Here is a 113,701-nt window from a genome sequence, read left to right as displayed (position 1 = left end):
GGCACGCTGGGGATCACGACCAAGGTCACCGTACGGCTCAGCCGCGCCCCCGAGACCGTGACCACGGTGCTGGCCGCCTTCGACGGCATCGAGCGCGGCGGGGAGGCGGTCTCGGCGATCATCGCGGCGGGCATCGTGCCGGCCGCGATCGAGATGATGGACGCGCTGGCCATCGCCGCCGCCGAGGCCGCCGTGGCCTGCCGCTACCCGGAGGGCGCGGGCGCGGTGCTGATCGTGGAGCTGGACGGGCCGCGGGTGGAGGTCGACAGGCAGTTCGAACAGCTGGAGAAGATCTGTTCGGGCGCCTTCGAGCTGCGGGTGGCCGCGGGGCCCGAGGAGCGGGCGGCCATCTGGAAGGGCCGCCGGTCGGCGTTCGCCGCCGTCGGGCGCATCAGCCCCGCCTACATCGTGCAGGACGGGGTGGTGCCGCGCACGGCGCTGCCCGAGGTGCTGGCCGGCATCGACAGGCTCTCCCGCGAGCACGGCATCAAGGTCGCCAACGTCTTCCACGCCGGAGACGGCAACCTGCACCCGCTGGTGCTGTTCGACGACGCCGAGCCCGGGGCGGGCGAGCGGGCCGAGATCGTCTCGGGCCGGATCCTCGACCTGTGCATCGAGCACGGCGGCTCGATCACCGGCGAGCACGGCGTCGGCGTCGACAAGGCCAGGTACATGCCGCGGATGTTCTCGCCGGAGGATCTCGACACCATGCAGCTGGTCAGGTGCGCCTTCGACCCGCGCGGGCTGTCGAACCCGGGCAAGGTGTTCCCCACGCCGCGCCTGTGCGGGGAGGTGCCGGGCGTGCGCAAGGGCGTGCACCCGCTGGTCGAGTCGGGAAAGGCGGAGCAGTGGTGATGCCGAGCGGGGTCACCGTCAGGCAGGCGGACCCCGGCGACGAGGTGGCGGGCGTACGCCCGCGCTGGGTCGCGCTGCCCGAGACGACCGAGGAGGTCGCCGCCGTCCTGAAGGCGGCCGCCGCGGACGACCTCGCGGTCGTGCCCGTCGGCGGGGGCTCCAAGCTGCACTGGGGGCCGCCGCCCGAGCGGTGCGACGTGCTGCTCGACACCTGCTGCCTCAACCGGGTGGTCGAGCACGCCTCCGGCGACCTGGTGGCGAAGGCGCAGGCGGGCGTCACCATGGACGCGCTCGCCGACGTCCTCGCCGCGCGGGGTCAGGAGCTGGCGCTCGACGTCCCGGTGGCGGGCGCCACCGTGGGCGGCACCCTCGCCACCGCGACGGCCGGGCCCCGCGCCTTCCGGTACGGCACCGCCCGCGACCTGCTCATCGGCATCACCGTCGTGCTGGCCGACGGCACCGTCGCCCACTCGGGCGGCAAGGTGGTAAAGAACGTCGCCGGCTACGACCTCGGCAAGCTCTTCACCGGCTCCTACGGCACGCTCGGCGTGATCGCCGAGGCGACCTTCCGGCTCCACCCGGTCGCCGCCGAGCGGCGCTGGGTCCGCTTCCCCGCCCCGCGGGCCGGACAGGGCGCCGATCTCCTGCGGGCCCTGGCCGCCGCCCAGGCCGAGCCGGCGGCCATCGAGGTCGACCGGGCGGGCGACGAGGCGGCGGCCGAGCTGGCGGTCCTGGTGGAGGGCACCGCGGCCGAGCCCCGCGCGCGGGCCGTCGCGGCCCTGGTCGACGGCGCGACCTCCGGCGGCACGGCCGTGGTCGAGGACCGCGCCCCGTCGTGGTGGGGGGCGCTGCCCGACGACGAGGTGCTGCTGGAAGTGCGTTTCCCGGCCTCGCGCGCCGACGAGGTGCTGAGCGCGACGCTCGGTCTCGGCGCGACGGCCCGCGGCTCGCTGGCCTCGGGAGCCCTGTGGCTCGGTGGCGGCGAGCGGCTGGCCGCGGCCGTGGCGGCGCTGCGGGAGCGGCTGGGGACGTGCGGCGGCAGGGTCACGGTGCTGGCCGCGCCGCCGTACCAGGGCCAGGACCTGGACCGGTGGGGTGAGATCAGCGCGCTGCCGCTGATGCGCCGCGTGAAGGAACGTTTCGATCCCGGGCGCAGGATGTCTCCCGGCAGGTTCGTGGGAGGGATCTGAGCGGATGGACCCCGAGCTGATCAAGGATTGCGTGCACTGCGGGTTCTGCCTGCCGACGTGCCCGACCTACGTGCTGTGGGGCGAGGAGATGGACTCGCCCCGCGGCCGGATCCACCTGATGGGCCAGCACGTCGAGGGCACCGCCCTCACCCCGGCCATGGCGGGACACTTCGACGCCTGCCTGGGCTGCATGGCGTGCGTGACCGCGTGCCCCTCCGGCGTCCAGTACGACAGGCTGATCGAGCAGACGCGCGCCGTGGTGGAGCGCGAGCACGTGCGCGACCCGCAGGAGCGGGCGGTGCGCGGGCTGGTGTTCGGCCTGTTCCCCTACCCCCGCAGGCTGCGCGCGCTGCGGCCGACGCTCGGCCTCGCCAGGCGGCTGCAGCCGCTGCTGGACAGGGCGCATCCGAGCCTGGGCGCGATGGTCGCCCTCACGCCGCCGCCGGTCAGGCGGCAGCGGCTGCCGCGCCGCGTCACGGCCGCCGGGCCGCGCAGGGCGGTGGTCGGGATGCTGACCGGCTGCGTGCAGGGCGAGTTCTTCCCCCAGGTCAACGCGGCCACCGCGCGGGTGCTGGCGCTGGAGGGGTGCGACGTGGTGATCCCGCCGCGCCAGGGGTGCTGCGGCGCGCTGAGCGTGCACTCCGGGCGCCCGGACCAGGCCAGGCGCTTCGCCAGGCGGACGATCAGGATGTTCGAGCGGGCCGGGGTGGACACGGTGGTGGTGAACGCGGCGGGCTGCGGCTCGTCGATGAAGGAGTACGCGGAGCTGCTCGGCGACCGGCCGGAGTGGGCCGCCCGGGCACGCGCGATCAGGACGGTCGACCTGGCCGAATGGCTGGCCGAGCTCGGGCCGGTGGCCGAGCGGCATCCGCTGCCGGTGACCGTGGCCTACCACGACGCCTGCCACCTGGCGCACGCCCAGGGGATCAGGAGGCAGCCGCGGGAACTGCTGCGCGGCATCCCCGAACTGTCGCTGCGGGAGATCCCCGAGTCGGACCTGTGCTGCGGGTCGGCGGGGACCTACAACATCTTCCAACCCGCGGCGGCGCGCGACCTCGGCGACAGGAAGGCGGCCCGGGTGCGCTCGACGGGAGCCGAGCTGCTGGTGTCGGCCAACCCGGGCTGCACGATGCAGATCGCGGCGGCGATGCGGCGGCGCGGCGAGCAGATCAGGGTGGCGCACACGGCCGAGGTGCTGGACGCCTCCCTTCGCGGCGTGTCGCCCTCGGTCCTCGGCGCTCCCGCGGGGAGGCGCGCGTGAGCGTGCAGTCGGTCGACCGGGCGCTGGACGTCCTGGAGGCGCTGGCCGCGCACGGCGGCGAAGCGGGCCTGTCGGAGATCGCCGCCCGCACCGGCCTGCCGTACGGGACGATCCACCGGTTGCTGCAGACGCTGCTGGTCCGCGGGTACGTGCGGCAGGAGTCGGACCGCAGGTACGCGCTGGGCGGCGCGCTGGTACGGCTGGGCGGGGTGGCCGAGCGCATGGTGGGGGTGTGGGCGCAGCCGTACCTGACCAAGATGGTCGAGCTGTCGGGCGAGACCGCCAACCTCGCCGTCCTGGAGGGCGACTTCATCGTCTACGTCGCGCAGGTCCCCTCCCCGCGCCGGCTGCGCATGTTCGCCGAAGTGGGTAGGCGGGTGCTGCCGCACAGCACGGCCGTGGGCAAGGTGCTGCTGGCCGACCGCCCGGACGGCGAGGCCATGGCCGTCTTCGAGCGGACCGGCATGCCCAGGCGCACGGCGAACACCATCACCGACGCCGGGGCGATGCGCGCCGAGCTCGCCACGGTCAGGGACCGGGGCTACGCCATGGACCTCGGGGAGGAGGAGCTCGGCGTGCACTGCCTGGCGGTGCCGGTGAACGACGGGGCCCGCGTGGTGGCCGCCATGTCGGTCTCGGGCCCCGCCGAGCGCATCGAGGCCCTCGACCGCGACGAACTGGCCGAGGGCATGCGGAAGATCGCCCTCGACTTCGGCCGCGAGCTGGGCTCCTCCAACGGCTGGTGAGGTCCCTCCTCAGCGCTTCGGCGTGATGTTGATCGTGCCGTTCTGCGGCACGGGCACCACGTCGACCTTGCCGTCCTGGATGGCCTTCCACAGGATCGCGCCGTTCGGCCCGAGCACCCTGACCAGGTCCTGGATCGACTCCAGCTCGGTCTTCACCTTGGCGTTGATCTGCTGCTGGGCCAGATTCTGCTGCTTGGCGGCCTGCTCGGCGGCCAGGGCGTTGATGAGGGTGTCCGGCGGCTGCGGCTTCTGGATGGTCAGCACCACGTCACCGCAGTCGCCGGCACCCGCGTAGTTGGGCTGGCAGAAGTACTCCGCGCCCGCGGTCTCCTTGATGAACTGCCGGGCCAGCTGGCCGACCCGCTGCTCCCACTGCTGCTTGACCGTGGGGTCGTTGAACAGCTTCTTCCACTCGAACTCCTGCGAGGCGGCGTCCATCGCCCGGTCGAGCGGCTGCTTGAAGTAGAAGTTGAGCATCTTGGTCCAGCCGCGCGACTCCCCGTCGTCGAAGTAGGCGCCGAACTTGCGGCCGATCTTCTCGTGGAACTGCTGGAGGACCTTGCAGTCGGTGTTGAGCGTGAAGGTCGCCGAGCCCGAGACCTTCATCTCGACGTTGTCCTTCGACACGATGCTGATCCCGCCGGACTCCGCCTCGTCCGATCCGGAGAAGTCGAAGGTCCGCTGGCCGAAGGGGTAGTGGTAGTCGGTGTCACCAGGGCCGAGCCAGGTGGCGCCGCTGGAGGGGTTGATGCAGCGCTCGAACTTGATCGCCTCGAAGGTGCCGCCCGCGTAGTGGAGCACGACCTCGTCGGGTTCGGTGCTGACACGGGAGAAGCCGGTGGCGACGACGATCAGGGCGACGAGCGCCGCGCCCACTGCCGCGATTAACAGTCCCTTTCTCACGCGGCGAGATACTAGCGGGCCGTGCTCACGATCCGGCCCCGAGAACGTCGGTCGGGGAAGGTAGCGTGCGAGTCATGTGTAGAAGCATCAAGACGCTGCGCCCGCCGTACACGGAGGACGTCACCGAGGAGGACGTGCGCGCCGCCGCGCTGCAGTACGTCAGGAAGATCTCCGGCTTCCGCGCGCCCGCCGCCCACAACGCCGCTGCCTTCGAGGCCGCCGTCGAGGCCGTCACCAAGGCCTCCGAGGAGCTGCTGGCGAGCCTGCGGGTGCGCGGCGCCCATTGACAGCCGCACCGGGCGGGGGAATGTTCCTCGTATGCCCCCCATCAGCGGCCTGTATCGCGGCCACGACCGCGAGTCCCAGCTCGACCTGAGGGTCGACGTCGACGGAGCGCGACCGACGGGACGGCTCAGCGGTGACCTGTTCACCACGACCGGCGCGACGACCGCCTACCAGGGCTCGTTCGTCGTGCACTCCACCACCCGGCAGGGTGACAGGATCGAGGGGCAGGGCGCCTTCACCTTCACCGCTCCCGACCGGCACGTGACGGTCACCGTCACCGCCGAGGCGGCCACCGCGACGGTCGCGGGCAGGACCTACCCGCTCGAGCGTGTCTCGCCGTACTTCAGGAGCGTGCTGCTGGAGCAGGACTCGGTGGCGGGGGCGGTGCCGTTCGTGTCCTACGACACGGGCTCGCTGCCGACCCCCTCGGGCCGGCGGGTGCTGACCGTGGCGGAGGCGTACGCCGAGGCGGGCGTGGAGCTGCGCGTCGCCGAGCCGGGCGTCATCCCCGTGGACGGCGCCGGCGAGGATCTGGCGTGGGACGACGCCGAGCTGCACAACGCGATGACCCGGCAGTTCGCCTCGTTCGGCGACGAGGCCGCCTGGCGGGTGTGGTTACTGGTGGCGAGCAGGCACGTCGGCGGCTTCCGCGGCATCATGTTCGACTACAACGACGCCTGCCAGCGCCAGGGCGCGGCCGTCTTCTACGACGCGATCAAGGGCGACTCGCCGCAGGCGCAGCGCGCCCAGCTGCGCACCTACGTGCACGAGCTCGGCCATGCCTTCAACCTGCTGCACTCCTGGCAGAAGAACCTGGCCCGCCCGCCCCAGCCGCTCGGCCCGCACGGCGGCTTCGGCGACCTGTCGTGGATGAACTACGTGCAGAACTACGTGCCCGGCGGCGAGCGCGCCTACTGGCAGGCCTTCCCGTTCCAGTTCACCGACGCCGAGCTGATCCACCTGCGCCACGGCTTCTTCCGCGACGTGGCCATGGGCGCCAACGCGTTCGGCACGGGCGCCGCCGAGATCGACCCGTTCGAGCAGCCGGTGGCCGACCGCTCGGGGTTGCGGCTGGAGGTGCGGGCGAAGGAGTCCTTCGGCTTCGGCGAGCCGGTCGTCGTCGAGCTCAAGCTGTCGGCCACGGACGCGCCGCGCACCACGCACGGCCACCTGCATCCCGACACCGAGTTCACCCAGATCTCCATCACGCAGCCGTCGGGCAGGACGGTCCTGTACCACCCGATGATGCGCCACTGCGTGGATGACTCACCTCAGATCCGGCTGGACGCCGGCAACCCGGCGATGTACCGCAGCGCCTACATCGGCCACGGCCGCGACGGGCACTACTTCCAGCAGCCCGGCGACTACCAGGTGCGCGGGCAGTACATCGGCGCCGACGGCTCGCGCATCGTCTCGGCCGCCTGCCTGGTGCGGGTGCGGCATCCGGTCACGACCGACGACCACCAGGTGGGCGAGCTGATGCTGGGCGAGGAGCAGGGCAAGCTGTTCTCGCTGCTCGGCTCCGACTCCCCCGCGCTGCGCTCGGGCAACCAGGCGCTGGAGGAGGTCATCGACAGGTACGGCGACCACCCGCTGGCCGTCTACGCCCGGATGGTCAAGGGCCTGAACGCCGAACGCGAGTTCAAGGACGTCGGCGCGGACAAGAAGCTGCACGTGCGCCCGCCCGACACGGCCGAGAGCATCGCGTTGCTCGGCGCGGTGACCAGGGAGGCGACGATCGACAACATCACCCTCAACATGGTGACGCGCCGCCTGGCCCGCGCCGTGGCACGCAGGGGCGACCTCGATCGGGCGTTCGGGCTGATGGACGACATGGTGTCCAGGTTCGCGGTGAAGGGCGTCAACCCCGTCGTGCTGGGCCAGATCAGGCAGCAGGCGAGGCTGACCAAGCAGGCCCTCAGCGCCGAGACGGCATGACGGTCCGGCCCCGCCCGGCACGTCAGGTCCCAGCCGGCCCGGCACGTCAGGTCCCAGCCGGCCCGGCACGTCAGGTCCCAGCCGGCCCGGCACGTCAGGTTCGGCCCCGCCCGGCGGTCAGCAGGCGGACAGGATGTCCTTCATCGCGGCCTTCTCCGCCGCGGTCGCCCACAGCGCGTACTTCGTCTTGACCTGGATCTGCCGGACGATGTACGCGCACCGGTAGGCCTTGCGCGGCGGCAGCCACGTCGCCGCGTCGGCGTCGCTCTTCTGGCCGTTGAGCGGACCGTCGACGGCCAGCAGGTTCAGCGGGTCGTTGGCGAACTCCTTGCGCTTGTCCTTCGACCACTGCTGCGCGCCCTTCTGCCAGGCGTCCGACAGCGGGATCAGGTGGTCGATCTGCACCTCGGAGCTGGTGTCCTGGCCGCGCCTGAACGTGATCTTCTTGCCCGAGTAGGGGTCGTCGAGGACGCCCGTCAGCACGATGCAGTCGTGCGTGCCCGGCTTGAACGTCTCCTCGCGCAGGTCCCGCTTGAGGATGTCGTTGCGGGTGTCGCACCCGTTGTGGTCGACGTCCGCCCACGCGGGACCGAACTTCTCCCGCTCGAATCCGGTCTTCGGCGCCCGTCCCTTGACCTCGAGCTTGTCGAGGTCCTTGCGCGCCTGGGCGACGTCGCCCGAGGCGGCCTTCTGGGGTTCGGTGTCGACGTCGGCCAACGTGCCGCACCCCGTCACCATCGCCGTCGAGGCCAGCACAACCGCCAACATCCGCTTCATTCGTAAAATTCTAGGATTAAAGCGGTCAAGACCTCGACTATCTGGTCAGCCAGGTATCAAACGCAGGGAGATCCCCGACGCGACTCCTCAGCGGACATGCTGCAGCACCTCCGGCACCGGGCAGCCGAGCAAGGCATCGCCACCACCGCGTTTCACCAGCGCATGGAGGCCCTGAACCTGCCCCGCCGCCGGCCTGACCGTGACCGCGGTCACCGATCCGCACGGCGAGCCGACCCCCGCCGACGCCACCGACCTGCACGTCCGGCTCCAAGCCGCCCCCTGACCACTCCGCCCCGGCGCATGATCAGTTGAGCAGGGCCGAGGGCCGATCGGGCTGGGCGGGCAGTCCCGGCTCGGTCAGGTGATGAGCAGACCCCCGTCGACCGGCAGCACCACGCCGGTGACGTAGGAGGCGGCGTCGCTGGCCAGGAAGACGGCCGCGGCGACCAGCTCGGCGGCCTCGCCCACCCGCTTCATCGGCACGCGCGCCTCCAGCATCGCCTCCACGTAGCCGGGCGGGTACGCCTCGGTCATCTCCGAGTGGAAGAAGCCGGGCTCCAGGCAGTTGACCCTGATGCCCTTGCGGCCCGTCCACTGCTGGGCCAGGTCGCGGGTCAGCCCGACGACCGCCGCCTTCGAGGCGCTGTAGGCGGCCTGCGGCAGGCCCGCGGTCGTCTCGCCGAGGATGCTGCCGACATTGATGATCGACGAGCCGGGACGCATGACCCGGCCACAGGCCTGCGCCATCCAGTAGGTGCCGTGCAGGTTGATGTCGACGACCTGGCGGAACTGCTCGGGCGTCTCCCGCGTGGCGGGCACCGCCGTACCGATGCCGGCGTTGTTGATCAGGACGTCGACGGCGCCGAACGCGGACATGGCGGCCGCGACCAGCGCGTCGCAGTCGGCGACGACGGTCACGTCGGTCGGTACGGCCACGCACCGCCGCCCGGTCTGCTCGACCAGCCGTCGCGTCTCCTCCAGCCGGTCCTTGCGACGGGCGCCGATCACGATGTCGGCGCCCGCCTCGGCCAGCCCTCGCGCGAAGGCCACGCCCAGCCCCGAGGAGGCACCGGTGACGATCGCGACCTTCCCGCGCAGGCTGAACCTGTCGAGCATCTAGAGTCCGTACTCCTTCACGATCCGCTCGTGGCGCTCCACCTCGACGTCGACCTCCCTGGCCAGGTCGAGCCAGGCCAGCGGGTGGACCCACCGCTCGGTGGCGTCGTCGAGCAGGGCGTCGACCTCGACCGCCGACACGTTGGGCGGCACCGCGACCCAGCCGAACACGCCGGGCAGCTGCTCGCCGGTCGTCGGGTGGGTGACCTGGTAGGTCTCGTCGCTGTAGACCCACATCGGCCAGCCGCGCTCGGCCATGACCTCGGTGAACTCGGCCCAGTCCTCCTCGCTCGGCGCGGCGCCGTCGAAGAAGTAGCTGGTGTAGCCGCCGGGACGGAGCATCCGGACCGCCGCGAACGGCGGCACGAAGTTCTGCTGCTCCTGCGGGTCGTCGGGAACCGGCTCGAGCAGCTGCGGGTCGAAGACGACCAGGTCGCCCGCGTTGTACTCCATGCCGCGCGGCTGCGGCAGGGCGAGCCGCGCGGTGGCCGGACCGGTGCGGATGGACAGCACCTGGCGCTGGCCGCCGTCGGGCGCCGGCAGGATGATCCTGACCAGGCCCAGCTCCTCCTCGATCGGGCCCTCGGCCGACTTGACCGGCATGCCGATCTTCTTGGCGCCGACGCGGACGGTCTCCCAGTCTTCGGCCGAGGTCGCCATGACGATCATGCGCCAGACGTCCTCGTCGGTGATGTCGTCGGTGTCGAGAGCCTCGCGCAGCACCTGGGCGCCCTTGGCGTCCTGGTCGAGCTGCTGGCTGGCGCCCGCCAGCGCGCGCCGCGCCTCGATGCCGGCACCCGCGGCCAGCGCCTGCTCGGCCTCGGCGACGGCCGGCTCCCACCGCTCGCGGGCGATGTGGAGCCTGGCGAGCGCGAGGTGCTTGAGCTTGCCCGGCAGCAGCTCGGCCATCTGCTCCAGCCGCTCGTCCTGGCGGGCCTCGACGAGCAGGTTGGTCAGGAAGTCGACGTCCTGCGGGTCGGCGGTGGCCGCCCCGCCGGTGTCGACGAGCATCTTCCAGTAGATGTCGGCGCCGGTGGCGGGGTAGCCCAGGAAGCCGAGCGTGGTGGTGTGCCGGCGAGTGGCCTCGATGTCGGTGCCGGACAGCGGGGCCAGCCAGCCGACCCACTCCTCGGGGTTGGCGTTGATGCCGTCGGCGGCGTCGAAGTAGGCGACGCGCTCCTCCAGCGGGCTCGTGGCCTCGGGCGGCGTGGTGGCCGCGGCGGCGGCGCGCAGGGCGGCGACCCGCTCGGTCACGTCCTCGGCCGCGCGCAGCTCGGCCGAGGCCTGCTCGGCCAGGTCGGCCAGCAGCTCGGCCTGCCAGACGCCCTTCCTGTCGACGGCGAGGTCGCCGGCCACCAGGGCCAGCTCGACGCGGGCGCGGTAGCCGCCCATCATGCCGAAGTAGTCGATCCACTGGCGGAGCACGCGCCCGAGCTGCCAGGTGTTGGTGATCTGCGCCGAGCCGGCCAGCTTAGCGACGGCCTGCGCCCACTCGACGAAGTCGCGCGGGTGGTTGCCGACGACGTCGAGGTCGGGCAGCGCGTCGACGGCCTCGGTGGTGCGCCCCAGCGTGGCGAGGATCAGCGCACGGCGCACGCCCTCGCGGTGGGGCTTGGCGACCGGGTCGTCGGGCTTGAAGTCGGCGGCGGACTGGATGGCGGCCAGCGCGTCGTCGGCGCGGCCCGCGGCCAGCAGCGCGCGCGAGCTCTCGGCCCCGAGCTCCCAGCCGGCCTCCCGGCTGACCGCTCCGAGGCGCTGGATGGCGGCCTCGGCGTAGGCGACGGCCTCGTCGGCCCGGCCGGCGTCGGTCAGCGCCGCGACGTACTGCGTGATCAGGCCCGAGTAGGCGGGGTCGGTCGGCTCGACCGCCTCGATGGCCGGGCCGAGGGCGGCCAGGCGCTCGTCGGCGTAGCCGGGGCCGTCGGCGTTGGCGAGGGTGATCGCGTACGCCTCCACGGCCGCGGGAGCCGACGGGCAGTCACGCACGTCTTCGCGCTGGGCGAACGCCCGCAGCGCCTCGGCGTCGTCGATGGCGACCGCGCCCTGGGCCCTGTCGCCGATGCGGCCGACCAGATGCCAGTAACGGGCGTAGAACTCGAGCCACGGCAGGCCGAGGCTCTCCGCCTGCTGCGCGATGGCCGGGGCCATCACGTCGAGCTGCGGGTATCGACCCTCGTAGGCCTGAGCAGGCAGGTCGCCCAGCGCCATGGCGAACGGGGCGTTACCCGCCTCGGAAAGCTGCTGCTGGGTTTCGCCGACCCAGGCCCAGATGTCCACGTCCATGGGCAGCCAGTCTGCCAGGTCAACGGACGTGCCCCAAACGCATCAAGGTGACGAGCTCGTCGCGTTCCGCGTCGGTCAGGACGGCGAAGGCGGGCGCCATCAGCTCGTCCGTCAGCTCCTCCGCCTCCCGCCGCCGGGCGACGACCGGCTCGGCGACCGCGGGGTACGGCTCGGGCCAGGTGATGAAGCGGGCCATGTCCTGGCCGGACGACAGGCCCAGCGGCGTGCCCTCGTGGTCGGTGGCGAGCGCCGCGGTCAGCGGATCGAGCCCCATGGCCAGGACGGCGACGGCGTGCAGGCCGCCGCGCAGTTCCCTGACCACGTGCATGAGCTGGGTGGCCCTGGCGACCGGATCGTCGGGCAGCGGCACCGCCCGCCAGCCCGCGAACAGCGGGGATCCCAGGACGGAGGCGGCGCCGGCGACCTTCTCCAGGAGGTGGGCGATGCGGTCGCAGCCCTCGACCGCGCCGAGCTTGCGGCGGCCCCAGGCGTGGCAGGCGCCGGTGTAGAGCGCGACGGCCTCGTCGACGGGGAGCTTGCGGCCGCCCTCCCAGCTCTCACGCACGTGCTCCGGCGGGAAGAAGACCACGACGGAGGTGACGACGTCCGCGTCGACCTCGCCGAGGACCCCGCACCTACCCCTGAAGTAGAGCTCGCGTGGGCCGAGGCCGGTCCGCGCGCACAGCTCCTTGGCCTCGCGGGAGATCATGAAACCGCCGCCGAGCCTGCCGATGGTGCCCTTCACCGCCGCCGCGGCGCCCTTGGAGTCGACCATGCGGCAAGCATCACCCAACAGAACATCGTTCTGCAAGGGCCCTCCGGGGTGCGGGTCAGATCGTCAGTTCCCCCGACGCGATGATCACGGCGGGCCCGGCCAGGTAGCTGGTGTCCTCGTCGAGCGTGACCGTCAGGATCCCGCCGGGCACCTCGACCGTCCAGGTGCCGGTGCTCTCCCCGGCCAGATGCGCCGCGGCGACCGCCGTGGCGACCGCGCCGGTGCCGCACGAGCGGGTCTCGCCCGAGCCGCGCTCGTACACCCGCATCAGCGCCCTGCGCGGGCCCACCGCGTTCAGCAGCTCGATGTTGACGCCGTTGGGGAAGACCGCGGGGTCGAAGGCGGGCTGGTAGGTGAGGTCGAGCTGCACGACCGGGTCGCCGATGGCGCATGCCAGGTGCGGGTTGCCCATGTCGACGTGCAGCCCCTGGTACTCCTGACCGTTCACGACGGTGACGCTCGAGCCCAGCACGACCGGCTTGCCCATGTCGACGGTCACATCGCCGTCGGCGGCCAGCCGGACGCGCTTGGTGCCGCCCCTCGTCGCCACGGCGAACTCGCCCGGCTCGGCCAGCCCCGCGTCGACCAGGTAGCGGGCGAAGACGCGCACGCCGTTGCCGCACATCTCGGCGAGGCTGCCGTCGGCGTTGCGGTAGTCCATGAACCATTCGGCGTGGTCGGCCTGGTCGGCGACCTCCGGGCTGAGCTTGGTCCTGACCGCGTGGAGCACGCCGTCCGCGCCGATGCCCGCCCTGCGGTCACACACCGCCGCCACCCTGGCCGGAGGCAGGTCGAGCGCTCCGTCGGGATCGGGGAGGATGACGAAGTCGTTGTCGGTGCCGTGCCCCTTGAGGAATCTCATGCCTCAACCCTATCCAGGGCCTGCTGGAGCAGGTCCGGCGCGTCGAAGGGCAGCCAGACCACCCTCGGGTCGCGGCGGAACCACGACTCCTGGCGCCTGGCGAACCTGCGCGTGGCCCTGACCGTCTCCTCGAAGGCCTGCTCCTCGCTCCACTCGCCGTCCAGGAAGCGCAGCACCTGCGCGTACCCCAGGGCCCTGCCGGCCGTACGGCCCAGCGCCAGGCCGAGCGGGAGCAGCCCGCGCACCTCGTCGACGAGCCCGGCCTCCCACATGCGCCGGACGCGCAGCTCGATGCGCTCGTCGAGCACCGGCCTCGGCACCTCGACGCCGAGCTGGACGCTCGGGTAGACGGCGTCGTAGGACGGCATGGTGGCCGAGAAGGGCCGCCCGGTCAGCTCGATGACCTCCAGGGCGCGCACGATCCGGCGGCCGTTGCTCGGCAGGATGGCCGCGGCCGCGGCGGGGTCCTTCTCCCGCAGCCGCGCGTGCAGCACCCCGGATCCGCGCTCGGCCAGCTCGGCCTCGAGGGCCGCCCTGATGCCGGCGTCCGTGCCGGGGAACTCCAGGTCGTCCAGCGCCGCCCTGACGTACAGGCCCGAGCCGCCCACCAGGATCGGCACGTCGATGCGGTCCATCAGCGGCCGCACCAGCCGCTGGTACTCCGCCACGCTCGCCGTCACCGTGACGTCCCAGATGTCCAGAAGATGATGCGGAACGCCGCGACGCTCGGATTCATCGAGCTTCGCGGTACCGATGTCCATCCCCCGGTACAGCTGCATGGAGTCGGTGTTGATGCACTCCCCGCCCAGCCGGAGCGCCAGATCCACGGCGAGATCGGACTTTCCGGCCGCGGTCGGTCCGACGACGGCGATCACAGGCTGCTTCCCCACACCGACAAGTGTGACAAGCCGCGGGGTGTGGCCGGTCCACCCGCGAGACCGCGCGGACCGCCCGGCTAGAGGTCGAGCAGCGTCGGCTGCAGGTAGCCCTCGTGGGTGAGCAGCCACCGCTTCGTCTCGACGCCCTCCCCGCCGCTGAACCCGCCGAGCCCGTTACCCGCCACCACACGGTGGCACGGCACCACGATCGGGATGGGGTTGGCCCCCATGATCGAACCGATCCCCCGGGCGGGCACCCTCGACTGCGCCCTGCGGGCCAGCTCCCCATAGGTGACGACGGTGCCGTAGGGCACCTGGTGCAGCGCCTGGAGCACCTGGCGCGGCGTCGGGGCGATGAACCGCCAGTCGACCGGCGTCTCGAACACGCGCCGCCGCCCCGCGAAATATTCGGTCAACTCCGACACGATGCCGGCCGTGCGATCCGGGTCGTGAACCTCGACCAGGTCCTTCAGGCGCGGGCGCGAACCCCAGCCGGCCGCGACCAGCCCCACCTCCGTGACGGCCAACGTGAACCTGCCGACGGGCGTCGGGACCTCGGCGTACGCGACCGTGACCGCCTCGGGACTCGGGTGGGAGGTCATCGTGTCCTCTCGCGAACTCGTGGTGCTCAGCTAATAAACACCGTAACCACAACGGATAGAAATTTCTTTCGAGTACCCCCAGACTACGAGCCGGTGATGAAGTGCAGGGCCGGGGAGAACCGGGCAGACTGGAGGAGTGAATCCCCGGTTGCGATACGTCACCCACCGGCCGTACGTCGTGCCTGTCGGTCTCGAGGAACTGGCCGGGCCTACCACCGGCGTGGTCGAGCTGCCCACCCATCTCGACTGGTCGGAGCAGCGCGTCTACAACGTGGATGACGACGCCCAACTGGGCCTGATGTACGAGCGTGTCATCCGGGAGGCGGCTCGGGTCGAGGATCTGCGCGCCTATGTGAACGCTTCGATTCTGATCCACGTCTGGCCGAGGCTCTACCTTCCCGTTCAGGTGAGACAGGCCTGGGAAGCCCGATTCCGTGAACTGGCGCGGGCCGCGTAAGACCATGGACCCCCTCTTGCGGGTGGCTATGCCGTTCAGGCTCACGGATTCCTCACCAGGCGTTCGGAGGACGTGGATCTCTTCACGTCAGCCGGGGGCGACTTCGACACAGCGATCGCGCAGCCGTGGCAGCATACCGAGATGCCGGCATGAAAGCGGAGATCACCCAAGAGAACCCCGGCTTCGCCCGTCTGCACGTCACCGGCCGCCCTTTACGGTAGGGCCGAGGTCCGCGACTTCGTCGATGTGAACGCGGTCCTGTGCAGCGGCCTGTACACCACAAACGACCTCACGCGCCTGGCCTCTGACGCAGATCCGGGCTTTGACAAGGCCATGTTCGCCGCGGCGCTGTCCGCTCTCAGTCGTATACCTGATCTGGCGCTCGCCCATCATGGCCTGACGCCTGACGATATCGCGACACTTCGTGATCGATTCCAGCGCTGGGAGCGGTCTGTCGACTCAGTGGGGCCATGATGCGGCACGAGCTCATTCGTCGGCCCGAAACGCCGACGCCCGCGCCGAACGCCTACTATCGCGCTTGTGTCAGAGCGCGAACTCGTGGTGCTGGGCACCGCCAGCGCGGTGCCTACCAGACACCGTAACCACAACGGCTACCTTCTGCGATGGGACGGCCAGGGCCTGCTGTTCGACCCCGGCGAGGGCACCCAGCGGCAGATGGTGCACGCGGGCCTCAGCGCGCACGACATCCACTGGATCTGCGTCACCCACTTCCACGGCGACCACTGCCTGGGCGTGCCCGGCGTGGTGCAGCGCATCGCCCGCGACAAGGTCAGGCACGAGGTGCGCGCGGTCTTCCCGGCCTCCGGCACCACCTACTGGCGCAGGCTCAGGCACGCCGCCGCCTTCGCCGACACCGACCGGATCACCGAGCATCCCGTCGCGGGCGAGACGGCCGTGGTGGGGCGGCTGACCGCGCGCCGCCTGTCCCACCCCATGGAGTCGTACGGCTACCGCCTGCAGGAGCCGGACGGCCGGCGCATGCTGCCCGAACGGCTCAAGGCGTTCGGCATCAAGGGGCCGGAGATCGGCGAGCTCCAGCGGACCGGCTCGCTACGCGGCGTCAAGCTCGAGGAGTGCAGCGTGCCCCGCCCGGGGCAGTCCGTGGCCTTCGTCATGGACACCCGGCTCTGCGACGCGGTCTTCGAGCTGGCCGAGGGCGTGGACCTGCTGGTGATCGAGTCGACGTTCCTGTCGGCGGAGGCGGCGCTGGCCAAGGAGTACGGTCACCTGACCGCCTTCGACGCCGGGGTGGTCGCCGCCCGCGCGGGCGTCAGGCGGCTGGTGCTGACCCACTTCTCCGAGCGGTACAGCACGGCCGACGAGCCGGCCTTCCTGGAGGAGGTGCGGCGAAGCTACGCCGGCGAGGTGGTGCTGGCCCGCGACTTCACCACCGTCCCCGTGCCCCGGCGACGCTGAGCCCCTCACCACGTCGACGCCTCGGATGCCGCGGCCACCATGAGCGCCAACCGCGCAGGCGGCCCGGTGCTCCGCCGATGATGGACGGCCTACGCCCGGCACCTCCGTCATGCCGACGACGCCGAGCGCAGGCCCCGCCCGGCACCTCCGTCATGCCGACGGCACCGAGCGCAGACCCCAGCCGACACATCCGTCATACCGACGGCACCGAGCGCAGGCCCCGCCCGGCACATCCGTCACGCCGACGGCACCGAGCGCAGGCCCCGCCCGGCACATCCGTCACGCCGACGGCACCGAGCGCAGGCCCCGGCCGGCGCCTTCGTCAGGCCCAGGTGGCCACGAAGTAGCCCACCCCGTAGGGTGCGATGCTCTCCAGCAGCCTCGCCCCCCGGGGTGCGGTGCCCTCCGCCGCGCCCGCCAGCACCTGGAACGCGGCCCTGCCCGCCACCCACAGCCCGGCAGCCTCGTCGCGGTCGAGCGCGGCCAGCGCGCCGGCGTCACCCGCACCCAGCGCCGCCGCGATCGCGTCGTTGTACGGCTGCGCCGCGGGGTCGAGGTAGCCGGGCGCCTTCTCGGTGAGGCAGGCCGAGCCGTCGCCCATGACCAGCAGCGCCGTACGCCCCTCCGCGACGAGCCGCTCCCCCAGGCGCAGGCACTCGCCCGGCTCCGCGTCGAACGCGATCTCGTGGAAAGCCGCCCTCTCCGCCACTTCGTCGCCCAGCAGCCAGCGGCCGATGGTCAGCGACAGCGGCAGGACGGGGTCGCCCTCGCCCACCCTGACGTCGACACCCCAGGGGCGCAGCGTCCCCGCCGGCTGCCCGCCGTACGCCGTGGTGGTCTGGCCGCCGCCCACGACCACCAGCCTGTCGTGCTCGACGGCGAGCGTCGCCTCGACCGCGGCGGCGCAGGCCGCGCGCAGGCCGTCGAGCTCGGGGGCGGCGGCCCCGGCGAGCGCGGGCACGAGCAACGGCGGATGCGGGCACACCGCGGCGGCGACAAGCACCGGACCAGGCTAACCGAGCCGCCGCCACACCCGGATGTCGCGTTGCCATCGACCATGGCAGGCGTCGCACCCGCGCGCAGTCCGCTGGTACAGGCCCCGAGCACGGGCCACCGGCCTGGACCCACGAGCACGGCCCCCCAAACTGGGGCCTGCTGGGATCACCTCACGCGGGCACAACCCCACAGGTGCAGCCGCCTCATAGGCGCGGCCGACGAGCGCGGCCCCACAAGCGCAGCCCTACAAGTACCGCCCGACACATGCGGCCCCACAAGCGCGCAGCCCTACAAGTGCCGCCCCAACATGCGGCCCCACAAGCGCAGCCCTACAAGTGGCGCCCCACACATGCGGCCCCACAAGCGCGCAGCCACAAGTGCCGCCCCACACATGCGGCCCCACAAGCGCGGACCCACAAGTGGCGCCCCACACATGCGGCCCCACAAGCGCGGCCCCACAAGCGCGGCCCTACAGGTGCCGCCCGGCGCATGCGCGGCCCTGCATGCCCCGAACCCACGGGTTCGGCCTGTAGGTACGGCCCGCGGGCACGGATCCGCGGGTGCCTCCCGCGAGTACGGGTCTACTGGTATGGGTCGCGGCCTTCGGCGACGGCCGCGAACAGGCTCGTGGCGTAGGCGTGGGCGGCCCGGTGCAGGCCGTGGCCGTAGCTCACCCTGGCGACGCCGAGCGCGGCCAGTTCGGACAGCGAGGGGACGCCGGGACGGAAGTAGACGTTGATGGGCAGTTCGGCGGCCAGCGTCCTGATCTCCTCGGCGTCCGCGACGCCGATCGGGTAGACGCAGTCCACGCCCGCCTCCAGGTAGCGGCGGCCCCTGCGAAGGGCGTCCGCGGTGCTGCCGTCGCCCGCCACGTAGGTGTCGACGCGCGCGTTGACCACGAGATCGTCGCCGGCCGCCGCCTTCACCGCGGCGAGGAAGTCGGCCTGCTCCTCGGGGTCGATCAGCACGCCGTCGCGGGAGTCCTCCAGGTTGCAGCCGACCGCGCCCGACTCGGCCAGGCGCTCGGCCAGTTCGGCGGGCTTGAGCCCGTAGCCGCGCTCGACGTCGGCCGTCACCGGGACGCCGACCGCCCTGGCGATCCTGGCGATGGCGGCGAACATCTCCCCCGGCGGCGTCCGCTCGCCGTCCTCGTAACCGAGCACCGCCGCCACCGCCGCGCTGCCCGTGGCCACGACGGGGAAGCCGGCCTGCTCCACTGCTCCGGCCGACGCGGCGTCCCACGCGTTGGGCAGGATCAGCGGGCTCCCTTTCACGTGAAGGGAACGCAGGCGGATGGCGGCAGTCACGATCGTCATGCCGCGGACCCTACGCACGCCTCCCGCCCGGCTGAAGGGCCACTCCGCGACGAAACACCTGAGCCACCCTGAGAGTCACGAGCCCGTCCACGCGCCGTGAAGCCCACGGCGCGTGACCGCGGGCTCCACGGTCCTGGTGGCGAAGCCGGGCCCGACTGTGAACACCTGGGCTCCACGGTCCCGATGGCGGAGCCGGGTGCGACCGTGAACACGTGGGCGCCACGACCCTGATGGCGAGCCGGGCCCGACCGTGAACACGTGGGCGCCACGACCCTGATGGCGAGCCGGGCCCGACCGTGAACACGTGGGCGCGACGGCCCTGGGGGTGAAGTCGGGCGCGACCGTGGAACACGCGGGCGTGACCGCAGGTGCGACGGCCCTTGAGGCCGGGCGTGACCGTGGAACCCGCGGCGACTGTGAACCCGCAGACATGACCTCGGAAGCTACGAAGACCGTTGGGGCCGCGGGGCCGTACCCCCCGATCAGCAGCCGTTCTTCGCGCACTGCCCGGGGACGGCGCCCGGAGGGCCGTCGGCCGGGCCGGGCTCGGCGGGCTCGGACGGCCGGTCGGTGCCGCTCGAGGAGCCGGGATCGTCCTGCCGGTCGGTGCCGTTCTGGGAGCCGCCGGGCTCGTCCTTGGAGCCGTCGCCGCGGCTCGCGGGGCCCGCCGACCCGGAGTCGGAGTCGCCGGCGGGCCTGTCGGCGGGAGCGGGGTCGCCCCCGGCCGACTCGCCGCCCTCCTCGGGAAGCGTGGCGTCGCCCTCCGCGCTGTCGCCCGGATCGCCGAGGTCCTCTCCTGGCCCCTCGCTGTCCTCCTCGGCCGCGCCGGCGCCCGCCGGTCCCGATCCCTGCCGGGCCTCGTCGCCGGGCTGCGAGACCGACGTGCCCTTGCCGTCGCCGCCGGCGCCCAGCACCGCGAACCCGACCCCGCCCGCCGCGAGGAGGGCGACGAGGGCGGAGGCGGCGATGACGACGCCCTTCCTGCTCCTGCGCGGTCGTGGATCGTGTCCGGGCCCGGAGAGGATCTCCACTCCGTGGTCAGGCTGGCCCGTCGGGGAGGGGACGTGCCCGTGCATGAGAGAACTCCCTGCGGTCGTATCGGGGGAAACGCGATGGCTTCCGCGGGTGATGGACCACACTAACCGCAGGAGCCGAATGCCCGCACACCAATCACAAAGGAATCACGACTTGTCATCATTTGACGCCATATGCCCAGGTTGGCGGGCGAGAGCGGTTCCCATCGCGGGCGTGGCCGCCGTCCTCGGGACCGCCGGACTGGGGGTTTTCCTGGCGCTTCCTGCGGATATCGATGATCGTTCCGATGAGCGTCGGCCTGGGGCGATAAGGGCACTTACCGCAAATCCTGAAATATCAACTTCCACGGCGAAGACAGACTCCCCGTGGGTACGGCCGGTGCCCGCCCCGCCGTACTCAGCGGCCGGAGGGTGGTTCGGCGGCGGCCGCCCCGGGGAAACGGTGCCGCCCATGGACGGTGCGGCGTTGCTCGACGGAATGCCGCGGTCCGGCGGGCCGACGCTCCTCGACGGAACACTGCGGTCCGGCGGGGCGGCGGTGGTGGACGGGACGCCGCGCTCCGGTGGGCCGTCTCCGGCCGAGGGGGAACGCGTCGCTGGAGCGCCGCGTTCGGGTGGGACCGCGGGCGTCGACGGAGCGCGGGGTGCGGGTGGGACCGCGGGCGTCGACGGAGCGCGGGGTGCGGGTGGACCGGGGGAAGTCGGCGGAGCGCCTGGCTCCGGCCGGCCGACCGGTGACGAGGCCCCGGGCGGTCAAAACGGCGGCGCCCCGCCGCGGGCGAACGTGGCGGAGCGGACGCCGCGAAGCGAGCCCCGCACGCCCGCGGTCCAGCCGTCCGCGCCGGGCCCGGCGCCCGACCCCTGCGCCACGTTCCATGACCTGCGGCGCACTTACTGCTACGACGTGCTGGACCGCCTGTCCCCCTGAACGGCACGGCCGCCGCGAGGAGGCCTCCCCTGCCCGAACGGATACCCATGCCCCGGACACCGCCCCGGGGCGCCGCCACCCAGGAGGTCCCAGTGCCGGCGCTCCGGCCGAGGATGCAGACGGCCACGCCTCCCTATGCTCCGGCCAGGGACGCGACGGCCAAGCCGACCGGGGACGCGACAGCCAAGCCGGCAGGGGACACGACAGCCAAGCTTCCGTCACCCGGGCTGACGCCGCCCAGGCGGCCCTGGCTCGGGATGTCGACACATGAGGACGCCCCGGAATGACGCAGCCGCCGGCCGGGAGGCCGCGGCGCGGGATCACGAGGTTCCGGGGGGCGTCACCTCGAATGGCCCGCGGCCGGCACGGTTGCCTGGGGAAACCCGAAGGGCGGGGCCGCCCCACGTGCAGGAGCGCCCCGCCGTACGGCACGCGTCAGGAGGTGACGGCGCAGCCGGACGGTTCGGCGGGCAGGGGCGCGGGCCTGCCGATGGTCGGCATGCCGAGCGCCACCCCCTTCGGCCTGGCAGCGGCGCCCTGGCGGGCCTCCCACGCGTCGCCCGCGCGGGTGCGGCGCAGCCCGAGCGGACGGTCGGCGACCAGGTGGTGCGGGGCGGCGTAGGTCACCTCGACCGTCACCATGTCGCCGGGCCGCGGCGCCTGCTCGCCCACCGCGAAGTGCACGAGCCGGTTGTCGGGCGCGCGGCCCGACAGGCGCCTGGTGGTCTCGTCCTTGCGGCCCTCACCCTCGGCGACCAGCACCTCGAGCGTGCGGCCGACCTGCTTCTTGTTCTCCTCCCAGGAGATCTCCTCCTGAAGGGCGATCAGGCGCTCGTAACGCTCCTGCACGACCTCCTTCGGCACCTGGTCGGGCATGGTGGCCGCGGGGGTGCCGGGGCGGATGGAGTACTGGAAGGTGAAGGCGTTGGCGAAGCGGCTCTGCCGTACGACGTCGAGGGTGCCCTGGAAGTCCTCCTCGGTCTCGCCGGGGAAGCCCACGATGATGTCGGTGGAGATGGCCGCGTCGGGCATGGCGGCGCGGACCCGGTCGATGATGCCGAGGAAACGCTCGGCCCGGTAGGAGCGGCGCATCGCCTTCAGGACCCGGTCGGAGCCCGACTGCAGCGGCATGTGGAGCTGGTGCATGACGTTCGGCGTCTCGGCCATGGCGGCGATGACGTCGTCGGTGAAGGCGGCCGGATGCGGCGAGGTGAAGCGGACCCGCTCCAGCCCCTCGATGTCGCCGCAGGCGCGCAGCAGCTTGCCGAAGGCGAGCCGGTCGCCGAACTCGACGCCGTAGGTGTTGACGTTCTGGCCGAGCAGCGTGACCTCGAGGACGCCCTGCTCCACCAGCGTCCTGACCTCGGCCAGGACGTCGCCGGGCCGCCTGTCCTTCTCCTTGCCGCGCAGCGAGGGCACGATGCAGAAGGTGCAGGTGTTGTTGCAGCCGACCGAGACCGACACCCATGCCGCGTACGGCGACTCGCGCTTGGTCGGCAGCGTCGAGGGGAAGACCTCGAGCGACTCCTTGAGCTCGACCTGCGCCTCCCCGGCGATGCGGGCGCGTTCGAGCAGCACGGGCAGCGATCCGATGTTGTGGGTGCCGAAGACCACGTCGACCCACGGGGCCTTGCGGACGATCTCGCCCTGGTCTTTCTGCGCCAGACAGCCGCCGACGGCGATCTGCATGTCGGGGTTCTTCAGCTTGGCCGGCCGTAGGTGGCCGAGATTGCCGTAAAGGCGGTTGTCAGCGTTCTCGCGAACGGCGCACGTGTTGAACACGACCACGTCGGCGTCCTGGCCCTCGGGGGCGGGAACGTAACCGGCGTCCTCCAGCAGGCCGGAAAGCCGCTCGGAGTCGTGCACGTTCATTTGGCACCCGTAGGTGCGCACCTGATAAGTCCGGGTCACAGTCATGGCACTTCCAAGCGTAGGCGTTCCGCCGCAACACTCGCGCCGGGGCCGAAAATGAGGATGCCGTGATCGGATCGGTACCACCCGGTTAGTGACCGTTGCGTCCGACCCCTCTACGTTGTCATCCATGACGGAGAACTCGACTCCGCTGGTCAAGCTGGAGAATGTCCAAAAGCACTTCGGGGCGCTGCACGTCCTGAAGGACATCAATCTGACCGTTTCCCGCGGTGAGGTCCTGGTCGTGATCGGCCCTTCGGGCGGTGGCAAGTCCACCCTCTGCAGGACGATCAACCGCCTGGAGACCATCGACGGCGGCCAGATCATCTTCGACGGCACTCCGCTTCCAGCCGAGGGCAAGGCGCTGGCGAGCCTCCGCTCCGAGGTCGGCATGGTCTTCCAGTCGTTCAACCTGTTCGCCCACAAGACGATTCGGGAGAACGTCACGCTCGGGCCGACCAAGGTGCGCGGCGTCGCCAAGGACAAGGCCGACAGGCGGGCGATGGAGCTGCTGGAGCGTGTCGGCATCGCCGCGCAGGCGGACAAGTATCCCGCCCAGCTGTCCGGCGGGCAGCAGCAGCGCGTGGCCATCGCCAGGGCGCTCGCGATGGACCCCAAGATGATCCTCTTCGACGAGCCCACCTCCGCGCTGGACCCCGAGATGGTGCAGGAGGTTCTCGACGTCATGATCGGGCTCGCCCGCGACGGGATGACCATGGTGGTCGTCACGCACGAGATGGGCTTCGCCCGCCGGGCGGCCAACAGGGTGGTGTTCATGGCCGACGGCCAGATCGTCGAGGAGGCCACCCCCGAAGAGTTCTTCACCAACGCCCAGACCGATCGGGCCAAGGACTTCCTGTCCAAGATTCTTACGCACTAGAACTAGAAGAGGTGTCATACATGCGTGTTCAACGTGCGGGTGCCGCGATCGCGGCAGCGGGCGTCCTGGTCGGGAGCCTGGCGGCTTGTGGCGGCGACAAGACCTATTCCAGCGTGCTTGAGAAGGCCCAGGACGGTGCGACGGTCGTCGTCGGCACCAAGTGGGACCAGCCGAGCCTGGGCTTGAAGAAGGGCGCCGAGCCCGAGGGTTTCGACGTTGACGTCGCCAAGGCCGTGCTCAAGGAGATGAACGGCGGCAAGGATGTCAAGATCGAGTGGAAGGAGTCGGCCTCGTCCAACCGCGAGCCGTTCCTGGCCAACGGCACGGTCGACATCATCTTCGCCACCTACTCCATCACCGAGGCCCGCAAGCAGAAGGTCACCTTCGGCGGGCCGTACGTGGTCGCCCACCAGGACGTGATGGTCCGCGGCAACGACACCGCGATCACCAAGCCGCAGGACCTGACCGGCAAGCGCATCTGCAAGGCCTCGGGTTCCAACTCCTACAAGCGGATCACCGACCCGCCGCCGGACGGCCAGCTCGACCTCGACGCCACGACGGTCGACGCCGCCAACTACTCCGAGTGCGTCCAGAAGCTGCAGGGCAGCAACCTCGACGCCGTCACCACCGACGACCTGATCCTGGCCGGCTTCGCCAAGCAGGCGCAGGCCTCCGGTGGCAACTTCAAGGTGCTCGGCCAGCCGTTCACCGACGAGAAGTACGGCGTCGGCCTGAAGAAGGGCGACACCAAGACCTGCGAGGCCGTCAACACGGCCGTGGCCAAGCTGTGGCAGAACGGCACCATGAAGCAGCTGCTCGAGAAGTGGTTCGGCGGCATTCAGGGCCTGCAGCTGTCGTCGGAGGCCCCGAAGGCCGAGGGTTGCGCCTAGCCGGACGGCGAGCGACGGACCGGACGCGGCGGCCGGGTAGCCTCGGCCGCCGCTGTCATATCAACGGTGGAGCACTGTGGACGAACTGATTCAATACGCCCCTGAACTGGCGCGGGGGTTCATGGAGAACATCAAGCTCTCGCTCGTGGGCCTGGTGGTCTCCCTCACCCTCGGCACGGTGCTGGTGGCGATGCGGGTGTCTCCGATCCCCGTCATGCGCGTGGCCGGCACGGTCTACGTCAACATCGTGCGGAACACGCCGTTGACGCTGGTGCTGGCGTTCTCGGCGCTGGGCCTGAGCGACACGCTCGGCCTGGTCTTCTCCGACATACCGCGGACCAACTCCTTCTGGATCGTCGCGATGGGCCTGTCGTGCTACACGGCGGCGTTCGTCTGCGAGGCGCTGCGCGCGGGCATCAACACGGTGCCGCTCGGCCAGGCGGAGGCGGCGCGGGCGATCGGGCTGACGTTCTTCCAGTCGCTCAGGCTGATCATCCTGCCGCAGGCGTTCCGCGCGGTCGTGGCGCCGCTCGGCAGCGTGATCATCGCCATGGTGAAGAACACCACGGTGGCGACGGCGGGCGGCTTCCTCGGGGAGGTGGCGGCGACGATGAAGGAGATCTTCGACACCACCGGCGCCTCGATCCCGATCTTCGTGGGCATCGTGCTCGCGTTCATGGCCGTGACCCTGCCCATCGGCTACTTCACCGGATGGCTCTCCCGACGGTTGGCGGTGGCCCGATGAGCACCTCTGTCCTGTTCGACGCGCCGGGGCCGCGGGCCAAGATCCGCAACGGCATCCTGACGGTCGTCAGCGTGGTCGCGGTCGCGGCCGTGCTCTACGGCATCTACGCGGGCTTCGACGCCAAGAACCAGTGGGACGGCCGCATCTGGCGGCCGTTCCTGCAGGCCGAGACGTGGGAGATCTGGATCATCCCCGGCCTGATCGGCACGTTGCGGGCGGCGGCCGTGGCCGCTGTGCTCGCGCTGCTCTTCGGGGCGGTGTTCGGCCTGGCCAGGCTCTCCGACCACAAGTGGATCAGGGTCCCGGCGGGCGTGGTGGTCGAGGTCTTCCGCGCCATCCCGCTGCTGCTGCTGATCTTCTTCATCTTCTACCTGGCGCCCACGCTGTTCGGCGGCGGCGACTACGCCTTCATCTCGGTCGTCCTCGGCCTGATGCTCTACAACGGCTCGGTGCTGGCCGAAGTGGTCAGAGCCGGTGTGCTGGCCGTGCCCAAGGGCCAGTCGGAGGCGGCGTACGCGATCGGCATGCGCAAGAACCAGGTGATGCGGCTGGTCCTGCTGCCGCAGGCGGTCACCGCCATGATGCCGGCGATCGTCAGCCAGCTCGTGGTCCTGCTCAAGGACACCGCGCTCGGCTACATCATCGCCTACGTCGACCTGCTCAACACCGGCTTCAAGATCCTTCCCTCGGCGCTCTTCGGCTCGCTGATCCCGGCCGCGATCGTGATCGGCGTCATCTACGTCGGCCTGAACATGGCGCTGAGCGCGCTGGCCACCTGGCTGGAGCGGCGCAGCAGGCGCAGCCGCAAGACCGCGGCGCCGCCGGTCGTCCCGCCCGCCGCGGGCATGCTCGGCGGCGGACCCGCTCCGGCGGCCCCCGGCGCGGCGGAAGCCGTGGCCACGATGGAGTAACGGCCACGAGAGGCATGGTTTTCCGGCAGGATGCGGCTATGCCTCTCTGGCTTTCTCCCATCTCCACCACCGACGTCGCGAGCTCGGGCCTGCGGCTGGCGTGGCCCACCGTCTCCGGCGAGGAGATCTGGTGGACCGAGGACCGGCCCGACGAGGGCGGCCGCACCACGATCGTCCACGGGGCGGCCGACGGCACGCGCACCGAGCTGCTGGCCGCCCCGTGGAACGCCCGCAGCAGGGTCCACGAGTACGGCGGGCAGCCGTACCTGGTGACGCCGCGCGGGGTCGTCTTCGTCAACTTCGCCGACCAGCGCCTCTACCTGGTGACCTCCGGCGAGCCGCGACCGCTCACCGCCGACGACGGCTCCCGCTACGCCGACCTGCACCTCGGCGACGGCCGATTGTGGTGCGTGCGCGAACGCCACGACGGCAAGGTCACCCGCGCCATCGTCTCGATCCCCCTCGACGGCGGCGACGCCGGCGAGCTGGTGACCGGCAACGACTTCTACGCCTCCCCCACCCTCTCCCCCGACGGCCGGCACCTGGCCTACATCTGCTGGAACCACCCGCGCATGCCGTGGAACGGCACCGAACTGCGCGTCGTCCGCCTGTCCGACGGCGACTCGTGGACCGTCAAGGGCGGATCCACCGAGTCGGTCCTGGCGCCGCAGTGGAAGGACGACAGCCACCTCTACCTCGTCTCCGACTCGTCGGGCTGGTGGAACCTCTACCTGATCGGCATCCACGGCACCTCCCTCAAGGCGCTCCACCCGGCCGAGGAGGAGTTCGCGGGGCCGCTGTGGTTTCTGGGCGGCCAGCCGTACCAGGTGATGGGCGACGGGCGGCTCGCCGTCCTGCACGGGCGGGGCGACCTGCGCCTCGGTCTCCTCGACCCGCGGACCGGCGTCCTGAACGACCTCGACGTGCCCTACTCGGGGTGGGATCCCGCCCTGTCCGCCGACGGCACGATGCTGGCCGGAGTCGCGTACGGCGGGGCGATCCCCCGCTCGGTGGCCAGGATCGACACGGTGACCGGCAGGGTCGAGGGCCTGCGCCGCGACATCACCGAACTGCCCGACGTGGCCTACCTGCCCACGCCCGAACCCGTCGAGTTCACCGGCCGGCTCGGACGGCAGGTGCACGCCTTCCTCTACCGGCCGATCCACGCAGACGGCGCGGCACCCTACGTGGTGTTCGTCCACGGCGGGCCGACCGCGCACAGCGGCTCGGCACTCGACCTGGAGAAGGCGTTCTTCACCTCGCGCGGCATCGGCGTGATCGACGTCAACTACGGCGGCTCCACCGGGTACGGCAGGGCCTACCGCGACCGGCTGCGCGGCCAGTGGGGCATCGTCGACGTCGAGGACACCGTCGCCGCCGCCGAATGGCTCGTCGCCGAGGGGATCGCCGACCCGGCGCGCATCGCCGTCCGCGGGGGAAGCGCGGGCGGCTGGACGGTGATGGCGGCCTGCTGCCGGTCGGACGTCTTCGCCGGCGGCGTGTCCTACTACGGGGTGAGCGCGCTCGCCCCGCTCAACGCCCACACGCACGACTTCGAGTCGCGCTACACCGAATGGCTGGTCGGACCGGAGGATCCCGCACTCTACGCCGGACGGGAGCCGCTGGCACTGGTCGGCGGGGTGTCGTGCCCGATGCTGCTGCTCCAGGGGCTGGACGATCCGGTGGTACCGCCCGCGCAGTCGTCGGCGTTCGCCGACGCGCTGTCGGAGCGGGGGGTGTCGTGCACGTATCTCGCGTTCGAGGGGGAGTCGCACGGCTTCCGCCGCACGGAGACGAGGACGGCGGCGCTGGCCGCCGAGCTGTCGTTCTACCAGCAGATCTTCACGTTGCCGTAGGGGCCGGGGCGGCGGCCCGCGCACCACGGGCGCGGGACCGGCCTCAGGCTTCGAGCCGGTGGTCGGCCTCAGGCTTCGAGCCGGGAGCGGTCGCGGGACCAGCCTCAGGCCTCGCGCGGGGGGCGGTCGCGGGACCGGCCTCAGGTCTCAAGCCGGGGACGGTCGCGGGACCGGCCTCAGGCTTCGAGCCGGGGACGGGCGCGGGACCGGCCCCGGCCGGCGGACCGAAGGACCCGGCCGGCGTCCCCGACGTGACGGCGGGCACCGAAGTCCTGCTGGAGCACGCGTGGGAGGACGGACGGTCACCGGTGACCCCGGTGGCCTCGACCGTGGCGTGCCGTACGGGAAGGACCGGACGGCGTCAGCGGGCGAACTCGGTGGCCCGGGACTCGCGGACGACGGTGATGCGGATCTGGCCGGGGTAGGTGAGCTCCTCCTCCACCTGCTTGGCCACGTCGCGCGCGATCACCTGGGCCTGGATGTCGTCGACGGCGTCCGGCTTGACCATGACGCGGATCTCACGGCCCGCCTGCATGGCGAACACCTTGTCCACCCCGTCGAAGGAGGTGGCGATCTCCTCCAGGCGCTCCAGCCGCTTCACGTACGCCTCCAGCGACTCGCGCCGCGCCCCCGGCCGCGACCCGCTGATCGCGTCAGCCGCCTGGGTGAGCACCGCCTCCACCGTGCGCACCTCGACCTCGTTGTGGTGCGCCTCGATGGCGTGGACGACGTCCTCGTGCTCGCCGTAGCGGCGAGCGATCTCCGCGCCGATCAGCGCGTGGCTGCCCTCGACCTCGTGCGTGAGCGCCTTGCCGATGTCGTGCAGCAGCGCGCACCGCTTCAGCAGCTGATGGTCCATCTTGAGCTCGGCGGCCATGATCCCGGCGATGTGCGCGGACTCGATCAGGTGCTTGAGCACGTTCTGCCCGTAGCTGGTGCGATAGCGCAGCTGGCCCAGCAGCAGCGTCAGCTCCGGGTGCATGTCGGTGATCCCGAGCTCTACCAGCGCGTCCTCGCCCGCCCGCGCGCACAGGTCCTGCACCTCCTGGCGGCTGCGGTCGTGGGCCTCCTCGATACGCTGCGGGTGGATCCGCCCGTCGAGCACGAGCTTCTCCAACGTCAGCCGCGCCGTCTCCCGCCGCACAGGGTCGAAACAGGACAGCAGCACCGCCTCGGGTGTGTCGTCGATGATGAGGTTGACCCCCGTCGTCGACTCGAACGCCCTGATGTTGCGCCCCTCACGACCGATGATCCGGCCCTTCATGTCGTCACCGGGCAGGTGCAGCACGCTGACCACGGACTCCGCCGTCTGCTCGGCCGCGATCCGCTGCACCGCCAGCGTCACGATCTTGGTGGCGCGCTTCTCGCCTTCCTTGCGGGCGTCGCTCTCGATCTCCCTGACGATCAGCGCGGCCTCGCGCTTGGCCTGGTTCTCGATCTCCTTGACCAGCTCGTTCTTGGCCTGATCGGACGTCAGCCCCGCCACACGCTCGAGAATGGCCCGGCGCTCGGTCTCGACCTGCAGCAGCTCCTCACGGCGGTCGGCCAGCTCCGTCTCGGTCTCGGCAAGCTTCCTGCCCCGCTCGGTCTGCCGTCGAGCCTCCTCGTCGAGCCGCTGCTCCCGCTCGCCCAGGCGGTTCTCCCTCCGCTCCAGGTCGGCCCGCAGCTCCTTCAGCTCGTTCTTGAGGATGCGGCTCTCCTCCTCGACCTGCTGCCGCATCTGCGCCGCCGTCTCTGCCGCCATCTCCGACCTGCGCAGGATCTCGACGGCGTCGGACTGCGCCTTGTCCCTGATCTGTACGGCTTCGCGGCGCGCCTCCTCCAGCTCCGACTGCACCGCGGCCAGCTCGTCCGGTGACGGTTTGACCGCCTGAGGCGGCGTCAGGGCGGCAGTACGGCGCAACAGCACGACAAACGCGACGATCATCACGCACGCCAGCAGGAGCACCGCCACCGCCAGCACCACGACAGGCGTCTCCATGTGCGCCCCGCCCTCCTCGCGTCACAGCTTCCAAACGCCCCAGGAGGGGTCACGTGCACGGCACGGATCGCCCCATCGGTGTCTCCACCAGGACAAATATCAAGCCAAGGCGGACCGGGCGTCGACGTGGACCGCCGACACCTTGTCGTTCATGGTCAATCGAGCTCGCTCGTCCGTAGTTCACCGGTATGGCAATCCGCACTGCGCGGAGTAACTCCTCACTGCCGTCGAGGTTATGCGTCGAAGAGGTAACGGGCAAGCAAAGACTCATTGTCAAGCGTGTCCTACCATCAAATCGAGCACATACCGCACGATCTTTCCCAAAATGGCCGACATGCCGTCATTTACCCAGCTAATCCTGACCTGACGCGCCCCGGAGACGCTGATCTCAGCACCTCTTACCGGTTCATGACCGGACCTCCGCGCCACCCCTGATCATGATCGTCGGAGGGTCGGAGCGACCACGATCAGGCCTGCTCGAACCGGCGTTTCCACCGCGCCTGACGGGCTCCTCGCGGATCATCCCACCGGCCCCGGTGCGGGGCTCCTTAGTTTGGAGAACGGTCTAACGTCTCGGGGCGATCGCACGGTCCCCCGACTCCCCCGCACGACGGGTCGTGCAGCCCCATGACCAGCGCAACCACCCTCGACGGGCCCGCCCAGGCCCCAGCTCCCGGGCAAGGCGAGGTCGGCGAGACCTCACGGCCGGGTCAAGCACCCGCCGTCGCCAGAAAACCCACCCTCCTCGGCTGAGGGAGGCCGCCTACCGCTCATCCGAGGGAGACCGCGTGCCGCTGTCTGGAGGGTGCCACCTACCGCCTCGGATGGTGGAGAAGTCCCTGCCGCGGCGGAGAAGCCCCGCCCGCCTCCGCGTCGCGAGGGAGCCGCAAAGCACTCCCCCCGCGTCGTGGGGAGCCGCAACACGCTCCCTCCGCGTTGCGGAGAAGCCGCGGACCATCCCTTCGCGACGCGAGGAGCCGCAAAACGCTCCCTCCGCGTCTAGGGGAAGTCGTCCTCCACCTCGACACCCTCGCTCTCCAGCGCCTCACGGACCACCCGGTAGGCCACCCCTGCCCCGTACCCCTTCCGCGCCAGCATCCCGGCCAGCCGCCGGGTGCGGGCCTGCGCATCAAGCCCACGGGTGGAGGCGAGCTTGCGTTCGACGAGCCTGCGGGCCGTCTCCACCTCCTGGTCGGAGTCGACACGCTCGACGGCCTCGTTGATCGTGTCGCTGTCCACGCCCCGGTGCCGCAACTCCGCCGCCAACGCCCGGCGCGCGAGCCCCCGACCGTGGTGCCGGGAGTCCACCCACGCGTCGGCGAAAGCCTCGTCGTTGATCAGCCCCAGCTCGGTGAATCGATCCAGCACCGCCTCCGCGGCCTCCCTGGGCACATCGCGCTTCCGCAACGCCTCGGCGAGTTGCGCCCTCGTCTTCGGCGCCATCGTGAGCAGCCTCAGACAGATGGCCCGCGCGACCGACTCCGGGTCCGCCTCGGGGCCCGAAGCCGCCTCGGGCCCTTCCTGCGGCCCCTCCGCCCAGCCTGCGGAGCGAGCTCTGCCGCTTCCCTTCCGCGACCCGCCGCCGCGCCGCCTTCCCTGCCCCTGACGCCGACCCTCACGGCGCCCATCTTCCGCCCCGGACCATCCTTCAACAGAACCGTCCTTCGACCCGAACAGGCCACCCTCGGGCCCGTCCCCGGCCCCCAACAGGCTGCCACCGGGCCCCTCTCCCGACCCGAACAGGCCATCACCGGGCCCTTCTCCGAACCCGAACAGGCCATCACGGGATCCCACCCGGGCGTCACCAGGCCGGTCTTCCGCCCCGGACCGCCCTTCACCAGGCTCCTCTCCGAACCCGAACAGGCCATCACGGGGCTGCTCTTCCGCTCCGGACCATCCTTCGGCAGGACCGACTTTCGCCCCGGACCGCGCTTCACCAGGCCCGTCTTCGGACCCGAACCGTCCTTCACCGGCACCCAGGTCCGGCGCCGACCTGTAAGGACCGACTCCGGCCGCGTCCGTCTGCCGCTCCTGGGGCTCGTCGTCCTGCTCCCGGTGTCCCTGCTCGTCGTGTGGCGGACGCTCGGCCGAGCCTCGCCTCCGGGGGATGGACTGTGGCCACCCCGTAGGGCCCTTGCCGCCGACCTCCCCGACGCCCCCGGAACCGGACGTTCCGGAAACGGCAGGACGGTAATCGCTGGATGGCCCAGCCGACCACGCGGCATCCGACGCTCTGTTCGGCGGGTCCTCTCCCCTGGCCCACTCGGGCGCCTCACCCTTGGAGTCGAAGTCGACGAAGCCGTCACCTGAGCCGAAGCCAGCACGCCCCCGTCCCGAGCCGGCACGATCCCGGCCTCGGCTGCTACCCCAGCCGCCCTCAGCGCGACCATCCGAACGGCGACCGCCCCGACTGCCATCGCTACGCCGGCCCGAGGAGCTTGCATCCCAGCCGCCCCCATCACGGCCGGCACCCCGGTCGCCATCAAGCTGTCGCCCCGAGTCGCTCGCCCCCCAACCGCCATCACCACGGCTGCCTGAAGCACCCCAACCACCGTCACCACGGCCACGTGAGGCGTTCCCGCCCCGGCCGCCGTCGCCATGACCATCCGTGCTGCCGTCATCCCAGCCGCTGTCGGCGTGATCGGTCGAGAGGTCGTCACCCCAGCCGGTAGGGGTCGAGGAACGCCTTCCCGTAGACCCGGCGCCACCACGGGTCGACCGAGGGGCGCTGTCGTCACTGCCGGTCCAGCGGGACTCACCTCGGGCGCGGCGGGAGCCCTTACGCGAGCGTGATGCCCCGCGACTCCCCGACAGACCGTCGTCGCCGGAAGCGAGCCCACGTTCCAAGTGGGTGCCGTCATCTCCTGACTCCAGCCACCCGTACGGCCGGCCGCCGTCATCGCCGGAGTCGAGCCACGCGTTCGACCCGCTGCCGTCGTCGCCCGAGCCGAGCCCTCCCTCGGGGACGGCCCACTGGTCCCTGGACGATCGGGCCCGAGACCGGCGCTTGGATCGTGGTTCCCGCTGCGGGATGTCAGGCCACGCGCCCCAGTCATGCGCCGCCCCGGGACGGTCGTCCTCTTCCTCGCGTCGGGAGGGCGGTTTCTGTGCGGTGGTGTCTGCAACGGGGTCTTCTGTGCGCGCGCTGCTGGGCGATGGTTCCGGCGAGGCCGTGTTCTCGCCGGCCGACGGAGCGACGGCCGGTTCTCTGACGACGGGGTCGCCACGATCGTCCGGAGAAGCGCCCCCTTCGCCCCCGCCGACCGCCTGAGCGGAGGACGAGCGTCCCTCCCCATGGGACGAGCGTCCCTCCGCGTGGGACAAACGCTCCGCCACGAGTGGAGTCGGTCCCTCGGTGTGGGAGCTGCCGCCCTCCACACGGGCAGTCCGTTCCCCGGCCCGGGAAGTGCCGCCCTCCACACGGGAGGCGCGTCCCTTGGCGCGGGGAGTGCCGCCCTCCACACGGGAGGCGCGTCCCTCGGTGCGGGGAGTGCCGCCCTCCACACGGGCAGTCCGTTCCTCGGCCCGGGAAGTGCGGTCTTCCACACGGGAGGCGCGTTCGTCTCGTGTCGAGGGACGCGCCTCTGCCTGGGACGTCCGATCCCCACTATCGGAGGCGCGGTCGTCAGGGTGGTCGGTGGGTTCGGCGCTGCTGGTGGGTGACCAGGCCGGGCCTGTCGCGGCGAACGGCCAGGCGGGGGCGGGCTCGTCGGCCGAACGCGGCCGTGCCCGGCCTCTTCCACGCGACGCGCGGGGTGAGGCCAGGTCGGCGACGCCGTCGGGGATGCTGCCCCAGGCGTCCGCGCCGGTGCTGTTCGTGTCCCACGAACCCGTGCCCCGGGATGCCGTGCCCCAACTGTCGGCGCCCGCGTTGTTCGTCTCCCACGAACCCGAGCCAGGGGATCCCGTGTCCCAGGTGTCCGCGCCCGTGCTGTCCCCGCCCCACGGACCTGAGCCAGTGGGCCCCGGGCTCCAGGCGTCCGCGCCGGTGCTGTCCGTGCCCCACGACCCTGAATCCTGGGTCCCCGTGTCCCAGGATTCAGGGTCGGCGCTGTTCGGATCCCGCGAGCCCGAGCCAGACGGTCCCGGGCTCCAGGCGTCCGCGCCGGCACTTTCCGCGTCCCATGAACCCGAGCCCCGGGATTCCGAAAGTCGGGATGCTGTGCTCCAGATGCCCGAGTTCCATTGGTCAGCGTCATACCGCCGGCCGGGGCCCCAGCCGGTGGGGTTCCGTAGGTCCCAGGAACCAGAGCCGGGTGAGGTCCACGAGTCGGGGTCTGCCGCGTGCCGGCCGTCCGGTCCGTTGTCATCGAGGCCCCAGCGGTCGCGGGGTCGGTCACCGGTGGCGCGGCCGTCGTGGTCGCCACGGCCCAGGGGGTGGTGTGCGCCATCGTGAGGGTCACCGGCGAAGGTGCCGTCGCCGGCCGAGGGCTCACCGTGGGCGGGGGTGACGGCATCGCGGTCGCCGGAAGACGTGGGAGGGGTGGCTGAGCCGCCGCGCAGTTCGGAGGCGGTCGTGGGAGAACCCGCCACCTCCGAGGGAGTGCGCGCGTCAGGACCCTGGCCCGGCCGCTGGAGGGTCGCGGAGGCGGGCGGCTCCGGCGTGGAGCCGGAGGGCCGCTGGTCAGGGTCCGACGACGTGCTCATGGCTCAGCCCGGATCAGACGTCACCAGGCTTGGGCGCGGAAGCCTTGGAGCCGCGGCCCGAGGAGGCGGGAGCCGGAGGGGCGGCGGGAGCGGCGGCCTCGGCGGGCGCGTCGACGCGCGGGCCCACGCCCAGCTTCTCCTTGATCTTCTTCTCGATCTCGTTGGCCACGTCGGGGTGGTTGCGCAGGAAGTTACGCGCGTTCTCCTTGCCCTGGCCGAGCTGGTCGCCCTCGTAGGTGTACCAGGCGCCGGACTTGCGGACGAAGCCGTGCTCCACACCCATGTCGATGAGGCCGCCCTCACGGGAGATGCCCACGCCGTACAGGATGTCGAAGTCGGCGACGCGGAAGGGCGGCGCCATCTTGTTCTTGACGACCTTGACGCGGGTGCGGTTGCCGACCGCCTCCGTGCCGTCCTTGAGCGTCTCGATGCGCCGGATGTCGAGGCGGACCGAGGCGTAGAACTTCAGCGCCTTACCACCGGTCGTGGTCTCGGGCGAGCCGAACATGACACCGATCTTCTCGCGCAGCTGGTTGATGAAGATGGCGGTGGTGCCGGTGCTGTTGAGCGCGCCCGCGACCTTGCGCAGCGCCTGGGACATCAGACGGGCCTGGAGACCGACGTGGCTGTCGCCCATCTCGCCCTCGATCTCGGCCTTGGGCACCAGGGCGGCGACCGAGTCGATGACGATGATGTCGACGGCGCCCGAGCGGATCAGCATGTCGGCGATCTCCAGCGCCTGCTCACCCGTGTCGGGCTGGGAGACGAGCAGCGCGTCGGTGTCGACGCCGAGCTTCTTGGCGTATTCGGGGTCGAGGGCGTGCTCGGCGTCGATGAACGCGGCGATGCCGCCGGCCCGCTGGGCGTTGGCCACCGCGTGCAGCGCCACCGTGGTCTTACCGCTGGACTCGGGACCGTAGACCTCGATGATGCGGCCGCGGGGGAAACCACCGATGCCGAGCGCGACGTCGAGCGCGATCGAACCGGTCGGGACAACCTCGATGGGAGCCCTGGCGTCATCGCCGAGGCGCATGACGGAGCCCTTGCCGAACTGCCGCTCGATCTGTGCGAGGGCAGTCTCAAGGGCCTTCTCGCGGTCGTTGATAGCCATGGGAACTCCCCGGGAGGGTCGTGGTGTGGTCGGTCGAGTGAAAGCTACGCGGTGGGACCGACAATTTTCCGCCGGACGCGCGAGGCACCGTGGCCGGCGCTTCTCATGGTAGCCGAACGGCTGTTCGATCGCGCCTCGAACACGCCGACCACCCGCCGTGCCCGGCCGACATTCCCTGACAATCCGCCGGGCCGGTTGCCATGGCCGCTGACCTGGGGAGATCCTGTTGGAAAGGTCGAGAGGCGGCGACGTGACGAGCACGTACACCGGGCAGCGGCGCACCCACCTGGAGGCGCTCGCGGCGTTGCTCCCCGGCTGCGGGCTCGTGGGGCGCATGATCGGCGGCGACGACCCGGTGCTGTGGGTGTGGCATCCGCGCACGGGCCGCCAGACCATCATCTTCGCGACCCCGTCCGCCGCCGCGTGGGTCTTCCTGTGGTCGCCGGGCGGCCAGGGCCACGCCGACGATCCCGCCGGTACGGCGGAGGCGCTCCACACCTGCCTGACCGACGAGTGACCCGGACCGGTACGGCAAGCGCGAGCCGGAGAAGCGCCCCCGATCGGTACGACACACGCGGACCCCGCCGAGCGACCCGGACCTCTACGGCCCGCGCGACCCAGCCGAACGACCCCCGCCGCTACGGCACGCACGAGCAGCCCGGCGGACACCGCACGCGCCTGTCACCCGACGAACGAGGCCCGCAGGCCCGCCACGGTGTTCGCCAGGCCGTCGGCCGCGGCCCGGTCGAGCGCTCCCGTGAGCGTCTCCTCGTAGGCCGCTCTCGCCCCGTTCCTGCGTTCCCTGCCCGCCTCGGTGATCACCGTGTAGACGCCTCGCCGATCCTTGGCGCACAGGTCGCGGCGGGTCAGCCCGGACGCCTCGAGCCGTCCCACCAGGCGGGTGACCGAGCTCTGGTTGAGCCCGAGCAGGTCGGCCAGCTCCTGCATGCGCAGCTCGCCGTCGGCGGCCGCGGACAGGTGGCACAGCGCCCGATACTCCGACAGGCCGAGGCCGTGCCGCTGCAACGCGGTGGCGAGTGAGTGCTCCACCCTGGCGTGCAGCCGTACCACCCCGGCCCAGACGTCCTGGTCGAGCGTCGCCATCGGTTCCTCCTACGGTGTCGGCGCCCACTTTATGGACAGGCGACGAACTCAGGCGCGTCCGAGGTGCCCGAGCACGAAGGCGGCCCGTTCCGCAACGGGAGCGCGCGGCAGTTCCACCAGTTCGTAGCCGTAGTCGAGGTAGGCCGAGGACACGGAGGCGTAGGTCCGCTCGGCCTCGTCGGGCGTCTGCTTCCGCTCGGCGTCGTTCTCGTAGATCTCCGGCCACGGCGGCGCGACGAAGACCGTGCGGTGGTAGCGGAAGCGCCTGGCCGCGGCGTCGACGTGGGCGGGCACGGGACGCCCTTCGAGGCGCAGGTAGCCCACGACGTCGACCACTCCCCTGTCGAAGGCGACGGTGCCGTCCATGGCCTCGGCGAGACGGTAGGAGCGTAGTTCCCAGCTCAGCATCAGCTCGGCGAACAGGTCGACGTCCTTCCACGGCAGCGCCTGGCCGCCGATGGCCACCTGGTCCTGGATGATCGCCCGCCCCGCCTCCCGCGAGCCGGACAGGCCCAAGCGGTCGATCAGGGTGCTCTTGCCCGATCCGGGGCCTCCGGTGAAGACCACGAGCCGCGGCCCCGCCGTGCAGCACGAGCAGGTGTGCACCGTTCCTCCCCGGCGGTCAGCGCAGCTTGCCGTCGACGTTCTCCACCTGGCACACCGCGCGCCAGACGTCCTTGGCGCTCTCGCCCTGGGCCAGTGCCTGCTCGACCGTGCGCCCGCCCAGCGGGGCGAGCACGTAGTCCCTGGCCCACGACTCGGCGTAGACGTCGCCGAAGTGGGCCCGCATCCTTCTCCAGAACTCGGTCAGACGCATGCTCCCCAGTATGGAACCCGCCCCGCACTGGGTAGGACAGACCGTATGGCGAAATCCTCCAAAGCGGCTCCCAAGCCGTCAATCGATTCCAGGTCACATCGGGAGCGACGCCGCGCCCTGCTCCTGCAGCAGCGGCTCGCCGTACAGAAGGAGAAGGCCGAGCGCGCCGAGCGGCACGCCGGTCTGAGGGCCGAACCCCGTGAGGGTGCGTCGCGCACCCGCAGGGCGTCACGGAGGTAGCGGCTACAGCACGCGCGAGCCGTACATCTCCCCCAGATGGTCGGCGAGCAGCTCCAGTCGGGCGCCGTCGGGGTCCCTGAAATAGATGGAGGCGCCGCTCTCGATCTGGTGCGGCACGCCGGCCATCTCCAGCTTGCCGCGCAACCGTTCCCACGTCGCGGGGTCCACGGAGATCGCGATGTGGTGCAGCCCGCCCAGGACCTCCTGGTACGGCCCCAGGTCGAGCCCGGGGAAGTCGAAGAACGCCAGCAAATTGCCGTTGCCGATGTCGAAGAAGAAGTGGTTGGAACCCTTGTAGTCGCGGTTCTCGAAGATCTCCGTGAGGGGGAACTCCAGGAGCTCCTGGTAGAACCGGACCGTCCGCTCCACGTCGGAGGACAGCAGTGCGAAGTGGTGCAGACCGCGCGCGCTGCTCGATGGACGGTGCGGGAGGAGGTACTGCCGCTTGATACGCTCGCGATCAGCCTCGATGGCTGCGTAATCGATGGTCACGTCGCCTCACCTCTCCCGCTCTATGTCCCCGGGATCGGCGCCTCAATCGCGCATCGTGGCCACAATCTCCTTCACGATCTCCATCGTGGTGCCGGGGTGCAGGAAAGCGAAACGCGCGACGGTCTCGCCCTCCCAGCCGGTGGGGGTGACGAATCCGATCTGCCCGGCCAGCAGCCGCTCTGACCACGTGTAGTAGTCCTGGGCGGTCCATCCCGGACGGCGGAAGAGCACGGCGGACAACTCGGGCTCGCGGATGAGCTCCAGGTGGTCGCTCTCCCTGATCAGCTCGGCGGTCTCCCTCGCCAGGGCGAGCCCGCGCTCGACGGCCTCGGTGTAGGCGTCGGTCCCGTTGACCGCGAGCGAGAACCACAGCGGCAGCCCGCGGGCGCGCCTGGTCAGGTGGTAGGCGTAGTCCGTGGGGTTCCACTCGCCGCCGTCGGTGTGCAGGACGTCCAGGTAGGAGGCGTCCTGCGTGTGTACGGCACGCGCCAGGTTGGGGTTGCGGTAGATGAGCGCGGCGCAGTCGAACGGGGCGAACAGCCACTTGTGCGGGTCGACGACGAACGAGTGGGCGTGCTCGATGCCCTCGTAGCGGTGCCGGACGGAAGGGGCGAACAGCCCGGCGCCGCCGTACGCGCCGTCGACGTGGAACCACAGCCCGCGCTCGCGGGCCACCTCCGCGACGCCCTTGAGGTCGTCGACGATGCCCGCGTTCGTGGTGCCGGCGGTGGCGACCACGCCGATGACGTTCTCCTGGCCTTCGAGCGCCTTCCGCAGGGACGCGCCCGTGAGGCGGTGGTCCTCGGAGGGCACGACGAGCGCCTCGACGCCGATGATGCGCAGCGTGTTGGCGATCGAGGAGTGGGCCTGGTCGCTCACGGCGATCTTCGCGTTCGGCACGCCGGCGGTGTCCCTGGCCACGACGAGGGCCGACAGGTTGGCGGCGCTGCCGCCGGAGACGAAGCAGCCGCCCGCCGTGCCGGGCAGGCCCGCGTAGTCGGCGATCAACCGCAGGACCTGGTTCTCCGCCGCGATGGCGCCGGAGGCCTCCAGCCAGCTGATGCCCTGCAGCGAGGCGCAGGAGACCACCATGTCGAACAGCAGTGCCGCCTTGGTGGGGGCGGCGGGGATGAAGGACAGGAACCGGGTGCTGTCCGCGGAGATGACCGCGCGGGAGAGCTGCTGGTCGTAGACGTCCAGCACCTTGGCGGGGTCGGCGCCCTCCTTGGTGATCAGCCCGGCGAGCGCGGCGTCCAGCTTGTCCTTCTCACCCGGGTGGTCCAGGGGAACCGGGTCGAGGGCGAGGCGCTGCCTCATGTAGTCGAAGACCAGGGTGGTGAGGCGCTCGTCGTAGCTATGCACGCATGCAGTATGGGGATAAAACCGAAAAAAAGGGAAATAGCAGACGAAGATCTACCAAACCGGTTGGCCGGTACGGCCCGGCTCGTTTTGTCGGTGCCGGAAGGCACCATGGTGGAGTGAGCTTCCTCGACCACTTCAGCAGGGTGACCCGCGAATGGTTCACCGGGGCCTTCGCGGCTCCCACGCCTGCCCAGCTGGGGGCGTGGGAGTCCATCGCGCGCGGCGACAACACGCTGGTCGTCGCGCCCACCGGGTCCGGCAAGACGCTGGCGGCCTTCCTCTGGTCGCTCGACAGGCTCGCCGCCCGGCCGCCGGCCCAGGAGGGCAAGCGGACATGCAGGGTGCTCTACGTGTCGCCGCTCAAGGCGCTGGCCGTCGACGTGGAGCGCAACCTGCGGGCGCCGCTCGCCGGGCTGCGGCAGACGGCGCGGCGCCTGGGCCTGGCCGTACCCGAGATCTCGGTGGCGATCCGCTCGGGCGACACCTCGGCGGAGGACCGCAGACGGTTCGCCGCCAAGCCGTCCGACATCCTCATCACCACGCCCGAGTCGCTGTTCCTGCTGCTCACCAGCCAGGCCCGAGAGGCGCTGCGGGGCGTCGAGACGGTGATCGTCGACGAGGTGCACGCGGTCGCGGCCACCAAGCGCGGCGCGCACCTGGCGCTCAGCCTGGAGCGGCTCGACTCCCTCCTCGAACGGCCCGCCCAGCGCGTCGGGCTGTCGGCCACCGTGCGGCCGGTCAGCGAGGTGGCCGCCTTCCTCGGCGGTGCCCGCCCCGCGGCCGTGGTGCAGCCGCCCTCGGACAAGCGCATCGAGGTGGAGGTCGTCGTCCCGATCGAGGACATGACCGAGCTCGACGCGCGGCCGGTGTCCGACCCCGACGCGTTCGTGCAGGAGCCCGCGCGCAGGTCGATCTGGCCGCACGTGGAGGATCGCCTGTTCGACCTGATCGAGGCCCACAGCTCGACGATCGTCTTCGCCAACTCCCGGCGGCTGGCCGAGCGCCTGTGCACGCGGCTCAACGAGCTGGCCTACGAGCGGGAGCGGGGCGGCGACGACATGATCGACCTTTCGATCTGGGAGAGCGGGCCCGAGCCGCCCGCCGCGCCGGCGGCCCTGCCGGCGCCCGCGGAGATGATGGCCCAGGCAGGCGCGAGCAAGGGCGCGGTGCCCGAGATCGTGCGGGCCCACCACGGGTCGGTGTCCAAGGAGGAACGCTCGCAGATCGAGGAGGCGCTCAAGTCGGGCCGGCTGCCCGCGGTGGTCGCCACCTCCAGCCTGGAACTCGGCATCGACATGGGCGCGGTCGACCTGGTGGCCTGCGTCGAGGCACCGCCCAGCGTGGCCAGCGGCCTGCAGCGGATCGGCAGGGCGGGCCACCAGGTGGGCGCGGTCTCCAAGGGCGTGATCTTCCCCAAGTACCGCGGCGACCTGATCCAGACGGCCGTCGTGGCCGAACGGATGCGCAGCGGCCAGATCGAGGAGCTGCGCTACCCGCGCAACCCGCTCGACGTGCTGGCCCAGCAGATCGTGGCGATGACCGCGCTCGACGACTGGACCGTCGACGAGCTCGAGGAGGTGGTCAAGCGGGCCGCGCCGTACTCCACGCTGCCGCGGAGCGCGCTGGAGGCGACGCTCGACATGCTCGCGGGCCGCTACCCGAGCGAGGAGTTCGCCGAGCTGCGTCCACGGCTGGTGTGGGACAGGGTGACCGGCGTGCTGCAGGGCCGCCCCGGCGCGCAGCGGCTCGCGGTGACCAACGGCGGCACCATCCCCGACCGCGGGCTGTTCGGGGTGTTCCTGGTCGGCGAGAAGGGCTCCAGGGTCGGCGAGCTCGACGAGGAGATGGTCTACGAGTCGCGGGCCGGTGACGTGTTCGTGCTGGGCGCGACCTCGTGGCGGATCGAGGACATCACGGCCGACAGGGTGCTGGTCTCACCGGCGCCCGGCCAGCCGGGCAAGCTGCCGTTCTGGCACGGCGACGCCCCCGGGCGTCCGGCCGAGCTGGGCAGGGCCATCGGGGCGTTCCTGCGGGAGCTGAACTCCAGCCTCGGTCCTTCCTCCGGTACGGCAGGCACGAGCGGCGCGGCCGACGTGCTGAACGACGGCCTGGCCGAGCGGATGCGGGCGGCGGGCCTCGACGAGTGGGCGGCGGGCAACCTGCTGGCCTACCTGCGGGAACAGCGCGAGGCGACGGGCTACGTGCCCGACGACCGCACGCTGCTGGTCGAGCGCTTCCACGACGAGCTGGGCGACTGGCGCGTGGTGATCCACTCCCCGTACGGCGCGCGCGTCCACGCCCCCTGGGCGCTGGCCGTCAACCGGCGGCTGCGCGAGCGCTACGGCGTCGACGTGCAGGCCGTCCACTCCGACGACGGCATCGTGCTGCGCATCCCCGACACGCTCGCCGAACCGCCGAGCGACGTGGCCGCCTTCGACGCCGACGAGATCGAGCAGATCGTCACCGAGGAGCTGGGCGGCTCGGCGCTGTTCGCCTCCCGGTTCAGGGAGTGCGCGGGGCGGTCGCTGCTGCTGCCCCGGCGCACGCCGGGAAAGCGCACCCCGCTGTGGCAGCAGCGCCAGCGGGCCGCCCACCTGCTGGGGGTGGCCGCGCAGTACGCGAGCTTCCCCGTGGTGCTGGAGACGATGCGGGAGTGCCTGCAGGACGTCTTCGACGTGCCGGGGCTGGTCCAGCTCATGCGCGACATCGCGGCACGGCGGGTGCGGGTGGTGGAGGTGGAGACCTCGCAGGCCTCGCCGTTCGCGGCCTCGTTGCTGTTCCACTACATCGGCGCGTTCATGTACGAGGGCGACGCGCCGCTGGCCGAGCGGAGGGCGCAGGCCCTCGCGCTCGACACCACGCTGCTGGCCGAACTGCTCGGCCAGGCCGATCTGCGCGAGCTGCTCGACCCCGACGTGATCGCCGACGCCGAGCGGGAGCTGGCCAGGCTCGACAGGCCGCTGCGCGACGCCGAGGACCTCGCCGACCTGCTGCGTTCACACGGTCCGCTGCTGGCGGCCGACGTGAGCGTGCGCGGCGGCGACCCGGCGTGGCTGGCCGAGCTCGAACGCGGACGGCGGGCGATCAGCGTCCGGATCGCCGGCGAGGAGCAGTGGGCGGCGATCGAGGACGCCGCCAGGCTGCGCGATGCGCTGGGCGCGCCCCTGCCGGTGGGCGTGCCGCACGCCTTCCTCGAGCCGGTCGCCGACCCGCTCGGCGACCTCGTGGCCAGGCACGCGCGCACCCGCACGCCGTTCCACGCCGGGGCGGCGGCGGCCAGGTTCGGGCTCGGCGTCGCGGTGATCAGCGACGCGCTGCGCAGGCTGGCGGCCCAGGGGCGGGTGGTGAGCGGCGAGTTCCGGCCGGGCGGACGCGGCGAGGAGTGGTGCGACGCCGGCGTGCTGCGGATGCTCAGGCGCAGGTCCCTGGCGCGGCTGCGCAAGGAGGTCGAACCGGTGCCGCCGGAGACGCTCGCGCTGTTCGCGCCGAGCTGGCACGGCGTCTCCGGCCGTCCCGCGGGGCGGGCCGCGGGCGGCGCCATCGGCGCGGCCAGATCGATGGACTCCCTGGTCAACGCGATCGAGCAGCTCCAGGGCGCGGCGGTGCCCGCCTCCTCGCTGGAGACACTGGTGCTGCCCTCGCGGGTGCCCGGCTACCATCCCGCGTTGCTCGACGAGCTCACCTCCTCGGGCGAGGTGATCTGGACCGGGCAGGGGGCGCTGCCGGGCGGCGACGGCTGGGTGTCGCTCTACTTCGCCGACACCGCCCCGCTGCTGCTGCCCCCGCCTGCCGAGATCACCATGACGCCGTTGCACGAGAAGGTGCTCGAGGTGCTCGACGGCGGCGGGGCGCTGTTCTTCCGCGGGCTGTCCGATCGCGTGGGCTCGCTCGACGACCTCGCGCTCACCACCGCGCTGTGGGACCTGGTCTGGTCCGGCCGGGTGTCCGGTGACACGCTGGCTCCGCTGCGGGCGACGCTCGGCTCGGGACGGCCCGCCCACCGGCCCGCGACCACCCGGCGGCGGCGGGCGGTGCTGCCGTCGAGGAGCGGATCGCCGCTGGTGGGCGGCAGGTGGTGGCTGCTGCCCTCGCCGTCGCCCGACGCCACGCAGCGGGCGCACGCGCAGGCGGAGGCCCTGCTCGAACGCCACGGCGTGGTCACGCGCGGTGCGGTGATGGCCGAACGGCTGCCCGGCGGGTTCGCGGCGGTGTACCAGGTGTTGCGGGCGTTCGAGGAGAGCGGGCGCTGCCGTCGGGGTTACTTCGTCGAAGGGCTCGGCGGGGCGCAGTTCGCCCTGCCGGGGGCGGTCGACCGGATGCGCGCCCTGGCGCCTGACTCATCCGGCCGTGTCGCCGGTGACGCCTCTGGTGGCTTCTCGGGCGGGACCGGGCTCTCGGATGACGCCTCCGGCCGGCGCGGCGTGGAGGCGGGACAGCGCGCGGTGGTGCTGGCGGCGGCTGACCCCGCCAACCCGTACGGCGCGGCGCTCCCCTGGCCCGCGCGTCCTGGTGACGTCGGGCACAAGCCGGGTCGCAAGGCGGGCGCGCTGGTGGTGCTCGTCGACGGGCACCTGGTGCTGTACGTCGAGCGGGGCGGCAAGACGCTGCTGTCGTTCGCCGACGACGGGCGGCTGCAGCCCGCGGTCGACGCGTTGGCGCTGGCCGTACGGGACGGGGCGCTGGGCAAGCTCACGGTGGAGCGGGCCGACGGCGAGTCGATCAACGATTCGCCGCTGGCGGCGGCCCTGGAGGCGGCGGGCTTCCATCCCACCCCCCGCGGCCTCCGCCTCCGCGCCTGACCCCCGGAGGAACCGCCCACCAGCAGCCGGAGGAGCGACCCATCAGTCATCGGAGGAGCCGCCCACCGACCGCTGGGGTTCGGGTGACCGCCCTGCACGTGAACACCTCCGGACCGGCGTTCCGCAGCGGGCCGTCCCGATCAACGGCCACACCGGCTGGCCGCCGGCCCCGTACCTGACCACCGGTCCCCGGAACCACCGGTCACTTCGGCTCCCGTCGATCGGCAGCCACTGTGCACGGGGGCTTGGCGGGCGCCGCACGCGCGTACGGCCCCTTCCCCTTCCTGGGCGACGGCGGTCATGAGGCGAGGAAGTCGAAATGGAAGCCGATGATGAAGAGCACCGCGGCCACCACTCGCGCGGGATGAGCTGGTCGAGCCCGGTCCAGCAGGAAGGCGGTCCCGCGTAGGAGAGGCACGCACAAACCACAGATCAACGCCCACGGGAGCCAGAAGCACAGGGCCGTCAGCACGTACGCGAACGCTTCCGGGACGTGGACGAATCCGGCCGCGAGCGCCTCCGAGCCGGTGGCTCGTCCTGTCACCTGGAACGCCAGGGCGGCGGCTCCCCACAGCGCGAGAAACAGGCCCATGGCGATCAACGGCCAGTGACCGGGCACCCTGGGAAGATCCGGTACCGGCTGGCCCTGTTGTTCCATGAACGCCAACGAGGCAGCCAGAAGGCCCACCACGGGAAGGCTGAGGACGAGGATCGCCACGATGACGGCCAGCACCGACCTGCCTACCTGACGCGCCCGTGACCAGGAGATCCCCGTCAAGCGCCGGCCGAATCCGCGCAGCGCCTCCGGGCCCACAAGATCGAGGACGACCGTCAGCGCGGCGAGGAACTGTGACGCTTTTCCCACTCGTCCCCACAGGAACAGGGGCCAGCCCCACAGCGTCACCCCGGTGAGATGCCGACCGTCGAGCCAGCGCATCCATAAGTCCCAGAGTTCCGCCATGAACGCATCATGCGGCGTCGGCTCGGTCGCGTCACGCGACCGCTTCTCCTCGACGAGTTGGGCGCGGCGCCGATCCCGCCCGACCAGGCGCTCAACCGGGGCAAGAGCCTCGACCGGAGGGCCAGGCCCCGAGGCTCGTCGACGGGTAGGCGGCGGCCTCTGGGGCTCGCCGTTCGCGGAGATCCGGTCCTGCTCGCTCCGGCGGAGCGGCTACGGTGATCTTCATGGTGTGGACAGCGGCGGAGATTCCCGATCTGTCGGGTAAGACGGCGATCGTGACGGGTGCCAGCAGCGGCCTCGGCATGATCACGGCGGGCGAGCTGGCGAGGCGTGGTGCCACCACCGTGCTGGCCTGCAGGGACACGGCGAAGGGCGAGAGCGCGCGCAAACGGATGCTCCGGGCCGCTCCCAGGGGTTCGATCGAGGTCCGGCGGCTGGACCTGGCCGACCTGTCGTCGGTGCGGGAGTTCGCGGCGGGCATCACCAGCGGCGTCGACATCCTGGTGAACAACGCGGGCGTGATGGCGCTGCCGTACCGGAAGACGGCCGACGGTTTCGAGATGCAGTTCGGCACCAACCATCTCGGGCACTTCGCGCTGACCGGGCTGCTGCTGCCGCGGCTGCGCGGCGCCAGGGTGGTGACGGTCAGCAGCCTGGCGCACGTGGCGGCGCGCATGAGGTTCGACGACCTCAACGGCGAGCTGGGCTACCACAAGTGGCTGGCGTACGGGCAGTCGAAGCTGGCCAACCTGCTGTTCGCCCACGAGCTGCAGCGCCGCGCGAACGGCCACCTGACCAGCGTGGCGGCGCATCCGGGTTACGCGTCCACGAACCTCCAGACGGCGGGTCCGCGCATGGCCGGCAACCGCTTCATGGAGCTGGGCCAGACGGTCACCAACGCGGTCTTCGCGCAGAGCGCGGGGCGGGGCGCGCTGCCGCTGCTCTTCGCGGCGACGGTGGCGGACCTGCCCGGTGGGAGCTTCGTGGGGCCTGGCGGTCCGTTCGAGGTGTGGGGCTATCCCACGATCGTGGACTCCTCGCCGGCGTCGAAGGACCGGAAGGCCGCGGCGAGGTTGTGGGAGATCTCGGAAGAGTTGACGGATGTTCACTTCGCGATGAACGGGTAGGGCACACCGCCCGCGTGGGCGATCTTGCGGTGGTGTGCGGCAGGCTCGAGCTCGGGCATGCCGGCCACAACGAGGTCCGGCGGGTCGGCACGATCAGCGGCGCCTACGCGGTGAAGCGGCTGGCGTGCACGCCGTCCACCGGCACGATCGGGATCGAACGGGCGGCGCCGGCCGCGAGGGTTCTGATGCCGGTCCCTGTGCCCGAGCCTGGCGGGTGGGTTCAGGCGTCGTGGGGGGCAGCGCGCGCCGCACGCCCGGCGAGGTCAGGCGCGGGAGCGGGTTCAGGCGTCGCAGGGCAGCGCGCGCCGCACTTCCGGCGGGGTCAGGCGCGGGAGCGGGCTCAGGCGTCGTGGGGCAGCGCGCGCCGCACGCCCGCCGCGAGCCAGATCGTGGCCAGCGCCGCGTACACGGCCAGCAACGCCGTCGTCGCCGAGGCGAACACCACCGCCGCGACGACGGCCAGGACGAGCAGCGCCGTCCAGCCGTACAGCAGCCCCCTGCCGGCGGCGGAGCCGGTGTGCACGGCCTCCTGCACGGGAGTGGCCAGGGCCATGACCGCCACCCCCGCGGTGCCCACCGCGCCGAGGCCGGCCACCACCCCCAGTGCGAGCAGCGCCGCACCAGCCGCGACCAGGCCGCAGCAGGCCACCGCCACCCGTGCCTCGACCCCCTCGAACAGCAGGCTGGTGGCCTTGGCGCGGGCCAGGCGCAGCGTCGTCCACGACTCGGCCACCCACGCCGCCCAGTGCAGCACCGCGATGAGGATGAACACCACGATCAGCGGCGGCACGGCGGGCAGCAGGAACGCCAGCCGCCCGCCCCGGAAGTTACCTCGCAGCCCGGCGAGCAGCCGGTAGAGCGGATTGCGCTCCTTCAACGCCTGCACCAGCAGCTCTCGCGCCTGGCCGAAGCCCGGGTCGAGCCGCAGCACCTCGCGGAAGGCGGTGGCGGCCGTCCCCGGATCCTTGAAGGCCAGCGCCATCCTGCCGTAGGCGAGGTGCGCGGTGGCGCTCTCCGGATCCAGCTGTACGGCACGCGCCGCCGCCGCCCTGGCCGGTTCGGCCTGCCCGAGCATGGTGAGCGCGACGGCCAGCAGGCTGGCCAGGTCGGCGTCGTCGGGGTCGATCGCCATCCCCCGGCTCGCCGCCTCCGCCGTCCCCTGCCACTCGCCCCGCAGCAGATGTGTCCTGGCCAGCAGCTCCCAGGTCGGCGCGTGCTGCGGCTCCAGCGCCAGCGACGCGTTGACCGCCGCGAACGCCTCGTCGGGACGGCCGGCGCGCTGGTGCACCTGGCCGGCCACGTAATGGGGGAACCAGTGGTCCGGCGCCAGCCGTACCGCCTCGTGCGCCTCCGCCACCGCCTCGGCCACGCCGCCCTGCTGGATGAGCGCGAGCGCCAGGAAGGCGTGCGCGGTCGTGTCGTGCGGCTCCCGCGCGAGCACGCCGCGCAGCTCCCGTTCGGCGTCGGCGGGCCGGCGCAGTTCCAGCAGCGTCCGTGCCCGGTCGAGCGAACCGGTGACCGTCACCACTTCCCCTTGACCCACGGCATCAGCTCGTCCCACGCGCCCGAGTCGTTGGCGTGCATCACGTAGTTGCGCGCGGTCGCCATCCACTCGCGGACCGCCGTCGGCCGCACGCTCCCCGCGGCGGCCAGCAGGTCGGGCGTCGACAGCGGCAGCGGGCGGCCCGCGCTGATCGACTGCTGGAGCTTGGCCTCGACCGCCCGGTCGACGACACCCTTCAGGTCCGCGCCGACGCAATGCTCGGTCGCCCGCGCCACCGCGTCGAAGTCCATCTCGGCCAGCGGCTTGTCGCGGCACAGGATGCGCAGGATGGCCGCCCGTGCCGCCGCGTCGGGCGGCGGCACGAACACCGGCTGGTCGAGCCGACCCGGACGGCGGAAGGCCACGTCCACGTACCAGGGGGCGTTCGTCGCCGCCAGTACCAGGACACCCTCGTTGGCGTGCTGGTCCACGCCGTCCAGCTCCGCCAGGAACTGGTTGACCAGCTGCCGCGCGTGCGCCTGCCGCATGTCGGAGCGGCGGGCCGCCAGCGCGTCGACCTCGTCGAAGAACAGCACGCACGGCCGGTTACGGCGGGCCAGGTCGAAGGTGGCGCGCAGGTTGCGCTCGCTCGACCCCACGTACATGTCGAGGATGTCGGCCAGGCCCACGTTGACGAACGAGGCGCCGAGCTCTCCGGCGGCGGCCCTGGCCAGGTGGGTCTTGCCGGCTCCCGGCGGGCCGTACAGCAGGACACCCCCGCCGGCGCGCTTGCCGTACGCGGCGAACAGCTCGGGCTGCTGGATCGGCAGCAGCAGCTTGATCCGCAGCGCCTCCTTGACCGACTCCATGCCGGCCACGTCCGCGAAGGACGTGGCGGAGCGCTCCACCTCGGCACTGGTCTCCGGCGCCTGCTGGTAGCCCTGGCCCAGCGGGTAGCCCTGGCCCTGCGGGTAGGCAGGGGGTTGTTCCTGGTAGGCCGGGCTCTGCTGGTAGGTGGGGGCCTGCTGGTAGGCCGGTTGCTGGTGCTGGTAGCCCTGGCCGGGCGCCGGGTACGACGGGTGCCCCTGGTACGGCTGGTACGGCTGCGGCGCCGGGTACGACGGGGCCGGCGCGGCGGGGACAGCGAGCTTGGCGGCGAGTTCGGGGTCGCCGACGGACGGGTCGCGGGAGACCGCCTCGTGGTAGCGCCTGGCCGCCGCGGGCACATCGCCCTCGCCGAGCAGCGCCCGCGCGGCCAGCACCCCCAGCCTGGGGGGATAGCCGGGTACGGCGAGCAGCTGGTCGAGCGCCGCCAGCGCGGGACCGTGGTTGCTCTGCCTGACGAACGCCTCCGCCAGTCCGGCGATGATGTCCGGGTTGCCGGGCGCGAGCACGAGCGCGGCACGGAATTCGGCTTCGGCCTCGGCGAGGTACCCCTTGTCGAGCAGCTGGGCGGCCAGGTGCTGGCGCAGCGGGAGGTTGTCGGGTGACAGACGCGCCGCCTCACGGAGCGCCTGGAGGCCTGCGTCGCGCACGAGCCATTCCCTTCTGTCGCAGGAGTATCAATCCACCACAAATACGCAACATACCGAAATGGAGCGACATGGCGGCCCGGAAAGCGGCCGGGCGCGGAGCAGAAGGAGGCCCTCGCGGCACCCGTCGACAGCGCGGGCGGCAGTCGCCTTCTACGTGGCGACCGGCTCGGGGGCGCTGTGGCGGCTGCCGTTCGGCTCGGCCACCTGGGAGGACGACGGGTCGTCGGCGGGGGCGGTGTCGCTGGCCGGGATGAACGGCAGGCTGTTCGCCCTGGACGCCTCGGGGTGCTGCGGACGCGGATTCCCGGGGCGGCGTGGGCGGAGCACGCCGTGGCCGTCCCCGGGCGGGTGCTGACCGCGCACGCCGGGCTGCTGGTCACCGCGGGGCCCGGTGACCCGTTGCGCTGGCGTCCCGTCCGCTGACCCCGCTGACCCGCTGACCCGGCCCCGCGTCCGTCCGGGCTCCCGCCGGGGAGCCCGGGGCTCAGGACAGGTTCGTCGGCCCGTACAGCGCGTGCGGGGCGCCCGTCGCCATCGCCCAGTACCGGTCCCCGTACGACCAGTGCCACCACTCGGTCGGATAGTTCACCAGGCCGATCTCCTCCAGCGCCGCCACCAGGATCTCCCTGTTCCCGCGCGCCTCGGCGGAGATGTTCGGCGCCCCCGTGTAGCACGCCCCGTCGCTCTGCTCGGGGTTGTCGTTGACGGCCGTGCCCATGTCGTACTCCTCCCCGTCGGGTGAGCACAACGTCAGGTCCACCGCCGCCCCCGCCGTGTGAGGGGCGACGGACACCGGCGAGACGTACCGGCTCGCCGCCACATGCGCCTCGTCGGGCGACATGTCAGGGAAGTCGGTGAGCAGCTGGTCCCGGTACTCCTCGAAGTACCTCCGCTGTGTCTCGATCGGCCGGTATCCCTCGACGACCAGCAACTCGTACCCCGAAGGCAGCGGCGCCTTCTCCAGCCTGGCCAGCAGGCCCGCGCGCAGGTGCGCGTAGGCGCCCTCCGCGTCCGCCAGGCGTGAGTCGACCCGCAACCTCCCCCGCACGTCCTCGAGCGGCTCGCCGCACTCCTGCACGGGAATGGCCGCCACCCGGGGATCGGAGATCAACACGATGTCGCGCATAGTCGAGAATTCTCACACAGTGTCGGAGAAGACCTGCTCGCGGGCCTGCTCGAGGGCGGCGACCAGCGCGCCGCGCAGCACCGGGTTGCCGGCCACCGCGGTCGCGGCGACGCGCGGCTGGCTCGGGCAGACCTTGGCCACGGCCTGCTCCACCCGCTCGGCCAGCGCCGGTCCGCCCGCCCTGCCGAGGTCGCCGCTCAGCACGATGAGGCCCGGGTCGAGGACGACGGCGACGGCGGCGACGCCGACCGCCAGCCGTCCCGCGACCTCCTGCAGGTAGGCGTCGTGGCCCTGCGCGGTCGCCGCGCGGACCTGGTCGGCGACGCCGGCGCCCGCGATGCCGTACGTCTGGGCGAGGCCCTCCAGCGCCTCCTTGCCGACCAGGCGCTGGAAGGAGCCGGACTGCGGGTGGGAGACGTCGACCGGCAGCGGCTCGCCCGGCACCGGCAGCCAGCCGATCTCGCCCGCGCCCCCGGTGATGCCCCGGTGCAGCCGCCCGCCGAGCATGACGCCGAGCCCCTGCCCGACGCCCGCCCAGATCACGGCGAAGTCGTCGTGCCCGGCCGCGGCGCCGTGGCGGTGCTCGGCGAGGGCGACCAGGTTGACGTCGTTCTCGATGGTGACGGAGGCGCCGAGCCGTTCGCGCAGGCTGGCCAGCACGCCGACGTGCCAGGACGGCAGGTCGTAGGAGAAACGCACGTCGCCGGTGCGCGGGTCGACGACGCCTCTGGTGCCGATGACGAAGGAGCGCAGCTGGGACAGGCTGATCAGGGCGGAGTCGCAGGCCCGCTGGACGGCGCCGTGGACGGCCCTGACCGGGTCGCGGCCGTCGCACGGGTCGACGGTGACCTCGACCACGACTTTACCTGTGATGTCGGCCACACCCACCGCGATGCTGTCGGGCAGCACTTCGAGCCCCGCGACGTAGGCGCTGGAGGGAACCACGGCATAGAGGGCGGCGTGCGGCCCCCTGCCGCCGGCGCGCTGGCCCGCGACCTCGACCAGGCCTCTCTCCTCGAGGCGGGACAACAGCTGACCCGCGGTTACCTTGGAAAGCCCCGTGCGTTCTCCCAGCTCAGCCCGGGTGAGCGGGCCTTCCGACAGAAGGAGTTCCAGCGCCGTGCGGTCGTTCAGCCTGCGCAACAACTGCGGGGTTCCCGGGTTCCGTGCCATGGACGGCCCCTCCTCTCGTCACGATCCGCTAACGCATGTTTTTTTTAAGAAAGTTTCTTGTTAGTTTAGCAGCAGTCAACCGAGGCCGGCGATCAAGGCTTCGGTGATCTCTACGGCATGACATGAGCGCAACCCCCGACGCGTTAGCCGGGAAGGGAGAACCCTAGTGAAGATCGCGAAGATCACGGCCGCCACGGCGACCACCGCCGCGCTTGCGCTGGGCCTGGCAGCCTGTGGCTCCGGCCAGCCCACCCAGTCCGCCGCGCCCGCCGCCTCCGGCTCCGCCTCCGCCGCCGCCTCCGAGGCCGGGCCCAAGTACGCGGGCAAGACGCTCAGCGTCTGGCGCCTGGGCGACAGCAACCCCGCCGCCGCCAAGTACATGGAAGAGCTGAACGCCGAGTTCAAGAAGCAGACCGGCGCCGACGTGAAGCTCGAGTGGATCCCGTGGCCGCAGGTGAACGACAAGTTCGCCGCCGCCGCCACCGGCTCGGGCGGCCCCGACGTCACCGAGATCGGCAACGACCAGGTCCCGCTGTGGCAGAGCCAGGACGCGCTGACCCCGGTCACCGACGTCGCGCAGGTCGGCGACCAGGCGGCCATCCCGAAGAACCTGTTCGGCCTGGAGACCATCGACAACGAGATCTACGGCGTGCCGTGGGGCGCCGGCGCCCGCGCCGTCCTCTACCGCGCCGACTGGTTCAAGGAGCTCAAGATCGAGGTCCCCAAGAGCTGGGACGAGCTCGTCGCCGCGGCCAAGAAGATCCAGAAGGAGAAGGGCGCGGACATCGACGGCTTCGCCTTCAACGGCGGCTCCGACGCCAACCACCTGCTGGGCGCGCTGGCCTGGTCCGAGGGCGCCGAGTACGCGGTCAAGGAGGGCGACAAGTGGGTCGGCAAGCTGACCGACCCGGCCTTCGCCAAGGGCTTCGCGACCTACACGGGCCTGGTGCAGGACGGCCTGTCCGGCAAGTCCCGCCTCACCCAGAACACGGTGGACATCCGCAAGCGCTTCGCCAACGACAAGGTCGGCATGTACCTGACCGCCGGTTGGGACCTGCCCGGCATCCAGGAGGACAGCAAGGGCAAGCTGAAGGGCGACAAGCTCGCCTTCTTCCCGCTGCCCGCCAAGTCCGGCGGTGAGGCCCCCTCCTTCTTCGGCGGCAACGACATCGCGCTGTGGGGCAGCACCCAGCAGGCCGACCTGGGCAAGGAGTACATCAAGCTGGCCACCAGCAAGACCTGGGCCGACCGGTACGCCATGGAGCAGGGCCTGCTGCCGATCTACCCCGACTCGCTGGCCAAGCTGAACGAGGACCCGGCCCAGGGCCCGTTCGCCCGCGCCTTCGCCAAGGCCAAGGCCTTCCCCGCCGACCCCAACTGGACCGAGGCCAACGAGACCAAGGCCGTGCTCCAGAACGCGGCCAGGTCGGTCATCGAGGGCAAGAAGGACGCGGCGGCGGCCCTGGCCGACGCCAACAAGGAACTCGAAGAGATCCTGAACCAGTAGTAATGGCGAACACGTCTACGATCGCCCGGGACGGGGGCCAGTCCCCCGCCCCGGGTCGGCGCCGCAAGAGCCCCGACCGCCCCAACCGGGCCGGCGGGCTCCCCACCTGGGCGGTCCCGTACGTCCTGCTCGTGCCCGGCCTGCTGGTGATCGCTGGACTCCTGCTCTACCCCATGGTCCAGCTGACCGTCATGGCCTTCCAGAAGGTGGGCCTGGCCCAGGTCAGGGGTACCAGGCCGGCCGAATGGGTCGGCTGGGACAACTTCCAGAGAGTCCTGGACAACGAGATCTTCTGGTCCGCGCTGCGCAACACCATCATCTTCGCGGCCGTGACGGTGACCCTCACCCTCGTCGTGGGCACCGCCGTCGGGGTGCTCCTGCACAAGCTCGGCAAGAAGATGTCGCTGTTCGTCGTCATCGGCTGCATGTTCGCGTGGGCCGTGCCGCCCGTCGCGCAGGGCGTCATCTGGCGCTGGCTGTTCGACGCCGACGCGGGCGCCATCAACTGGGTGCTCAACCTGCTGCCCGACGGGCTGTCCTCCCTGCTGTTCGGCAGGGCCGACTGGACCGGCGAGCCCTGGCTGAACGACGCGTTCACCCTCTACGTGGTCCTGATCTTCTGTCTGGTGTGGGCGGGTTTCCCGTTCATCGCGGTCTCGGTGCTCGCCGGCCTCAAGGGCATCCCCGCCGAGCTCTACGAGGCGGCCAAGGTGGACGGCTCGGGCGCGTGGCGGACCTTCGGGAAGATCACCCTGCCGCTGCTCAGGCCGGTCTTCGCCGTCCTGACGATCCTGTCGATCATCTGGGACTTCAAGGTCTTCAGCCAGCTCTACGTGCTGATGAACGGCCCGACCAACCGTGAGGCGTTCAACCTGTCGATGTACGCAGTGGCCGAGGCGTTCAAGCCGCCGCAGAAGCTCGGCAGCGGCGCGGCCATCTCCGTGATCCTGACGATCATCCTGCTGATCATCACGGTGGTGTACGTCCGTCAGATCGTGAAGCAGGAGGAGATGTCATGACTCCGCTGGCCCGCAAGAGGCTCGGCAAGATCCTCCTCAACGGAGCAGGGGTCCTGGTCTTCCTCTACGCGACCTTCCCCGTGTACTGGATGGTCTCCACCGGCTTCAAGGCCAACGACCAGATCTTCACCACCGACTTCATCCTCTTCCCCACGCACTTCACCTTCGACCACTTCGCGCGGGTGCTCACCGAGGGCGTGGCGAACAACTCGATCTGGCTCTACATGCGCAACAGCGCGATCGTCGCGCTCGGCACCGTGCTGATCGGCTCGACGTTCGCGCTGCTGTCGGCCACGGCCATCGCCAGGTTCAGGTTCAAGGGGCGCGCGCCCTTCCTCATCGTGCTGCTGATCGTGCAGATGCTGCCCTCCGAGGGCCTGCTGATCCCGCTGTACATGATGGTCAAGCGCGTCGGCCTGGGCGACCAGCTGCTCGGCCTGATCGTCACGCAGGTGGCGCTCACCCTGCCCTTCGGCATCTGGATGCTGCGGACCTTCGTCGCCGCCGTGCCCAAGACCCTCGAGGAGGCGGCCTGGATCGACGGCGCCAGCCGGTTCACGACCTTCTGGAAGGTCCTGTTCCCGCTGGTGGCGCCCGGCCTGGTGGCGACGAGCATCTTCTCGTTCATCACCGCGTGGAACGACCTGGTCTTCGCGCTCTACCTGATGTCCGGCTCGGAGGGCTACACCATGCCCGTCGCCCTCCAGTTCTTCTTCGGGCAGAAGGGCGTCGACTGGGGCGCGATCATGGCCGGTTCGACGCTGATGACGATCCCTGTCGTCATCTTCTTCCTTCTGGTGCAGCGCCGCATGGTCTCCGGCCTGGTGGCCGGCGCCGTGAAGGGCTGACCGAAACCCAGGTGCTCGTACGGCGCCGCACACCCACGCGGCCGCCGTACCTCACCCTGCCCACCGGCAGGGGGTACGGCTCGCGCCCCCGACAGCGGACGTGCGGGCCGTACCGGCTCCCTGCCCGTCAGAACCACCACGCCCACGCCCCCGCACCGCCCGGCCACCGCACGGGCGCGGAGGGCTCGACCGCCGAAAAGGGGAGTTTGTCAGATGAGCCGGAGAGATCGGGGGCTGCGCCGCCTTGCGGCCGGCACGCTGCTCGTCGCCTTCCAGGGCACCACCGCCCCGGACTGGATCCTGCGCGAGCTCGAGGACGGCCTCGGCGGCGTCACGCTCTTCGGTTTCAACGTCGCCGACCCCGCGCGGCTGAGCGAGCTCACCGCGACGCTGAAGGCCGCCGGCGAGCCGGTCATCTCGCTGGACGAGGAGGGCGGCGACGTCACCCGCCTGGCCTACCACGTCGGCAGCCCCTACCCGGGCAACGCCGCTCTCGGCGCCGTGGACGACGTCGAGCTGACCCACCGCGTCTACCGGGCGATCGGCGCGGAGCTGGCCGCCTGCGGCGTGAACCTCGACATGGCGCCGGACGCCGACGTCAACACCGCCGACGACAACCCGGTGATCGGCACCCGCTCGTTCGGCAACGACACCGCGCTGGTCGCCAGGCACACCGTCGCCGCCGTCCAGGGCCTGCAGTCGGTGAACGTGGCCGCCTGCGTCAAGCACTTCCCCGGCCACGGCGCCACCCGCGTCGACTCCCACCTGGCCGTCCCCGTGGTCGACGTCTCGCTGGACGTGCTGCGCGAGCGGGAGCTCGTGCCGTTCCAGGCCGCGATCAAGGCGGGCGCCAGGTCGGTCATGACCGCGCACGTCGCCGTACCGGTGATCACCGGCGACGAGCCCGCGACGCTGTCGGCCGCCGCGCTGACCGAGCTGCTCAGGGGCGAGCTCGGCTACGAGGGCGTCGTGATCACCGACGCCCTGGACATGCACGCGATCACCGACACCGTGGGCCTGGCCGGAGGCGCGTTGCGCACGCTGGCCGCCGGCTCCGACCTGCTGTGCCTCGGCCCCGTGCCGACCTACGACGACGTCCGGCAGGTCATCGCCGCGATCGTCGACGCGGTGGACGAGGGACGGCTGCCGCTGTCGCGCCTGGAGGAGGCGGCCGGGCGCGTGGCCGAGCTGCGGGCCTGGTTCGGCTCCGCCACCGGCGCCGCCGTCGAGGAGGGCGGCATCGGCCTGGACGCGGCGCGGCGGGCGGTCACCGTCACCGGCGCCACCAACCCGCTGCGCGACCCGCTGGTGATCGAGATCGACACCCCGCCCACCATCGCGGTCGGCGACGTCCCGTGGGGCCTGAAGCTGCCCACCGCGGAGACCGTCAGGGTCAAGCCCGCCGACGCCGACCTCGACACGCTGCTGCGCAGGGCCGCCGGCCGCTCGCTCGTCGTGGTGGTCAAGGACGCGCACCGCTACACCGACAGCAGGGACCTGGTCACCGCCCTGGTGAGCGCCCGTCCCGACGCCACCGTGATCGAGATGGGCCTGCCGATCTGGCGCCCCGACAGCGCCGCCTACATCGCGACGTACGGCGCTGCGCGGGCGAACGCGCAGGCGGCCGTCGAGCTGCTGACCGCCTGATCAGGACGCGAAGAGCTCCTCGCGGGCCTGGTCGAGGGCAGCGAGGACCGCGCCGCGCAGGACGGGGTTGTCGGCCACCGCGGTGGTGACGACCTCCGGCCTGATCGGGCAGATCCTGGCCACGGCCTCCTCCACCCGCGCGGTGAGCGCCGAGCCGCCCGCCTTGCCGACCTCGCCGCCGAGCACGACCAGCCCGGGGTCGAGCACCACGCACACCGACGCGACGCCGAGCGCGATCCGGTGGGCGATCTCGTCGAGCAGCGGCTCGCCGCGCTCTCCCGCCGCGACCGCCTCGGCGATGCCGGCGAAGCCGTAACTCTGCGCCAGCTCCTGCACCGCGACCGCGCTGACCAGCGACTGCAGGCCGCCGGCCAGGGACGGCAGCCGCCCGGGCTCCGCCCTGATGTCCTCGGCGAGCGGCACGCCGGGCACCGGCAGGTAGCCGATCTCGCCCGCGCTGCCCGAGCGCCCCCTGTGGAGCCTGCCGCCGAGCATCACCGCGAGGCCGAGGCCGCGCCCCGCCCACAGCAGCACGAAGTCGTCGACCCCCTTGGCCGCTCCGGCGGCGCGCTCGGCCAGGGCGGCGAGGTTGACGTCGTTCTCGATCGTGACCTCGCGCTTGAGGTCGCCCGCCAGCGCCTCGTGGATGCCCTCGTGCCAGCCCGGCAGGTCGAAGGAGAAGCGCACGTCGCCGCTGCGCGGATCGACCACGCCCGGCGTGCCGATCACCACGCCGCGCAGCTTGGCCAGGCCGACCTTGGCGCTGCGGCAGGCCTTGACGACCGCGCTGTGGACGACGGAGACCGGGTCGTCATGGCCGTTGGGGGCGACGGTGACCTCGGCGATCGTGCGCCCGTGGATGTCGGCGATCGCGGTGGAGACGAACTCGGGACCGACGTCGAGCCCGGCGACGTAGGCGCTGGAGGAGACGACGGAGTAGAGGGCGGCGTTGGGGCCGCGCCCGCCCGCCTGCTCGCCGACCACCTCGACCAGGCCGCGCTCCTCCAGGCGCGCGAGCGTCTGGGAGGCGGTCACCTTCGACAGGCCGGTGTGGTCGCCGATCTGGCCGCGGGTCATGGGCCCGGTGGCGAGCAGCAACTCCAATGCGGCCCGGTCGTTGATCTCCCTCAGCAACCTGGGCACACCAGGACGTCGCTCCACGCCCCAAAGCTTAGCCCCGTTGCCCGGTGGCGCGCATGACGTGAGGAAGGCTCACGCTCTCCCGCAGGGCCGCGTGCGGCGCGCGCCTGCCGGGGTTGGTCGAGCGCATCCGCCGAGGTACCGCGCCTGCCGTACGCGGATCACCGGCCCATGCGGGTCCCCGCGCGTCTAACCAGTGTTGACCAGGAGGGATAATCGACAACATGCGCCTTTCCGCTCGTGTCGACTACGCCCTTCGTGCCGCCGCCGAACTCGCCGCAGCTGGAGCGGGTCCGACCACCGTGGGCGAACTCGCCAAAGAGCAGGACATGCCACCCAAGTACCTGGAGAACATCCTGCTCCAGATGCGCCGCGCGGGGCTCGTCCGCGGCCAGCGAGGCCCCGAGGGCGGCTACGTGCTGGCCAGGCCCGCGGCGGAGATCTCCCTGGCCGACGTGATCCGCGCGGTCGACGGCCCGCTGGCCAACGTGCGGGGCGAGCGCCCCGAGCACGTCGGATACCGCGGCCCCGCCGAGTCGCTGCAGCAGGTGTGGATCGCCCTGCGCGCCACCGAACGGGCCATCCTCGAGGAGGTCACGCTCGATCACGTCGCCACCGGCGCGTTGCCGGAGAGCGTCCGGTCGCTCGCCGCCGACCCCGCCGCCTGGGACTGACCTCCCGCCACCACAGCAGGGCGAGCGCGGCGCGCGCCAGGGCCGTGGACCGTCATGAGGAGGTCGCCGGTGGCGAAGGTGAACGTGGTCAGGACCAGCGCGGGCAGCCTGACCGCCCTGCCGGACGAGTGGGTGGGCGCCCGTGCCCGAGGGTGACGCCGTCTACCGGACCGCCGCGCGCCTGCGCCAGGCGCTCGACGGCCGCGTGCTGACCAGGTCGGACTTCAGGGTGCCGCGCCACGCCACCGCCGACCTGACCGGGCGCGCCGTCACCGCGACCGTGTCGTACGGCAAGCACCTGCTCACCAGGGTCGAGGGCGGCCTGACCGTGCACACGCACCTGCGCATGGAGGGCAGCTGGGTCGTCATGCCGGCGGGACGCGGGCTGCCGCGCGGCGACACGGTACGGCTCGTCCTGGCCAACGCCACGTGGCAGGCGGTCGGCCTCAGACTGGGGGCGGTGGACCTGCTCAGGACCGAGCACGAGCACACCCTGATCGGCCACCTCGGCCCCGACCTGCTCGGCCCGGACTGGGATCAACGGGAAGCGGTCGCCAGGCTGCGCAGAAACCCGGACACGACGATCGGGGAGGCGCTGCTCGACCAGCGCAATCTCGCGGGAATTGGCACGATCTACCGCGCCGAGACACTGTTTCTCAAGGGCGTGTCACCCTGGCGTCCCGTCGGCTCCATCGCCGATCTCGACGGCCTGGTCTCGCTCGCCCAGCGGTTGCTGGCGGCGAACAAGGATCACGCGGCCACCGTCACCACAGGTGATCGCCGTCGCGGCTTCGAGACGTGGGTCTATGGCAGGGCTGGAAGACCCTGCCGCCGATGCGGATCTCGCATCAGGCGCGGGGAGATGGGGGCACAGCCACAGGAACGCCTGATCCTGTGGTGCGACCGCTGCCAACCGGGCTGAGCCCTGCTGTCAGGCGGCCACCATGTCCTTGACTTCGGGGAACACCGAGTCGCCGATCGACCCGGGCACGGTCTCGGACAGCGGCAGACGCTCCCGCTCCGGCACATCGGCGAGCACAGGGGCAGCCTGGAGCTCCGCCAGCGCGAACTGGTCGGAAACCTCACGCAACACCTGCGAGAGCGGCACGCCGAGGGCACCGCAGATCGAGGCCAACAGCTCGGAGGATGCCTCTTTCTGACCACGCTCGACCTCGGACAGGTAGCCCAGAGACACGCGCGCCAGCGTCGACACCTCACGCAGGGTGCGTCCCTGCCGCACCCTCAGCCGCCTCAGAACATCTCCAAGTAGCTGACGCAGCAGAATCATCTGTCGCTCCCTCCCCGGCGCGGTGGTCTTCACCGTGCCATGCGCGATCGGATCGTGCCGCCCGTTCTTTCGCTTCGCTTCGTACATACTCCTCGCCGTCATCATCGGACGCCTGCGCGGATCGTTGGGCCCGCCAGCCTGGCTCGCGGGGCTTGCAGATGGCTCACGGACCTCACTCACAGCTCCACCGTACCCGTATCCACCGACACCGCGTCAGACCGTGGTTCGCATGTTCGCTGGGGACGTAACACGGTAATCACCCGGAATGTTCCCCCACGTTGGCCTTCAGCACACCTGCGAGGAGATCAACGGCCTCGTCGACTGTCCGGTCCCTGATCCGGTCGCGAGAGTGCCCGCCCATGAGATCGCGATGCCAGATCCTGCCCTCAGGGCCGCTCAGCGCCACGTGAACAGTGCCGACGGCCTTGCCGTCCTGCGGGTCGGGGCCCGCCACCCCGGTGACCGCCAGGCCGTACGTGGCGCCGCAGAGCCGGGCCACCCCGCGGGCCATGGCCGCGGCGACCTCCGGATGGACCGCGCCCTCCCGCGCGAGCAGCTCCCCCGGTACGGCCAGCAGCTCCCGCTTCAGATCGGTGGCGTAGGAGATGACGCCGCCCCTGAAGGCCGCGGAGGCGCCGCCGGTCGCGGTGAAGGTCGCCCCCAGCAGCCCCCCGGTGAGCGACTCGGCCACGGCCAGCGTCGCCCCCTGCCGGATCAGCAGCTCGATCACGCCCGCGGCGCCCGGCACGTCCGTCCGCATCAGCTCACTCCGCTCTGGCCCGCTTGGCCACCTGTCTCAGCCTGATGGCGCGGATCACGTAGTCGGCGCCCGTGACGAGAGTCACCACCAGCGCGGCGCCCATGGCCACCCAGCGGATCACGTCGGGCACGTTGGGCAGCAGGTAGAGCACGATCGCCGTGATCTGCAGCACGGTCTTGACCTTGCCGCCGTAGCTGGCCGGGATGACACCGTGCCTGATCACGACGAACCGCAGGATCGTGATGCCGAACTCGCGGCCGAGGATCGCGATCGTGACCCACCAGGGCAGCTCGTCGAGTATCGACAGGCTCACCAGGGCCGCCCCGGTGAGCGCCTTGTCGGCGATCGGGTCGGCGATCTTCCCGAAGTCGGTGACCAGGTGGTAGCGCCTGGCCAGCTCCCCGTCGAGGTGGTCGGTGATCGAGGCCAGCCCGAACACCCCCAGGGCCGCGTATCTCCAGCCGGTGCCCGGCACGAAGAGGAAGACGACGAACAAGGGGACGAGCGCCAACCTGAGCACCGTGAGGACGTTGGCGATGTTCCACGGGCTCACCACCCGGCGCTCGTCTCGGGTCATGGACCGGCCTTGATTCGCGCGATCAGATCGACCCCCTCGGCATCGACCACGACCGCCCTGACGATCTGCCCTGGGACCAGGCCGATGCCCTGCACCGTGACGGAACCGTCGACCTCCGGGCCCTGGTGTGCCGCCCTGCCTTCGTAGCCGCCGTCGCCCAGGTCCTCTTCGATGAGCACGTCGACCTCGGTGCCGATGCGCTCCTCGGCCCGCTGCGAGGTCAGCTCCTCGGCCAGCTCGGTGAGGATCCGCACGCGCTCGTCGACGATCTCCTGCTCGACCTTCGAGTCGAAGGTCGCCGCCTCGGTGCCGTCCTCGTCGGAGTAGCCGAACACGCCGATGACGTCGAGCCTGGCCTCCTCGAGGAAGCCGACCAGCTCGCCGAACTCCTCCTCGGTCTCGCCGGGGAAGCCCACGATGAAGTTGGAGCGGACGCCCGCCTCGGGCGCCTTGGCCCTGATCTGCTCCAGCAGGCCCAGGAAGCGCTCAGGGTCACCGAAACGGCGCATCCTGCGCAGGACGGTGCCGCTGGCGTGCTGGAAGGACAGGTCGAAGTAGGGGGCGATGCCCTCGGTCGCCGCGATCACGTCGAGCAGCCCGGGGCGCAGCTCGGCCGGCTGCAGGTAGCTGACCCGCACCCGCTCGACGCCCTCGACCGCGGCCAGCTGCGGCAGCAGCTTCTCCAGCGCGCGCAGGTCGCCCAGGTCCTTGCCGTAGGAGGTGGAGTTCTCGCTCACCAGGACCAGCTCGCGGACCCCGCGGTGGGCCAGCCAGTCGGCCTCGGCCAGCAGCTCCTCGGGCGCGCGCGAGACGTAGGCGCCGCGGAAGGCGGGGATGGCGCAGAAGGAGCAGCGGCGGTCGCAGCCAGAGGCGAGCTTCAGCGAGGCGACGGGACTCTCGTCCAGACGCTTGCGCAGCACGCGGGGCCCGCTGGCGGGCGCCAGGCCCGCCGGCAGGTCGCCGTGCCCGGGGATGCTCGCCTTGGCGGCCGAGCGCTCCACCGGCGAGATCGGCAGAAGCGTGCGGCGGTCGCGCGGCGTGTGCGGCTTGAGCGGCCTGCCCTCCAGCACGTCGTCGAGGCGGGCACCGATCTCGGCGTAGTCGTCGAAGGAGATCACCGCGCTGGCCTCGGGCAGCGCCTCGGCCAGCTCGTTGCCGTAGCGCTCGGCCATGCAGCCCGCGGCCACGACCTTGGCCCCGGAGTCCGCGGCCGCCAGCAGCGTGTCGATGGAGTCTTTCTTCGCCGAGTCGATGAAGCCGCAGGTGTTGACGACGACGACGTCGGCATCGTCGTCGTCGCCCAGCTGCCAGCCGGCAGCATCAAGTCGCGCGGCGAGCTCCTCGGAGTCGACCTCGTTGCGCGCGCAGCCCAGAGTGATCAGCGATACGGTTCGGCGGGATGACATGGTGGACACTACGGTATCGGCACTTGGCCACTACCCGTCGCACCTCCCCCGCACTCGTCAGCGCGGACGCGGCGCCGAGACGCTGTAGGTGCGCCTGACCAGCTCGCCCCGCGCGCCCGGCGACCCCAGCTCCTTGCCGTTGACCTGCAGCGACACCGCGCCCGCGTCGTGGATGGTCATCCGCACCGTCTTCTTGGCCGTCCACGTGGACGTCTTGCCCGCCGGCAAGGTGCCCGCGAAGAGCTTGCGCCCGTCAGCGTCGCGCACGTTGAGGTACGACGACCGCTTGGCCCGCACCTTGACGGTCACCATGTCGGACTTCTTCTGGGTGGACAGCGCCGCCGCACGGCGGGCCGGACCCGCGTTGGGCACGTTCGGCGGCACGCTCGGCCGCGAGGAGACCGGCTGGATGTCGGCCGTCGGCACGTCGCCCGACCCGCCCATCGCCCTGACGACGCCGAAGATCACGACGATGGTCAGCGCGACGCCCAGGGCCATCGTCCAGTTGGGGCCCCTGCGCTCGCGCAGCTTGAGCCCCTTGAAGTTCTGGAAGACGGCGGCGGCGCGCAGCGGCTGCGACACCCCGGCGTGCTGGGCGTCGTAGCGCTGGACCATCGCCTCGGGGTCGACACCGACCGCCTTGGCGATCGCCCTGACGTGGCCTCTGGCGTAGAAGTCGCCGCCGCACATGGAGAAGTCGTCCCGCTCGATGGCGTACAGGAGCGCCTCACGAATCCGGGTGGTCGCGCTCAGCTGGCCCACCGTCAGCCCCGCCGCCTGCCTCGCCTGGGCCAGTACAGCCCCCATGCTCTGATCGTTCACAACGACGCCTCCCCGCCCCCGACGTTGCGTAGTTACTCCTATTCAATCAGTTATCGTCGGCAACGGTGCGCAGGGGTCACTCTCCCCGCAAGTCGGCCAGCAGACCGGGCAGATCGTCGGGCTTCAGCAGCACCTCGCGCGCCTTGGAACCCTCGCTCGGGCCGACGACGCCACGCGACTCCAGCAGGTCCATGAGACGGCCCGCCTTCGCGAACCCGACCCTGAGCTTGCGCTGGAGCATCGACGTCGAGCCGAACTGGGTGGTGACGATCAGCTCGGCGGCCTGGATCAGCACGTCGAGGTCGTCGCCGATGTCCTCGTCGATCTCCTTCTTGACCGCCACGGCGGCCACGTCGTCGCGGTACTCGGCCTGCATCTGCTGCTTGCAGTGGGAGACGATCCCGGCGATCTCCTTCTCGGAGACGAACGCGTTCTGGATGCGGATCGGCTTGCTCGCGCCCATCGGCAGGAAGAGCGCGTCGCCCTGGCCGACCAGCTTGTCGGCGCCCGGCTGGTCGAGGATGACGCGGGAGTCGGTGAGCGAGGAGACCGCGAAGGCCAGCCGGGACGGCACGTTGGCCTTGATGAGGCCGGTGACGACGTCCACGCTCGGCCGCTGGGTGGCGATGACCAGGTGGATGCCCGCCGCGCGCGCCAGCTGCGTGATGCGGACGATGGAGTCCTCGACGTCGCGCGGGGCGACCATCATGAGGTCGGCCAGCTCGTCGACGATCACCAGCAGGTAGGGGTAGGGCTGGTAGACGCGCTCGCTGCCGGGCGGCGGCACCAGCTTGCCCGCCTTGACGGCCTTGTTGAACTCGTCGACGTGCCGGAAGCCGCTGGCGGCCAGGTCGTCGTAGCGGCGGTCCATCTCGCCCACCACCCATTCGAGGGCCTCGGCGGCCTTCTTCGGATTGGTGATGATCGGCGTGATCAGGTGGGGGATGCCCTCGTAGACCGACAGCTCCACGCGCTTGGGGTCGACGAGCACCATGCGCACCTCGTCAGGGGTGGCGCGCATGAGGATCGAGGTGATGAGGCCGTTGACGCAGACGGACTTGCCCGCGCCGGTGGCGCCCGCGATGAGCAGGTGCGGCATCTTGGCCAGGTTCGCCACGATGGTGCGGCCCTCGACGTCCTTGCCGAGCCCCACGATCATCGGGTGGTGGTCGGCCTGGGCGACCTGCGAGCGCAGCACGTCGCCGAGCGCGACCAGGTCCTTGTCGGCGTTGGGGATCTCCACCCCGATCGCCGACTTGCCGGGGATCGGGGACAGGATCCGCACGTCCGCCGACTTCACCGCGTAGGCGATGTTCTTGGTGAGCGCGGTGACCTTCTCCACCTTCACGGCCGGGCCGAGCTCGATCTCGTAGCGCGTGACCGTCGGTCCGCGGGTGAAGCCGATCACCTGCGCGTCGATGCCGAACTGCTCCAGCACGCTGGTCAGCGCGTTGACGACGGTGGTGTTCGCCTTGGTCTGCGGCTTGGGCAGGGTGCCGGGGCTGAGCGTCTGCAGGTCGGGCAGCACGTACGGGCCCGCCTGCGGCGACAGCACCAGCTGCTCCACCTTGCGCGGCGCCGGCGTCGGCTCGGGCGGCGCGGCGACCGGCCGCGGCGGCTCGGGCGCCTCCTGCGGCTCGTCCTCGACCAGCCCGGGGACGATCTCGGGAGAGTGCCGCTCCTTCTCCGACAGGACCGGGCTGTCGTACGGCTTGGCCCCGTCGGGCGGCTCCGGCTTCTTGGTCCTGACCCGCTTCTTCACCGGCTCGCTCGGCCTGGGCGCGGCGCCGCCCTTGTCGAAGAGCATGTGGCGCAGCTCGGCCAGCCGTTCGGGGATCCGGTGCACCGGCGTGGCGGTGATCACCAGCACGCCGAAGCCCGACAGGAGCAGCAGCAGCGGGATCGTCACCCACGCGGGCAGGATGCTCGCCGGCGGCGCCGAGACGATGAACCCCACCATGCCACCGGCCGCCGAGATCTTGTCCATGCCGTCGGTGGCGTCGCCCGCCGGGTACGGCACGTCGTTGACCACGTGGACGACCCCGAGCACGCCGGTGAGCAGCGCGCTCCAGCCGATCACCATGCGCCCGGTGTCGGCGTTCTGGTCGGGATGGCGCAGGAAGCGCCAGGCCAGCAGACCGAGCAGCAGCGGGATCGCCCACGCCAGCGAGCCGAAGACGCCGTGCATGACGGCGCTGACCACCTCGGAGACCGTGCCGCGCGACTGGCGCCACGTCATGGCGGCCAGCACGATCGCGCCCGCCAGCACCGCCAGGCCGACCCCGTCGCGCCGGTGGGCGGGATCGAGCTCGCGCGCCTGGTTGCCCAGGGCTCTGGCGGCGCTGCCGATGCCGTTGGCCACCAGCATCCACAGGCCGACGATCAACTTGCCGATCATGGTGAAGACCCAGCTGATCGGGTCCTGGTGGGTGGCGGGGGGTCTGCGGGCGGGCGCCGACGTCTTCTTCGAGCGCGTGGCTGACGGGGATGTCGTCCGCTTGGCCGGAGTCGAGCGTGACGAGGTCGGTCGCTTCGCCGGCCCCTTCGATGCGCCTTTCGGCGTACGGGTGGCCATGATGCCAAAGGTACGTCGGAGACAGTGTCGATGGGGTGGAGGCTCGCCGATATCCCCGACGTCAAGATTGCGAGCTCTTTCGGGTTTGGTGCGCGGTGGGCGACGGGCCGCCCCGTCAGGCGGCTCGCGGCGGTCAGGCGGCTCGCCGCGGTCAGGCAGGGAAGCGGTAGATCGTCGTCGAGGTGTGGGTCTCGCCCGGCCGCAGCACCGTCGAGGGGAAGTGCGGCTGGTTGGGCGAGTCGGGGAAGTGCTGCGTCTCCAGGCAGAACCCGGCGTGCCTGCCGTACGGCGTGGCCACCCCGTCGAGCATCCCGCCCGCGTAGAACTGCACGCCCGGCTCGGTGGTGGAGACCTCCATCACCCGCCCGCTGACCGGCTCGACCACCCTGATCCCGCCGTCGAGGACGAAGCAGTGGTCCTCCCAGCCGCCGATGCGCCGGGGCTCGGTGAAGTCGAAGTCCGTGCCCTTCACGGGGGCCGTCTCGCCCGTGGGGATCTTCTGCTCGTCCACCGGGAGGTAGTGCGGGGCCGCCATCCGCAGCACGTGACCCAGCACGTCGCCGCCACCCGCGAGGTTGAAGTAGCTGTGGTTGGTCAGGTTGACCACGGTGGGCGCGTCGGTGCGGGCCCGGTAGTCGAGCCGCAGGGCGCGTCCGTCCAGGGTGTAGGTGATCGAGGCGGTCAGCGTCCCCGGGTAGCCCTGGTCGCCGTCGGGGCTGACCAGTTCGAGGGTGACGGCCGCAGTGGAGGCGGCGGTCACGCGCCAGATCCGCCTGTCGAACCCGTCGACGCCGCCGTGCAGGCTGTTGGGCCCGTTGTTGACCGGTAGCTGGTGGGTGGTGCCGTCGAGCGTGAAGCGGCCGCGGGCGATGCGGTTGCCGTACCGGCCGACGACGGCGCCGAAGTAGCGGCTGCGGGTGCGGTACTCCTCAGGGTCCTCCAGGCCGAGGACCACGTTCACGCCGTCCACCTCCAGCGACTGCAGGGCCGCGCCGTAGGTCAGGACGGCCGCGCGCATCCCCTCGCAGGACAGTTCGTGACGCTCGATGCTCATCCGCGCGCCTCCTCCGCCGACCCGACGCCCACCCGGGCATCTCCCCGACCCGACCCGACGCTCACCTGCGCTGACGACCCGCACCTCGCTGCGCGACCCGGCACGACCCGACGCTCACCAGGACACGACCCGGCACGACTCAACGCTCACCGGGACACGACCCGGCACGACCCAACGCGCTCCAGGACACCCCGGCACGACCCGACGCTCACCTGCGCGCCTCGGCTGTCGACTCGCGGACGACCAGGCTGGTCTCCAGCGTCGTCACCCCCGGGGCGCCCGCGGCGTCGACGGGGTTCAGCAGCATGTCGACGGCCATGCGTCCCGCCGCCGCCGTCGGCATCGCGATCGTGGTCAGCCTGGGGCTGCCGAACCTGCCGGGCAGGATGTCGTCCACCCCGATGACGCTGATGTCGCGCGGCACCTGCGTGTCGCGTTCGGCCAGACCCTCCATCAGCCCGATGGCCACCAGGTCGTTGTAGGCGAGCACGCCCGTGGCGCCGGAGGCGATCACGTCGGTCACGGCCGACCTGCCGCCGAGCTCGGTGGGCGGGTTGGGGCCGAGGAAGACCACGTCCGCCTCACCTGCCGTGGCGGCCGCCTGCATCTCCTTGCTCGTCCACGACCCGCTGGGACCGGTCACCAGCGCGATCCTGCGGTGCCCCAGCGCGACCAGGTGCTCGATCGCCTGCCGGGCGCCCCTGCCGACGTCCATCAGCACCGTCGGCATGTCCTTCACCCTGCGGTTGACGACCACGAGCGGCACCTGCTCGCCCAGCCGCTCGATCGTGCTGTTCGCCAGGCGCGGGCCGCACAGCAGCACGCCGTCGACCTGCTTGGCGAAGGCCTGGATCAGTTCCTCCTCCACCTGCGGGTCCTCGTCGGTGTCGGCCACGAACACGTGGTAGTCGCGCAGCCTGGCCTGCGCCTGGGCCGCCTTGATCAGCGACGAGAAGAACGGGTTGGCGATGTCGGCCACGATCAACCCGAGGTTGTGGGTCCTGCCGGTGGTGAGCGCCCTCGCCGCCCGGTTCGGCCGGTAGCCGAGGTCGTCGGCCACGGCGAGCACCCTGGTGCGCGTCTCGGCGTTCACCAGATGGGGCGCGGAGAAGGTGCGCGACACCGTCGACACGTGCACGCCTGACGCCCGCGCGACGTCCCTGATCGTCACCGCCACAGCAGGCCTCCCTCGACCACTGGCCGCACTCTAGTGCAATCGGTTGTAGCGGCGTCAATCAGCCGGACCAGGACTTACTCGTTGTCATCGCTTGACGGCTCCCCGCCGTACCCGAATACTCCGGTGCAACCGGTTGCTACATCGAGCCTCGGGAGTGGGGTAGCCGATGACACGAACACTGGTGACGGGCAGCGCGGGACGGCTCGGCCGCAGCGTCGTCGTCGCATTGGCGCAGGCGGGTCACGAGGTGATCGGCGTCGACACCGCACCGGGCACTCCCCCGCAGGCCGCCGCCACCCTGCCCGCCGACCTGACCGACCTCGGCCAGGCCTACGAGGTCATGACCCGGTTCCGGCCGGACAACGTGGTCCACCTGGCCGCGATCGCCACCCCCTTCAGCAGGACGGAAGGGGTGACCTTCCGCACCAACACCCAGCTGGCCTTCAACGTGTGCGAGGCGTCCGCGGCCACCGGCGTCGCCGGCGTCGTGGTGGCCGGCAGCCCCACCGTCATCGGGTACGGCACGCCCGCCTGGCGGCCCCGCTACCTGCCGATCGACGAGGAGCACCCCACCGAGCCGTGGAACGCCTACAGCCTGTCCAAGCAGGTCGCCGAGCAGGTGACAGCCACCTTCGCGCGCCTCCCGCACCAGGTTCGCGGCCGTCCGGCCGTGCTACGTCGTCGCGCCCGAGGAATGGGCGGGAGCCCCCACCCAGCAGGGCCACACCATGGCCGAGCGGCTGGACCGGCCGGAGCTCGCGGCGGTCTCGCTGTTCAACTACATCGACGCCAGAGACGCCGCCGATCTCGTCACCGCCCTGCTCGACCGGCTGCCCGGCATCCCCAGCGGCGAGGTGTTCTTCGCGGGCGCCGCCGACGCGCTGGCCCGCGCGCCGCTGGCCGAGCTCCTGCCCGAGATCCTCCCCGGTACGGCGGCCGCCGCGCACACCCTCACCGGCGCCGCCCCCGCCTTCACCTCGGCCAAGGCCGAGCGGCTGCTCGGCTGGACGGCCAAGCGGAGCTGGCGCACCGAGCTGGCCGGGGCGTGATCACCGAGCTGCGCGTCAGCGCCCGCACCGCCGAACTCCTCCGCCCGTGGGGGCCGGACGTGCCGTACAACCACGTCGTGGTCGTGCGGATCACGCTGGACGAGCCTCCTTCGCCGCGCTGGGGCTGCTGGCCGAGCCGTACCCGGTGAGCTTCGCGGGCGCGAAGGTGACGGTCGGCGATCACCGGGGGTTGGGTCTGCTGTTCCGCTGATCCACCCGGCCCGGCAGAAGGCCGACCTGACACCGACCCACATCACCCCTGCCGAGCCGCCCGGATCCGACCCGAGCCAGAGCCGACGTGACACCGACCCACATCACGCCGGCCCAGTCGCCTGGGTCCGACGCGGGACGCCCTGCCGGGGACCTCGTCGTGTGGGCGCTACAGGGGCTGCAACCGTTTGGTGCTGGCCTTGCTCGGCCGGGACCAGTGACTGATGCAACCGGTTGCATTAGTGATGGAGGTGATCATGTTACGTGGCCTGCTCGCCGTCACCCTGCTGGCCCTCGGGCTCACCGCCCTGCCCGCCGACGCCGCCCCGCGCCCCGAAACCGCCTCGTCCGCGCAAGCCCTGCCTCCGGAAGCCGTCCCGCCCGCGGAAAGCGCCGCGCCTGCCCTCCCGCGCGTGGAAGCCGCACCGCCCTCCCGCCCGGTTGCCGGCGCCCCCGCCACGGGACACGCCACGCTCACGTTCACCGTCCCCGAGCAGGGCGCCTACCGGCTTCACGCCAGAGTGATCGCCGCCACCGACGGCGACGACTCCTTCTGGGTCAGGTCGGACGGCGGCGCGTGGACGCAGCGGAACGGGATCCCGCTCGGCACCTCCTGGCACTGGGCCGAGGTCCCGGTCGCCTACACCCTGTCGCCCGGCACCCACACGATCGCCTTCGCCTACCGGGAGGACGGTGCCAGGCTCGACCGGGTGGCCCTGACCAGCGACCCCGCCTTCACCCCGGAGGCCGGATGACCGATCCGGGCGCGGGCGCGGTCACCAGCGTCCGCCCAGCTCGCGCAGCGTGAACAGCCCGCCGGCCCGGTCATGGAGGGGTTCGGTCAGGTCGGGTTCGCCCTGCGCGGCGACGAGCGGAGCCGCGTGCCCCTCGGAGTCGTCCCGCGGCTCGTAGCCGATCGCCCTGGCCTCCTGCAGCGACCACCACCGTCGCGCGTTGTCGGACACTCCCCACACCACGTGGTACCCGGTGGCCCGCATCGCCGCCTCCAGCAGCCGGGCGCAGTCGCCCGGCGAGATCCAGGTGGCCAGCCCTCTGGTGTCGCCGGAGCCCTCGTTGCAGGTGCCGAGCCTGACGACCGTCACGTTGATGCCGAACCTGTCGTGGTAGAGGCTGCCCAGCGCCTCCATCACGACCTTGCTCACGCCGTAGAGGGTGTCGGGCCGGGGGAAGGCGTAGTCGGGCAGGTCGGCCCCGCCGGCGGGGCGGGTGTGGAAGCCGGCCGCGTGGTGGCTGCCCATGAGGACGACGTGCCGTACCCGTTCCTGGCGGGCGGCCTCCAGCAGCACGTACGTGCCGTTCATGTTGGCGTCGACGATGTCGGCCCACGGGTGTTCGCGGCTCTGGCCGCCGAGATGGATGACGGCGTCGACGCCTTTCATGGCCGAGGCCATGGCGTCGGCGTCGGTCAGGTCGGCGGTCACGACCTCCTCCCCTGGTCCGGCCTGCAGGGGGAGCACGTCGGACAGGCGGAGGATCCGTCCCTCACGGGCAAGGAGGGGGCGGAGCAGGGTGCCGACTTTCCCGGCAGCGCCGGTGACAAGGATGCGCATGGTGACTGTTGTACACGGCTCTGGCGTGAATTCACATACATGGAATGTTGACGCGATGCAGGCCAGTCGTTACGTTCACATGAACGAATGACACATTCGCGAAGCGTGTCCACGTATGTGAACGAGGAGGCGGTCTGATGCCACGCCATCTGCTCGGGGCCGCGTTAGGCACGGCGCTCGCCGTCACCCTGTCCGGCTGCGGTTCCGGCGGGGGTTCGGGTGACCAGGCGCTGGAGATCTGGATCCGGCAGGCACCGGACTCCGACTCCGCCAAGACCGCCGTCAAGCTGGCCGACGCCTTCACCAAGGCCAGCGGTGTCAAGACCAAGGTCGTCGCCCTCTTCGACGACTTCGAGACCAAGCTGCAGCAGCAGGCGGCGCAGAAGAACCTGCCCGACATCGTCATCAACGACACCGCCCAGCTCGGCAACATGCAGACGCAGGGCTGGCTGCGGGAGGTCGACAAGGCCAGGCTCAAGGGCGGCGACCAGCTGTCGGACCGGGCGTGGCAGGCCGCGCAGGCCGGCAACGGCAAGTACTACGCGGCGCCGTTCTCCGCGCAGGCGTTCGCGCTGATCATCCGCAAGGACTGGAGGGAGAAGGTCGGCCTCCAGCCTCCGCAGAGCTGGGACGACCTGGCGAAGCTGGCCAAGGCGTTCACCGAGCAGGACCCCGACGGCAACGGCCAGAAGGACACCTACGGCTTCGTCGCTCCCGCCGGCACCAAGCGCGGCTACGCCTCCTGGTACGCCTCCTCGATGATCTATGCGAACGGCGGCACGTTCCTCACCGACAACGGCGGCGGCCGGTTCGCCCCCGCGGTCGCCGACCCCAGGACGGTCGAGGCGGTCACGTGGCTGCAGAACCAGTTCTGCGTCGCCAGGACGGTCAACCCCGGCGCGGTCAGCAACGACACCACCATCACCCACGAGGTCTTCGAGAAGGGCCAGGGCGGCATCTACCTGGTCGGGCCGTACGTGCTGGCCCGGTTCGTCAAGAGCATCGGCACCGACAGGCTCGAGGTCGTCAAGGTGCCGAAGGGCCCCTCCGGCGGTCCCGGCACGCTGGGCGAGGGCGAGAACGTCTACCTGATGGCCGGCTCGGCCGACGAGGAGGGCCAGCAGAAGTTCGCCGAGTTCGCCGTCTCGCCCGAGGGCCAGAGGATCGGCATGAACAAGGACGCCAACGGCGCGATCGTCAGGCTGCCGGTCAACAGGACTGTGGACATGTCCGCCGAGCGGACCGATCCGCGGTGGAAGGTGTTCCAGGACGCCTACGCCGACGCCGTCTACAGCTCCCCCGTCCCCAACTGGGCGCCCATCAGGCAGACCTCGGCCGACGCCATCAACGCGGTGTGGGCCGACTGCGGCGCCGACGTGAAGACGGCCATGGACGGCCTGGCCACCAGGCTGAGCGCGGAACTGCGGGCCCAGAAGGCATCGTGACCACGACGCTCGCGCGGCCCGAGCAGCGCACGGCTTCGCGTCACCGTCCCGGGCAGGGGCGGTGGCGCGGCACCGCCGTCGCGTGGCTGTTCCTCGCCCCCGCGCTGATCCTGTTCCTGTACTTCAAGTTCATCCCCATGTTCGAGGGCCTGCGGATGAGCTTCTTCAAGGTCCAGCCCTTCCTGGGCGACGAGTGGGTCGGGCTCGGCAACTACCGGACGATCATGTCGGACGACGCGTTCGTCAGCGCGGTCTCGCACAGCGTCGTCCTGGCCGCGGGCACGACGGTCGGCTCGCTGGTCCTCGGCCTGGTGCTCGCCCTGCTCGTCGAGGGGCCCGCCCGCTACCTGTGGTTCGTCAGGACGGCGGCGTTCCTGCCGGTGGTCACCACGATGGCGGCGGTGGCCGAGGTGTGGCGGATCATGTACCACCCTGACGCCAGCGGCCTGCTCAACAGCGTGCTGGGCTGGGTCGCCGTCGACCCCCAGCCGTTCCTGGCCAGCGAGGACTCATCGCTCTGGTCGATCATGGGGATGAGCGTCTGGCGCGGCACGCCGTACGACATGATGATCTTCCTGGCGGGTCTGGTCGGGATCGACAGGACCCTGTACGAGGCGGCGGCCGTGGACGGCGCCGGCACGTGGTCGAGGCTGCGCCACATCACGCTGCCCGCGCTGCGGCCGGTCTTCTGGATCCTCTTCACGCTGGCCGCCATCCGCGGGCTGCGGGTGTTCGTCGAGGTGTACGTGCTCACCAACGGCGGGCCGAACGGCTCGTCCGAGGTGCTCATGACCCTCATCTACAAGCTCGGCTTCCAGCGCAGCGAGCTGGGCGTCGCCGCGGCCGGAGGCGTCGTGCTGTTCGCCGCCACGCTCGCGCTCACCGTGCTGGTCCAGCTGATGCGCAGGAGGCGGCCGGCATGAGATTCGACAGCGCGCTGGGCCTGGAGGCGCGCGGGCGGCCGCTGGCGACGGCGGGCAAGGTCCTGGTCTACTCCGTGATGGTGCTGGTCTTCACCGGGCCGCTGGTCGGACTGCTGGTCAGCGCCTTCAGCAGGACGCTCGACCCGACCGGCTTCACGCTGTGGCCCGACGAGTTCACGCTGGAGAACTTCGCCCAGGCCGCGGACAAGAACGTCTACCTCTACCTGGTCAACTCCTTCGTCGTCGTCGGGTTCGGTCTCGCGCTGCAGATGACGGTGAGCGTCTTCGCCGCCTACTCGCTGGCCCGCAAGCGGTTCAGGGGCATGTCGTTCGTGCTGCTGATCATGCTGGCCACGATGATGCTGCCCGAGGAGATCATCGCGATTCCCCTCTCGCTGGTGCTGGCCGACATGCCGCTCCTCCACGCGAACCTGATCGACTCCTACGCGGGGATGATCCTGCCGGTCGGCGCGTGGGGCTTCTCGATCCTCGTCATGACCGAGTTCATGAAGGAGGTGCCCGTCGAGCTGGAGGAGGCGGCGAAGATCGACGGCGCGGGCGAGCTGCGCACGTTCTTCACGATCATCCTGCCGCTGTGCAAGCCCGCGCTGGGCGTGATCGGCGTCTTCGGGTTCACCATGATCTGGGACCAGTACCTGCTGCCGCTGATCGTGGCCAACGAGTCGAGCCACTGGACGCTGCCGATCGCGCTGCGCTCGCTCCGCTCGGACGAGGAGGTCGGCATCGGGGTGCTGCTGGCGGCGTCGCTGCTGGCGCTGCTGCCTTCGGTGATCGCCTTCCTGGCCTTCCAGCGGCAGTTCATGCGTGGTCTGACCAGCGGCGCCGTCAAAGGGTAGATGTCCATGTACATGGATGGCATCCATTATTCTGTCAGGCATGGAGCCCTCGATGGTCAAGTCAGCCGAGCGAACGGTCCGCATCCTGGAAACCCTGGCGGCCTCGCCCGAACGGTTGACCCTGTCGGAGCTCCAGCAGCGCACCGGCTTCCCGCGCAGCAGCCTGCACGCCCTCATGCGCACCCTCGCCGGGCTCAGGTGGGTCGAGACGGAGCCCGGCGCCTCGGCCTTCGGGATCGGGCCGCACGCCCTGCTGACCGGCACCGCCTACCTCGACAAGGATCCCGCCCTGCCGCTGGCGCACGACACGCTGGAGGACCTGCGGGAGGAGATCGGGCACACGGTCCACTTCGCCCGGCGCGACGACGCGCACGTGCTCTACCTGGCCACCCGGGAGTCGCGCGACCGGCATGCGGTCTCCAGGGTGGGCCGCCGGCTGCCCGCGAGCGTGACCGCGCTCGGGCAGGCACTGCTGGCGCAGCTGACCGACGACGAGGTGGCCGCGCTGCTGCCCGACCCGTTGCCCGCGCTCACCGAGCACTCGATCACCGATCTGGCCAAGCTCACCGACGAGCTCGATCAGGTACGCGCCCGCGGCTACGCGCTCGAGCGAGAGCAGGGCACACCTGGCGTGGCCTGCGTGGCCGTTGCCGTGGACTACCGCATCCCCGCCACCGACGCCATCAGCTGCTCGATGCCCGCGGACCTGGCCCGCGAGGAGATCGAGCGGATCGCCGAGGCGGTCATCAGCCACACCCGCAGGTTGGCTGCCACTCTGCGCCGGGAGGGCATCCGATAACACATCATCCGGCGCGTTCTCTGGAGGAAAGAAATGCGTCTTGATGGTGTTCTGTTCTTCCCCGTGACCCCTTTCGGGGCCGACGGCTCCGTGAACGGCCAGGCGCTGGCCGCGCACGTGGCCAAGGGGGTCACGGCGGGGGCCGGAGGGGTGTTCGCCGCCTGCGGCACCGGCGAGTTCAACGCCCTGGCGCTGGACGAGTACTCCGCCGTGGTGGCCACCTCCGTGTCCGCCGCCTCCGGGCGGGTGCCCGTGCTGTCCGGAGCGGGCGGGTCGTTGCCGTTCGCCCAGGCCTGCGCGCGGGCCGCGGCGGAGGCGGGCGCCGACGGGCTGCTGCTGATGCCGCCCTATCTGGTGACCGCCCCCGCCGCGGGCCTGGTCTCCTACGTCCGGCAGGTCGCGGCCGCCACCGGCCTGCCGATCATCGTCTACCAGCGCGGCACGGCCCGCTTCACGCCCTCGGCGGTGGCCGAGCTGACCGGACTGCCCAACGTCATCGGCTTCAAGGACGGCCTGGGCGACTTCGACCTGCTGCAGCGGATCATCCTTCGCGTACGGCAGGCGACGGACCGCCCGTTCACGTTCTTCAACGGGCTGCCGACGGCCGAGCTGACGGTTCCGGCGTATCGGGGCCTCGGGGTGCCGCTGTACTCCAGCGCGGTCTTCGCCTTCGCCCCGGAGATCGCGCTGACCTTCCACAAGGCGGTCACGGGCGGGGACGAGGTGATGGTGCAGCGCCTGCTCACGCGCTTCTACCTGCCGCTGGTGGAGCTGCGGGACCAGGTGCCCGGCTACGCGGTGTCGCTGGTCAAGGCGGGCGTACGGCTGCGCGGGCTGGACGTCGGCGGCGTGCGGGCGCCGCTGGTGGACCCGTCGCCCGGCCACGTCGCCGAGCTGGAGCGGATCATCGCGGCGGGGCTGGAGCTGGCGGGGTAACCCCACGGCCCGTCCTGCCCCGTCCCGGCCACCGCGGCAGCCGGGACGGGGCAGGACCTTCGGACAGACCTCGCGGTCGCCGACGGCCCTCGCCCCGCCCGCCAGACGGTCAGCCGTCGACGCGCCGCGGGACGCCCAGCGGGTTGTCGTCGCGCAGCTCCGCCGGCAGCAGCTCCTGCGGCCAGCCCTGGTAGGCCGTCGGCCGCAGCCACCTGCGGATGGCCATCGCCCCCACCGAGGTGTGCTCGGGGGCGGTGCTGGCCGGCCACGGACCGCCGTGGTGCATCGCCCAGCACACCGCCACGCCGGTCGGCCAGCCGTTCCAGATGAGCCGGCCCGCCTTCCGCGCCAGCACCTCGGCGACCGGCGCGGCCTCGGCGGTGTCGGTGGCGTGGACGGTGGCGGTCAGGGAGCCGTCGAGCCGTTGCAGCACCTCGATCAGCTCGGCCGCGTCGGAGTAGGTGACCACGATCGACGAAGGGCCGAAGCACTCCTCGGCGACCTCGGGCAGCCGGGCGGCGAAGACGGCCAGGTCGATGGTGAAGACCTTGGGCGCGACCGCCCACTCCCCCTCGCCCTGGCCGCCCTCCGCCAGCAGGGTGAGCTTGGACAGGCGCTCGAGCCCCTGAAGGTAGCCCTCCCTGATGCGATCGCTGAGCATCGGCGAGCCGTTCGTGCCGGCGACCGCCGTACCGAGGGAGGCGATCAGGTCCGCGTCGTCGGGCGCGAAGACCAGGCCGGGGTTGGTGCAGAACTGCCCGGTGCCGAGCGTGAGGGACGCGGCGAAGCCCTCGGCCAGCCCTTCGCGCGCGGCGGAGGGCAGGACCACGACCGGGTTCACGCTGCCCAGCTCGCCGTAGAACGGGATCGGGTCGGGGCGCTCGTCGATGAGCGTCTGGATGGCCTTGCCGCCGGGGATCGACCCGGTGAAGCCCACCGCGACCACGTCGGGGTGCTGGACCAGCCGCTTGCCCGCCGCCAGGCCGTGGACCAGGCCGAGCAGCGCGGGGTCGGGCAGCGCCGACCTGATGACGCGCGCCGTCAGCTCGGAGGTCAGCGGGTGCCCCGGGTGCGCCTTGACGACGACGGGACAGCCCGCCGCGAGCGCCGAGGCGGTGTCGCCGCCCGCCACGGAGAAGGCGAACGGGAAGTTCGAGGCGGAGAAGACGCCGACGACGCCGGGCAGCGGGTGGTTCATCCGGCGCACGTCGGGCTGCACCGAGATGACCGCCTCCAGGTGACCGCCGTCGCGCAGCACGCCGGCGAAGAGCCGGAACTGGCTGGCCGCGCGGGCCACCTCGCCGCGCAACCTGGTCTCGCCGAGCGCGGTCTCCCTGTCGGCGACGGCCCAGAGCTCGTCGACGTTGGCCTCCAGCGCCTCGGCGACGGCCTCCAGCACCTCGGGTCTGCGCGCCGCGCGCCAGGCAGGTCCAGCCGCGTGCGCGGCCGCGACGGCGGCGTCGACGTCGGCGTCGGTGGCCTCGGGGACGCCTTCGCCGAAGGTGCCGCCGGTGCGCGGGTCGTATGCGTGGATCATCGCCTCACCCCTATGCAATATCACACTTCACTCTACCTTGCCTTGACACTGGCTCCGCCAGATTCTTACAGTACTGACATTCGTCCACAATTCTGGCGGTTGTTCACATATATGAACATTAGAGAGATCACGGTCACCCCGGTCGCCTTCCGCGACCCGCCTCTGCTCAACGCCGCCGGAGTCCACGAGCCGTGGGCGCTGCGCACGATCGTCGAAGTCGTCACCGACGAAGGACTGTCCGGGCTCGGCGAGACCTACGGCGACCTGGCCCACCTGGAAAAGGTGCGCACCGCGGCCAATGCCCTCATCGGCCTGGACGTACACGCCCAGAACGAGATCTACGCCCGCGTCTCCACCCTGGTCGGCGACGTGGTGAGCGACCTGCACGGGCTGACGGGAGCGGCCACCAAGGAGAAGAGCATCGACCGGGTCTACTCGCCGTTCGAGGTCGCCTGCCTGGACATCCGGGGCAAGGCCACCGGGCGCCCGGTGAGCGATCTGCTCGGCGGCGCCGTACGGCAGGCCGTGCCGTACAGCGCCTACCTCTTCTACAAGTGGGCCGGTCACCCGGGAGAGCCCGACGACAGGTTCGGCGCGGCGCTCGATCCCGAAGGGATCGTGGCGCAGGCGCGGCTGCTGATCGAGGAGTACGGCTTCCGCTCCATCAAGCTCAAGGGCGGGGTGTTCGAACCCGCCCAGGAGGTCGCGGCGATCCAGGCGCTGCGCGCCGCCTTCCCCGACCACCCGCTCCGCCTGGACCCGAACGCCGTCTGGTCGGTCGAGACCTCGATCGAAGTCGCCCGCGCGCTGGCCGGGACGCTGGAGTACCTGGAGGACCCCACCGCCGGCATCTCCGGCATGGCCGCCGTCGCGGCGCAGGCGCCGATGCCGCTGGCCACCAACATGTGCGTGGTGACCTTCGAGCACCTGCCGCCCGCGATCAGGGAGGGCGCCATCGGGGTGCTGCTGTCCGACCACCACTACTGGGGAGGGCTGGCGCGTTCGGTGCAGCTGGCCAGGCTGTGCGAGACGTTCGGGATCTCGCTGTCCATGCACTCCAACTCCCACCTCGGGATCAGCCTGGCCGCGATGACGCACCTGGCGGCCGCGGTCCCGAACGTCGCCACCGCCTGCGACACGCACACGCCCTGGCAGGACGGGCAGGACGTGGTGGCCCCCGGAGCGCTCCGGTTCGTGGACGGGGCGGTGCCCGTGCCCACCGGGCCGGGGCTCGGCGTCGAACTGGACAGGGACGCGCTGGCAGTGATGCACGAGCAGTACCTCAAGTGCGGGCTCACCTCCCGCGACGACACCGGCTACATGAGGAGGGTGAACCCCTCCTTCGTCACCAGCCGCCCCCGCTGGTAGCCCGATGCGCATCGCCTACGCCTACCCCTGGGACATCGTCGGCGACCCCGACGCGCCGGCCAGGCTCGCCGAGCTGGGCGTCGACGCGGTCGCGCTGGCCGCCTCCTACCACGCCACCCGCGCCGCCACCCCGTTCCACCCCGAGCACCGGGTGCTCGACGTGCCGTACTCCGCCTTCTACCTCCCGGTACGGCAGGCGGCGTGGGGCCGCCTCGTCCCGCCGAACCCGACCTGGACCGCGCCCGACGCCTTCCTCAGGGCCCGCGACGCGCTCAGGGCGGCCGGCCTGCCGGTGCACGCCTGGACCGTCCTCACCCACAGCAGCCGTCTCGGCGCCGCGCACCCCGACCTGGTGGTCCGCAACGCCTTCGGCGACCCCTACCCGTACGCGCTGTGCCCCGCGCACGAGGACGTCGTGGACTACTGCGAGCGCCTGGTGCGGGAGATCGTCACGGTGGGAGCGCCCGACGGGATCATCCTGGAGGCGTGCGGGCCGATGGGGTTCGGGCACCAGAGCGTCCACGAGAAGACCGCCGGCGCCGACTGGACCCCCGTGCAGGCCGCGCTGCTGTCGCTGTGCTTCTGCACGGCCTGCGAGAGCGGCTACCAGGACGCCGGCCGGCTGCGCGCGCTGGTGCGCGCGGCCATCGACGGCGCCGCGCCCGGCTCGGCGGCCTCCGGCTCGGCAGCCCTCGGTTCGACGGATCCCGGCTCGACAGGGCCCGGCTCGACAGGGCCCGGCTCGACGGGTCCCGGCTCGGTGGCGGACGCGCTCGGTGGGCAGGCCGCGCACGTGCGGGAGCGGCGGACCGGGCTGGCGGGGGCGCTCAGGGCCAGGCTCGTCGCGGCCGTCCGGGAGGCGGCGCCGGGCCTGCCGATCAGGATCCACGCCGCCCCCGACCCGTGGGCGGCGGGGCCCTTCGCCCCCCTTCCCGACGGGGATCCCGCGCTCGACGGGCTGGTGGCGATGTGCTGGGGCACGCCCGAGGAGGCCACCGCCAACCTGGAGCGGCTGTCCGCCATCGCCGCCCCAGGCCAGCGGCTCGGCGCCTACGCGCTGTTCCTGCCGCCCAAGCCGGCCGACCCCGACCACCTGGCCGCTTCGTTCGCCGCGTTCGCCAAGGCGGGGGCGGACGAGCTGCATCTGTACCACGTGGGGCTCGCCTCGCCCGCCCGCCTGACCGCCCTCACCGTGGCGCTGCGGCTCTCCCGGTCCGTGTAGGCGAGCCGCCATTCCCTCCGGACGGAATGCGGCGTTGATTCGTGAGTCAGTGCCGAGTGGCACAACCGATGCAGCGTCCACCCGTCGCGTGCTTCGAGCTCGGCCGAGTCGGTGATCCCCGGATGGACGAGCGACCGGGTGAGGGTCTCGAAGAGCTCGGTGGCTCGCCGGTAGGGCAGAGGGGCTCGCCCGTCAACCGATTGTGAGGTCGAACAGCGCGGCGATCTGCTCGCGGGACAGCGCCCGGGTCCGGAACGGAAGCGTGGGCCGGCGCTCGATGCCGACGATCGGATTGCCGGCCGGCCAGCCGTGGGCCCGCCACCAGATGACGGCGGTTTTCATCACCGACATGTGACGGTCGACGGTGTCGGCCTCGATCAGCGGGCCCGCTGCGCGAACATCTCGGCGAGCACGTCGACCGGCCCTTCGTCGAACGCGGCGAGTGGCTCGGCGCCCCGCCGGTCGCGACCCGAGGCAGGCACTTATGATCCTTTTAACACGTAGGGGTCTAAAGTAATAGCAGGCTAGATAAATGGAGAATTCGGTGATCGAGTTCCATCTGGACGGCAGGTCGGGTGTTTCGCCGTACCTGCAGCTGGTCCAGCAAGTACGGCACGCGCTACGGCTCGGCATGCTGCGCAAGGGCGACCAGCTGCCGACTGTCAAGGAGGTCGTGGCGCAATTGGCGATCAACGCCAACACCGTCCTCAAGGCTTACCGGGAACTCGAGCACGAGGGCCTGGTCGCCGCCCGGCCAGGGGTGGGGACGTTCGTGACGGCGACGCTCACCGACACCTCGCTGGCCGCGCACGGCCCGCTGCGGCTGGAGCTGCGGCGCTGGCTGGCCAAGGCACGGCGCGCCGGCCTCGACGACGAAAGCATCGAGGCTCTCTTCATGACGACCTTCCGGACCACCGCTCAGGAGGACATCGCGTGACCTCTGTCGTGCAGGCCCAGGGACTGGGCAAGAGATACGGCAAGCGCTGGGCGCTGCGCGAGTGCGCCATCGACATACCGGCGGGCCACGTCGTCGGGCTGGTCGGCCCCAACGGCGCCGGCAAGACCACGCTGCTGAAGCTGGCCGGCGGCCAGCTCGAACCGACGGCGGGCGGCATCACCGTGCTCGGCGGCCGTCCCGCCGGCGGACCCGCGCAGCTGGCCAGGGTCGGGTTCGTCGCCCAGGACACCCCCGTCTACGCCGGTCTGACCGTCGCCGATCACCTGCGGCTGGGAGCACGGCTCAACCCCCGCTGGGACGCCGCCATGGCGCGGGAACGGATCAAGCGGCTCAACCTCGATCCCGCCCACCGGGCGGGCAGGCTGTCCGGCGGCCAGCGCGCCCAGCTCGCCCTCACCCTGGGTCTGGCCAAGCGGCCCGAACTCCTGATCCTGGACGAGCCGGTCGCCTCGCTCGACCCGCTCGCCCGCCGCGAGTTCATGCAGAGCCTGATGGAGGCCACCGTCGAGCACCAGTTCAGCGTGGTGCTCTCCTCCCACCTGGTCTCCGACCTGGAACGGGTCTGCGACTTCCTGGTCGTGCTCGTCGAATCCCGCGTGCAGGTGGCGGGAGAGGTCGACAAGCTGCTGGCCACCCATCACCGGCTCACCGGCCCGCGCCGCGATCCCGACCGGCTGCCCGCCGACCAGCACGTGGTCGCCGCACGCCATACCGACCGGCAGAGCACGTTCGTGGTCCGTACCGAGGCCCCGATCCACGACCCCACCTGGGCGGTCACCCAGCTCAGCCTGGAGGACCTGGTCCTGGCCTACATGGACGACCGCCGCGCCGAGAACCGGCGAGTCGGGCTGGAGGTGCAGCGGTGATCTGGCTGACCTGGCGCCAGTTCCGCGGCTCGGCCGCGATGATGGCCGCCTTACTCGTCATTCTCGCCGTCGTCCTGGCCCTGACCGGCCCGGACCTGGCCACCCGCTACTCCGCCGGGATCGCCGGCTGCGCGCAGGACAACACCTGCGACCGCTTCTACGATCAATTCTTCGACGCGTACGAGATGCCCTTCATGGCCGTCAGTCTCGTCGTGCTGCTCCTGCCCGCTCTCGTCGGGCTCTTCTGGGGAGCACCGCTGATCACCCGCGAACTGGAGGCGAGCACGCACCTGCTGGTGTGGAACCAGAGCATCACCCGCGGCCGCTGGTTGGCGGTCAAGTTCGGTTTCGTCGGCCTGGTCGCCATGGCCGCCGCCGGCCTGTGCGGCTTCGTGGTGACCTGGTGGTCCGATCCTCTGGACAAGTCAGCCTCGGAGAGCCTCGCCCTGATGGCGCCCCTGGTGTTCGGCGCTCGCGGCATCGCCCCGGTAGGGTATGCGGCCTTCGCCTTCGTCCTCGGCGTAACCGTGGGCATGCTCGTGCGCCGCACCCTGCCCGCCATGGCCCTCACCCTGGCCGTGTTCGCCGCGATCCAGCTCGCGATGCCGCTGGCGGTCCGCGCCCACCTGATGCCCCCGGCCACCGGGACCTTCGAGCTCAGCCAGGCGAACGTGGAGAACGTCGGCCTGTCACAGGAGGGAGGCGGACCCGTGCGGATTCTCCTGAGGTCGGCCGTTCCCGGCCACGCCGGCGCCTGGGTCCTCCACAGCGGCCTGGTCGATCCGTCCGGACGCACGATCTCCGATGGCGACGGCGGAGCCGCCATCCAGGTCTCCACGACGTCGGGGCCCTGCTCACCGTCGGGGGCGGCGGGCCGCGGGGACCGCTGCATGGTCGAGATCAACCGGCTCGGCTACCGGCAGCAGGCGACCTACCAGCCCCTCGACCGCTTCTGGACCTTCCAGTGGATCGAGACCGGGATCTATGCCCTCCTCACCCTCGGCCTCGCATGGTTGTCCTTCTGGTGGATCCGGAGGCGCCTGTCATGACCGTCAGGACCGTGACAGCCGGGCTCGCCCTCCTCTTGGCGGCGGCCTGCACGGCACCGACGCCGCCGCGGAGCCAGGCGAGCGCGGCAGCCAGTACGGTCTGCGCGCCACCCCACGGACCTCCCGGGGCGGAGACGGCCACCACGATCGACGTCATCGAGCAGGCGTACTTCTGCATCCTCGGCAACTACTACAGCGGCGCCACGCTGGACGCCCGCTCGCTGACCGCCGGATTCGTCGCCCTGACGCAGGAGCTCAACCGCAAGGGGCGCGACGTGCCCGAGGCCACCATGCCGGCGCTGACCGGTGACCGGAAAGCCGACTGGGCCGCTTTCGAGGCCGTCTACCGGAAGGTCACCGATCAGGTGCCGGACCTGCGCGAGCGGCTGGCCGTCGTCACCCTCGAGGGCATCGTGGCCGGCCTCGGCGACAACCACGCCTCCTGGGCGCACGACGTCGAGCAACCGCCCGACTACTACGACGGTGACGGCTACGGCCTGGGCCTCCAGGCGAACGTCAATGGTGCACAGGTGAACGGCAACCCCGGCGTCGCCCTCCCTCCGTTGTTCGTCACCACCGTGCAGGGTGGCGCGGCGCGGGCCGCCGGACTACGCCCGGGCGACATCATCGAATCGATCAACGGATCGGCCCCCTTCATCGACGGGAAGGCCACCCCGGCGATCACCGCTCTCTACCCGCGATACCCGGAAGCGCGCCCGGTCCGGCTGCGGCTCCTGCGGCAGACCACCGGCCGCCGTTGGATCGTGACGCTCAAGCCCGGCCTCCACCAGCGGGATCTGTCCGCCCTGCAAGTGGTGCAGTCGAAGCTGCTTCAGGACGGCATCGCCTACGTACGGCTGCGCGGGTTCTCCCCCGACTCCGCGGACAGGGCTCTCAAAGCGATCGCCAGGCTGCGTACCGGCCGGACGCTCACCGGCGTCGTGCTGGACCTGCGCGGCAACGGCGGCGGCAGTCCCGGGGAGGCGATCCGGCTGGTGAGCGCGTTCGTCCACGGGAAGGCCACGGCCTACCTGTGCATTGTGGACGGCACGTGCGAGACCTTGCGGACCGACGACACCGTCGAGCTGCTCGACCTGCCGCTGATGGTGCTCACCGACCGCAGCTGCGCCTCGGCGTGCGAGCACTTCAGCTCCGCGGTCAAGGACCTGGGCGCGGGCCGGTTGGTCGGCACCAGGACCGCCGGCGTCATCTCCGGCCCGGCGCAGCCGTACCTGCTCGGCAACAACACCGTTCTGAGATTCCCCGTCAGGCACCACCTCGGGCCCGATCGCGAGGTGATCGACCGGATCGGCGTACCCCCCGACCACTACGTGCCCCTGACCCCGGAGGACGCGGCCGCCGGGCGCGACCCCGCGCTGGCCAAGGCCCTGGACTTGCTGCACAAGTGAATGGACCTCTCGATGAGACAGATCCTGGCAGTCGCCGCAGGACTGGTCGTCCTCACCGCGTCCGCCTGCTCCCCGCCCACGCCGCCCCGGTCCGCTGTCCCGTCGGCCACGCCGACCGGGCCGGCCGCCCTGCCCACCCCCACCGGCGCCCATCCGGTCGGCACCACCGCCCTGTACCTGACGGACACCTCCCGCCCCGATCCCTGGGATCTCGACGTCGACGCCAGGCAGCTCAAGGTCACCCTGTGGTATCCGACCGAGCAGAGGGACGGCGAGCGCGCACCGTACATGACGCCTGAGGAATCCGAGCTCATGCTGGAAGGCTTGGGGATCACGGGCGTGCCGTCCGACAGGCTGAGCAAGACGCGGACGAACGCCGTCAAGGACGCGCGACCCGCGGGGCGGAAGCTTCCGCTGGTGGTGCTCTCCCCCGGCTTCACCAAGCCGGTGAGCACACTCACGTCCCTGGCCGAGGAGCTGGCCAGCCGAGGGTACGTCGTGGCCGGGATCGACCACACCTACGAGAGCTACGCCACGACCCTCCCCGACGGGCGGGTCGCGGAGTGCCTCGCGTGCGACAGCGACAGCGACCCGGGCTTCGGCACAGGACTGGTCCAGGGCCGGGCGACCGACGTCTCCTTCGTGCTCGACCGGTTACCGTCGACGTGGGACGGCGCCGACCTGATCGACCGCTCCAGGATCGCGATGGTCGGCCAGTCGATCGGCGGGGCCAGCGCCATGGCGGCCATGGTGAAGGACTCCCGGGTACGCGCCGGGATCGACATGGACGGCACCACCTACGCCCGGATCCCCAAGAGCGGGTTCTCCCGGCCGTTCATGTTCCTGGGCTCGGCGCAGCACGTCCCCGGAGGCCCTGCCCCCACGTGGGACCGCGACTGGAAGCTGCTGACCGGGTGGAAGCGCTGGCTCGTGCTGTCGGGCACGGAACACCAGTCCTTCACCGACGGCCCACTGGTGGAGGGCGCCCTCGGCGTCAAGCCCGCCTACGGCGTTCTGCCCGCGGCGCGCGCCGCCGAGCTCACCCGCACGTACGTGGCGGCCTTCCTCGACCAGCACCTGAAGTCGCGGCGGCAGCCCCTCCTGGACAAGACGTCATCACGGTACCCCGAGGTCAAGTTCTGCCCCACGGCCTGCGGTCAGTCCTGATTCCCGGCGCGCTCTCCACACTATCGGGGGATGCTGACCGCAGCTCGCCCAGGCGTTCGGAAACAGCGTGATCCACCGGACGGTCGTGCCGGCGGCCGAAGGGGTCGTGGAACCGAAGTCTCGCGATCCCGACCGCCCGCGCGACGGCTCCGCCTGCCGTACGGGCTGCCGTAGGGGGCGCCGGGAGGGCCGGTCAGCGCACCTGGGCGAGGTAGGGGAGGTGGGTGGCGCCGTCGAACGGGGCGAGACGGTCGGTCACCGCCGTGGTGAGCGCCGCCGCCGCGCGCTCCGCCTGGGCGACCACCTCGGGCGGGTAGCCCAGCAGCACCTGGTGGTCGGCGAACTCGTCCTCGTCGTCGACGTACACCTTCCCCTCCCTGGTGCGCACCACGTCGAGGTCGAGGTCGACCATCGTCACCTCGCCGTCGCTCCACTCGGGAACGGTGGTGACGTCGATGTAGAGGTCGGTCTTGTGACCCTCGTCGTTGAACAGCGCGACCCACCACTCGTTCCTCGGGAAGAGCATCACGAACGCCTTCTCCCACACCACCGGCGGCCCGTCACCCTTCGCCCCCGTCGTGCCGGCCTCGCAACCCACCCACACCCCGTGGGCGTCCTCCCCGAGTAACCTGGCCGGGTGGTGCCAGTGGAGGGAACCGCCGTACTTGCGGAAAACGACCTTCATGCACCCGACCGTACAACGAGCCCGCTCTCGTAGGCCGCGATGACCAGCTGGGCCCGGTCGCGGGCGGCGAGCTTGGTCAGCAGGCGGCCGATGTGCGTCTTGACGGTCGCCATGCTGAGGTGCAGGTGCTCGGTGATCTCGGTGTTGGACAGTCCCCGCGCGATCAGCGTCAGCACCTCGCGCTCCCTGTCGGTGATCCCCTCCAGGCCGCGCACCGCGGGCCTGGCGAACTCCTCGATGAGCCTGCGCGTCACCGTCGGCGCCAGCAGCGCCTCCCCCGCCGCGACCACCCTGATCGCGGCCAGCAGGTCGGCGGGCGGGATGTCCTTCAGCAGGAAGCCCGACGCTCCCGCCCGCAGGGCCGCGTAGACGTAGGCGTCGAGGTCGAACATGGTCACGATCAGCACCCTGGCGGCGTCACCGATCCTGCGGGTGGCCTCGATGCCGTCCATCTGCGGCATCCTGACGTCCATCAGCACCACGTCCGGTCGCGTGGCCATGGCCAGCTCGACCGCCTGCGCGCCCGTGCCGGCCTCACCGGCCACGCTCATGCCGGGCTCGTTCTCCACCAGCACCCGGAAGCTGCCGCGCAGCAGGGCCTGGTCGTCGGCGACGAGGACGCGGATCATGCGTAGGGAAGGGTCGCGGCCACCCGGAACCCGCCCTCCGGACGCGGCCCCGCCGAGAACGCTCCGCCGTACATCGCGACCCTCTCTCTCATCCCCACCAGCCCGTGGCCCTCGCCGTCGCGCCGGCCGTTCCGCGTCGCGGCCCCGTGTCCTGGGCCGTCGTCCGTCACCTCGACCCGCGCCCGGCCGCCGTCGGCGGCCACCGTCACCGTGCAACGGGTCGGGCCCGCGTGCTTGACGACGTTCGTGAGCGCCTCCTGCACGATACGGTGTACGGCCAGCCGCACCCCGCCGGGAAGCCCGTCCAGCCCCGAGGCCGCCAGCTCCACCCGCACCCCCGCGAGCCTGGCGTGCTCGGCCAGCTCGTCCAGCTCGGGCACGGGACGCAGCTCCGGAGGTTCGGTGCGCAGCACGCCGAGCAGGTGGCGCATCTCCACCAGCGCGTCGCGGCTCGCCGTCTCGATCACCCGCAACGCGTCGTGGGCCTCCTCTGGCCTGCTGCGCAACACGTGGTTGGCGACACCCGCCTTCACCGCGATGAGTCCCATGCTGTGGGCGACGACGTCGTGCAGTTCGCGGGCGATGCGCAATCGCTCCTCGGTGACCAGCCGTTCGGCCGCGCGTGCCGCGTACTCGCGCCGCTCGCGCACGGCGCGGCCGACGGTCCACGAGCCGCCCAGCGCGGCGATCCCCAGCACGACGTCACCCGCCGCGCGCGACCAGTCCGCCGGCGCCCCCGCCACGGTCAGCATGAGGACCGCCACCCCGGTCACCACCGCGATCGCCGTGGTCGGCGCCCGGTTCGCGCGGGACAGCGCCACCGTGTACAGGGCGTAGGCGGGCGCGACACAGGCGGCGCTCACCCCTAAGACCAGGCCCGCCGCCGGCGCCACCGCGAACACCACGACGAAGACGCCCACCGGCCACCGCCTGCGCGCCCCCAGCGGCAGGCCCAGGGCCAGCGCCAGCACGATCGCGACCCAGGCGGGCACCGGCGCGGTGGCCGCCGACGTCATGGCGGCCAGCGCGACGACCCATCCGGCCGCGCAGTCGAGCGCGATGAGCTGGCCCCGGGTGAGCCGCCTGGTGAAGTCCACGCCCCGCACGCTATCCGGCCGTCCCGGGCTCCGGCGTCATACCCGGGTCCGATGCGCGGTACGCGGGCCGTACCCGACCGTGAAGGGGTGATCGACGTGAGAGAGCTGACCAAGACGTACGGCGCGACCCGCGCCGTCGACCGCCTGTCCTTCACCGTCGAGCCGGGCCACGTCACCGGCTTCCTCGGTCCGAACGGCGCCGGCAAGTCCACCACGATGCGGGTGATCCTCAGTCTCGACGCGCCCACCTCCGGCCAGGCCCTGGTCAACGGCCGCCGCTACGCGAGCCTGCGCAGGCCGCTGCGCGAGGTGGGCGCGCTGCTCGATGCCAACGCCCTCCACCCGGGCCGCAGCGCCCACGACCACCTGCTCAGCCTGGCACTCACCAACGGCATCGGCGCCGCCCGCGTCGCCGAGGTCCTCGACCGTGTCGGCCTGACCGGGGTGGCCCGCAGGAAGGCGGGCGCGTTCTCGCTCGGCATGAAGCAGCGGCTCGGCATCGCCGCCGCGCTCCTCGGCGACCCTGGCGTGCTGATGTTCGACGAGCCGGTCAACGGGCTCGACCCCGACGGGGTGCGCTGGATCCGCGAGCTGATGCGCGCGCTGGCCGCCGAGGGCAGGACGGTGCTGCTGTCCAGCCACCTCATGAGCGAGATGGCCGTGACGGCCGACAGGATCGTCGTCATCGGCGGGGGCCGCCTGATCGTGGCGGCCGCCACGCGGGAGCTGACCGACCGCTACGACTCCCTGGAGTCGGCCTACCTGGCGCTCACCGCCGGCAGCGTCGAGTACGGAGCCGCCCGGTGATCGCCGGCGAACGGCTGAGCCTGCGCCCGGTCCCCTCCACCGCCTGTGCCCCTCGCTCGTCGCCGTCCCGCGGCGCAGGGCCCTGCTGCCGGCCAAGAAGGCCGTGGTGACGGCCCGCGGTGATGCCCCGCCGAACCTGGTGCCGCGGATCGCGGGGAACGGATCTCCGCCCGGATCAGACGCCCGTGAACAGGCCCGCCGTCGAAGGGAAGAACGCATGAACGTGCTCGCCGCCGAATGGGTGAAGGCCCGCTCGGTCAGGTCCAGCTGGTTGCTCGTCGGCCTGAGTCTCGGCGCGGTGCCGCTGGCGGCGGCGATCGCCTGGGCGGCGATCGGCATGTACGACGCCGCGTCCCCGCCGATGCGGCGCACCGCCCGCATCGCCGAACTCGAGGAGGTGGTGCTGATCGTCCCCCAGCTGTGCATGGGGGTCATGGGAGTCCTGGCGATCACCTCCGAATACGCCACCGGACTCATCAGGACCAGCCTGGCCCTCGTCCCGCGCCGGTGGCCGGTGCTGGTGGCCAAGTCGGCGGTCGTGGGCGGGGTCGGGCTGGTCGTGGGACCCGTCGTGGTGTTCGTGACGTACGCGGTCACCGCGGCGATGCTGGCGGGACGCTTTCCCGTGGCGTCGTTCGGCGAGCGGCTTCCGACGCTGGTGGCATCGGCCGTGACGGTGGCGGTGTTCGCGCTGCTCGGACTGGGGCTCGGCGCGCTGCTGCGATCCGCGGCGGCGGCGATCGCGGTGCTGGTGGGCTTGGTGTACGTGATCCCGATCGTGGTCGGGAACCTGCCCGAGCCGTGGAGCGAACCGCTCGGGTCCGTGATGATCGGCGCGCTGCCGCGGGAGATCGCGGGGGCGGACCTGACGTCCTCGGTGTACGGGGCGCTGCTGCCGCCACCGGTGGCGGGGGTGGTGCTGGTGCTCTACGCGGTGGTGCCGCTGGCGGCGGGCCTGGCGGCCGTCCACCGCCGCGACGCCTGACCCGGCGGGCCTGGCGGCCGTCCACCACCGTGACGCCTGACCGGCGGGCCTGGCGGCCGTCCACCGCCGCGACACCTGACCGGCGTCCCCGGCACGGCCGTGCTTCATGACGCGGCGAACACCCCGCCCCGTGGCCGCCCTCCGTGTGCACGACAGACGGGGGCCGGAACCCCAGCAGCCCGGACACCGCCGCCCGCGGGAGACGCGGCCGGGCCGCTCAGCAACCCGGAGAGGAACCCCACCCCCTGATCGCAGGGATCGGGAGCGGGGTTCCTCGGGCGGCGGGGTCAGACCTCGACGATCACCGGAATGATCATCGGGCGGCGGCGGAAGGTGTCGCTCACCCAGCGTCCGACCGTCCTTCGCACCACGCGGCGGATCTGCGCCATGTCGACCACACCGTCGGCCGCGTTCTGCTCGATCGCCTTCTCGATCATCGGGATGATCTCGCCGAAGCGCTCGATCTCGATGCCCGACCCACGCGCGTGGATCTCAGGACCGGCGACGAGCTTGCCGCTGGTGGAGTCGACGACCACCACGACCGACACGAAGCCCTCGTCCCCGAGGATCCTGCGGTCCTTGAGCGACAGGTCGGTGATCTCGCCGACCGAGAGGCCGTCCACGTAGACGTACCCGGCCTGCACGGCACCGGTGATCTTCGCCCGGCCGTCGACCAGGTCGACGACGACACCGTCCTCGGCGATCACGATGTGGTCGTCCGGCACGCCGGTCAGCTCCGCCAGCTTGGCGTGCGCCCGCAGGTGGCGCCACTCGCCGTGCACGGGCATGAAGTTCGACGGGCGCGTCAGGTTCAGCACGTACAGCAGCTCGCCGGCCGCCGCGTGCCCCGACACGTGGACCTTCGCGTTGCCCTTGTGGACGACGCGCGCTCCCCACCTGGTCAGCCCGTTGATGACCTTGTTGACCGCCGTCTCGTTGCCCGGCACCAGCGAGGAGGCCAGCAGCACGGTGTCACCGCTCGCGATGCGGATCGCGTGGTCGCGGTCGGCCATGCGCGACAGCGCCGCCATCGGCTCGCCCTGCGAACCCGTGCAGATCAGCACGATGTCCTCCGGCCGCCACTCCTCGAGGTCACGGGAGTCGACGATCAGGCCGGGCGGCACGCTCAGGTAGCCGAGGTCGCGGGCCACGCCCATGTTGCGCACCATCGACCGGCCGACCAGCGCGATCTTGCGGCCGTGCTTGGCGGCGGCGTCGATCACCTGCTGGACCCGGTGGACGTGGGAGGCGAAGCTCGCCACGATCACCCGCTTGGCCGAGGTGCGGATCACCTCGTCGATGACCGGACCGATCTCCCGCTCGGAGGTGACGAACCCCGGCACCTCGGCGTTGGTCGAGTCGGACATCAGCAGGTCGACGCCCTCGGCACCGAGCCTGGCGAACCCGCCCAGGTCGGTCAGCCGCCCGTCGCTGGGCAGCTGGTCCATCTTGAAGTCGCCGGTGTGCAGGACGATGCCGGCCGGCGTGCGGACGGCCACCGCGAGCGCGTCGGGAATGGAGTGGTTGACCGCGAGGAACTCGCACTCGAACGGCCCGAACCGGCGCCGCTCCCCCTCCATGACCTGCACCTTCTCCGGCTGGATCCGGTGCTCGGTCAGCTTGGCCTCGATGAAGGCCAGCGTCAGCTTCGACCCGACGAGCGGGATGTCGCGCCGCTCCCGCAGCAGGTACGGCACGGCGCCGATGTGGTCCTCGTGGCCGTGCGTCAGGATCAGCGCCTCGACGTCGTCGAGACGGTCCCTGATGTACTCGAAGTCGGGCAGGATCAGGTCGACTCCCGGCTGCTCGGGATCGGGGAACAGGACCCCGCAGTCGACGATCAGCAGCCGGCCTTCGTACTCGAAGACCGCCATGTTCCGGCCGATCTCCCCGAGACCGCCGAGCGCCACGATGCGCAGGCCGCCCTCAGGCAGCGGCGGCGGGGGGCCGAGTTCCGGATGCGGGTGGCTCATACGCTGCCCCCAGGCCGGTCAAATCGTGAACTCAATATCTCCGTTCCTCCCCGTTTTCATCAGTCAGCCAACTTCACTCCGCCGGCCACGAGGCACGCCCGCAGCTCGGCGATCTGCGCAGAGGTGGCCTCCACCAGCGGAGGCCGCATCGGGCCGACAGGCCGGCCCGTCAAGCTGAGTGCCGCCTTGACCATGATCGCGCCCCCCGCGCGGTTCATGATCCCGTCGATCACGGGCAGCAGCTGCCGGTGGACGGCGGTCGCCTCCGCGACCTCGCCCGCCCGGTGGAGCTCGATCATCCTGGCCAGCTCGGCGCCCACCACGTGGCCCACCACGCTCACGAACCCCGCCGCGCCCACCGAGAGCCACGGCAGGTTCAGCGCGTCGTCGCCCGAGTAGAAGACAAGGTCGGTGGCGGTCATCACGGTGGAGCCCGCGAACAGGTCGCCCTTGGCGTCCTTCACGGCCACGATCCGCTCGTGCTGCGACAGCCTGATCAGCGTATCGGTGTGGATGGGCACGCCCGCACGGCCCGGAATGTCGTAGAGCATCACCGGCAGCGCGGTCGCGTCCGCGACGGCGGCGAAATGCCGGTACAGGCCTTCTTGCGGCGGCTTGTTGTAGTACGGCGTCACCACGAGCAGGCCGTGGGCGCCGGCCCGTTCGGCCTGCCTGGCCAGCTCGATGGTGTGGTGCGTGTCGTTCGTGCCTACACCGGCGACGACGGTCGCCCTGTCACCCACGGCCTCCAGCACGACCCGCAGCAGGCGCTCTTTCTCGGCGTCGCTGGTGGTCGGCGACTCCCCGGTGGTCCCGCTGACGATCAGACCGTCGTTGCGCTGCTCGTCGACCAGGTAGGCGGCCAGGCTGCGCGCGGCGTCGTAGTCGACGGCGCCGTCCACGGTGAACGGCGTGACCATGGCGGTCAGCATGCGGCCGAACGGAGCTTCGGCGGTGCGAGAGGGCGATGCCATAGTGCGAACGGTACCCGGATTCCCGCACGTCCCTAACCCCGCCACCCCCATAAGGCCATTTCCGAGCCCTTGTCCGGCTCCTCCCCCACTCGCCTCCGGCCCCATACCCGACTCCTCCCCCACCCGCCTCCGGCCCCATCCCCGGCTCCGGCCCCGTACCCGGCTCCTCCCGCCACCGCCTCCCGCACCAGCCGATCACCGCTCCCCCGCCGATGTCGCGCCAGTCCTCCGCTGCTGTCGCCCGCACCTCGCGCCATCCCGGCGCTCCGCGCCCCGCCGTCCGCTCCGGCCCCTACGGCAAGCGGGCTCGAGGCCACCGTGGTCACCGCTGACCGCCCGTCCATCACGCGTACTCCAGCGGGACTCCGGCGGGCCGCCGTCACGTCGTCCCGTCGCTGAGCGTCACCGGTTCCCAGGAGTGCCGTCCGTAACGGCGGCCGGCCACGCGCGCTCGGTGAGGCGTATCCCTCGACAGACGCCGGCCCCGGGACCAGGGTGGCGGCGGGGGCGGCTTGCCGTACGGGATGGGGGGTGGCCGGAAAGGCCCGCACGCTGGGGGGTTGGCCGGAAACGCCGGCACGTGGAAGAGGTCGCCGATATGTGCTCGGGGGTACACACATCGACGACCTCTACCGGAGAATCGCCGCACCTTACGCGGGCGTTACAGAGTTCTCAGAATATTTTTCCGAACCGCCCAAAGTTGGAACTCCAAGTGCATTCGATGACGGTGGGTTACCTGCCGAATACGGCAACATGGGGCAACGCCTCACAGCAACCTCAGGGATGGACTAGTGGCAAGTTCCGATCCGGTCTACCTGCGCGTCGTCGAAGACATTCGGCGGCAGATCAACGACGGCACCCTTCCCCCCGGCGCGCCCATCCCCTCACGGGCGCAGCTGACCCGCAAATATCAGGTCGGCGAGACCGCCGCCCGCCACGCGCTTCGCGTCCTGGCCGGCGAGGGCCTCATCTTCGGTCGGGTGGGTTCGGGACACTACGTCAGGGAGCGCCCGGACCTCGCTCCCCTGCATCGCTGGCGCTTCCACGACCACCAGGCGCCGTTCGCGGCCGACCTGCAGAGCCAGGGCAGGCGCGTCACCTGGGACTGGCACAGCGAGCCCGTGGCCGCCACCCCCGAGATCGCCCAGCGCCTCCGCGTCGAGGAGTCGACCACCCTCACCAGGACCCATTACGTGTTCCGCGGCGACGGCAAACCCCTTCAGCTCGCCACGTCGTACGAACCGCTCGAGTTCGCGCCCCACTCCGACGAGGAACGCCGCGGCCTGATCGGCAGGCTCTCCTCCTACGGGATCAAGGTGACCGAGATCGTCGAGAGCGTGCACACCCGGGTGCCGCGCCCCACCGAGATCGACGCCCTCGACCTGTCGGCGGGCGTCCACGTCCTGCACCTCAAACGGACGCACTGGGCGAGCGAACGTCCCGTGGAGACGAGCGACATCGTCGTTCCCGGCGACCGCTTCGAAGTCGTCTACAGCATGGCCGTGCACCTGTGACCCCTCCCCACGCACCACCGGGCGGCGCCTTCCCCCGCGCCGCCCGGTCCCCCCTCCTTCAACGCCGGCCCCGCACCCCCTCCTGCGGCGGCCACGAGACACGGCCGACCCACCCTCCCGGCCCCTGATTTGTCGGTGCCCGTTGATACAACCGGCAGGGTGCCGATCCGGAGGTGTCGATTGCGCGTCAAGGACCTGCCCGCCGCCGACCGCCCGCGCGAGCGCCTGCTCGCCAGCGGTGCCGCAGCCCTGGCCGACCGGGAGCTGCTCGCTCTCCTCATCGGTCACGGCACCAGGGAGAGCGACGCCGTCGACCTCGCCGCCCAGCTCATCGCCCACTGCGGCGACCTCGGCGAGCTGGCCCGCTCCGACGCCCACCGCCTGCTCGCCGTCCGCGGCGTCGGCCCCGCCAAGGCGGCCCGCATCGCCGCGGCCTTCCATCTCGTACGGCGTGCGCAGGAGGGCCCGGCCCGCGCCCGCATCACCTCGTCGAGCGACCTGGCCGCGCAGGCGGCGCCGTACCTTCGCGGACACCCCCGCGAACGCCTCGTTGTCGTGATCTGCGATCCACGCGGCTCGGTCCTGCGCCGCGCCCTGATGACGGAGGGCGGCGCCGACCACACGCCCGCCCCGATCCGGGAGATCATCACCACCGTGCTGACCTCGGGCGGCGCTGCCTTCGGGGTGGCGCACAACCACCCGAGCGGTTCTCTCGACCCGAGCGAGTCCGACCTGGCCACCACCCAGCGCCTGGCCGACGCCGCCGACACCGTGGGGCTGCGCTTCCTCGACCACGTGATCGTCACCGACACCGCCTGGCGCCGCATCCCCGTCCCGCAGACCCCGGAAACCGGCTAGCCGCCACCGTTCCGAGCACCTGACAGGCATCCTGAACCTCGTCCAATCCCCGCAAGCCCATTGGCCTCTTCCTGCCTCGCGCTGCCCGGCCGGCGATGGGAACGCTCGGTGGGCCCCTGGCCGGCAGCCGCGACCGCTGCCGCCGAAGCCCACCGAGCGTTCTCCGCGCGGCCCCGCTCCCACCCGACTGGACGAGGGGCCGCGCCACCCGAGAAGGCTCCACACTGCGCCTGTACCGCTCGGGCGGCCCCGCGACGCAGTACGGGGCCACCACACTCGATGTCACTCACCTCCGTCGGGCCACGCCGGCGCGGGCGCGCTCCGACGGAGCGGGCCTCCACGGGCAGGCGCTCCATCGGGGAACGACGCCCGGCCGGAGACCGCGCACCTCGGGCAGGGGGGTGCGGGAGAGACTCCGCCCGGGGTACGGCCACGAGCTGGAATGTCCCGGTGAGGTCGCTGCACGACACGTCGGACATCCGCACGCTCACACGGTGAGAGGCCTCTGTGGGGTCGGTGAGTGAGGGTTACCGGTGACGATGCCCCACAGAGGCCACGTGCCCCGGACGAGCGAGCGAAGATCGCCCAGGGCACGCTTCCCGGCGCTCCCACACCGCACGGCGTGGGGCACCTGCATCGTCTCCGGCGGGTCCGCGCCAGACCCGCCGGAGACGACCACTCGCAGGGACGGCTGATCCAAGGGGATGCCCCCACGAGCGGCCACGCACCCCGGACGGCCGAGAGGACCACCCGCCCGGGGCACACCTACAAGCTCACAACAACGCCCTGCTCCGGCGGGCCGGGCCCGGCCCGCCGGAGTGGCCTCGCACAAGGACACGGAACCTGGGATGACCCCTGTGCGAGGCCGTGCACCCCGGGCCGGCCGGGCAAGAGCCGAGCCCGCGGTACGACCAGTGAGGGACGAAGGATGCCGGTCAGTCCCACCGGCCGCGGTGGACGCCGCCTTCGGACAGGCCGAGCATCGGCATCCACCAACCCCACGACTGCTTCCCCGACCGATGCCGCCCGAGCCGAGGAGGTCGTCTCGCCCCGGCCAGACACGTCCGCCAGGCGATGACCTTCCACAACATGATCAACGCGCCTCCCCGCGAAGGAGTCGCTGCCAGAGATCTTCCACCTCGGCGCAACGCAGCCACGGCGACTCATGAACCAGGGTCACCTCTCCTCCTTGGCTCAGGCGCCGGATGAACATCAGCCCAGCCGCCTGGCAGAGCTCGTAGAACACCGGCACGCAGTTACACGTGTACGACTTCACCCGCACCCGATCGGCACGCGGCACCTCCAACGACCAGTCGATGGCGATAGCGCCTTCGCGCAACGGTTCGGGATGCTGGGAGTGCCATTCGCCCAGCTCCGCCTCGACCACGCTTTGACTATAAGGCAGCCGTATCTCTAGGTCTACTTGCTCCTCTCTATAGGTTCATGTGAGCGTCTGCTTTGTACGCTCATGTACCTTTTCGTCTATAGTTCGACTGTGCTTGACCGCGAGGGACCCGTACCCATCTACAAACAGGTCGCCGATCTGATCCGCGCCCGGATCGAAAGCGGCGAGCTCAGGCCCGGCGAGCCAGTACCCAGCGAAGCTCAGCTGGAGGCCGACTACGACATCGCGCGCACGACGGCCAGGCGGGTCGCTCGCGAGCTGCGCGAGCAGGGCGTCGTCTACACGATCCAGGGCGAGGGGACATTCGTCGGAGAGCCGGGGATTCCGCGCGCTCCGCGAAAGACGCCGATGTACCAGAAGATCGCCGAGGAGCTCGCGGAACGGATCCGCCTCGGCCAGATCCTCCCGAACCGCGCCATCCCGAGCGAGAAGGCACTGATGAAGGAGTACGGCGTCGCGAAGGTGACGGCACGGCAGGCGGTGGCGCATCTCCGCGAGAAGGGCTGGGCCTTCACCGTGCCGTATCGCGGCACCTATGTGGCCGCCAAGGAGAACTGGCCCGAGGACGGCTCCCGCTAGTTCCATCGCCCGTATATGCTGATTCCATGCTCGATCCTGATGGTGACACCCATCTCTATCTGCAGATCAGTGAGATCATCCGGTCGCGCATCGTCAACCGTCTCTCCCCCGGCGACGCCGTCGCCAGTGAGGCGGAGTTGCAGCGGGAGTTCGGCGTCGCCCGCACCACGGCGCGTCGCGCGATCCGGGTGCTCCGCGACGAGGGCCTCATCTACACCGCCCAGGGGCAGGGCAGTTACGTCGGCGGGCCCGAGCTCGCCCCTCGCTCCCCGGACAAGACGCCGCTGTTCCGCCGGATCGCGGGCGACATCGAGCAGCAGATCAGGTCGGGCGCGCTGCTGCCGCGCCGCTCGATCCCGGGTGAGTCGACGCTGGTGCGGCAGTACGGCGTGGCGCGCGAGACGGTGCGCAAGGCCATGGCGCTGCTGCGCGAGCAGGGCTGGATCTACACGGTGCCGGCCCGGGGCAGTTACGTCACCTCGCGCGATTCGTGGCCTGAGGCGGCAGGTGAGGGCTCCGGCTGCTGAGCCTGCCGGAGGCCGTCACGCACCGCGTTCGGTGCCGTCCACCAGCCGGAAGGACATGCAGACGACCTCGGTGGTGTCGTCGACCTCGTATCCGGCGGCGTTCCAGAAGCGGCGGTGCACCTCGCCCCAATGCTCGACCGACCGGTAGCCCTCGCCCTCCGACTGGGCGAACTCCCAGGCCACCTGGTGGAACGGCACGACCTGCATCCCGGTGACCTCCACCTCGGCGAGCCGGCGGTCGTCGTCGTCGACGAGGGCCAGGCGCTCGCCGACGTGCTCGAGCTCTTCGTTCTCCGCGCGGTAGTCGTGGGCGAGCAGGCCGGCCGTGCCGGTCTTGGCGCCGGACAGGACCAGGTCGTTCAGCCGGGCGCGCAGGTCACCCGGTGTGCCGAGGCCCAGGATCCTGAGCCCGTCGATTCTGCCCCACACGGCTGGCAGCCTACCGGGGCTCGCCTGAAGGCCCGTTGCGCCGCCGCCACGACCGGTCGTCCGGCCATCCCCGGAACGCCGCCGCAGGTCGCACGTCACAGCCGCTCCAAGGCGCATCGGCGCTCCGCGGTCGTCGGCCAGGCGACGCGCCCGGGGTGGGGCGCCCGGCCGCCCGGCCGTGGCTCAGAAGACCGGGATGATCTCCTCGGGGTCGATGAAGTCGACCTGCACGCCGTCGATGTCCAGTTCCGGGATGGCAGGGAACTCGATCCCCCACCGTTCCACGATCGCCCGCACCCTGGCCATCGCCACGCGCCAGTTCTCGGCCTGCTCCTCGTACGACAGCACGCCCAGCCCCGCCGTCCGGGCATGGTCCATCAGCACCCGGTGGTTGGGCAGGAAGTACGGCGGCAGGTCCCAGAACCCCTCGGGCGGCTCCCACAGGATCATCGACAGGAAGACGAACCCGGCCCGCAGCTGCCGGGTGATCAGCGAGCGGACGTCGTCGGTGAGGCCTGGCCACTCGTTCTCCAGGATCGTCATGCAGATCTGGAGGTGCCGCGACTCGTCGCGGCCGATGCGTTGGAACATCTCGCTGAAGACCGGGTGCCTGGTGCCCGACGCCATGCCTCTGAACAGCGTCGACGCGGCCATCTCGCCCATCATGAACGAGGTGAACAGCACCGGCAGGGAGTACTTGCCGACCGCCGCGGTGTAGCCGTTCCAGTAGCGCCCGCCGTTGTGGTACAGCCAGCCGATGTTGTTGTGCGCCGCCTTCTCCAGGTCGGTGACGGGGGTCCAGTCGAGGGGTCCGCCGGGCCAGAGCCTGGCGATGGTGCGCTGGCAGCACTCCTCGTGGTTCATCTCGTCCCTGGTGATCGAGAAGAAGCACTTGCGGACGGGGTCCTCCTCGTGCTTCTCGAACGCCTGGATGGTCGCGCGGGCGAACACCGCGGGCCCTGAGGCGTCGAAGTTGGCGAGGACGGCGAACCAGTACATGATCCCCAGCCGCTGCTCGACGGTGAAGTCGTCGGGGGAGAGCCCGTCCCAGGGCAGGTCGGCGGGGTTCCAGACCATGCGCTTGGACTTCTCGTAGATCGCCGCCAGCTTCTCGGTCTCGACCCGCCACTCCATCGGATAGATGTTCGGCTGGGGGATCTCGGGCGCTGGCCAGAATCCGCCTTCGGGGATCGTGAGGTCGGCCATGATTTGTGACACCTCCTGCGCTCATCCTGCGCTGAGTTGTCACATCTTTCAAGGACTACGTACGGCTGCGCTGCGTCACCGCCACGCAGACCAGGACGGCCAGCGCGCCGAGCACCGTGGCCATGCCGTACCGCTCGCCCAGGAACAGCCACGCCCACACCAGGGTGAGCAGCGGCTGGGTGAGCTGGGTCTGCCCGGCGCGGGCGATGCCGCCCTGGGCCAGGCCCGCGTACCAGGGGACGAAGCCGAGGAACATCGAGATGAGCCCGACGTAGAGGAACCCGCTCACGGACGCCACCGAGAACGACACCGGCGTGGTCAGCGCCAGCGCGGCGGTCACGGGCAGCGTCACGGGGATGGACACCACCAGGGCGTAGGAGATGACCTGCCAGCCGGGCGTGGTGCGGGCGAGGCGGCCGCCCTCGGTGTAGCCGAGCGCGGCCGACAGGAGGGCGGCGACCAGCAGGAGGTCGGCGAGGGAGACGCTGCCGCCGCCCTGGGAGACGGTGAAGACGGTGATCGCGACGGCTCCGGCCGCGCAGGCGACCCAGAACAGCGGTCGGGGGCGTTCGCCCGCGCGCCAGACGGCGAAGGCGGCCGTGGCGGCCGGCAGCAGGCCGATCACGACGGCGGAGTGGGCGGTGCCGGCGCCCAGGTGCAGGGCGAGGCCGCTGAAGACGGGGAAGCCGAAGACCACGCCCAGGGAGATGAACGCGTAGGGGCGCCACTGGGCGCGCGGCGGCACCAGCGGCAGCCGGGCGGCCTTGAGGCAGGCCAGCGCGACGAGGCCGGCCAGCAGTGCCCGCCCGATCGCCACCAGCCACGGGTCGAAGCCGCGCATCGCGAACACGGTGGCCGGAAAGGAGCCGGAGAAGGCCAGCACGCCGAGGAAGGCGAGGAGGGTGCCACGCCTGGCGTGATCGGCCCGTACGGGAACCGTTACTCCACCGGACACGATAGCGCTATTGTTACTTCTCATGAAAGACGATAGCAGTATCGCCCAGATCGCCGCGATGCTGCGCGAGGAGATCGGGACGAAGCAGCCGGGCGACCGGTTGCCGTCCAGCCGCGAGCTGATGCGGCGCCACGGGGTCAGCCCGGTGACCGTCTCGAGGGCGATCGGGCAGCTCGCCGCCGAGGGCAGGGTGGTCACCAGGCCCGGCGTCGGCGCCTTCGTGGCCCCTCGCCCCGCGCGGCTCACGGAGATCTCCGACATGTCGTGGCAGACGGTCGCGCTCGGCGACCGGGTGATCGACGACTCGGGCGTCACGGCGCTGCTCACGACGCCGCCCGAAGACGTGATCCCGCTGACCGGCGGCTACCTGAACGCGGCCATGCGGCCCGACCGCCAACTGTCGGCGGCCGCCTCACGGGCGGTCAAGCGCCTGAACGCCTGGGCCACTCCCCCGCTGACCGGCGTCCCCGAGCTGCGGGGGTGGTTCGCCCGGCAGGCGGGCGGCGAGCTGACCGCCGGTGACGCGCTGGTCGTCAGCGGCGGTCAGGCCGCGCTCAGCCACGCCTTCCGCGCCCTGGCCGCCCCTGGCACGACCGTGCTGATGGAGACGCCCACCTACCCCGGCGCGATGGCCGCGGCCAGGGCGGCGGGCCTGCGGACGGCCGCGGTGCCGATGGACGCCGACGGCGTGCTGCCCGACCTGCTGGCCGAGGCGTTCGCGGTGACGGGCGCGCGGGTCTTCTACTCGCAGCCGACGCTGCACAACCCCACCGGCGCGACGCTCACCGACGTACGAAGGGAGCAGGTGCTCCAGGTGGCCAGGGCGCACAACGCGTTCGTGGTGGAGGACGACTACGCCCGCTACCTGACCGAGCACGCGCCCACCCCGATGATCGCCCTCGACCGCTACGGCACCGTCGTCCACATCAGCTCGCTCACCAAGATCCTCGCCCCCAGCCTGCGCCTGGCCGCGGTGATCGCCCGGGGCCCGGCCGCCCACCGGTTGCGGGCCGGCCAGCTCGTGGAGTCGTTCTTCGTGGCCAGGCCGCTGCAGGAGACGGCGCTGGAGTTCGTGAGCTCGCCCGCCTGGCCCCGTCACCTGACCGCCGTCCACGCCGAGCTGGCGACACGCCGTGCGACGCTCGCCGCCGCCCTCGCCGCCGCGCTGCCGGAGGCCGAGCCGCACCTGGTCCCCCACGGCGGACTGCACCTGTGGGTACGGCTGCCGCCGCACGTCGACGAGGCCGCGCTGGTCGAGGAGTCCCGCAGGAACGGGGTTCAGGTGAGCCCGGGCCGCATCTACTACCCCACCGAACCGCCGGGGCCGCGCCTACGCCTGACGCACAGCGCCGCCGTCCATGTGGCCGAGCTGACCGACGGGGTGCGGCGGCTCGCCTCCGCGTACGCGCGCCTGAGCTGATCAAGCCCTTACGATGGGATGTCGTAACCGGACGAACACCCGCGTTTATCGAGTCAGGCGTCATCGCGAGCCCCGAATCACCGATACGGTGTAACACGTGCCCTCGAGATCCTCCGGTCGCGGGCACAACGGCAGGCGAAGGAGCGGGCCGAGATGGCAGACGTAGGCGTCCGGGCGGCCCGGCGCGGAGATGTGCTCCAGGTGGCGAACACTCAGATCCGCGCCTGGCGCTACGGTTATCGGGAGTTCCTCCCCGAAGGGCCGCTCGAGCAGATGACGGGCCCCGCAGCGGAGAAGATGTGGCTGCGCCAGTGGGACGAGGCGATCGCCTCGCCGCCCACGCGCATGCATCGCGTGCTCGTGGCCGTGGAGACCATCCTCGACACCGAGGGCTTTCCCGCGCTCGGCCTGGGCGGCGCCAACGCGCCCGCCACGCCGCGCGGCGGCGAGCGCGTGGTCGGCCTGGTCTCCCACGCGCCCGCCGAAGACCCCGACCTCGACCCGACGGTGACGGCCGAGATGCTGACGCTGCTGGTCGACCCCGACTTCGTCCGGCGCGGCCACGGCAGCAGGCTGCTCAACGCGACCGTCGACTACATGCGCGAGGACGGCTTCCGGCAGATCGTCACCTGGGTGTTCGCGGAGAACTACGCGATGCTCGGCTTCCTCGAGTCCGCCGGATGGGGCGAGGACATGGCCGAACGCGTGCTCGACATGGGCCGTCCGATCCGGATGGTCAGGCTCACGACGGACATCAGCTGATGGCCACGCTCAGCCAGTGGGTGCAGGGCGCCCGCCCGCGCACCCTTCCCAACGCGGTCGTACCCGTCGTCGTCGGCACCGGCCTGGCGGTCGGCGAGGGCGGCCCGATCTGGTGGCGTGCCGTGGTGGCGCTGCTGGTGGCGTTGTTACTGCAGATCGGCGTCAACTACGCCAACGACTACAGTGACGGCATCAGAGGCACCGACGACCGGCGCGTGGGCCCGATGCGCCTGGTGGGCTCGGGTGTGGCCGCCCCTCGCGAGGTGCTGACCGCCGCGCTCGGCTGCTTCGCCGCCGCCGCCGTCGCCGGCCTGACGCTGGTGGTGGCCACGCAGGCCTGGTGGATCCTGCTGGTCGGCGCCGCCGCGATCGCGGCCGCGTGGTTCTACACCGGCGGCAAGCGTCCCTACGGCTACCGCGCGCTCGGCGAGGCGGCGGTCTTCGTCTTCTTCGGCCCCGTCCCCGTGATGGGCACCACCTTCGTCCAGACGGGCCACCTGTCGTGGGTCGCGCTGGCCGCCTCCGTCCCGATCGGCCTGCTGTCGTGCTCGATGCTCGTCATCAACAACCTGCGCGACGTCGTCACCGACGGCCCGGCGGGCAAGCGCACGCTGGCCGTGGTGCTGGGCGCCGAGCGCACGCGGGTGATGTACACGGTGTGCCTGGTCGCCCCGCTGGTGATCCCGCTGCTGCTGATCCCGTTCACGCCGTTCGCCGCGCTGCCGGTGCTCGCGGCGCCGCTGGCGATCGGCCCGGTGAAGACCGTCCTGTCGGGCGCCACCGGCCCCGCGCTCATCGGCGTGCTGCAGGCCACGGGCAAGCTGCAGATGGCCTACGGCCTGCTCTTCGCCGTCGGCCTGGCGATCACCTTGTAGGCGGCTACAAACCGGCGGGCCGATCTCGTAGCCGCCGATAACCGTCCTGGTCAGACCCTCCTGGTTCACTGAATCCGGTATTCAGCGACTCCGGAAGGAACCGTCCATGGAGCAACGCGGGATCGAGCTGGTTCCTGCGGCCGAGCGGTACGGCCGCCCTCGCGACCTGCTCTTCCTCTGGGCAGGCACGACGACGACCGTCTTCACCGTGGTCTACGGCACCATCGTCGTCGCGATGGGGCTGAGCTTCTGGCAGGCCGTGGCGGCCATCGTCATCGGCAACCTGCTCGCCTTCCCCCTGGTGGGGTTCAGCAGCATCCAGGGGATGCAGCAGGGCACCTCGACGATGGCGATCTCCCGCGCCGCCTACGGCAACAAGGGCGCCCGCGTGCTCGGCTTCTTCGGCTGGCTCAACATGGTCGGCTTCGAGGCCGGCGGCATGGTGATGATCACCCTGGCCGGGCTCACGCTGCTGGAGCAGGCCGGCGTCTCGAGCGACGGTCTCGGGCTGAAGGTGGCGATCGTGCTGGTCGCCGCGGTCATCCAGCTCATCCTGCCGCTGATCGGGCACTCCGCGGTCATGAAGGCGCAGAAGTACCTCACCTGGGTGTTCCTGGTGATGTTCGTGATCATGGCGATCCTGGTCGCGCCCAAGGCGAACCTGTCGGCGGCGGGATCGGCGGACTTCTCCACCTTCACGCTGGCGGTCATGCTGGTGATGTCGGGCGGCGGCCTGTCGTGGGCGCCGCTGGGCGGTGACTACTCGCGCTACCTGCCGGTCGACTCCTCCAGGAAGGCCGTGTTCGGTTACGCCTTCCTGGGCGGCTTCGTGCCGTACCTGCTGCTGATGGTCCTCGGCGCGGCCGTCGCCACCGTGGTGACCAACGCCAGCGACCCGATCTCCGGGCTGCCCGGTGCGCTGCCGTCCTGGTTCGTCGTGCCGTACCTGCTGCTGACCGTGGTCACGCTCTTCGCCGCCAACACCACCGACCTGTACTCCTCGGGCCTGAACCTGCAGGCGGCGGGCATCAACGTCAAGCGGTGGCTGGCGGTCGTCCTCGACCTGATCCTCTGCGTGATCATCACCTTCGTCGCGATCACCTCCGACTCGTTCAACACGATGCTGAACGCCTTCCTCGGCCTGCTGGTGATCTGGCTGGCGCCGTGGGCGGGCGTGTACGTCACCGACTGGCTGCGCCGCAGGGGCCGCTACGACGCCGCCGCGCTGTTCGACGACCACGCCCCCGACCAGGTCCGCTGGCCGGGCCTCATCGCCCAGGCCGCCGGCATGGTGGCCGCCGCGCTCTGGCTGAACTCCAGCGTGTTCGTCGGCTGGATCTCCGGCGCGACCGGCGGCTCCGACTTCAGCATCTTCGCCGGCTTCGTCGTCGCCGGAATCGTCTACGCCGCCCTGGACCGCCGACCGGTCCCCATCAAGGAGCTCGCCCATGCATGACCTGCTCGATGTCGCCTACGGCCGCCGGCCCGCGGACACGATCATCACCAACGGCACGCTCGTCAACGTGCTGACCGGCGAGCTGTACCCGGCCGAGATCGGCATCAGCGGCGACCGGATCGCGGCCGTCGGCCCCGCCCTCGACCGCGGCCCGGACACCGAGATCATCGACGCTCGCGGCGGCTTCCTGGTGCCCGGACTCATCGACGGCCACCTGCACATCGAGTGCAGCAAGCTGTCGGTGACCAGCTTCGCCAACCTGGTCGTCCCCTTCGGCACCACCAGCGTGGTCTCCGGCCTCGACCAGATCCTCGTGGCGCAGGGCCTCGACGGCGTACGGCAGGCGCTCAACGAGGCGGCCGCCACCAGCATGCGGATCTGGTGGGGCGCCCCCGCCAAGGCCCCCTACACCGTGCCGCAGTCGACCGTCGGGCACACCTTCGGCCCCGCCGAGCACCGCGTCGCGCACGAGTGGCCCGAGTGCGTCGGCGTCTGGGAGACCGTCCAGGAGATGGTCGAGCACGGCGACCCCGCCGTGATGGCGGCGCTCGAGCTCGCCCACCAGCGGCGGCTGCCGATCTTCGGGTGCGCGCCCCTGTCGGACGCCCGCCGCATCGCCGGCCTGGCCGCCGCGGGCATCAGGCTCGACCACGAGTCCTACTCCCACGAGGAGATGCTCGAGAAGCTGCGCCAGGGCATCTACGCGATCGTCCGCGAGTCGTCCGTCGCGCACTTCCTCGAGGAGAACATCCAGGTCGTCGCCAAGGTGGGCGCGCGGCGCGTCGCGTTCTGCACCGACGACGTGCACGCCGCCGACGTGCTGGCCGGCGGGCACATGGACAAGCTCGTCAGGATGGCGATCAAGGCCGGCGTCGACCCGGTCACCGCGATCCAGATGGCGACCGTCAACTGCGCGGAGATGTACCGCATCGACGACCTGGTCGGCAGCATCGCGCCCGGGCGCTTCGCCGACGTGCTGATCGTCGACTCGCTGGAGGAGTTCAAGGTCAGGGAGGTCGTCGCCGGAGGCCGTCTGGTGGCCAGGGACGGGGCCATGGTCGTGCCCGCCGTACCGCCGGCCAGGGGCGAGGTGCGGCCCTTCCCCGTGCGCCAGGTGACCGCCGACGACCTGGCCCTGCGCTCGGCGGCCGACGAGGTCACGGTGCTCACCCTGAACTTCACCGAGCAGGTCTTCGTGCGCAGGCGGCGCGACGTCACCCTGCCCGTCGTCGACGGCGTCGTCGAGCCGTCGGTCGAGCACGACGCGCTCCTGGTCACCGTCGTCGAGCGGTACGGCAAGACGGGCAACATGCCCGTCGCCATGGTCAGCGGCATGGGCCTGCGCAAGGGCGCCATCGCCACCAGCGCCGCCCCCGACGACAACAACATCATCTGCGTGGGCGCCTCCCGCGCCGACATGGCGCTCGCCGTCAACACCGTCTCGGCGATGGGCGGTGGCCAGGTCATCGTGGTCGACGGCACGGTCGTCGAGTCGCTGCCGCTGCCCGTCGCGGGCATCGTGTCCGACATCCCCGCCGCCGAGATGGCGGTGCTCGAACAGCGGCTCGACGACGTGGCACGCTCGTTGGGGTGCGGCCTGCCCGCGCCGCTGATGTACCTGTTCTTCCTGTCCATCACCGCCATCCCTGATTACGCGGTCACCGACCTCGGCCTGGTCGACTGCGTCAACCTCGAGATCGTGGAGGTCATCCAATGAACGACTTCATCGCCGGGCTGCCCAAGTGCGAGCTCCACCTGCACATCGAGGGCACGCTCGAGCCGGAGCTCAAGTTCGAGCTGGCCCAGCGCAACGGCATCGCCCTGCCGTACGCGTCGGTGGAGGAGATGCGGGCCGCCTACTCCTTCGACGACCTGCCGTCGTTCCTGGCCGTCTACTACGAGGGCATGGGCGTGCTGCGCACCGAGCCCGACTTCTACGACCTGGCCATGGCCTACCTGCGCAAGGCCGCCTCGCAGAACGTCCGCTACGCCGAGATCTTCTTCGACCCGCAGGCGCACACCTCCCGCGGCGTCCCCTTCGACGTGATCATCCGCGGGCTGCGCCGCGCGCTCATGGACGCCGACGCCCGGCTCGGCATCCGCGCCCAGCTCATCATGTGCTTCCTGCGCGACTTCCAGGCCGAGTACGCCATGGCGACGCTGCTGGAGTCGCTGCCGTACAAGGAGTGGATCGTCGGCGTCGGCCTCGACTCCGACGAGAAGGGCAACCCGCCGGCCAAGTTCGCCGCCGTCTACGAGCGGGCCAGGCAGGAGGGCTACCTGCTGACCATGCACTGCGACGTCGACCAGGAGAACTCCGTCGAGCACATCCGCCAGTGCCTGGACGACATCCAGGTCGACCGGATCGACCACGGCGTCAACATCCTCGAGGACCCCGCGCTGGTGCAGCGGGTCCTCGACAGGGGGATCGGGCTGACCTGCTGCCCGATCTCCAACTCCATCGTCACCGACTCGATGAAGGCCGAGGGGATCAGGAAGCTGCTCGACCTGGGCGTGCGGGTGACGATCAACTCCGACGACCCGGCGTACTTCCCCGGATACGTGCAGGAGAACCTGGCGGCGCTGGAGCTGTCCAGGGAGGAACTGCTGCAGGTGCAGCGCAACGCCTTCGAGATCGCGTGGCTGCCGCGGCAGGTGAAGGACGGGTACCTGGCCGAACTGGAGGCGTACGCGGCCGGGGCCTGAAAGCACGGTCCCAGCCGAGCATCGCCGACGCGGGTCCGGCCGGGCGTCATCCTGCGGTGGGCTCCCGCCGTACACGTGAGGATTCCGTCGTGTGTTCCGCGTACTCCCCGGGGGCGCATCACCTCAGGGGGACGTGGGGGAACGTCGCGGCCACCACCCAGGTGCCGTCCTCCCTCGGGCCGTACGCCAGGGTGCCGCCGTAGGTCTCGACGTCGGTGGTGAGGCTGCGCAGCCCGTAGCCCGTCCCCTCCGCCCTGCGTGTGGCGTGGCGGGGCGGGTGGCTGGTGGCGGTGATCGTGACGCCGTCCCCGTCCCGGTCCGCGGCGAGGTCCAGGCGCGTGCCGGGCCCGCCGTACCTGAGCGCGTTGGTGGCCGCCTCGCCGACGAGCCGGTGCGCCACCGCGCGCACGGCGGCGGGCAGCTCGGCCACGAGCTGGGGCGGCGCCGCCGGAACGTCGAGACCTGCGGCGCGCAGCTGGTCCAGCCGCTCGGTGAGGTCGTCGGCCGCGGTCGCCACCTCCAGGGCGTCGAGGTCCCTGATGGCGTCGCGGACCTCGGCCAGCGCCTCCCGTCCCGCGCCGAGCACCCGGTCGACGCGCTCGCCGTCCGCGGGCGTCAACCGTGCGGCGGAGCGCAGCGCCTCCGTCTGGACCAGCATGACGGTGATCGTGCGGGCCAGGGTGTCGTGCAGGCGCCGGGCCAGCAGCTCCCGGCCCTCGGCGGCGGCCAGCTGCTCCTCCACGACGCGGCGCTCCAGCCGCAGCCGGGCGCTCTCCGCCGCGAACGCGCTGCGCTCCCGCACGTTCCGGCGGCGTTCGACGCCCAGCATCCAGGCGGCGGCGAAGATGGCCACGACCTCCCCCAGGCCGCGCTGCGTGCTCGCGGCGACGGCCGCGGCGGTCACGCCGCACACGCCCCACCGGACCAGACGCGCCTCGCTGGTCGCCGCCGTGTACATCGCCACCAACGCCGGCAGGTAGCCCAGCGCGCGCGTCATCCCCGCCGCCATGTGCGCGGCCGTGAACACACCGACCACGCACAGCACGGCCCCGGGCGCGCGGCGGCGCCACGCCAGCGGCAGGATCTGGCCCACCGACAGCGGCACCGAGGCCGGTCCCCCAGCCGCGAACAGCGCGGCGGCCACGGCCGTGAGCGCGACGTCCACCACGACCTGCCACCTGACGCGCAACCGGCCGGCGAGCACCTGCCTCACACCGCCTCGCTTCCCCCGAGCCCCTACCATCGGGCACATGATCCGGCTTGTCATAGTCGACGACCAGGCACTGGTACGGGAAGGCCTCGCCCTCATCCTGGGCGCCCAGCCGGACGTGGACGTGGTCGGCGAGCTGGCGGACGGCCAGGCGCTGCTCGACCTCTTCGCCGCCGATCAGGACCCCGCGGACGTCGTGCTGCTCGACCTGTACCTGCCCGGCATGGACGGCGTGCGGGCGCTGTCCCTGCTGCGCGGCGCGCACCCGGAGACACGCGCACGCGTCCTGATGCTCACCGCCGTCGGGCGCGCCGCCGACATCCAGCGCGCCCTCGCCGCCGGTGCCGACGGCTTCGTGCTCAAGGACGCCAGCGGCGGCGAGCTGGCCGCCGCCGTACGCGCCGCGCATGGCGGGGTGACGGCGCTCAGCTCGTCAGCGGTCGACATGCTGTGGCCCAAGCAGCGCCCGGCGGCCGTTCCACCCGCGGGAGCCGGGGTCAGCACGCTGACCAGGCGGGAACGCGAGATCCTCGGCCTGATCGCGCAGGGGATGGCCAACCAGGACATCGCCGGCGCGCTGACGCTGGCGGAGCGCACGGTGAAGACGCACGTCAGCAACATCCTGGCGAAGCTGCAGGTGAGCAGCCGCACCCAGGCCGCGCTGCTCGCGCGCGACCTGCTGAGCCAGTCCTGAAAGCAGGACGGCCGCGACCGGCCGAGTCCTGAAAGCCGCACGGCCACGACCGGCCGAGCCCTGAAAGCCGCACGGCCACGACCGGCCGAGTCCTGAGAGCCGCACGGCCACGAACCGCCGAGGGAGTCCTACGAGGCAGTCCTAAAGGCATAGTGCGGCTACGTCCTTCGCCGGTTCTCCTCGGCTGTCGCGGCGGCGATCCTGGTGCCGCCGTCTACCTCCAGGAGCCTGCCACCATGCGTTTCCGACGCCGCACCGTCGTGCTCGTCGCCCTGCTCGCACTCGCCGCCTTCGTGTACGTGAACAACGCCTCGTGGCGGGCCGCCGACGGAGGCCCGCCCCTGCTGCTGGCCCACCGCGGGCTCGCCCAGACCTTCCGCTTCGACGGCATCACCAACGACACCTGTACGGCGGAGCGCATCCACCAGCCGGAGCACCCGTATCTGGAGAACACCCTCGACTCGATGCGCGCCGGCTTCGCGGCGGGCGCCGACATGGTGGAGTTCGACGTCCAGGTGACCAGGGACGACCGCATCGCCGTCTTCCACGACGCCACGCTCGACTGCCGCACCGACGGCACGGGCGCCGTGCGGGACCACACGCTCGCCGAGCTGAAGAGGCTCGACATCGGCCACGGCTACACCGCCGACGACGGCGCCACCCACCCGTTCCGCGGCAAGGGCGTGGGCGGGATGCCGGTCATCGAGGAGGTCATGGCCGCCTTCCCTGGCCGGGAACTGCTCATCCACGTCAAGAGCGACGAACCCGCCGACGGCGAGCGGCTCGCCGGCTACCTCGCCACGCTGCCCGCAGACCGGCTGCGCACGCTCGCCGTCTACGGGGGCGACCTGCCGGTGGCGGCGTTGAGGAAGAGGCTGCCCGGCATGCGCGTCATGTCGCGGCAGACGATGCAGGACTGCCTGCTGCGCTACGCCGCCGTCGGCTGGACGGGATACGTGCCGGACTCGTGCGAGAACACGCAGCTGCACCTTCCCGAGCAGTACGCCCGGTGGATGTGGGGCTGGCCGCACACCTTCGTCGCCCGGATGCGCGAGCACGGCACCCGGGTGATCGTCGTGGCGGGATCGGGGGACTTCTCCGAAGGCTTCGACACCCCCGCCGATGTCGCCAGGATCCCCGAGGGGTACTCCGGCGGCGTCTGGACCAACCGCATCGACCGCGTGGCCTCCCTGCTGCGCCACCGGCCGAGCCTGCGCCACCGGCCGAGCTGACGGTCTCCGCCGGGCACCGGCGGCTCAGCGCTCGCGCCCGCACCGGTACCGGCCCCGGTGCGGGCGGCTGTCACGGGCGCCAGTACAGTGCGGGGTCGGGGTGCTCGACGAAGCCGAGCGACCGGTAGAGCGGTTCACCGTCGCGGGAGGCGTGCAGGTCGACGCGGGCGACGTCCTGTTCGCGGAACCAGTCGAGCAGCCCGTGCATGATCGCGCGGCTGTGGCCGCGGCGCCGGTAGGCGGGGTCGGTGACCACGCCGATCACGTGTCCGACCCGGCCGTTGTGCGAGTGCGGGCCGGGGAACCACTGCTCGATGGTGCCGATGCCGCAGGCGGCGAGACCGTTGTCGCCGTCCACGACCAGGATGCACGCGTCGTCGGCGGTCAGCTTGTCCTTCAGAACCGTGGTGAGCGCGTGCCGCCACTCGTCGCCCGCTGAGGAGGGGTTGAAGAAGTCGCCGCCGAGGGTCGCGAACAGCAACGCCCGCAGGCGCACGAGTTCCGCGACGTCATCCTCGACCGCCTGCCGTACATCGCTGTGGTACCTCATACCCAACAGCCTGATGTAATGAGCTTATGCATCTCAACCCTTACGGCGAGGGCGCCGTGAAGCTGGCCGCGAGCCTGGCCAACCGGCGCCCGGCGACCGCGGACGAGCTCGCGGACCGCTGCCGCGCCGCCGGGCTGGTGCTGGAGCGCCCGGTCACGCCGCAGGACCTCGGCCACACCCTGGACACGCTGGACGCGTGGGAGAAGATCGTCGACGCCACCGACGAGCACGAGCGCGCCGCACTGCTCAACCGCATGCTGGCGGCGGCCGCGGCCTACCCGCGGCTGACCGACCACTCCGGATCCGGCTGGCACCTGCACTACCGCGACGACCGGCAGCCGCTCGGCCCCGTGCTGTTCGCGCTGATCTCCGTCGGCACCGCGCTGCACCTGGCGGGGCGGGGGATGCACCGGCTGCAGCGGTGCGCCGTGGACGGGTGCACCCTGGTCTTCGCCGACACCTCCCGCACCGGACGGCAGCGCTACTGCTCCCACCGGTGCGCCAACCGCGATGCGGTTCGCCGCCACCGCGCCCGAGTCACACCCATGACCTCGCCGTGAGTCCTTCCCCGCCGGCCCCTCAGCCCGGCGGAGCGGCGCGCCGCAGCCGGACGGCCGGGAGCAGGCCGCCCGCCGTGCCTGGGAGCAGGCCGCCCGCCGTGCCCGGAAACCGGCCGCCCGCCGTGCCCGGGAACCGGCCGCCCGCCGTGGCCGGGGCGCCGGGAACCGCCGTGACCAGCAGCCCCTCGATCGGGACGGCGATGCCGGTGCCCGTGCGAAACCGGCCCAGTTCCTCCCGGGCGTCCGCGATGATCCTGCCGTACACCTCGTCGCTGATCCGTTCGCGGAGCGGCGTGCTCTCGACCTCGATCCGCACCAGCTCGTCGACGGAGCCGAGCCGTACCGTCCCGGTGCGGGCGGTGATGGCGGTGACCCGCAGCCCGGCGGCGGCGAACAGCCCCGCCAGCGCGTCGGTGTCGCCCAGCTTCCAGTAGGCGCTCAGCAGGCTGACCGCTTCGGGCCCCGCGTGGCGGGCGGCCACCTGGACGAGCGGGCCGTAACCCGGCTGCCGCTCCAGCCGCGCCCACACCTGGACGGCCACGCGGCCGTCCGTGGCCACGACGCGCGCCATCTCGCGCAGGGCGCGGACGGGGTCGGGGAAGAACATCAGCGCCGACTGGCACAGCACGGCGTCGAACGACCCGTCGGCGAACGGCAGATCCGCCGCGTCGCCCTGCCGCCATTCGAGGTCGGGGCGCAGCCGCCGGGCGACGGCCAGCATGGCCGCGTTGAGGTCGAGGCCGGTCACCCGTCCCCGCTCCCCGGCGCGCCGGGCGGCGGCGCGGGCGACGACACCCGTGCCGCAGGCGACGTCGAGGACCCGCTGGCCGGCCGCGACGCCGGCCGCCTCGACCAGCCGCGGCGCCCATTCGCCGAAGATCGCGGGAACCAAACTCGACTCGTAGCTCTCCGCCTGGTCGACCGAGAGCTGGAACGTCTCCATCGGGCTGCTCATCGCGCACGCTCCGTGTCAGGTGGCCGGGTTCCCGGCCAGCATGCGCCGCGACCAGGCACGGGAGCATGGGGCGACTGCCCTATTCGCGGGCGCGTTCGCGGCGGGATAATCGTGACGTGGGGGTCGATGAGGCCGTTGCCGCCGGGAGGGCCGCCCTCGCGGCAGGTCACTGGAAGGACGCCCGCGCCGCCTTCGAGACCGCCCTCGCGCGGGAGGAGACTCCTGAGGCGCTCGACGGGCTGGGGCAGGCGCTGTGCTGGCTGGGCGAGTACGGCACGGCGGTCGCACTACGCGAGCGGGCCTTCGCAGGCTTCCGCGCCAGAGGTGAGACGCGGTATCCGGCGGTGATCGCGGCCTACTGGCTGGCGTTCGAGTACGTCGCGCTGTACGGGAACTACGCGGTCGCCGGCGGATGGCTGGAACGCGGGAAGCACCTCGCCGAGGCGGCGGGCGACTGCCCCGAGCGGGGCTGGGTCGAGCTGGCCTGCGCGATGGCGAGTGACGACCAGGCCGTCAGGCTGCGGCACATCGAGGCCGCGCGGCGCCTCGCCGTCCGTTTCGGCGACACGGACCTGGAGTTCGACGCCCTGGCCTACAGCGGCGTGTGCCTGGTGGAGCGGGGCCGTACCGATGAGGGCATGCGCCGGCTCGACGAGGCCGCGGCGGCCGCTGTGGGCGGCGAGGTGCGGAACGTGGCGGTGGTCGGCGAGATCTACTGCAAGATGCTGCTGGCCTGCGAGATGGTTCTCGACGTACGGCGGGCCGAGCAGTGGACGGCCGTGGTCGAGGCGTTCGTGCGGCGCACCGACGTCGTGTGGGCCGCGGCCATCTGCCGGATGTACTACGGCGGGATCCTCACCGCCGCGGGCCGGTGGGCCGAGGCCGAGCACGAGCTGACCACGTCCGTCCGCCTGTACGACGCCAGCTACCGGGCCCTCCGTTCCGGCTCGGTGGCACGCCTGGCCGACCTGCGCGTACGGCAGGGCCGGCTGGAGGAGGCGGAGCGGC

102 protein-coding genes and 2 pseudogenes (2 of these 104 cut by a window edge) are annotated in these 113,701 nt (G+C 71.6%); 54 read left to right on the top strand and 50 right to left on the bottom strand.

Annotation, left to right across the window (positions count from 1 at the left end; translation table 11 throughout):
• The 4 genes in view from ACWENQ_RS03180 to ACWENQ_RS03165 are tightly spaced (at most 4 nt apart) and all read left to right on the top strand, a layout consistent with a single transcriptional unit that may run on beyond the window.
• On the top strand, positions 1-855 hold the 3' portion of the coding sequence (locus ACWENQ_RS03180; protein ID WP_452412746.1) for an FAD-binding oxidoreductase. Its footprint begins 588 nt before the window's first position; 855 of the gene's 1,443 nt are visible here — the last part of the coding sequence; its start codon lies beyond the left edge, outside the window; it ends in the stop codon at positions 853-855.
• Positions 855-2,045 carry an FAD-binding oxidoreductase gene (locus tag ACWENQ_RS03175; protein ID WP_452412745.1) on the top strand — a complete coding sequence of 397 codons (1,191 nt, stop codon included), beginning with the start codon at positions 855-857 and terminating at the stop codon, positions 2,043-2,045. The genes ACWENQ_RS03180 and ACWENQ_RS03175 overlap by 1 nt, the downstream gene beginning before the upstream one ends.
• Before the next feature lie 4 nt (positions 2,046-2,049).
• The gene (locus ACWENQ_RS03170; protein WP_452412744.1) at positions 2,050-3,306 is read left to right on the top strand and encodes a (Fe-S)-binding protein; all 1,257 of its coding nucleotides are present in this window, start codon (positions 2,050-2,052) and stop codon (positions 3,304-3,306) included.
• Positions 3,307-3,308: 2 nt separating this feature from the next.
• Positions 3,309-4,052 carry an IclR family transcriptional regulator gene (locus ACWENQ_RS03165; RefSeq protein ID WP_452412984.1) on the top strand — a complete coding sequence of 248 codons (744 nt, stop codon included), beginning with the start codon at positions 3,309-3,311 and terminating at the stop codon, positions 4,050-4,052.
• Between the two features lie 9 nt (positions 4,053-4,061).
• Here the strand turns inward: ACWENQ_RS03165 and ACWENQ_RS03160 are convergent, their stop codons facing one another.
• The gene (locus ACWENQ_RS03160; protein WP_354906621.1) at positions 4,062-4,955 is read right to left on the bottom strand and encodes an SPFH domain-containing protein; all 894 of its coding nucleotides are present in this window, start codon (positions 4,953-4,955) and stop codon (positions 4,062-4,064) included.
• Between the two features lie 74 nt (positions 4,956-5,029).
• Between ACWENQ_RS03160 and ACWENQ_RS03155 the strand changes: the two genes are divergently transcribed.
• Entirely contained in the window at positions 5,030-5,242 is a 213-nt protein-coding gene (locus ACWENQ_RS03155; RefSeq protein WP_354906622.1) for a DUF2277 family protein, read from the top strand.
• A gap of 31 nt (positions 5,243-5,273) precedes the next feature.
• The gene (locus tag ACWENQ_RS03150; protein WP_452412743.1) at positions 5,274-7,178 is read left to right on the top strand and encodes a hypothetical protein; all 1,905 of its coding nucleotides are present in this window, start codon (positions 5,274-5,276) and stop codon (positions 7,176-7,178) included.
• 117 nt (positions 7,179-7,295) lie between these two features.
• Here ACWENQ_RS03150 and ACWENQ_RS03145 read toward each other — a convergent pair whose 3' ends face one another.
• The 7 genes from ACWENQ_RS03145 to ACWENQ_RS03115 form a co-directional block, all read right to left on the bottom strand.
• Positions 7,296-7,955 carry an HNH endonuclease family protein gene (locus ACWENQ_RS03145; RefSeq protein WP_449916781.1) on the bottom strand — a complete coding sequence of 220 codons (660 nt, stop codon included), beginning with the start codon at positions 7,953-7,955 and terminating at the stop codon, positions 7,296-7,298.
• Positions 7,956-8,312: 357 nt separating this feature from the next.
• Positions 8,313-9,071 (bottom strand): SDR family NAD(P)-dependent oxidoreductase, encoded by a 759-nt coding sequence (locus ACWENQ_RS03140; RefSeq protein ID WP_452412742.1) that lies wholly within the window; start codon positions 9,069-9,071, stop codon positions 8,313-8,315.
• A complete protein-coding gene (locus ACWENQ_RS03135) occupies positions 9,072-11,354 on the bottom strand; it encodes a tetratricopeptide repeat protein (protein ID WP_354906626.1) in 2,283 nt (760 codons plus the stop codon).
• Between the two features lie 19 nt (positions 11,355-11,373).
• Positions 11,374-12,129 (bottom strand): SCO6745 family protein, encoded by a 756-nt coding sequence (locus ACWENQ_RS03130; RefSeq protein ID WP_354906627.1) that lies wholly within the window; start codon positions 12,127-12,129, stop codon positions 11,374-11,376.
• 55 nt (positions 12,130-12,184) lie between these two features.
• Positions 12,185-12,991 carry a diaminopimelate epimerase gene (gene dapF / locus ACWENQ_RS03125; protein ID WP_354906628.1) on the bottom strand — a complete coding sequence of 269 codons (807 nt, stop codon included), beginning with the start codon at positions 12,989-12,991 and terminating at the stop codon, positions 12,185-12,187.
• Entirely contained in the window at positions 12,988-13,881 is an 894-nt protein-coding gene (miaA, locus tag ACWENQ_RS03120) for a tRNA (adenosine(37)-N6)-dimethylallyltransferase MiaA (protein WP_449916791.1), read from the bottom strand. Before miaA ends, dapF begins: the two co-directional genes overlap by 4 nt.
• Positions 13,882-13,946: 65 nt before the next feature.
• On the bottom strand, positions 13,947-14,471 hold the full coding sequence (locus ACWENQ_RS03115; RefSeq protein ID WP_354906630.1) for a methylated-DNA--[protein]-cysteine S-methyltransferase: 525 nt from the start codon (positions 14,469-14,471) through the stop codon (positions 13,947-13,949).
• A gap of 148 nt (positions 14,472-14,619) precedes the next feature.
• Here ACWENQ_RS03115 and ACWENQ_RS03110 point away from each other — a divergent pair, with 148 nt between their 5' ends.
• Together ACWENQ_RS03110 and ACWENQ_RS03105 are read left to right on the top strand one after the other, a co-directional pair.
• Positions 14,620-14,928: a hypothetical protein gene (locus ACWENQ_RS03110; RefSeq protein ID WP_452412741.1), complete on the top strand. Its 309-nt coding sequence runs from the start codon at positions 14,620-14,622 to the stop codon at positions 14,926-14,928.
• 540 nt (positions 14,929-15,468) lie between these two features.
• The gene (locus ACWENQ_RS03105) at positions 15,469-16,365 is read left to right on the top strand and encodes a ribonuclease Z (protein ID WP_452412740.1); all 897 of its coding nucleotides are present in this window, start codon (positions 15,469-15,471) and stop codon (positions 16,363-16,365) included.
• 322 nt (positions 16,366-16,687) lie between these two features.
• Here ACWENQ_RS03105 and ACWENQ_RS03100 read toward each other — a convergent pair whose 3' ends face one another.
• From ACWENQ_RS03100 to miaB, 4 genes are all read right to left on the bottom strand, one after another.
• On the bottom strand, positions 16,688-17,368 hold the full coding sequence (locus tag ACWENQ_RS03100) for a hypothetical protein (RefSeq protein WP_452412739.1): 681 nt from the start codon (positions 17,366-17,368) through the stop codon (positions 16,688-16,690).
• A gap of 574 nt (positions 17,369-17,942) precedes the next feature.
• On the bottom strand, positions 17,943-18,677 hold the full coding sequence (locus ACWENQ_RS03095) for an isocitrate lyase/PEP mutase family protein (protein WP_452412738.1): 735 nt from the start codon (positions 18,675-18,677) through the stop codon (positions 17,943-17,945).
• Positions 18,678-19,159: 482 nt separating this feature from the next.
• Positions 19,160-19,753, bottom strand: a complete 594-nt coding sequence (locus ACWENQ_RS03090) for a hypothetical protein (protein WP_449916804.1) — start codon at positions 19,751-19,753, stop codon at positions 19,160-19,162.
• A gap of 1,321 nt (positions 19,754-21,074) precedes the next feature.
• Complete coding sequence (gene miaB, locus ACWENQ_RS03085; protein WP_452412737.1) at positions 21,075-22,556, bottom strand: tRNA (N6-isopentenyl adenosine(37)-C2)-methylthiotransferase MiaB; 1,482 nt, start codon at positions 22,554-22,556, stop codon at positions 21,075-21,077.
• 124 nt (positions 22,557-22,680) lie between these two features.
• Between miaB and ACWENQ_RS03080 the strand changes: the two genes are divergently transcribed.
• From ACWENQ_RS03080 to ACWENQ_RS03060, 5 genes are all read left to right on the top strand, one after another.
• On the top strand, positions 22,681-23,430 hold the full coding sequence (locus ACWENQ_RS03080) for an amino acid ABC transporter ATP-binding protein (protein ID WP_354906638.1): 750 nt from the start codon (positions 22,681-22,683) through the stop codon (positions 23,428-23,430).
• A 20-nt stretch (positions 23,431-23,450) separates the two neighbouring features.
• Positions 23,451-24,320: a glutamate ABC transporter substrate-binding protein gene (locus tag ACWENQ_RS03075; RefSeq protein ID WP_452412736.1), complete on the top strand. Its 870-nt coding sequence runs from the start codon at positions 23,451-23,453 to the stop codon at positions 24,318-24,320.
• A 76-nt stretch (positions 24,321-24,396) separates the two neighbouring features.
• A complete protein-coding gene (locus ACWENQ_RS03070) occupies positions 24,397-25,065 on the top strand; it encodes an amino acid ABC transporter permease (RefSeq protein WP_449916813.1) in 669 nt (222 codons plus the stop codon).
• Positions 25,062-25,976, top strand: coding sequence for an amino acid ABC transporter permease (locus ACWENQ_RS03065; protein ID WP_449916815.1), 915 nt, complete (start codon positions 25,062-25,064; stop codon positions 25,974-25,976). Before ACWENQ_RS03070 ends, ACWENQ_RS03065 begins: the two co-directional genes overlap by 4 nt.
• A gap of 38 nt (positions 25,977-26,014) precedes the next feature.
• Positions 26,015-27,832 (top strand): S9 family peptidase, encoded by a 1,818-nt coding sequence (locus ACWENQ_RS03060; protein WP_452412735.1) that lies wholly within the window; start codon positions 26,015-26,017, stop codon positions 27,830-27,832.
• A 361-nt stretch (positions 27,833-28,193) separates the two neighbouring features.
• Here ACWENQ_RS03060 and rny read toward each other — a convergent pair whose 3' ends face one another.
• The 3 genes from rny to recA form a co-directional block, all read right to left on the bottom strand.
• Positions 28,194-29,813, bottom strand: a complete 1,620-nt coding sequence (rny, locus tag ACWENQ_RS03055) for a ribonuclease Y (RefSeq protein ID WP_354906643.1) — start codon at positions 29,811-29,813, stop codon at positions 28,194-28,196.
• 999 nt (positions 29,814-30,812) lie between these two features.
• On the bottom strand, positions 30,813-31,277 hold the full coding sequence (locus ACWENQ_RS03050) for a regulatory protein RecX (protein ID WP_452412983.1): 465 nt from the start codon (positions 31,275-31,277) through the stop codon (positions 30,813-30,815).
• 3,196 nt (positions 31,278-34,473) lie between these two features.
• Positions 34,474-35,571, bottom strand: a complete 1,098-nt coding sequence (gene recA, locus ACWENQ_RS03045) for a recombinase RecA (RefSeq protein ID WP_354906645.1) — start codon at positions 35,569-35,571, stop codon at positions 34,474-34,476.
• Between the two features lie 250 nt (positions 35,572-35,821).
• Here recA and ACWENQ_RS03040 point away from each other — a divergent pair, with 250 nt between their 5' ends.
• A complete protein-coding gene (locus ACWENQ_RS03040) occupies positions 35,822-36,088 on the top strand; it encodes a hypothetical protein (RefSeq protein ID WP_449916820.1) in 267 nt (88 codons plus the stop codon).
• Positions 36,089-36,252: 164 nt separating this feature from the next.
• Here ACWENQ_RS03040 and ACWENQ_RS03035 read toward each other — a convergent pair whose 3' ends face one another.
• The 5 genes from ACWENQ_RS03035 to ACWENQ_RS03015 all read right to left on the bottom strand — a co-directional run bounded on the left by ACWENQ_RS03035 (position 36,253) and on the right by ACWENQ_RS03015 (position 39,586).
• The gene (locus ACWENQ_RS03035) at positions 36,253-36,675 is read right to left on the bottom strand and encodes a MarR family winged helix-turn-helix transcriptional regulator (RefSeq protein WP_452412734.1); all 423 of its coding nucleotides are present in this window, start codon (positions 36,673-36,675) and stop codon (positions 36,253-36,255) included.
• Positions 36,676-36,723: 48 nt separating this feature from the next.
• A complete protein-coding gene (locus ACWENQ_RS03030; RefSeq protein ID WP_449916825.1) occupies positions 36,724-37,281 on the bottom strand; it encodes an AAA family ATPase in 558 nt (185 codons plus the stop codon).
• 16 nt (positions 37,282-37,297) lie between these two features.
• Entirely contained in the window at positions 37,298-37,492 is a 195-nt protein-coding gene (locus ACWENQ_RS03025) for a DUF3046 domain-containing protein (protein ID WP_354906647.1), read from the bottom strand.
• Between the two features lie 243 nt (positions 37,493-37,735).
• On the bottom strand, positions 37,736-38,224 hold the full coding sequence (locus tag ACWENQ_RS03020; RefSeq protein ID WP_354906648.1) for a VOC family protein: 489 nt from the start codon (positions 38,222-38,224) through the stop codon (positions 37,736-37,738).
• Between the two features lie 42 nt (positions 38,225-38,266).
• Positions 38,267-39,586 (bottom strand): pyridoxal phosphate-dependent decarboxylase family protein, encoded by a 1,320-nt coding sequence (locus tag ACWENQ_RS03015; RefSeq protein WP_452412733.1) that lies wholly within the window; start codon positions 39,584-39,586, stop codon positions 38,267-38,269.
• Between the two features lie 116 nt (positions 39,587-39,702).
• On the opposite strand from ACWENQ_RS03015, the gene ACWENQ_RS03010 reads away from it, so the two are divergent.
• Positions 39,703-44,385: an ATP-dependent helicase gene (locus ACWENQ_RS03010; protein ID WP_452412732.1), complete on the top strand. Its 4,683-nt coding sequence runs from the start codon at positions 39,703-39,705 to the stop codon at positions 44,383-44,385.
• A gap of 298 nt (positions 44,386-44,683) precedes the next feature.
• Here ACWENQ_RS03010 and ACWENQ_RS03005 read toward each other — a convergent pair whose 3' ends face one another.
• Complete coding sequence (locus ACWENQ_RS03005) at positions 44,684-45,346, bottom strand: hypothetical protein (RefSeq protein ID WP_452412731.1); 663 nt, start codon at positions 45,344-45,346, stop codon at positions 44,684-44,686.
• A 224-nt stretch (positions 45,347-45,570) separates the two neighbouring features.
• Here ACWENQ_RS03005 and ACWENQ_RS03000 point away from each other — a divergent pair, with 224 nt between their 5' ends.
• Positions 45,571-46,473, top strand: coding sequence for an oxidoreductase (locus tag ACWENQ_RS03000; RefSeq protein ID WP_452412730.1), 903 nt, complete (start codon positions 45,571-45,573; stop codon positions 46,471-46,473).
• 340 nt (positions 46,474-46,813) lie between these two features.
• On the opposite strand, the gene ACWENQ_RS02995 is transcribed toward ACWENQ_RS03000, so the two are convergent.
• From ACWENQ_RS02995 to ACWENQ_RS02975, 5 genes are all read right to left on the bottom strand, one after another.
• The gene (locus ACWENQ_RS02995) at positions 46,814-47,998 is read right to left on the bottom strand and encodes a tetratricopeptide repeat protein (RefSeq protein ID WP_449916837.1); all 1,185 of its coding nucleotides are present in this window, start codon (positions 47,996-47,998) and stop codon (positions 46,814-46,816) included.
• Positions 47,995-49,491: an ATP-binding protein gene (locus tag ACWENQ_RS02990; protein ID WP_452412729.1), complete on the bottom strand. Its 1,497-nt coding sequence runs from the start codon at positions 49,489-49,491 to the stop codon at positions 47,995-47,997. The genes ACWENQ_RS02995 and ACWENQ_RS02990 overlap by 4 nt, the downstream gene beginning before the upstream one ends.
• A gap of 150 nt (positions 49,492-49,641) precedes the next feature.
• Positions 49,642-49,818: a hypothetical protein gene (locus tag ACWENQ_RS02985; RefSeq protein ID WP_452412728.1), complete on the bottom strand. Its 177-nt coding sequence runs from the start codon at positions 49,816-49,818 to the stop codon at positions 49,642-49,644.
• A gap of 157 nt (positions 49,819-49,975) precedes the next feature.
• Positions 49,976-50,617, bottom strand: coding sequence for a M15 family metallopeptidase (locus tag ACWENQ_RS02980; protein WP_354906666.1), 642 nt, complete (start codon positions 50,615-50,617; stop codon positions 49,976-49,978).
• A gap of 12 nt (positions 50,618-50,629) precedes the next feature.
• Positions 50,630-51,790: an ROK family transcriptional regulator gene (locus tag ACWENQ_RS02975; RefSeq protein ID WP_354906667.1), complete on the bottom strand. Its 1,161-nt coding sequence runs from the start codon at positions 51,788-51,790 to the stop codon at positions 50,630-50,632.
• Positions 51,791-51,956: 166 nt separating this feature from the next.
• Between ACWENQ_RS02975 and ACWENQ_RS02970 the strand changes: the two genes are divergently transcribed.
• The 4 genes from ACWENQ_RS02970 (at position 51,957) to ACWENQ_RS02955 (ending at position 56,811) form a co-directional block, all read left to right on the top strand.
• Positions 51,957-53,297 carry an extracellular solute-binding protein gene (locus ACWENQ_RS02970; protein WP_354906668.1) on the top strand — a complete coding sequence of 447 codons (1,341 nt, stop codon included), beginning with the start codon at positions 51,957-51,959 and terminating at the stop codon, positions 53,295-53,297.
• A 2-nt stretch (positions 53,298-53,299) separates the two neighbouring features.
• A complete protein-coding gene (locus ACWENQ_RS02965; protein WP_452412727.1) occupies positions 53,300-54,316 on the top strand; it encodes a carbohydrate ABC transporter permease in 1,017 nt (338 codons plus the stop codon).
• Positions 54,313-55,164 (top strand): carbohydrate ABC transporter permease, encoded by an 852-nt coding sequence (locus tag ACWENQ_RS02960; RefSeq protein WP_354906670.1) that lies wholly within the window; start codon positions 54,313-54,315, stop codon positions 55,162-55,164. Before ACWENQ_RS02965 ends, ACWENQ_RS02960 begins: the two co-directional genes overlap by 4 nt.
• A gap of 213 nt (positions 55,165-55,377) precedes the next feature.
• A complete protein-coding gene (locus tag ACWENQ_RS02955; RefSeq protein ID WP_449916851.1) occupies positions 55,378-56,811 on the top strand; it encodes a glycoside hydrolase family 3 protein in 1,434 nt (477 codons plus the stop codon).
• Here ACWENQ_RS02955 and ACWENQ_RS02950 read toward each other — a convergent pair whose 3' ends face one another.
• Positions 56,812-57,972, bottom strand: coding sequence for an ROK family transcriptional regulator (locus tag ACWENQ_RS02950; protein WP_449916854.1), 1,161 nt, complete (start codon positions 57,970-57,972; stop codon positions 56,812-56,814).
• A 203-nt stretch (positions 57,973-58,175) separates the two neighbouring features.
• Here ACWENQ_RS02950 and ACWENQ_RS02945 point away from each other — a divergent pair, with 203 nt between their 5' ends.
• Both ACWENQ_RS02945 and ACWENQ_RS02940 read left to right on the top strand, forming a co-directional pair.
• Positions 58,176-58,625 (top strand): RrF2 family transcriptional regulator, encoded by a 450-nt coding sequence (locus ACWENQ_RS02945; RefSeq protein WP_354906673.1) that lies wholly within the window; start codon positions 58,176-58,178, stop codon positions 58,623-58,625.
• A 142-nt stretch (positions 58,626-58,767) separates the two neighbouring features.
• The gene (locus tag ACWENQ_RS02940; RefSeq protein WP_452412726.1) at positions 58,768-59,547 is read left to right on the top strand and encodes a DNA-formamidopyrimidine glycosylase family protein; all 780 of its coding nucleotides are present in this window, start codon (positions 58,768-58,770) and stop codon (positions 59,545-59,547) included.
• 9 nt (positions 59,548-59,556) lie between these two features.
• Here the strand turns inward: ACWENQ_RS02940 and ACWENQ_RS02935 are convergent, their stop codons facing one another.
• From ACWENQ_RS02935 to ACWENQ_RS02900, 8 genes are all read right to left on the bottom strand, one after another.
• Positions 59,557-59,913 (bottom strand): helix-turn-helix domain-containing protein, encoded by a 357-nt coding sequence (locus ACWENQ_RS02935; protein ID WP_354906842.1) that lies wholly within the window; start codon positions 59,911-59,913, stop codon positions 59,557-59,559.
• Between the two features lie 256 nt (positions 59,914-60,169).
• The gene (locus ACWENQ_RS02930; RefSeq protein WP_452412725.1) at positions 60,170-60,673 is read right to left on the bottom strand and encodes a CinA family protein; all 504 of its coding nucleotides are present in this window, start codon (positions 60,671-60,673) and stop codon (positions 60,170-60,172) included.
• A 4-nt stretch (positions 60,674-60,677) separates the two neighbouring features.
• Positions 60,678-61,250 carry a CDP-diacylglycerol--glycerol-3-phosphate 3-phosphatidyltransferase gene (pgsA, locus tag ACWENQ_RS02925; protein WP_354906676.1) on the bottom strand — a complete coding sequence of 191 codons (573 nt, stop codon included), beginning with the start codon at positions 61,248-61,250 and terminating at the stop codon, positions 60,678-60,680.
• A complete protein-coding gene (gene rimO / locus ACWENQ_RS02920) occupies positions 61,247-62,656 on the bottom strand; it encodes a 30S ribosomal protein S12 methylthiotransferase RimO (RefSeq protein WP_354906677.1) in 1,410 nt (469 codons plus the stop codon). Before rimO ends, pgsA begins: the two co-directional genes overlap by 4 nt.
• Positions 62,657-62,713: 57 nt before the next feature.
• Positions 62,714-63,463 (bottom strand): helix-turn-helix domain-containing protein, encoded by a 750-nt coding sequence (locus ACWENQ_RS02915; protein WP_449916864.1) that lies wholly within the window; start codon positions 63,461-63,463, stop codon positions 62,714-62,716.
• A gap of 91 nt (positions 63,464-63,554) precedes the next feature.
• Positions 63,555-65,876 (bottom strand): FtsK/SpoIIIE family DNA translocase, encoded by a 2,322-nt coding sequence (locus ACWENQ_RS02910; RefSeq protein WP_354906679.1) that lies wholly within the window; start codon positions 65,874-65,876, stop codon positions 63,555-63,557.
• Positions 65,877-66,204: 328 nt separating this feature from the next.
• Positions 66,205-67,107: an aldose epimerase family protein gene (locus ACWENQ_RS02905; protein WP_452412724.1), complete on the bottom strand. Its 903-nt coding sequence runs from the start codon at positions 67,105-67,107 to the stop codon at positions 66,205-66,207.
• A 208-nt stretch (positions 67,108-67,315) separates the two neighbouring features.
• The gene (locus ACWENQ_RS02900) at positions 67,316-68,284 is read right to left on the bottom strand and encodes a LacI family DNA-binding transcriptional regulator (protein WP_452412723.1); all 969 of its coding nucleotides are present in this window, start codon (positions 68,282-68,284) and stop codon (positions 67,316-67,318) included.
• Positions 68,285-68,450: 166 nt separating this feature from the next.
• Between ACWENQ_RS02900 and ACWENQ_RS02895 the strand changes: the two are divergent.
• The 4 genes and pseudogenes from ACWENQ_RS02895 to ACWENQ_RS02880 form a co-directional block, all read left to right on the top strand.
• Positions 68,451-68,864 (top strand): annotated as a pseudogene (locus ACWENQ_RS02895) (NAD-dependent epimerase/dehydratase family protein); the annotation flags it as partial.
• Between the two features lie 148 nt (positions 68,865-69,012).
• Positions 69,013-69,333, top strand: coding sequence for a hypothetical protein (locus ACWENQ_RS02890; protein WP_452412992.1), 321 nt, complete (start codon positions 69,013-69,015; stop codon positions 69,331-69,333).
• Positions 69,330-69,482 (top strand): hypothetical protein, encoded by a 153-nt coding sequence (locus tag ACWENQ_RS02885; protein WP_452412991.1) that lies wholly within the window; start codon positions 69,330-69,332, stop codon positions 69,480-69,482. The genes ACWENQ_RS02890 and ACWENQ_RS02885 overlap by 4 nt, the downstream gene beginning before the upstream one ends.
• Before the next feature lie 318 nt (positions 69,483-69,800).
• Positions 69,801-70,298 (top strand): hypothetical protein, encoded by a 498-nt coding sequence (locus ACWENQ_RS02880; protein ID WP_452412722.1) that lies wholly within the window; start codon positions 69,801-69,803, stop codon positions 70,296-70,298.
• A gap of 21 nt (positions 70,299-70,319) precedes the next feature.
• On the opposite strand, the gene ACWENQ_RS02875 is transcribed toward ACWENQ_RS02880, so the two are convergent.
• Positions 70,320-71,114, bottom strand: a complete 795-nt coding sequence (locus ACWENQ_RS02875; RefSeq protein ID WP_452412721.1) for an NAD-dependent epimerase/dehydratase family protein — start codon at positions 71,112-71,114, stop codon at positions 70,320-70,322.
• Positions 71,115-71,251: 137 nt separating this feature from the next.
• Here ACWENQ_RS02875 and ACWENQ_RS02870 point away from each other — a divergent pair, with 137 nt between their 5' ends.
• Genes ACWENQ_RS02870 through ACWENQ_RS02850 form a run of 5 tightly spaced genes read left to right on the top strand, consistent with a single transcriptional unit; the run spans position 71,252 to position 76,074 of the window.
• Complete coding sequence (locus ACWENQ_RS02870) at positions 71,252-72,559, top strand: sugar ABC transporter substrate-binding protein (RefSeq protein WP_452412720.1); 1,308 nt, start codon at positions 71,252-71,254, stop codon at positions 72,557-72,559.
• Positions 72,556-73,482 carry a carbohydrate ABC transporter permease gene (locus ACWENQ_RS02865; protein WP_452412719.1) on the top strand — a complete coding sequence of 309 codons (927 nt, stop codon included), beginning with the start codon at positions 72,556-72,558 and terminating at the stop codon, positions 73,480-73,482. Before ACWENQ_RS02870 ends, ACWENQ_RS02865 begins: the two co-directional genes overlap by 4 nt.
• Positions 73,479-74,339 carry a carbohydrate ABC transporter permease gene (locus ACWENQ_RS02860; protein WP_452412718.1) on the top strand — a complete coding sequence of 287 codons (861 nt, stop codon included), beginning with the start codon at positions 73,479-73,481 and terminating at the stop codon, positions 74,337-74,339. The genes ACWENQ_RS02865 and ACWENQ_RS02860 overlap by 4 nt, the downstream gene beginning before the upstream one ends.
• Positions 74,340-74,379: 40 nt before the next feature.
• On the top strand, positions 74,380-75,138 hold the full coding sequence (locus ACWENQ_RS02855; RefSeq protein WP_354906689.1) for an IclR family transcriptional regulator: 759 nt from the start codon (positions 74,380-74,382) through the stop codon (positions 75,136-75,138).
• Between the two features lie 33 nt (positions 75,139-75,171).
• On the top strand, positions 75,172-76,074 hold the full coding sequence (locus ACWENQ_RS02850) for a 5-dehydro-4-deoxyglucarate dehydratase (RefSeq protein WP_449916888.1): 903 nt from the start codon (positions 75,172-75,174) through the stop codon (positions 76,072-76,074).
• Positions 76,075-76,183: 109 nt separating this feature from the next.
• On the opposite strand, the gene ACWENQ_RS02845 is transcribed toward ACWENQ_RS02850, so the two are convergent.
• On the bottom strand, positions 76,184-77,611 hold the full coding sequence (locus ACWENQ_RS02845; protein ID WP_452412717.1) for an aldehyde dehydrogenase (NADP(+)): 1,428 nt from the start codon (positions 77,609-77,611) through the stop codon (positions 76,184-76,186).
• Between the two features lie 111 nt (positions 77,612-77,722).
• Here ACWENQ_RS02845 and ACWENQ_RS02840 point away from each other — a divergent pair, with 111 nt between their 5' ends.
• Both ACWENQ_RS02840 and ACWENQ_RS02835 read left to right on the top strand, forming a co-directional pair.
• Positions 77,723-78,979, top strand: a complete 1,257-nt coding sequence (locus ACWENQ_RS02840) for a glucarate dehydratase family protein (RefSeq protein WP_452412716.1) — start codon at positions 77,723-77,725, stop codon at positions 78,977-78,979.
• Positions 78,980-78,983: 4 nt separating this feature from the next.
• Positions 78,984-80,201: a hypothetical protein gene (locus ACWENQ_RS02835; protein WP_452412715.1), complete on the top strand. Its 1,218-nt coding sequence runs from the start codon at positions 78,984-78,986 to the stop codon at positions 80,199-80,201.
• A 192-nt stretch (positions 80,202-80,393) separates the two neighbouring features.
• On the opposite strand, the gene ACWENQ_RS02830 is transcribed toward ACWENQ_RS02835, so the two are convergent.
• Positions 80,394-80,543 (bottom strand): hypothetical protein, encoded by a 150-nt coding sequence (locus tag ACWENQ_RS02830; protein WP_449916898.1) that lies wholly within the window; start codon positions 80,541-80,543, stop codon positions 80,394-80,396.
• A 202-nt stretch (positions 80,544-80,745) separates the two neighbouring features.
• On the opposite strand from ACWENQ_RS02830, the gene ACWENQ_RS02825 reads away from it, so the two are divergent.
• Genes ACWENQ_RS02825 through ACWENQ_RS02805 form a run of 5 tightly spaced genes read left to right on the top strand, consistent with a single transcriptional unit; the run spans position 80,746 to position 85,650 of the window.
• Positions 80,746-81,138 carry a GntR family transcriptional regulator gene (locus ACWENQ_RS02825; RefSeq protein WP_354906694.1) on the top strand — a complete coding sequence of 131 codons (393 nt, stop codon included), beginning with the start codon at positions 80,746-80,748 and terminating at the stop codon, positions 81,136-81,138.
• Positions 81,135-82,025, top strand: coding sequence for an ABC transporter ATP-binding protein (locus ACWENQ_RS02820; protein ID WP_452412714.1), 891 nt, complete (start codon positions 81,135-81,137; stop codon positions 82,023-82,025). Before ACWENQ_RS02825 ends, ACWENQ_RS02820 begins: the two co-directional genes overlap by 4 nt.
• Positions 82,022-83,074: an ABC transporter permease gene (locus ACWENQ_RS02815; protein ID WP_449916902.1), complete on the top strand. Its 1,053-nt coding sequence runs from the start codon at positions 82,022-82,024 to the stop codon at positions 83,072-83,074. The genes ACWENQ_RS02820 and ACWENQ_RS02815 overlap by 4 nt, the downstream gene beginning before the upstream one ends.
• Entirely contained in the window at positions 83,071-84,483 is a 1,413-nt protein-coding gene (locus ACWENQ_RS02810) for a S41 family peptidase (protein ID WP_452412713.1), read from the top strand. The genes ACWENQ_RS02815 and ACWENQ_RS02810 overlap by 4 nt, the downstream gene beginning before the upstream one ends.
• A 12-nt stretch (positions 84,484-84,495) precedes the next feature.
• A complete protein-coding gene (locus ACWENQ_RS02805) occupies positions 84,496-85,650 on the top strand; it encodes an alpha/beta hydrolase family protein (protein WP_452412712.1) in 1,155 nt (384 codons plus the stop codon).
• A 193-nt stretch (positions 85,651-85,843) separates the two neighbouring features.
• On the opposite strand, the gene ACWENQ_RS02800 is transcribed toward ACWENQ_RS02805, so the two are convergent.
• From ACWENQ_RS02800 to ACWENQ_RS02790, 3 genes are read right to left on the bottom strand one after another with little or no spacing between them, the layout of a single operon-like run.
• On the bottom strand, positions 85,844-86,335 hold the full coding sequence (locus ACWENQ_RS02800) for a DUF402 domain-containing protein (RefSeq protein WP_452412711.1): 492 nt from the start codon (positions 86,333-86,335) through the stop codon (positions 85,844-85,846).
• Positions 86,332-86,964 (bottom strand): response regulator, encoded by a 633-nt coding sequence (locus tag ACWENQ_RS02795; RefSeq protein WP_452412710.1) that lies wholly within the window; start codon positions 86,962-86,964, stop codon positions 86,332-86,334. The genes ACWENQ_RS02800 and ACWENQ_RS02795 overlap by 4 nt, the downstream gene beginning before the upstream one ends.
• On the bottom strand, positions 86,961-88,061 hold the full coding sequence (locus tag ACWENQ_RS02790; RefSeq protein ID WP_452412709.1) for a sensor histidine kinase: 1,101 nt from the start codon (positions 88,059-88,061) through the stop codon (positions 86,961-86,963). The genes ACWENQ_RS02795 and ACWENQ_RS02790 overlap by 4 nt, the downstream gene beginning before the upstream one ends.
• Positions 88,062-88,148: 87 nt before the next feature.
• Here ACWENQ_RS02790 and ACWENQ_RS02785 point away from each other — a divergent pair.
• Together ACWENQ_RS02785 and ACWENQ_RS02780 are read left to right on the top strand one after the other, a co-directional pair.
• Positions 88,149-88,790: pseudogene (locus tag ACWENQ_RS02785) on the top strand (ATP-binding cassette domain-containing protein); the annotation flags it as partial.
• A gap of 295 nt (positions 88,791-89,085) precedes the next feature.
• A complete protein-coding gene (locus ACWENQ_RS02780) occupies positions 89,086-89,853 on the top strand; it encodes an ABC transporter permease subunit (RefSeq protein WP_452412708.1) in 768 nt (255 codons plus the stop codon).
• 287 nt (positions 89,854-90,140) lie between these two features.
• On the opposite strand, the gene ACWENQ_RS02775 is transcribed toward ACWENQ_RS02780, so the two are convergent.
• Together ACWENQ_RS02775 and dapA are read right to left on the bottom strand one after the other, a co-directional pair.
• Positions 90,141-91,826 (bottom strand): ribonuclease J, encoded by a 1,686-nt coding sequence (locus ACWENQ_RS02775; RefSeq protein WP_354906703.1) that lies wholly within the window; start codon positions 91,824-91,826, stop codon positions 90,141-90,143.
• Between the two features lie 59 nt (positions 91,827-91,885).
• Positions 91,886-92,800: a 4-hydroxy-tetrahydrodipicolinate synthase gene (gene dapA / locus ACWENQ_RS02770; RefSeq protein WP_452412707.1), complete on the bottom strand. Its 915-nt coding sequence runs from the start codon at positions 92,798-92,800 to the stop codon at positions 91,886-91,888.
• Positions 92,801-93,591: 791 nt separating this feature from the next.
• On the opposite strand from dapA, the gene ACWENQ_RS02765 reads away from it, so the two are divergent.
• Positions 93,592-94,314: a GntR family transcriptional regulator gene (locus ACWENQ_RS02765; protein WP_354906705.1), complete on the top strand. Its 723-nt coding sequence runs from the start codon at positions 93,592-93,594 to the stop codon at positions 94,312-94,314.
• 180 nt (positions 94,315-94,494) lie between these two features.
• A complete protein-coding gene (locus tag ACWENQ_RS02760; RefSeq protein WP_449916920.1) occupies positions 94,495-95,172 on the top strand; it encodes a JAB domain-containing protein in 678 nt (225 codons plus the stop codon).
• Between the two features lie 1,093 nt (positions 95,173-96,265).
• On the opposite strand, the gene ACWENQ_RS02755 is transcribed toward ACWENQ_RS02760, so the two are convergent.
• Positions 96,266-96,559: a hypothetical protein gene (locus ACWENQ_RS02755; RefSeq protein ID WP_449916922.1), complete on the bottom strand. Its 294-nt coding sequence runs from the start codon at positions 96,557-96,559 to the stop codon at positions 96,266-96,268.
• A 108-nt stretch (positions 96,560-96,667) separates the two neighbouring features.
• On the opposite strand from ACWENQ_RS02755, the gene ACWENQ_RS02750 reads away from it, so the two are divergent.
• Both ACWENQ_RS02750 and ACWENQ_RS02745 read left to right on the top strand, forming a co-directional pair.
• Positions 96,668-97,156, top strand: a complete 489-nt coding sequence (locus ACWENQ_RS02750) for a GntR family transcriptional regulator (RefSeq protein ID WP_449916924.1) — start codon at positions 96,668-96,670, stop codon at positions 97,154-97,156.
• A 26-nt stretch (positions 97,157-97,182) separates the two neighbouring features.
• Positions 97,183-97,683 carry a GntR family transcriptional regulator gene (locus tag ACWENQ_RS02745; protein WP_449916927.1) on the top strand — a complete coding sequence of 167 codons (501 nt, stop codon included), beginning with the start codon at positions 97,183-97,185 and terminating at the stop codon, positions 97,681-97,683.
• Between the two features lie 15 nt (positions 97,684-97,698).
• Here ACWENQ_RS02745 and ACWENQ_RS02740 read toward each other — a convergent pair whose 3' ends face one another.
• The 3 genes from ACWENQ_RS02740 to ACWENQ_RS02730 all read right to left on the bottom strand — a co-directional run bounded on the left by ACWENQ_RS02740 (position 97,699) and on the right by ACWENQ_RS02730 (position 100,273).
• Positions 97,699-98,112 carry an ASCH domain-containing protein gene (locus ACWENQ_RS02740; protein WP_452412706.1) on the bottom strand — a complete coding sequence of 138 codons (414 nt, stop codon included), beginning with the start codon at positions 98,110-98,112 and terminating at the stop codon, positions 97,699-97,701.
• Positions 98,113-98,295: 183 nt separating this feature from the next.
• Complete coding sequence (locus ACWENQ_RS02735; protein ID WP_449916930.1) at positions 98,296-99,318, bottom strand: hypothetical protein; 1,023 nt, start codon at positions 99,316-99,318, stop codon at positions 98,296-98,298.
• A 55-nt stretch (positions 99,319-99,373) separates the two neighbouring features.
• Positions 99,374-100,273, bottom strand: coding sequence for a DMT family transporter (locus tag ACWENQ_RS02730; protein ID WP_354906712.1), 900 nt, complete (start codon positions 100,271-100,273; stop codon positions 99,374-99,376).
• Positions 100,274-100,295: 22 nt separating this feature from the next.
• On the opposite strand from ACWENQ_RS02730, the gene ACWENQ_RS02725 reads away from it, so the two are divergent.
• The 6 genes from ACWENQ_RS02725 (at position 100,296) to ACWENQ_RS02700 (ending at position 107,492) form a co-directional block, all read left to right on the top strand.
• Positions 100,296-101,693, top strand: coding sequence for an aminotransferase-like domain-containing protein (locus ACWENQ_RS02725; protein WP_452412705.1), 1,398 nt, complete (start codon positions 100,296-100,298; stop codon positions 101,691-101,693).
• 153 nt (positions 101,694-101,846) lie between these two features.
• Positions 101,847-102,455 carry a GNAT family N-acetyltransferase gene (locus ACWENQ_RS02720; RefSeq protein ID WP_354906714.1) on the top strand — a complete coding sequence of 203 codons (609 nt, stop codon included), beginning with the start codon at positions 101,847-101,849 and terminating at the stop codon, positions 102,453-102,455.
• Positions 102,455-103,330 carry a 1,4-dihydroxy-2-naphthoate polyprenyltransferase gene (locus ACWENQ_RS02715; RefSeq protein WP_449916935.1) on the top strand — a complete coding sequence of 292 codons (876 nt, stop codon included), beginning with the start codon at positions 102,455-102,457 and terminating at the stop codon, positions 103,328-103,330. Before ACWENQ_RS02720 ends, ACWENQ_RS02715 begins: the two co-directional genes overlap by 1 nt.
• Before the next feature lie 106 nt (positions 103,331-103,436).
• Complete coding sequence (locus ACWENQ_RS02710; RefSeq protein ID WP_449916937.1) at positions 103,437-104,786, top strand: purine-cytosine permease family protein; 1,350 nt, start codon at positions 103,437-103,439, stop codon at positions 104,784-104,786.
• Positions 104,779-106,503 carry an adenine deaminase gene (locus tag ACWENQ_RS02705; RefSeq protein WP_449916940.1) on the top strand — a complete coding sequence of 575 codons (1,725 nt, stop codon included), beginning with the start codon at positions 104,779-104,781 and terminating at the stop codon, positions 106,501-106,503. The genes ACWENQ_RS02710 and ACWENQ_RS02705 overlap by 8 nt, the downstream gene beginning before the upstream one ends.
• Positions 106,500-107,492: an adenosine deaminase gene (locus ACWENQ_RS02700; RefSeq protein ID WP_354906718.1), complete on the top strand. Its 993-nt coding sequence runs from the start codon at positions 106,500-106,502 to the stop codon at positions 107,490-107,492. The genes ACWENQ_RS02705 and ACWENQ_RS02700 overlap by 4 nt, the downstream gene beginning before the upstream one ends.
• 118 nt (positions 107,493-107,610) lie before the next feature.
• Here ACWENQ_RS02700 and ACWENQ_RS02695 read toward each other — a convergent pair whose 3' ends face one another.
• The gene (locus ACWENQ_RS02695; protein ID WP_452412704.1) at positions 107,611-108,705 is read right to left on the bottom strand and encodes a sensor histidine kinase; all 1,095 of its coding nucleotides are present in this window, start codon (positions 108,703-108,705) and stop codon (positions 107,611-107,613) included.
• Positions 108,706-108,742: 37 nt separating this feature from the next.
• On the opposite strand from ACWENQ_RS02695, the gene ACWENQ_RS02690 reads away from it, so the two are divergent.
• Together ACWENQ_RS02690 and ACWENQ_RS02685 are read left to right on the top strand one after the other, a co-directional pair.
• Entirely contained in the window at positions 108,743-109,396 is a 654-nt protein-coding gene (locus ACWENQ_RS02690) for a response regulator (protein ID WP_452412703.1), read from the top strand.
• Between the two features lie 236 nt (positions 109,397-109,632).
• On the top strand, positions 109,633-110,628 hold the full coding sequence (locus ACWENQ_RS02685; RefSeq protein WP_452412702.1) for a glycerophosphodiester phosphodiesterase family protein: 996 nt from the start codon (positions 109,633-109,635) through the stop codon (positions 110,626-110,628).
• Between the two features lie 70 nt (positions 110,629-110,698).
• Here ACWENQ_RS02685 and ACWENQ_RS02680 read toward each other — a convergent pair whose 3' ends face one another.
• Positions 110,699-111,178 carry a GNAT family N-acetyltransferase gene (locus ACWENQ_RS02680; RefSeq protein ID WP_452412701.1) on the bottom strand — a complete coding sequence of 160 codons (480 nt, stop codon included), beginning with the start codon at positions 111,176-111,178 and terminating at the stop codon, positions 110,699-110,701.
• Between the two features lie 26 nt (positions 111,179-111,204).
• Between ACWENQ_RS02680 and ACWENQ_RS02675 the strand changes: the two genes are divergently transcribed.
• The gene (locus tag ACWENQ_RS02675; protein ID WP_452412700.1) at positions 111,205-111,738 is read left to right on the top strand and encodes a CGNR zinc finger domain-containing protein; all 534 of its coding nucleotides are present in this window, start codon (positions 111,205-111,207) and stop codon (positions 111,736-111,738) included.
• Positions 111,739-111,757: 19 nt separating this feature from the next.
• Here the strand turns inward: ACWENQ_RS02675 and ACWENQ_RS02670 are convergent, their stop codons facing one another.
• Positions 111,758-112,693: a class I SAM-dependent methyltransferase gene (locus tag ACWENQ_RS02670; RefSeq protein ID WP_452412699.1), complete on the bottom strand. Its 936-nt coding sequence runs from the start codon at positions 112,691-112,693 to the stop codon at positions 111,758-111,760.
• Between the two features lie 116 nt (positions 112,694-112,809).
• Between ACWENQ_RS02670 and ACWENQ_RS02665 the strand changes: the two genes are divergently transcribed.
• Positions 112,810-113,701, top strand: the 5' end (the start) of a protein-coding gene (locus ACWENQ_RS02665) for a LuxR C-terminal-related transcriptional regulator (RefSeq protein WP_452412698.1). 902 nt of this gene lie beyond the right edge of the window; the window shows 892 of its 1,794 coding nt (coding positions 1-892); it begins with the start codon at positions 112,810-112,812; its stop codon lies off the right edge, out of view.

This window comes from Nonomuraea sp. NPDC004354 (assembly GCF_053602555.1).
The sequence above is the reverse complement of the archived record's forward strand: the minus strand, read 5'-3'. Positions and strand labels throughout refer to the sequence as shown.

Coding starts and splice junctions, on each gene's coding strand:
- ACWENQ_RS03175 (WP_452412745.1), top strand. CDS start 855: ATGCCGAGCGGGGTCACCGTCAGGCAGGCGGACCCCGGCGACGAGGTG.
- ACWENQ_RS03170 (WP_452412744.1), top strand. CDS start 2,050: ATGGACCCCGAGCTGATCAAGGATTGCGTGCACTGCGGGTTCTGCCTG.
- ACWENQ_RS03155 (WP_354906622.1), top strand. CDS start 5,030: ATGTGTAGAAGCATCAAGACGCTGCGCCCGCCGTACACGGAGGACGTC.
- ACWENQ_RS03150 (WP_452412743.1), top strand. CDS start 5,274: ATGCCCCCCATCAGCGGCCTGTATCGCGGCCACGACCGCGAGTCCCAG.
- ACWENQ_RS03145 (WP_449916781.1), bottom strand. CDS start 7,955: ATGAAGCGGATGTTGGCGGTTGTGCTGGCCTCGACGGCGATGGTGACG.
- ACWENQ_RS03140 (WP_452412742.1), bottom strand. CDS start 9,071: ATGCTCGACAGGTTCAGCCTGCGCGGGAAGGTCGCGATCGTCACCGGT.
- ACWENQ_RS03135 (WP_354906626.1), bottom strand. CDS start 11,354: ATGGACGTGGACATCTGGGCCTGGGTCGGCGAAACCCAGCAGCAGCTT.
- ACWENQ_RS03130 (WP_354906627.1), bottom strand. CDS start 12,129: ATGGTCGACTCCAAGGGCGCCGCGGCGGCGGTGAAGGGCACCATCGGC.
- dapF (WP_354906628.1), bottom strand. CDS start 12,991: ATGAGATTCCTCAAGGGGCACGGCACCGACAACGACTTCGTCATCCTC.
- ACWENQ_RS03115 (WP_354906630.1), bottom strand. CDS start 14,471: ATGACCTCCCACCCGAGTCCCGAGGCGGTCACGGTCGCGTACGCCGAG.
- ACWENQ_RS03095 (WP_452412738.1), bottom strand. CDS start 18,677: ATGACGATCGTGACTGCCGCCATCCGCCTGCGTTCCCTTCACGTGAAA.
- ACWENQ_RS03090 (WP_449916804.1), bottom strand. CDS start 19,753: ATGCACGGGCACGTCCCCTCCCCGACGGGCCAGCCTGACCACGGAGTG.
- miaB (WP_452412737.1), bottom strand. CDS start 22,556: ATGACTGTGACCCGGACTTATCAGGTGCGCACCTACGGGTGCCAAATG.
- ACWENQ_RS03080 (WP_354906638.1), top strand. CDS start 22,681: ATGACGGAGAACTCGACTCCGCTGGTCAAGCTGGAGAATGTCCAAAAG.
- ACWENQ_RS03075 (WP_452412736.1), top strand. CDS start 23,451: ATGCGTGTTCAACGTGCGGGTGCCGCGATCGCGGCAGCGGGCGTCCTG.
- ACWENQ_RS03065 (WP_449916815.1), top strand. CDS start 25,062: ATGAGCACCTCTGTCCTGTTCGACGCGCCGGGGCCGCGGGCCAAGATC.
- ACWENQ_RS03060 (WP_452412735.1), top strand. CDS start 26,015: ATGCCTCTCTGGCTTTCTCCCATCTCCACCACCGACGTCGCGAGCTCG.
- rny (WP_354906643.1), bottom strand. CDS start 29,813: ATGGAGACGCCTGTCGTGGTGCTGGCGGTGGCGGTGCTCCTGCTGGCG.
- recA (WP_354906645.1), bottom strand. CDS start 35,571: ATGGCTATCAACGACCGCGAGAAGGCCCTTGAGACTGCCCTCGCACAG.
- ACWENQ_RS03035 (WP_452412734.1), bottom strand. CDS start 36,675: ATGGCGACGCTCGACCAGGACGTCTGGGCCGGGGTGGTACGGCTGCAC.
- ACWENQ_RS03025 (WP_354906647.1), bottom strand. CDS start 37,492: ATGCGTCTGACCGAGTTCTGGAGAAGGATGCGGGCCCACTTCGGCGAC.
- ACWENQ_RS03005 (WP_452412731.1), bottom strand. CDS start 45,346: ATGGCGGAACTCTGGGACTTATGGATGCGCTGGCTCGACGGTCGGCAT.
- ACWENQ_RS03000 (WP_452412730.1), top strand. CDS start 45,571: ATGGTGTGGACAGCGGCGGAGATTCCCGATCTGTCGGGTAAGACGGCG.
- ACWENQ_RS02980 (WP_354906666.1), bottom strand. CDS start 50,617: ATGCGCGACATCGTGTTGATCTCCGATCCCCGGGTGGCGGCCATTCCC.
- ACWENQ_RS02975 (WP_354906667.1), bottom strand. CDS start 51,790: ATGGCACGGAACCCGGGAACCCCGCAGTTGTTGCGCAGGCTGAACGAC.
- ACWENQ_RS02965 (WP_452412727.1), top strand. CDS start 53,300: ATGGCGAACACGTCTACGATCGCCCGGGACGGGGGCCAGTCCCCCGCC.
- ACWENQ_RS02960 (WP_354906670.1), top strand. CDS start 54,313: ATGACTCCGCTGGCCCGCAAGAGGCTCGGCAAGATCCTCCTCAACGGA.
- ACWENQ_RS02955 (WP_449916851.1), top strand. CDS start 55,378: ATGAGCCGGAGAGATCGGGGGCTGCGCCGCCTTGCGGCCGGCACGCTG.
- ACWENQ_RS02945 (WP_354906673.1), top strand. CDS start 58,176: ATGCGCCTTTCCGCTCGTGTCGACTACGCCCTTCGTGCCGCCGCCGAA.
- ACWENQ_RS02935 (WP_354906842.1), bottom strand. CDS start 59,913: ATGATTCTGCTGCGTCAGCTACTTGGAGATGTTCTGAGGCGGCTGAGG.
- ACWENQ_RS02930 (WP_452412725.1), bottom strand. CDS start 60,673: ATGCGGACGGACGTGCCGGGCGCCGCGGGCGTGATCGAGCTGCTGATC.
- pgsA (WP_354906676.1), bottom strand. CDS start 61,250: ATGACCCGAGACGAGCGCCGGGTGGTGAGCCCGTGGAACATCGCCAAC.
- rimO (WP_354906677.1), bottom strand. CDS start 62,656: ATGTCATCCCGCCGAACCGTATCGCTGATCACTCTGGGCTGCGCGCGC.
- ACWENQ_RS02915 (WP_449916864.1), bottom strand. CDS start 63,463: ATGGGGGCTGTACTGGCCCAGGCGAGGCAGGCGGCGGGGCTGACGGTG.
- ACWENQ_RS02910 (WP_354906679.1), bottom strand. CDS start 65,876: ATGATCGGCAAGTTGATCGTCGGCCTGTGGATGCTGGTGGCCAACGGC.
- ACWENQ_RS02905 (WP_452412724.1), bottom strand. CDS start 67,107: ATGAGCATCGAGCGTCACGAACTGTCCTGCGAGGGGATGCGCGCGGCC.
- ACWENQ_RS02890 (WP_452412992.1), top strand. CDS start 69,013: ATGGCCGAGCGGCTGGACCGGCCGGAGCTCGCGGCGGTCTCGCTGTTC.
- ACWENQ_RS02880 (WP_452412722.1), top strand. CDS start 69,801: ATGTTACGTGGCCTGCTCGCCGTCACCCTGCTGGCCCTCGGGCTCACC.
- ACWENQ_RS02875 (WP_452412721.1), bottom strand. CDS start 71,114: ATGCGCATCCTTGTCACCGGCGCTGCCGGGAAAGTCGGCACCCTGCTC.
- ACWENQ_RS02870 (WP_452412720.1), top strand. CDS start 71,252: ATGCCACGCCATCTGCTCGGGGCCGCGTTAGGCACGGCGCTCGCCGTC.
- ACWENQ_RS02860 (WP_452412718.1), top strand. CDS start 73,479: ATGAGATTCGACAGCGCGCTGGGCCTGGAGGCGCGCGGGCGGCCGCTG.
- ACWENQ_RS02855 (WP_354906689.1), top strand. CDS start 74,380: ATGGAGCCCTCGATGGTCAAGTCAGCCGAGCGAACGGTCCGCATCCTG.
- ACWENQ_RS02850 (WP_449916888.1), top strand. CDS start 75,172: ATGCGTCTTGATGGTGTTCTGTTCTTCCCCGTGACCCCTTTCGGGGCC.
- ACWENQ_RS02845 (WP_452412717.1), bottom strand. CDS start 77,611: ATGATCCACGCATACGACCCGCGCACCGGCGGCACCTTCGGCGAAGGC.
- ACWENQ_RS02840 (WP_452412716.1), top strand. CDS start 77,723: ATGAACATTAGAGAGATCACGGTCACCCCGGTCGCCTTCCGCGACCCG.
- ACWENQ_RS02835 (WP_452412715.1), top strand. CDS start 78,984: ATGCGCATCGCCTACGCCTACCCCTGGGACATCGTCGGCGACCCCGAC.
- ACWENQ_RS02830 (WP_449916898.1), bottom strand. CDS start 80,543: ATGAAAACCGCCGTCATCTGGTGGCGGGCCCACGGCTGGCCGGCCGGC.
- ACWENQ_RS02810 (WP_452412713.1), top strand. CDS start 83,071: ATGACCGTCAGGACCGTGACAGCCGGGCTCGCCCTCCTCTTGGCGGCG.
- ACWENQ_RS02805 (WP_452412712.1), top strand. CDS start 84,496: ATGAGACAGATCCTGGCAGTCGCCGCAGGACTGGTCGTCCTCACCGCG.
- ACWENQ_RS02800 (WP_452412711.1), bottom strand. CDS start 86,335: ATGAAGGTCGTTTTCCGCAAGTACGGCGGTTCCCTCCACTGGCACCAC.
- ACWENQ_RS02795 (WP_452412710.1), bottom strand. CDS start 86,964: ATGATCCGCGTCCTCGTCGCCGACGACCAGGCCCTGCTGCGCGGCAGC.
- ACWENQ_RS02780 (WP_452412708.1), top strand. CDS start 89,086: ATGAACGTGCTCGCCGCCGAATGGGTGAAGGCCCGCTCGGTCAGGTCC.
- ACWENQ_RS02775 (WP_354906703.1), bottom strand. CDS start 91,826: ATGAGCCACCCGCATCCGGAACTCGGCCCCCCGCCGCCGCTGCCTGAG.
- dapA (WP_452412707.1), bottom strand. CDS start 92,800: ATGGCATCGCCCTCTCGCACCGCCGAAGCTCCGTTCGGCCGCATGCTG.
- ACWENQ_RS02745 (WP_449916927.1), top strand. CDS start 97,183: ATGCTCGATCCTGATGGTGACACCCATCTCTATCTGCAGATCAGTGAG.
- ACWENQ_RS02735 (WP_449916930.1), bottom strand. CDS start 99,318: ATGGCCGACCTCACGATCCCCGAAGGCGGATTCTGGCCAGCGCCCGAG.
- ACWENQ_RS02725 (WP_452412705.1), top strand. CDS start 100,296: ATGAAAGACGATAGCAGTATCGCCCAGATCGCCGCGATGCTGCGCGAG.
- ACWENQ_RS02720 (WP_354906714.1), top strand. CDS start 101,847: ATGGCAGACGTAGGCGTCCGGGCGGCCCGGCGCGGAGATGTGCTCCAG.
- ACWENQ_RS02715 (WP_449916935.1), top strand. CDS start 102,455: ATGGCCACGCTCAGCCAGTGGGTGCAGGGCGCCCGCCCGCGCACCCTT.
- ACWENQ_RS02710 (WP_449916937.1), top strand. CDS start 103,437: ATGGAGCAACGCGGGATCGAGCTGGTTCCTGCGGCCGAGCGGTACGGC.
- ACWENQ_RS02705 (WP_449916940.1), top strand. CDS start 104,779: ATGCATGACCTGCTCGATGTCGCCTACGGCCGCCGGCCCGCGGACACG.
- ACWENQ_RS02700 (WP_354906718.1), top strand. CDS start 106,500: ATGAACGACTTCATCGCCGGGCTGCCCAAGTGCGAGCTCCACCTGCAC.
- ACWENQ_RS02690 (WP_452412703.1), top strand. CDS start 108,743: ATGATCCGGCTTGTCATAGTCGACGACCAGGCACTGGTACGGGAAGGC.
- ACWENQ_RS02685 (WP_452412702.1), top strand. CDS start 109,633: ATGCGTTTCCGACGCCGCACCGTCGTGCTCGTCGCCCTGCTCGCACTC.
- ACWENQ_RS02680 (WP_452412701.1), bottom strand. CDS start 111,178: ATGAGGTACCACAGCGATGTACGGCAGGCGGTCGAGGATGACGTCGCG.
- ACWENQ_RS02675 (WP_452412700.1), top strand. CDS start 111,205: ATGCATCTCAACCCTTACGGCGAGGGCGCCGTGAAGCTGGCCGCGAGC.
- ACWENQ_RS02670 (WP_452412699.1), bottom strand. CDS start 112,693: ATGAGCAGCCCGATGGAGACGTTCCAGCTCTCGGTCGACCAGGCGGAG.